At 68.1% G+C, this 100,255-nt stretch carries 79 protein-coding genes, 1 tRNA gene, 1 pseudogene and 1 riboswitch (1 of these 82 only partly in view); of the genes and pseudogenes, 45 read left to right on the plus strand and 36 right to left on the minus strand.

The features are described 5' to 3' along the window. The 5 genes from RVX_RS05465 to bioB all read right to left on the minus strand — a co-directional run. On the minus strand, positions 1 to 205 hold the 5' portion of the coding sequence (locus tag RVX_RS05465; protein ID WP_116305050.1) for an acyl carrier protein. Its footprint begins 218 nt before the window's first position; only the first 205 of its 423 coding nucleotides appear in the window; it begins with the start codon at positions 203 to 205; its stop codon lies off the left edge, out of view. 141 nt (positions 206 to 346) lie between these two features. Continuing rightward, positions 347 to 1,177, minus strand: a complete 831-nt coding sequence (locus tag RVX_RS05470; RefSeq protein ID WP_230404414.1) for an SDR family oxidoreductase — start codon at positions 1,175 to 1,177, stop codon at positions 347 to 349. After that, entirely contained in the window at positions 1,171 to 1,674 is a 504-nt protein-coding gene (locus RVX_RS05475; RefSeq protein WP_230404415.1) for a hypothetical protein, read from the minus strand. The genes RVX_RS05470 and RVX_RS05475 overlap by 7 nt, the downstream gene beginning before the upstream one ends. Then, a complete protein-coding gene (gene bioA, locus RVX_RS05480) occupies positions 1,671 to 3,137 on the minus strand; it encodes an adenosylmethionine--8-amino-7-oxononanoate transaminase (RefSeq protein WP_116306387.1) in 1,467 nt (488 codons plus the stop codon). Before bioA ends, RVX_RS05475 begins: the two co-directional genes overlap by 4 nt. Continuing rightward, positions 3,134 to 4,243, minus strand: coding sequence for a biotin synthase BioB (gene bioB, locus RVX_RS05485; RefSeq protein WP_116305051.1), 1,110 nt, complete (start codon positions 4,241 to 4,243; stop codon positions 3,134 to 3,136). Before bioB ends, bioA begins: the two co-directional genes overlap by 4 nt. Positions 4,244 to 4,381: 138 nt before the next feature. Here bioB and RVX_RS05490 point away from each other — a divergent pair, with 138 nt between their 5' ends. The 6 genes from RVX_RS05490 (at position 4,382) to RVX_RS05515 (ending at position 11,844) form a co-directional block, all read left to right on the plus strand. Beyond that, positions 4,382 to 5,338 (plus strand): biotin--[acetyl-CoA-carboxylase] ligase, encoded by a 957-nt coding sequence (locus RVX_RS05490; protein WP_230404417.1) that lies wholly within the window; start codon positions 4,382 to 4,384, stop codon positions 5,336 to 5,338. 236 nt (positions 5,339 to 5,574) lie between these two features. After that, the gene (locus RVX_RS05495; protein ID WP_116305053.1) at positions 5,575 to 6,996 is read left to right on the plus strand and encodes an MATE family efflux transporter; all 1,422 of its coding nucleotides are present in this window, start codon (positions 5,575 to 5,577) and stop codon (positions 6,994 to 6,996) included. Further along, complete coding sequence (locus tag RVX_RS05500) at positions 6,983 to 7,882, plus strand: DUF2156 domain-containing protein (RefSeq protein WP_116305054.1); 900 nt, start codon at positions 6,983 to 6,985, stop codon at positions 7,880 to 7,882. The genes RVX_RS05495 and RVX_RS05500 overlap by 14 nt, the downstream gene beginning before the upstream one ends. A gap of 282 nt (positions 7,883 to 8,164) precedes the next feature. Continuing rightward, entirely contained in the window at positions 8,165 to 8,398 is a 234-nt protein-coding gene (locus tag RVX_RS05505; protein ID WP_116305055.1) for a NifU family protein, read from the plus strand. A gap of 206 nt (positions 8,399 to 8,604) precedes the next feature. Further along, complete coding sequence (gltX, locus tag RVX_RS05510; RefSeq protein WP_116305056.1) at positions 8,605 to 9,999, plus strand: glutamate--tRNA ligase; 1,395 nt, start codon at positions 8,605 to 8,607, stop codon at positions 9,997 to 9,999. A 564-nt stretch (positions 10,000 to 10,563) separates the two neighbouring features. Then, positions 10,564 to 11,844: an HD domain-containing phosphohydrolase gene (locus RVX_RS05515; RefSeq protein WP_116305057.1), complete on the plus strand. Its 1,281-nt coding sequence runs from the start codon at positions 10,564 to 10,566 to the stop codon at positions 11,842 to 11,844. Between the two features lie 137 nt (positions 11,845 to 11,981). On the opposite strand, the gene RVX_RS05520 is transcribed toward RVX_RS05515, so the two are convergent. After that, positions 11,982 to 12,476: a hypothetical protein gene (locus tag RVX_RS05520; RefSeq protein WP_116305058.1), complete on the minus strand. Its 495-nt coding sequence runs from the start codon at positions 12,474 to 12,476 to the stop codon at positions 11,982 to 11,984. A gap of 217 nt (positions 12,477 to 12,693) precedes the next feature. Here RVX_RS05520 and RVX_RS05525 point away from each other — a divergent pair, with 217 nt between their 5' ends. Both RVX_RS05525 and RVX_RS05530 read left to right on the plus strand, forming a co-directional pair. Then, positions 12,694 to 13,383 (plus strand): Crp/Fnr family transcriptional regulator, encoded by a 690-nt coding sequence (locus RVX_RS05525; RefSeq protein ID WP_116305059.1) that lies wholly within the window; start codon positions 12,694 to 12,696, stop codon positions 13,381 to 13,383. A gap of 132 nt (positions 13,384 to 13,515) precedes the next feature. Continuing rightward, positions 13,516 to 14,199: a hypothetical protein gene (locus tag RVX_RS05530; protein ID WP_116305060.1), complete on the plus strand. Its 684-nt coding sequence runs from the start codon at positions 13,516 to 13,518 to the stop codon at positions 14,197 to 14,199. A 52-nt stretch (positions 14,200 to 14,251) separates the two neighbouring features. Here the strand turns inward: RVX_RS05530 and RVX_RS05535 are convergent, their stop codons facing one another. From RVX_RS05535 to hcp, 4 genes are all read right to left on the minus strand, one after another. Beyond that, positions 14,252 to 16,045, minus strand: coding sequence for a PAS domain-containing sensor histidine kinase (locus RVX_RS05535; protein WP_116305061.1), 1,794 nt, complete (start codon positions 16,043 to 16,045; stop codon positions 14,252 to 14,254). Continuing rightward, positions 16,029 to 17,189 carry an alcohol dehydrogenase-like regulatory protein ErcA gene (gene ercA, locus RVX_RS05540; RefSeq protein ID WP_116305062.1) on the minus strand — a complete coding sequence of 387 codons (1,161 nt, stop codon included), beginning with the start codon at positions 17,187 to 17,189 and terminating at the stop codon, positions 16,029 to 16,031. The genes RVX_RS05535 and ercA overlap by 17 nt, the downstream gene beginning before the upstream one ends. Before the next feature lie 425 nt (positions 17,190 to 17,614). Further along, positions 17,615 to 18,475 carry an ATP-binding protein gene (locus tag RVX_RS05545; protein ID WP_116305063.1) on the minus strand — a complete coding sequence of 287 codons (861 nt, stop codon included), beginning with the start codon at positions 18,473 to 18,475 and terminating at the stop codon, positions 17,615 to 17,617. A gap of 259 nt (positions 18,476 to 18,734) precedes the next feature. Beyond that, the gene (gene hcp, locus RVX_RS05550; RefSeq protein ID WP_172596583.1) at positions 18,735 to 20,348 is read right to left on the minus strand and encodes a hydroxylamine reductase; all 1,614 of its coding nucleotides are present in this window, start codon (positions 20,346 to 20,348) and stop codon (positions 18,735 to 18,737) included. A 575-nt stretch (positions 20,349 to 20,923) separates the two neighbouring features. On the opposite strand from hcp, the gene RVX_RS05555 reads away from it, so the two are divergent. Together RVX_RS05555 and RVX_RS05560 are read left to right on the plus strand one after the other, a co-directional pair. Further along, entirely contained in the window at positions 20,924 to 21,742 is an 819-nt protein-coding gene (locus tag RVX_RS05555) for an acyl-CoA dehydratase activase (protein WP_116305066.1), read from the plus strand. A gap of 294 nt (positions 21,743 to 22,036) precedes the next feature. After that, positions 22,037 to 23,176: a double-cubane-cluster-containing anaerobic reductase gene (locus RVX_RS05560; RefSeq protein WP_116305067.1), complete on the plus strand. Its 1,140-nt coding sequence runs from the start codon at positions 22,037 to 22,039 to the stop codon at positions 23,174 to 23,176. 314 nt (positions 23,177 to 23,490) lie between these two features. On the opposite strand, the gene kup is transcribed toward RVX_RS05560, so the two are convergent. Then, entirely contained in the window at positions 23,491 to 25,575 is a 2,085-nt protein-coding gene (gene kup / locus RVX_RS05565) for a potassium uptake protein (protein ID WP_172596584.1), read from the minus strand. A 317-nt stretch (positions 25,576 to 25,892) separates the two neighbouring features. Beyond that, positions 25,893 to 26,041: riboswitch (cyclic di-AMP (ydaO/yuaA leader) on the minus strand. Between the two features lie 440 nt (positions 26,042 to 26,481). On the opposite strand from kup, the gene RVX_RS05570 reads away from it, so the two are divergent. From RVX_RS05570 to RVX_RS05625, 12 genes and pseudogenes are all read left to right on the plus strand, one after another. Beyond that, a tRNA-Val gene (locus tag RVX_RS05570) sits at positions 26,482 to 26,556 on the plus strand. An 89-nt stretch (positions 26,557 to 26,645) separates the two neighbouring features. Next, complete coding sequence (gene thrS, locus RVX_RS05575) at positions 26,646 to 28,580, plus strand: threonine--tRNA ligase (RefSeq protein ID WP_116305068.1); 1,935 nt, start codon at positions 26,646 to 26,648, stop codon at positions 28,578 to 28,580. Positions 28,581 to 28,587: 7 nt separating this feature from the next. After that, positions 28,588 to 29,118, plus strand: a complete 531-nt coding sequence (gene infC, locus RVX_RS05580) for a translation initiation factor IF-3 (RefSeq protein WP_043608516.1) — start codon at positions 28,588 to 28,590, stop codon at positions 29,116 to 29,118. A gap of 215 nt (positions 29,119 to 29,333) precedes the next feature. Further along, on the plus strand, positions 29,334 to 29,531 hold the full coding sequence (gene rpmI, locus RVX_RS05585; protein ID WP_007522955.1) for a 50S ribosomal protein L35: 198 nt from the start codon (positions 29,334 to 29,336) through the stop codon (positions 29,529 to 29,531). Between the two features lie 270 nt (positions 29,532 to 29,801). Continuing rightward, entirely contained in the window at positions 29,802 to 30,155 is a 354-nt protein-coding gene (gene rplT, locus RVX_RS05590; protein ID WP_007522954.1) for a 50S ribosomal protein L20, read from the plus strand. A gap of 21 nt (positions 30,156 to 30,176) precedes the next feature. Continuing rightward, a complete protein-coding gene (gene pheS, locus RVX_RS05595; protein ID WP_116305069.1) occupies positions 30,177 to 31,214 on the plus strand; it encodes a phenylalanine--tRNA ligase subunit alpha in 1,038 nt (345 codons plus the stop codon). Between the two features lie 96 nt (positions 31,215 to 31,310). Further along, positions 31,311 to 33,719 carry a phenylalanine--tRNA ligase subunit beta gene (gene pheT / locus RVX_RS05600; RefSeq protein ID WP_116305070.1) on the plus strand — a complete coding sequence of 803 codons (2,409 nt, stop codon included), beginning with the start codon at positions 31,311 to 31,313 and terminating at the stop codon, positions 33,717 to 33,719. A gap of 69 nt (positions 33,720 to 33,788) precedes the next feature. Beyond that, positions 33,789 to 34,007, plus strand: a pseudogene (locus tag RVX_RS05605) (MerR family transcriptional regulator); the annotation flags it as partial. Positions 34,008 to 34,545: 538 nt separating this feature from the next. After that, a complete protein-coding gene (gene rpe, locus RVX_RS05610; protein ID WP_116305072.1) occupies positions 34,546 to 35,208 on the plus strand; it encodes a ribulose-phosphate 3-epimerase in 663 nt (220 codons plus the stop codon). A gap of 301 nt (positions 35,209 to 35,509) precedes the next feature. Next, positions 35,510 to 37,504, plus strand: a complete 1,995-nt coding sequence (gene tkt, locus RVX_RS05615) for a transketolase (protein ID WP_116305073.1) — start codon at positions 35,510 to 35,512, stop codon at positions 37,502 to 37,504. Between the two features lie 138 nt (positions 37,505 to 37,642). Then, positions 37,643 to 38,821: a phosphoglycerate kinase gene (locus RVX_RS05620; protein ID WP_116305074.1), complete on the plus strand. Its 1,179-nt coding sequence runs from the start codon at positions 37,643 to 37,645 to the stop codon at positions 38,819 to 38,821. A 561-nt stretch (positions 38,822 to 39,382) separates the two neighbouring features. After that, positions 39,383 to 39,781: a MucR family transcriptional regulator gene (locus tag RVX_RS05625; RefSeq protein ID WP_116305075.1), complete on the plus strand. Its 399-nt coding sequence runs from the start codon at positions 39,383 to 39,385 to the stop codon at positions 39,779 to 39,781. 354 nt (positions 39,782 to 40,135) lie between these two features. Here RVX_RS05625 and RVX_RS05630 read toward each other — a convergent pair whose 3' ends face one another. The 5 genes from RVX_RS05630 to rplM all read right to left on the minus strand — a co-directional run bounded on the left by RVX_RS05630 (position 40,136) and on the right by rplM (position 43,213). Then, positions 40,136 to 40,711, minus strand: a complete 576-nt coding sequence (locus tag RVX_RS05630) for a hypothetical protein (protein ID WP_116305076.1) — start codon at positions 40,709 to 40,711, stop codon at positions 40,136 to 40,138. Positions 40,712 to 40,789: 78 nt separating this feature from the next. Next, positions 40,790 to 41,500 carry a hypothetical protein gene (locus RVX_RS05635; protein ID WP_116305077.1) on the minus strand — a complete coding sequence of 237 codons (711 nt, stop codon included), beginning with the start codon at positions 41,498 to 41,500 and terminating at the stop codon, positions 40,790 to 40,792. Next, entirely contained in the window at positions 41,500 to 42,057 is a 558-nt protein-coding gene (thrB, locus tag RVX_RS05640; protein ID WP_116305078.1) for a homoserine kinase, read from the minus strand. Before thrB ends, RVX_RS05635 begins: the two co-directional genes overlap by 1 nt. Before the next feature lie 306 nt (positions 42,058 to 42,363). Beyond that, the gene (rpsI, locus tag RVX_RS05645) at positions 42,364 to 42,756 is read right to left on the minus strand and encodes a 30S ribosomal protein S9 (protein WP_007522928.1); all 393 of its coding nucleotides are present in this window, start codon (positions 42,754 to 42,756) and stop codon (positions 42,364 to 42,366) included. A gap of 22 nt (positions 42,757 to 42,778) precedes the next feature. Then, positions 42,779 to 43,213, minus strand: coding sequence for a 50S ribosomal protein L13 (gene rplM / locus RVX_RS05650; RefSeq protein WP_116305079.1), 435 nt, complete (start codon positions 43,211 to 43,213; stop codon positions 42,779 to 42,781). A 487-nt stretch (positions 43,214 to 43,700) separates the two neighbouring features. Here rplM and RVX_RS05655 point away from each other — a divergent pair, with 487 nt between their 5' ends. Beyond that, positions 43,701 to 44,960, plus strand: a complete 1,260-nt coding sequence (locus tag RVX_RS05655; protein ID WP_116305080.1) for an HD domain-containing protein — start codon at positions 43,701 to 43,703, stop codon at positions 44,958 to 44,960. Positions 44,961 to 45,360: 400 nt separating this feature from the next. Beyond that, entirely contained in the window at positions 45,361 to 45,858 is a 498-nt protein-coding gene (locus RVX_RS05660) for a CBS domain-containing protein (protein WP_007522922.1), read from the plus strand. Positions 45,859 to 46,050: 192 nt separating this feature from the next. Here the strand turns inward: RVX_RS05660 and RVX_RS05665 are convergent, their stop codons facing one another. Together RVX_RS05665 and pyk are read right to left on the minus strand one after the other, a co-directional pair. Then, positions 46,051 to 47,085 carry an HD-GYP domain-containing protein gene (locus RVX_RS05665; protein WP_172596527.1) on the minus strand — a complete coding sequence of 345 codons (1,035 nt, stop codon included), beginning with the start codon at positions 47,083 to 47,085 and terminating at the stop codon, positions 46,051 to 46,053. A gap of 94 nt (positions 47,086 to 47,179) precedes the next feature. Then, positions 47,180 to 48,592 (minus strand): pyruvate kinase, encoded by a 1,413-nt coding sequence (gene pyk, locus RVX_RS05670; protein ID WP_116305082.1) that lies wholly within the window; start codon positions 48,590 to 48,592, stop codon positions 47,180 to 47,182. A 547-nt stretch (positions 48,593 to 49,139) separates the two neighbouring features. Here pyk and mraZ point away from each other — a divergent pair. The 16 genes from mraZ to RVX_RS05750 all read left to right on the plus strand — a co-directional run bounded on the left by mraZ (position 49,140) and on the right by RVX_RS05750 (position 67,799). Next, positions 49,140 to 49,589, plus strand: coding sequence for a division/cell wall cluster transcriptional repressor MraZ (mraZ, locus tag RVX_RS05675; protein ID WP_116305083.1), 450 nt, complete (start codon positions 49,140 to 49,142; stop codon positions 49,587 to 49,589). Between the two features lie 42 nt (positions 49,590 to 49,631). Next, positions 49,632 to 50,717: a 16S rRNA (cytosine(1402)-N(4))-methyltransferase RsmH gene (rsmH, locus tag RVX_RS05680; RefSeq protein ID WP_116305084.1), complete on the plus strand. Its 1,086-nt coding sequence runs from the start codon at positions 49,632 to 49,634 to the stop codon at positions 50,715 to 50,717. Further along, positions 50,714 to 51,001 (plus strand): hypothetical protein, encoded by a 288-nt coding sequence (locus RVX_RS05685; RefSeq protein ID WP_116305085.1) that lies wholly within the window; start codon positions 50,714 to 50,716, stop codon positions 50,999 to 51,001. Before rsmH ends, RVX_RS05685 begins: the two co-directional genes overlap by 4 nt. A 14-nt stretch (positions 51,002 to 51,015) precedes the next feature. Next, positions 51,016 to 53,163, plus strand: coding sequence for a penicillin-binding transpeptidase domain-containing protein (locus tag RVX_RS05690; protein ID WP_116306391.1), 2,148 nt, complete (start codon positions 51,016 to 51,018; stop codon positions 53,161 to 53,163). Positions 53,164 to 53,175: 12 nt separating this feature from the next. Further along, on the plus strand, positions 53,176 to 54,660 hold the full coding sequence (locus RVX_RS05695) for a UDP-N-acetylmuramoyl-L-alanyl-D-glutamate--2,6-diaminopimelate ligase (protein WP_116305086.1): 1,485 nt from the start codon (positions 53,176 to 53,178) through the stop codon (positions 54,658 to 54,660). Between the two features lie 108 nt (positions 54,661 to 54,768). Next, positions 54,769 to 55,845 carry a phospho-N-acetylmuramoyl-pentapeptide-transferase gene (gene mraY / locus RVX_RS05700; RefSeq protein WP_007522907.1) on the plus strand — a complete coding sequence of 359 codons (1,077 nt, stop codon included), beginning with the start codon at positions 54,769 to 54,771 and terminating at the stop codon, positions 55,843 to 55,845. 162 nt (positions 55,846 to 56,007) lie between these two features. Then, positions 56,008 to 57,333: a UDP-N-acetylmuramoyl-L-alanine--D-glutamate ligase gene (gene murD / locus RVX_RS05705; protein ID WP_116305087.1), complete on the plus strand. Its 1,326-nt coding sequence runs from the start codon at positions 56,008 to 56,010 to the stop codon at positions 57,331 to 57,333. Continuing rightward, on the plus strand, positions 57,330 to 58,517 hold the full coding sequence (gene ftsW / locus RVX_RS05710) for a putative lipid II flippase FtsW (protein WP_172596528.1): 1,188 nt from the start codon (positions 57,330 to 57,332) through the stop codon (positions 58,515 to 58,517). Before murD ends, ftsW begins: the two co-directional genes overlap by 4 nt. 52 nt (positions 58,518 to 58,569) lie before the next feature. Continuing rightward, positions 58,570 to 59,688 (plus strand): undecaprenyldiphospho-muramoylpentapeptide beta-N-acetylglucosaminyltransferase, encoded by a 1,119-nt coding sequence (murG, locus tag RVX_RS05715; RefSeq protein WP_116305088.1) that lies wholly within the window; start codon positions 58,570 to 58,572, stop codon positions 59,686 to 59,688. 309 nt (positions 59,689 to 59,997) lie between these two features. Continuing rightward, positions 59,998 to 61,365, plus strand: coding sequence for a UDP-N-acetylmuramate--L-alanine ligase (gene murC, locus RVX_RS05720; RefSeq protein ID WP_116305089.1), 1,368 nt, complete (start codon positions 59,998 to 60,000; stop codon positions 61,363 to 61,365). Position 61,366: 1 nt separating this feature from the next. Continuing rightward, positions 61,367 to 62,287 (plus strand): UDP-N-acetylmuramate dehydrogenase, encoded by a 921-nt coding sequence (murB, locus tag RVX_RS05725; RefSeq protein WP_116305090.1) that lies wholly within the window; start codon positions 61,367 to 61,369, stop codon positions 62,285 to 62,287. Further along, positions 62,278 to 63,117 (plus strand): cell division protein FtsQ/DivIB, encoded by an 840-nt coding sequence (locus RVX_RS05730; protein ID WP_116305091.1) that lies wholly within the window; start codon positions 62,278 to 62,280, stop codon positions 63,115 to 63,117. Before murB ends, RVX_RS05730 begins: the two co-directional genes overlap by 10 nt. Positions 63,118 to 63,187: 70 nt before the next feature. Then, positions 63,188 to 64,414 carry a cell division protein FtsA gene (ftsA, locus tag RVX_RS05735; RefSeq protein ID WP_007522896.1) on the plus strand — a complete coding sequence of 409 codons (1,227 nt, stop codon included), beginning with the start codon at positions 63,188 to 63,190 and terminating at the stop codon, positions 64,412 to 64,414. Positions 64,415 to 64,457: 43 nt separating this feature from the next. Next, a complete protein-coding gene (gene ftsZ / locus RVX_RS05740) occupies positions 64,458 to 65,738 on the plus strand; it encodes a cell division protein FtsZ (protein WP_116305092.1) in 1,281 nt (426 codons plus the stop codon). 393 nt (positions 65,739 to 66,131) lie between these two features. Then, positions 66,132 to 66,944 (plus strand): DUF4851 domain-containing protein, encoded by an 813-nt coding sequence (locus RVX_RS05745; protein WP_116305093.1) that lies wholly within the window; start codon positions 66,132 to 66,134, stop codon positions 66,942 to 66,944. 75 nt (positions 66,945 to 67,019) lie between these two features. Beyond that, on the plus strand, positions 67,020 to 67,799 hold the full coding sequence (locus RVX_RS05750; RefSeq protein ID WP_116305094.1) for a DUF4851 domain-containing protein: 780 nt from the start codon (positions 67,020 to 67,022) through the stop codon (positions 67,797 to 67,799). A 117-nt stretch (positions 67,800 to 67,916) separates the two neighbouring features. Here the strand turns inward: RVX_RS05750 and RVX_RS05755 are convergent, their stop codons facing one another. The 9 genes from RVX_RS05755 to RVX_RS05795 all read right to left on the minus strand — a co-directional run bounded on the left by RVX_RS05755 (position 67,917) and on the right by RVX_RS05795 (position 78,239). Next, positions 67,917 to 68,342 (minus strand): PaaI family thioesterase, encoded by a 426-nt coding sequence (locus RVX_RS05755; RefSeq protein ID WP_230404418.1) that lies wholly within the window; start codon positions 68,340 to 68,342, stop codon positions 67,917 to 67,919. A 129-nt stretch (positions 68,343 to 68,471) separates the two neighbouring features. After that, positions 68,472 to 69,329 carry a zinc metalloprotease HtpX gene (locus RVX_RS05760; protein WP_007522888.1) on the minus strand — a complete coding sequence of 286 codons (858 nt, stop codon included), beginning with the start codon at positions 69,327 to 69,329 and terminating at the stop codon, positions 68,472 to 68,474. Between the two features lie 442 nt (positions 69,330 to 69,771). Next, positions 69,772 to 70,779, minus strand: a complete 1,008-nt coding sequence (locus RVX_RS05765) for a 4Fe-4S binding protein (RefSeq protein ID WP_116305095.1) — start codon at positions 70,777 to 70,779, stop codon at positions 69,772 to 69,774. 865 nt (positions 70,780 to 71,644) lie between these two features. Then, positions 71,645 to 72,415, minus strand: a complete 771-nt coding sequence (locus RVX_RS05770; protein ID WP_116305096.1) for a phosphoribosylanthranilate isomerase — start codon at positions 72,413 to 72,415, stop codon at positions 71,645 to 71,647. Beyond that, positions 72,412 to 74,049 (minus strand): ATP-binding cassette domain-containing protein, encoded by a 1,638-nt coding sequence (locus RVX_RS05775; protein WP_116305097.1) that lies wholly within the window; start codon positions 74,047 to 74,049, stop codon positions 72,412 to 72,414. The genes RVX_RS05770 and RVX_RS05775 overlap by 4 nt, the downstream gene beginning before the upstream one ends. A gap of 424 nt (positions 74,050 to 74,473) precedes the next feature. After that, positions 74,474 to 75,298, minus strand: a complete 825-nt coding sequence (locus RVX_RS05780; RefSeq protein ID WP_116305098.1) for a histidinol-phosphatase — start codon at positions 75,296 to 75,298, stop codon at positions 74,474 to 74,476. A gap of 58 nt (positions 75,299 to 75,356) precedes the next feature. Further along, the gene (locus tag RVX_RS05785; RefSeq protein WP_116305099.1) at positions 75,357 to 75,647 is read right to left on the minus strand and encodes a late competence development ComFB family protein; all 291 of its coding nucleotides are present in this window, start codon (positions 75,645 to 75,647) and stop codon (positions 75,357 to 75,359) included. 293 nt (positions 75,648 to 75,940) lie between these two features. Continuing rightward, entirely contained in the window at positions 75,941 to 77,386 is a 1,446-nt protein-coding gene (gltA, locus tag RVX_RS05790) for an NADPH-dependent glutamate synthase (protein WP_116305100.1), read from the minus strand. Positions 77,387 to 77,390: 4 nt separating this feature from the next. Then, a complete protein-coding gene (locus RVX_RS05795; RefSeq protein ID WP_116305101.1) occupies positions 77,391 to 78,239 on the minus strand; it encodes a sulfide/dihydroorotate dehydrogenase-like FAD/NAD-binding protein in 849 nt (282 codons plus the stop codon). Between the two features lie 370 nt (positions 78,240 to 78,609). Between RVX_RS05795 and RVX_RS05800 the strand changes: the two genes are divergently transcribed. After that, positions 78,610 to 79,068 (plus strand): hypothetical protein, encoded by a 459-nt coding sequence (locus RVX_RS05800; RefSeq protein ID WP_116305102.1) that lies wholly within the window; start codon positions 78,610 to 78,612, stop codon positions 79,066 to 79,068. 128 nt (positions 79,069 to 79,196) lie between these two features. On the opposite strand, the gene RVX_RS05805 is transcribed toward RVX_RS05800, so the two are convergent. Beyond that, positions 79,197 to 81,608, minus strand: a complete 2,412-nt coding sequence (locus tag RVX_RS05805; protein WP_116305103.1) for a DUF3536 domain-containing protein — start codon at positions 81,606 to 81,608, stop codon at positions 79,197 to 79,199. A gap of 240 nt (positions 81,609 to 81,848) precedes the next feature. On the opposite strand from RVX_RS05805, the gene RVX_RS05810 reads away from it, so the two are divergent. Beyond that, positions 81,849 to 82,628, plus strand: coding sequence for a tetratricopeptide repeat protein (locus RVX_RS05810; protein ID WP_420192419.1), 780 nt, complete (start codon positions 81,849 to 81,851; stop codon positions 82,626 to 82,628). Positions 82,629 to 83,146: 518 nt separating this feature from the next. Here RVX_RS05810 and RVX_RS05815 read toward each other — a convergent pair. Beyond that, positions 83,147 to 85,906, minus strand: a complete 2,760-nt coding sequence (locus tag RVX_RS05815) for a PAS domain-containing sensor histidine kinase (RefSeq protein WP_116305105.1) — start codon at positions 85,904 to 85,906, stop codon at positions 83,147 to 83,149. Positions 85,907 to 86,082: 176 nt separating this feature from the next. On the opposite strand from RVX_RS05815, the gene RVX_RS05820 reads away from it, so the two are divergent. The 3 genes from RVX_RS05820 (at position 86,083) to rnr (ending at position 91,586) form a co-directional block, all read left to right on the plus strand. After that, complete coding sequence (locus RVX_RS05820; protein WP_116305106.1) at positions 86,083 to 86,790, plus strand: Bax inhibitor-1/YccA family protein; 708 nt, start codon at positions 86,083 to 86,085, stop codon at positions 86,788 to 86,790. A 327-nt stretch (positions 86,791 to 87,117) separates the two neighbouring features. Beyond that, positions 87,118 to 88,245, plus strand: coding sequence for a tetraacyldisaccharide 4'-kinase (gene lpxK, locus RVX_RS05825; RefSeq protein WP_116305107.1), 1,128 nt, complete (start codon positions 87,118 to 87,120; stop codon positions 88,243 to 88,245). Positions 88,246 to 88,346: 101 nt separating this feature from the next. Further along, positions 88,347 to 91,586 carry a ribonuclease R gene (gene rnr / locus RVX_RS05830; protein WP_116305108.1) on the plus strand — a complete coding sequence of 1,080 codons (3,240 nt, stop codon included), beginning with the start codon at positions 88,347 to 88,349 and terminating at the stop codon, positions 91,584 to 91,586. A 159-nt stretch (positions 91,587 to 91,745) separates the two neighbouring features. Here rnr and RVX_RS05835 read toward each other — a convergent pair whose 3' ends face one another. The 7 genes from RVX_RS05835 to rdgC all read right to left on the minus strand — a co-directional run bounded on the left by RVX_RS05835 (position 91,746) and on the right by rdgC (position 100,137). Further along, positions 91,746 to 93,275 carry a hypothetical protein gene (locus tag RVX_RS05835; protein WP_116305109.1) on the minus strand — a complete coding sequence of 510 codons (1,530 nt, stop codon included), beginning with the start codon at positions 93,273 to 93,275 and terminating at the stop codon, positions 91,746 to 91,748. A gap of 111 nt (positions 93,276 to 93,386) precedes the next feature. Next, the gene (locus tag RVX_RS05840) at positions 93,387 to 95,045 is read right to left on the minus strand and encodes a DNA repair protein RecN (RefSeq protein WP_116305110.1); all 1,659 of its coding nucleotides are present in this window, start codon (positions 95,043 to 95,045) and stop codon (positions 93,387 to 93,389) included. A 13-nt stretch (positions 95,046 to 95,058) separates the two neighbouring features. Continuing rightward, positions 95,059 to 96,825, minus strand: a complete 1,767-nt coding sequence (locus RVX_RS05845) for a glycosyltransferase (RefSeq protein ID WP_116305111.1) — start codon at positions 96,823 to 96,825, stop codon at positions 95,059 to 95,061. A gap of 4 nt (positions 96,826 to 96,829) precedes the next feature. Then, on the minus strand, positions 96,830 to 97,684 hold the full coding sequence (locus tag RVX_RS05850) for an ABC transporter permease (protein WP_116305112.1): 855 nt from the start codon (positions 97,682 to 97,684) through the stop codon (positions 96,830 to 96,832). Further along, on the minus strand, positions 97,681 to 98,730 hold the full coding sequence (locus RVX_RS05855; RefSeq protein ID WP_116305113.1) for an ABC transporter permease: 1,050 nt from the start codon (positions 98,728 to 98,730) through the stop codon (positions 97,681 to 97,683). Before RVX_RS05855 ends, RVX_RS05850 begins: the two co-directional genes overlap by 4 nt. A gap of 237 nt (positions 98,731 to 98,967) precedes the next feature. After that, entirely contained in the window at positions 98,968 to 99,498 is a 531-nt protein-coding gene (locus RVX_RS05860) for a hypothetical protein (RefSeq protein ID WP_116305114.1), read from the minus strand. A gap of 21 nt (positions 99,499 to 99,519) precedes the next feature. After that, a complete protein-coding gene (gene rdgC, locus RVX_RS05865; protein ID WP_116305115.1) occupies positions 99,520 to 100,137 on the minus strand; it encodes a recombination-associated protein RdgC in 618 nt (205 codons plus the stop codon). Between the last annotated feature and the right edge of the window lie 118 nt (positions 100,138 to 100,255).

Raw genomic sequence — 100,255 nt, forward strand, 5'->3', positions numbered from 1 at the left:
AGGCGGCGGCGTCGCGCACCGGAATGGCGAAGCGGCGGTTCAGCCCCGCGCCGACTTCCAGCAGGTCGATGGATTCGCAGGGCAGGTCGGCCATCAGCCGGGTGGCGGGCGACAGGGTGGAGGCGTCCATGTCGAAGATGGGGGCCACCAGCGCGGCTATGGCCGCCGCGATGTCGTGCGGTTCGTGTCGGATGTGTTCGGGCATGGTGCTTCTGCCTGTGGGTAATGATGGAAGGGGTGGCGGCTGGTCCCGCGCCGGAACGCGCGCCAGCCGGTGGAGCCGGGCCGGTTGTTCCAGCCGGGACAGTCCGCGCAGGCGGTCCAGCCGGGTGCGCGGAAGGGCGGGTCAGCCCGCAGGTTTCAGCGCGCCGAAGCCGCCGTCGCAGGTCAGGGTTGTGGCGTTGATGGCCGTGGCTGGGGCGGACAGCAGAAAGCGCAGGGTCTGCACGGCCTCGGCCACGGTCACGGTGCGCCCGGTGGGCGGCAGGGGGGCGTCGGCGGCGTGGGATTGCAGGAACGGCGCGCCCCGGCCCGCATCCATCCAGCCCAGCCGCAGCGAGCAGGCGGTGACCCCGCGCGGAGCCAGTTCCACGCCCACGGCGCGGTACAGGGCCTCTCCGGCCAGCTTGGCGGCGGCGTAGTAGCCCTGTCCGGGCGCGGCCCGCTCTGCGGCGGTGGATGAGACAAGCACGCACCGTCCGTCGCGCGCGGCCAGCATGGACCGGCTTACGGCCCGCAGCAGCCGGGCGCGGAAGGCGATGTCGCGCGCGGCCCACAGGTCGATGGCGGCGGGGTCGGCTCCTGCCAGCAGGCATTCGAAGCGCGAGTGCAGCAGGTCCACGAACAGCCGGGGCGCGGCCCCCAACGCCGCGCGGGCGCGTTCGGGCAGGGTTTCCGGGGTGTCGTTTTCGGCGTCGTCCCCTTCTGTCGCCGCTGGGGTGAAATCTTCATGCGTGTCCGCATGCTCCGGCCCCCCCGCGCGCAGGCGCAGCACCGTCGTCTCCGGCAGGGCCGCGCGGATGCGCGCCGCGCCCGCCGCATCGCGCGCGGTGAGGGCCACGGCCATGTCGTCGGCGGCCAGCGCCGCCCCCAGGGCCAGCCCCAGTTCGCACGAGCCCCCGGCGATGAGCACGGGGCCGCGCAGGGGGAAATCCTGCGGGGAAGGGCCAGCTACCACGCCAGCACCCCCGTCACCAGCGGGCGGGCTTGCTCGTCCTGGCCCACGTTTGCTTGGCCCACCTCGCCGCCGTTCACCTCGCCGCCGTCCGGCGCATCCGCGCGTCCCGTCGTGTCGAGGGCGTGCAGCGAGCAGCGTATGCCGCCATCCGTGCATTCCATGCGGAAGGCGTAGTCGCCCGGCGTCACGAAGCGCCGGAAGCGGAAACCGCGCACGTCACGTATCGGGCGCATCCGTTGCACCAGGTGTCCCGTCCCGGCGAGGGGCAAGAGCGCCTCGTCGCCGCCCGTGTCCGTCTTGTCTGGCGCGTCTGGCGCGTTTGGCCCAGCCGTTATCTCGTGAATCCAGCGCGCCGCCTCGTCCGCAAAGGCCTGCACGATGCACGACCCCGGCGCCACGGAGGCGCCAGGGAAATGGTCCGCGAACAGCGGGTGGGCCGGGTCGAACCGGAACACCCCGCTCCGCACGGTGCCGCTGCCGTCCTTCGCGGCGGTCATGCCGCCCCCGTCGCGTCCGGCAACCCGTCCAGCCCGCCGGTGGCCCCATGCTCGGTCACGGCGCGGATGGCCTCGCCCGTGGCGTCCACCAGCAGGTCGATCTCCTCGTCGGTGATGGACAGCGGCGGCATGAGCACCATCACGTCGCCCAGCGGGCGGATGATCACCCCGCGCCGCCGGGCCTCCAGCGTGACGCGGTGGCCGATGCGTTGAGCCAGGTCGTACCCTTCCTTCGTGTCGCGGTTCCGCACCATCTCGATGCCGGTCATCACACCGCGCTGGCGGATGTCCCCCACGTGGGGCAGGCCCCGCAGCGTTTCCAGCCGCGCGGCCAGTCGGGCGATCTTTGGTTGCAGCCGTTCCATCACCCGTTCCTCGTCGAACACGTCCAGCGAGGCGATGGCCGCCGCGCAGGCCAGCGGGTTGCCGGTGTAGGTGTGGCCGTGGAAGAAGGTGCGCAACGCCTCGTGGCGGGCCAGAAAGCCGTCGTGCACCCGTTCCGTGGTCAGGGTGGCGGCCAGCGGCAGGTAGCCGCCGGTGATGCCCTTGGCCAGGCACAAGAAGTCGGGGGTCACCCCTTCCTGCTCGCAGGCGAACAGGGTGCCGGTCTTGCCGAAGCCCACGGCCACCTCGTCCGCAACCAGGAACACCCCGTGCGCGTCGCACAACTCGCGCACCCGGCGCAGCCAGCCCGGCGGCTGCAACAGCATGCCCGCCGCGCCCTGCACCAGCGGCTCCACCACGGCGGCGCACAGTTCGTGGCCGTGGCGGGCGAACAGCGTTTCCATGTGGGTGATGCATTCCTGCTCGCACGCCCCGGCCTGCCGCCCGAACGGGCAGCGGTAGCAGTGGGGGCTTTCGGCCTTCACCGTGTCGAACAGCAGCGGCGCGTAGATGGAGTGGAACAGCTCCATGCCGCCCAGGGCCACGGCCCCCACGGTGTCGCCGTGATAGGCGTTGCGCAGGCTGAGAAAACGGGTGCGCCGAGCGTCGCCGCCGATATCTGCCGGGGCCTGTCGGTGGAACTGGAAGGCGATTTTCAGCGCCACCTCCACCGACGTGGACCCGCTGTCGGAATAGAACACCCGCGTCAGCCCTTGCGGGGCGATGGCGGCAAGGCGCGCGGCCAGTTCTATGGATGGTTCGCTGCCAAGGCCCAGCAGGGTGGTGTGGGCCACCTTGTCCAGTTGCGCGCGCACGGCCGCGTCCAGCCGGGGGTGGCGATGCCCGTGCACGTTGGTCCACAGCGAGGACACCCCATCAAGGTAGGATGCGCCGTCGGTGTCGATGAGCTGGTTGCCCTCGGCGGCGGCGATGACCAGCGGGTCTGAGGCCAGCCAGTCGCGCATCTGGGTGAAGGGGTGCCACACATGGGCCTTGTCCAGCCCGCGCAGCCGTTGCGTTGCGGCGGTGGGTGTAATGGCTTTTGCGGGCGTGCCGTTTGTCGTCGTCCGTCCGGTCATGCCCGTGCCTCCCCGGCGCATTTCCACCCATCCACGGCTCCGTCCACGGCTCCGTCCACGCCCAGCGCGGCCAGCATCTCCATGTCGTCGGCAAGGGCGCGGCCCGCCGTGGTCAGGTAGTTGCCCACCATCAGGCCGTTGGCCCCGGCGGCGAACACCCACGCCTGCCACGGGCCCAGCGTGGCCTCGCGCCCGCCGCAGACCAGGACGTCCCGCGTCGGGTGCAGCAGCCGGAACACGGCGATGGCCCGCAGCGCCTCCATGGGCTGCAGCGGACTGCGATGCCCCAGCCGTGTGCCCGGAATGGGATGCAGGAAGTTCAGCGGGATGGAGTCAACGTCCAGTTCGCGCAGGGTAAGGGCCAGTTCCACGCGCTGTTCCCACGTTTCGCCAAGGCCCAGAATGCCGCCGCAACAGGTGCGCAGCCCCGCCCGCGCGGCCTCGCGCACGGTGGCGAGGTCGTCGTCGTAGGGGTGCGTGGTACATACCTGCGGGAAAAAACTTCTGGCCGTTTCCAGATTGTGGTGGTAGCTGGAAATGCCTGCGTCCTTAAGGCGGAGCGCTCGTTCCCGGCGGTTTCCGGCCCCCGGCGCGAGTTGCCCCAGCGAGGCGCACAGGCCGATGTCCACCCGTTCGCGCAGCAGGCGCGCCGCATGGCAGACCGCGTCGAATTCCCGTTCCGAAAGGGCGTTGCCGCTGGTCACGATGCCGAAACGGCGCACCCCCGCGCGGGCCAGTTCTTCCGCATGGCGCAGCAGCGTGTCCGGGCCGAGCAGTGCATGCACCGGAGCGCCCGTGTCGTGGCGCGACGACTGGGCGCAGAAGGCGCAGTCCTCGCCGCAGCGGCCCGACTTGGCGTTGATTATGCCGCAGGTGGTCGCCAGCGGCCCCTTGTGGGCCGAACGAACGGCCTGCGCCACGGCCAGGATGTCCAGAATGTCGGACGCGGGCAGCGCCGCCACGGCGAGCGCCTCTTCCCTGGTGATGCCGGGGGCGTGGGGGCCTTTCGCCGCGTGGGCGCGGCCGGGCGATGCGCACGGAGTCTCCGTTCCGGGGGGAATGGTGTCCGAAAGGCGCGCGCGCAGACGTTCCAGCAGGGGGTTCATGTACTGGTATCGCTCCTGTTGAATGGCAGTTCAGGGCGAGTAGCGGGCGTGTTCCTTTTTGTCAACCAAACAATTGCCTAGTGGTTTACAATCGCCGTGGACACTGACAGGACGACCACGAAGGGGCGGGTGTTCGCCATGTTGCTTGAAGCGGGCGGCAACTGGCGATCCGGAGAGGAACTTTCGCGGCTGCTCGGCGTGAGCCGGGCCGCCGTGGCCAAGCACGTGCGCACGCTGCGCGGCGAAGGGTACGAGATCGAGGCCATGACCCGTCGGGGTTACCGGCTGCTGGCCGAGGCCGACGTGCTCACCGTTGACGGCGTCCGCCGGGGGTTGCGCACAGCCTGCTTCGGGCAGGGCGACTTCGTCCTGCTCGACCGTACCGACTCCACCAACCGCGAGGCCGCGTTGCTGGCCCTGGGTGACGCCCCCGAGGGCGCCGTGGTGGTCGCGTCGGAGCAGACGGCAGGGCGCGGCCGCACCGGGCGGCCCTGGGCTTCGCCCGCCGGGGTGGGGGTGTACGTCTCGCTGGTGCTGCGACCCCGCCTGGCCCCGCAGGCCGCGCCGCTGGTCACCCTGCTGACCGCCGTTGCCGTTGCCGAGGCCGTGGCCGAGGTCACCGGCCTTGCCCCGCGCGCCAAATGGCCCAACGACGTGCTGCTGCACGGCCGCAAGGTGTCGGGGAACCTGACCGAGGTGTTCACGGTGGCCGATGCGGTCTCCCATGTGGTCACCGGCGCGGGTATCAACGTGAACACCCGCGTGGCGGACCTGCCCGAAGACCTGCGCGACAAGGCCACCTCGCTGGCCGCCGAACTGGGCCGTCCGGTTTCGCGGCTGGACGTGCTGCGCGCCTTTCTGGAACGGGCCGAGCACTGGTACGGTGCCCTGCGCGAGGGCGACCCCGGCCCGGTCATCGCGCGCTGGAAGGAACTTTCCTCCATCGTGGGCACCCCCCTGCGGGTGGGCACGCCGCACGGCGTGGTGGAGGGCCTTGTGGCCGACGTGGACCCCGACGGCCTGCTGCGCCTGGTGGATGCCGGGGGCCGCGAACATCGCCTGCATGCGGGCGACGTCATTGACAGCAGGCCGTAAGCGCCTATCTCTTCGGGGCCGCGACCGGCCGGTGTGACGCACCGGCGCGGGGCGCGGCGGCGCGCCTTGCCGTCGGCCCGCCGGTTTTTCCGGCGCGGCCGTGCGGTTTTGAGCGCCCGGCCACGGGCGGGGCCAGCCGTGCATGCGCGCGGCGGCGTCCCGTGGCCCGCGCCGGATCATGCCTGCGGGCGGGTGCGACGCCCACCACCGATACCGAATCGAACGGACGGCAAGAGATGTCGCAACACGCGCGCCCGCTGGGCGACGATGCTTCCTATCGCGGCATCTGGCGGCTGACATGGCCCCAGATGCTGATGATGGTCTTCCACTTCCTCATCGGGTTTACCGATGTGTGGGTGGCGGGCCGCATTCAGCCAGAGGTGCAGGCCGCCATCGGCCTCGTTTCGCAGTGTCTGTTCTTTCTGCTGGTGGTTGCCGTGGCCGGGGCCAATGCCGGGGTCGCGGCCATCAGCCAGGCGCTGGGGGCGGGACTGCTGCCGCGTGCACGCCGCTACGTGGGCATGGTGCTGGCCGGAGGCTGCACGGTGGGCGTGGGCATCATGCTGCTGGGCCTGGGCACCATCGATCCCTTCCTGCGCCTGTTGCAGGTGCCCGAAACCATTCTGCCGGTGGCCTCGTACTTCTGGAAGGTGTACCTGCTGGGGCTGCCCGCCAACTACCTGTTCACCATCACCGGGGCGGTGTTTCGCGCCCGCAAGCGCATGATCGCGCCACTGCTGTCCATGGTGGTTGTCTGCGCCGTCAACGCCGGGGCCACCCTGGGCTTCGGCCTCGGGCTGTGGGGTCTGCCTGCGTACGGGTATGCCGGGGTGGCCTGGGCCACCTTTGCGTCCATCATCATCGGGGCCGCGCTGAACATGCTCATGCTGGCCCGCGACAGGGAGCTGCTGCAACGCGCCTCGTTTCCCCCGCTGCGGTGGATGCGCCGCGGCGCGCCCTACCTGATCCGCGTGGCCGCCCCTGCGGCCGGGCTGCAGATCATGTGGAACCTCGGCTACCTGGTGCTGTTCGCCATCACCGCCTCGCTGCCCGTGGACAGCGTGGCGGCCCTGGCGGGCATGACGGCGGGCATGCGGGTGGAGTCGTTCATCTTTTTGCCCGCGCTGGCCTTCAACATGACTGCCTCCGTGCTGGTCGGGCACCTGCTGGGCGCGGGGCGCAAGCCCGAGGCCATTCGGGTAAGCCTGCGCCTGCTGGTCACCGGCTGCGCCTCCATGAGCGTGTTCGCCGCGCTGCTCTGGCCATGGACCGCCGACATCGCCGCCTGGCTGTCGCCGCAGCCCGCCGTGGCCGCCCAGGTGGTCAGCTATCTGCGGTACAACCTCGTCTCCATCCCCTTCACCGTGGCCAGCATGACCCTTGGCGGCGTCATGACCGGCGCGGGCGCCACCCTGTACTCCTTCCTGGTGTACGGCTCGGCCACGTGGTTCGTGCGGCTGCCGCTGGCATGGATCATGGGGCACATGGTGTGGAAGGATGCGGCCGGGATCTTTCTTGCCATGTTCATTTCCCAGGTGTTCCAGTCTTCGGTCATGCTGTGGCTGTTCCATACGCGTGACTGGAGCCGGTTCAGCATGATCCGGCGCAACGGCCGCACGGCCGCGCCACAAGGAGCTGCCTCGCATGACCGACAGTGAGTTGACCCCCGGAGAGTTCCGGCCCGTCTCGCTCGACCGCATGGCCGAGTATCTCGACCTTTTCGCCCGCACGCCGCAGCACGCGTCGGACTACAGTTTCACCAACGTCTGGGGCTGGGCCGAGTATTACGGCCTGGAATGGACCTTTGCGCACGGCCTGTGCTGGCTGCGTCAGACCCGGCCCGAGCCAGTGTGGTGGGCCCCCGTGGGGCCGTGGCTGGACGCCGACTGGAGCAGATGCGCGCTGCTGGGCGCGGGAGCGCGGTTCATCCGCGTGCCCGAGTCGCTGGCCGTGCACTGGCAGCAGACCCTGGGCGGCCGGGTGACCCTGACCGAGGCGCGCGGCCAGTGGGACTACCTGTACGGGGCACAGGACCTTGCGGAGCTGAAGGGCAACAGGTTTCACAAGAAGAAGAACCACGTGAACGGCTTTCTGAAAGCCTACCCGCACGAATACCACCCCATGACCCCGGACTGCATCGAGGCGGTGCTGGACATGCAGGAGGAATGGTGCAAGTGGCGCGAGTGCGACGAGTCGCACGCGCTGGTGGCCGAGAACACCGCCGTGCGCAGGGTGCTGGAGCACTGGGACAGGATTCCCGGTCTTTCCGGCGGCGCGCTGTACGTGGACGGCGCCATGATCGCCTACACCGTGGGCGAGCGGCTGGACGACGAGACCCTGGTGGTGCACTTCGAGAAGGCCAAGTCCGAGTATCGCGGCGTGTATCAGGCCATCAACAACCTGTACGCGCGCGAGCACGCCATGAGCTTTCGGTACATCAACCGCGAGCAGGATCTGGACGACCTGGGCCTGCGCCAGGCCAAGGAGAGCTACAATCCCTTGGGCTTCCTGAAGAAGTTCGCGGTGGACGTGGCCCCGGCGTAGGGGTGGTTTTTTGTATGCCTCTGGCGGCAGGGGGCAGCAGCGCGCTGCGATCGCCATCCGCGCTTTGCGGTCCCTAGCCGTAAGGTTCGCTTCGCTCACCTAACGGCTAGGGCAATGCTCTATGATTCGCATAACGGCTGCCGTCCCCTGCACTCCCGCATCCTTGCCAACCCCGCCCGTGGTTTGACACCCCGCCGCCGAAGGCAGTAGAAGGGCGCGGCGTTCGCCGCCCCTGCGGGGCGCGCCATCCGCCCCCATGCGGGGGAATTCCTGGAGGTTTCCATGTCCGATGCCATTCGCGAAAAGGTGCAGGCCGCCCTTGACAAGGTTCGTCCCTATCTTCAGGGCGACGGCGGCGACGTCGAACTGGTGGAGATCACCGCCGACGGCGTGGTCCGCGTGCGCCTGACCGGCGCGTGCAAGGGCTGCCCCATGTCGCAGCAGACCCTGAAGGGCGGCGTGGAACGCATGGTGCTGAAGGACGTGGCCGAGGTGAAGCGCGTCGAGGCCGTGTAGCCTCCGCGCCGCGCGCCGTTTTCCGCGATTTTTCCGCATCGTTTCCGCGCCGGGCGCGTCCGCGTTCCGGATTCGCGCAGCTTTCCTTCGTCACGCCGTCCGCGTTGTGCCGTCCTTGTGCGGCTGCCTGCCGGGCCTGACCCGGTCCGACCGGTGCGTGCACGCTTTTTACGCCATATCGTTACCCGAAGAACGGGGAGAACATCATGACCAAGGTCGTCACGCGCTTCGCGCCGAGCCCCACCGGGCACCTGCACATCGGCGGGGCGCGCACCGCCATCTTCAACTGGCTGCTGGCCCGCCACTTCGGCGGCACCTTTCTGCTGCGTATCGAGGACACCGACCAGGAGCGCTCGCTGCAGGAGTACACCGACTCCATCCTGGCCTCCATGCGCTGGCTGGGGCTGGACTGGGATGGCGACCTCATCTACCAGAGCCGCCGCTTCGACATCTACAACGGCTATATCGACCGCATGCTGGAAACCGGCCACGCCTACTGGTGCGAATGCACGCCCGAAGAGGTGGAGCAGATGCGCGAAACGGCGCGCGCGCGCGGCCTGAAGCCCAAGTACGACGGCCGCTGCCGCGAGCGCGGCCTTGGCCCCGGCCCCGGCAGGGTGGTGCGCCTGAAGGCCCCGCTGACCGGGCGCGTGGTGTTCGAGGACCTGGTCAAGGGCACCCTGGCCTTTGACGCGGCGGAACTGGACGACATGGTGCTGCGCCGCTCCGACGGCACGCCCACCTACAACATGGCCGTGGTGGTGGATGACGCCACCATGGGCGTCACCCATGTGCTGCGCGGCGACGACCATGTGTCCAACACCCCCAAGCAGGTGCTGATCTACCAGGCGCTGGGCCTGCCCCTGCCGGTGTTCGGCCATGTGCCCATGATCCTTGGCCCGGACAAGAAGAAGCTGTCCAAGCGCCACGGCGCGCGCGCGGTCATCGAGTACGAGCAGGACGGCCTTTTGCCCCAGGCCCTGGTGAACTATCTGGTGCGCCTGGGCTGGTCGTTCGGCGACCAGGAAATCTTCGCGCTGCAAGAACTGGTGGAAAAGTTCACCACCGACAACCTGAACAGCGCGCCCGCCGCCTTCGACCCGGACAAGTTGCAGTGGCTGAACGCCCACTACCTGCGCGAGACCCCGGTGGACGAACTGGCCCGGCTTGCCGCCCCCTTCGTGAAGGCGGAAGGGTTCGACGTGGCCCCGGAACGCCTGGCCGCGCTGGTGCCCCTGTTCCGCGAACGTGCCTCGAACCTGGCCGATCTGGCCAGGGTGATGCGCTTCATGCTGGTGGACGCCGCCGCGCTGGAATACGACCCCGCCGCCGTGGTCAAGGCCCTGACCGCAGAGGGCAAGGCCCACGTTGCCGCCCTGCGCGGCCTGCTGGAGAAGGCCGAGCCCTTCGACAAGGCCGCGCTGGAAAAGGTAGTGCACGACTACGTGGAGCAGGGCGGCCTGAAGTTCAAGCAGGTGGGGCCGCCGTTGCGCGCGGCCCTGGTGGGGGCGATGGGCGGCCCCGCCCTGCCCGAGATCATGGAGTTTCTGGGCCGCGCGGAAACGCTGGCCCGTCTTGACCGGGCCGTGGCGCTGCCCTGACCTTGCCCTGACCTTGCCCTGACCGGGGCTGGCAGGACGGGACGATGGTCGACGACGTTCCATCGGCGGCGGAAGACTGCAGCGCCATCGCAGCGCGGCCGCTCCGCCGCCGCGTGGGTCTCGCAATGCCATGCATTGCAGCCCGTGCGCCGGGCACATCGCTCCTGTGTTGCGTCAATGGCGGCATGCCGGGGGCGCGATAAAACGCCGCAAAGCCCGGCATTACGCCACGCGCCGATATGATGCGGAATGATGCATGCCTTGCAAAGGGGCTGGAAGTGAATGCTTCCGGCCCCTTGTCGTTATGTCGCGCGCATGGCGTGGGGCGTGGATCTGCCGGTTCGCGTGCGCATGGACCTTCATGTTCTGTCTCCGGTTTCCTCCGTCCGGGGGCAGGAGAATCCGGTAAATCGTCATTTGCTTGTTGACATTGACATTTGCTGGTCGATAAAGTCTGCAATCATCCAATTGACCGGCCGACGTCAGGCATTCCAACGCGGCGGCCGGGCGGCGGGGAGCGGCCGCGAGGCCGTTCGCAGCGCGCGGGTTCATGCCGGGGGGGCCATGTATTCGGGGATTTCGGTCGACCTGTCGGACATGCTGTTGTCCATTTCGGAAGCGCTCGACCTTGCGAGCCCTTCGCTGTCGCAGCATCAGTTGCGGGTCGCCTTCGTGGCGTGGGAACTGGCCGAGGCGCTGGACCTGCCGCAGAAGGACAAGGAGACGCTGTTCATCGCGGCGCTGCTGCACGACGTGGGCGCGCTGTCGCCGGAAGACAAGCTGGACGTGCGCGCCTCGCGCGTGGAAAGCATGGACGAGCACTGCGTCGTGGGCGCGGGGCTGCTGGCGCAGGGGCCTGGCCTGGCCGAGGCGGCCGAGGTGGTGCGGCTGCACCACGCCACCCTGCCGGAACTGGAGGTGCGCGGGCCGGACCAGCGGGTGGCCCTGCTGGCCCAGATCGTGCTGCTGGCGGACACGCTGGAACGCTCCATGGACCGGCGCATCTACGTGTTGCACCAGCACGACGACCTCACCGCCGAAATCCGCCGCATGTCGGGCTGCGCCATCGACCGCCGGGTGGTGGAGGCGTTCCTGCTGGTTTCCGGCCGCGACGAATTCTGGCTGAACCTCGTCTCGCCGCGCCTGTTCGCCTTTCTCAGCGAGCGCAACCCCTGCCGTCGCCTGCAACTGGACCTGGACGGCGTGCGCACCTGGTCGCTGCTGGTGCGCGAGATCATCGACTTCCGCTCTCCGTTCACGGCCACCCATTCGGCCGGGGTTTCCGCCTCGGCCGGGGCGCTGGCGCGGGCCTTCGGCCTGCCGGAGCCGGAGGCGCGGCTGCTGGAAATCGCGGGCAACCTGCACGACCTTGGCAAGATGGTGGTGCCCAACGCCATCCTGGAAAAGGCGGGGCCCCTCTCCGACGAGGAATTCGCCGTCATGCGCCAGCACACCTACCACACCTATCTGGTGCTCAATTCCATGAAGGGGCTTGGCGGCATTTCCGAATGGGCGGCCTTCCACCACGAGAAGCTCGACGGTTCCGGCTATCCCTTCCGCATCGGCGCGGGGGGGCTCAGCATCGGCTCGCGCATCATGGCCGTGGCCGACATGTGCACCGCCCTGGCCGAAGACCGGCCCTACCGTCAGGGCATGCGCCGCGACGAGATCATCGACGTGCTGCGCGACGGCGTGCGCCGGGGCCTGCTGGACAAGGCCGTGGTGGCCACGCTGGAATCGCGGCGCGACGACATCATCGACATTTCCGACGCGGCCCAGCGCGAGGCGCGCAACAAGTTCTCGCGCCACCTGGGGGCAGAGGCCGCCAGGTCCGTTTCCCGGTAGCGCCGCTGCCGCCGGTTTCGCGGGTTTCGCCTATTCCGGGCACGAAAAAGGGGACGCCGTGGCGTCCCCTTTCACGTCATTGCAGGCGCCGGGCAGGCACCAGGCAGGCACCGGGCAAGCGCCGGGCGGCCCGCGCGCTACTGCACCGGGTAGCCGCCGTTGCGGCGACTGGCGGCATCGTCCCCGTCGTCCTCATCGTCCTCATCGCCGAAGTCGTCGTTGCCGGAATCCTCGTCGTCCAGCAGGCTGGCAAGGATGTCCTCGTCCAGATCGTCGTCGTCCTCATCGTCGCTCTCGTCCGGATCACCGCCGCCGTAGGCGCGGTCCATGTCCAGCAGGGGGCCGTCGCCGCGGGTCATCCGGTCCGCCGGGTCGGATGCGAACCCGTCGCCTTCGTCGTCGCGGGTGAACATGCGCCAGGTCACGCTGCCGTCCTCGTGCTGTTCCGAGGATACGCGCAGGATGGGGGTTTCCTTCCAGATGTAGACCATGGTGTCGTCCGGCCATATCTCGCAGCGCATGTGCGCCGCGATGGCGTGGGCGTCGATCTCGCCGGGGTTCTCGCCAAGGTCTTCCAACTGCTCGCGCAGCAGTTCCTCGACGCGGGCCGCCACCTTGCTGCCGTATTTCATGGGATTGTCTCCTGTGGATGGGGCGCGCGCGCCCGTGGTCACTCACCGCTTACCGCACCCCGCGCACGGCCGCAACAGGCAGGCGCACGCCCGTCCCGGCCCTTGCCCTGCCTTCCGCCATGTGCTCCGCCCTGTTCGGGGCGTGTCGCGTTCTTGCCCCGTGGGCCGACGTGTCCTATGCTGCAAGCACCCCACGACCACAACCAGAGGAACGCCAGTGACCCAGCAGAACCGCCGCATCATCGAACGCCTGCCTTTGTTCGACGGCCTGTCCGACGCCCAGTTGGAGGGCCTTGCGGGCATCGTGGTCGACCGCCGCGTGGACAAGGGGCAGATGATCTTTTTCGAGTCGTCCCCGGCGGAGGGATTCTACGTGGTGGCCGAGGGCCGAGTGAAGATATTCAAGACCGCGCCCGACGGGCGCGAGGCCGTGATGCACGTGATGGGCCCCGGCGAAACCTTCGGCGAGGTGGCCGTGTTCCAGGGCGGCACCTTTCCCGCCCACGCCATGGCCGTGGAAAACGCCCGCGTGCTGTTCTTGCCGCGCAAGGGGCTGGTGGACCGCATCACCCGCGACCCCACCCTGGCCATGAACATGCTGGCCGCGCTGTCGCGCAAGCTGCGCGTGTTCACCAGCAAGGTGGAATCCCTGACCCTGCACGAGACGCCGCAACGCCTTGCCGCCTACCTGCTGCACGCCAGCGAACTGAAGGGCGACGCCGACACCTTCCGGCTGGACATGGCCAAGGGAGTGCTGGCGGGCATGCTGGGCACCGCGCGCGAGACGCTTTCGCGCTGCCTCGGCAAACTGGTGGAGCGGGGGGCCGTTACCGTGGACGGGCGCGAGGTGACCATCGTCGACCGGGACTATCTGCAGGCCCTGGCTGACGGAGACGAGACGCTGTGATGCCGGGGGGCGCGCGTGGGTGCGCGGCCCGGCGGCGGCCGTCACGCGGCCTTCGCGGGCGTCGTTCTGACGGCAGGGAGTGGACGTCCGGCTTTTCTTCGCCGCGCGCGGCGAATCCGTAGCGGAGGAACGATGCAACACCCTCAGGCGTATGCCTGGGCGCTGGTGCTCATGGTGGCCCTGGCGCTGTGCGCCCTTGCCGTTTTCGTGTTTGCGCTGGGCATGCGCAGGTACCCCGGCATGCTCGCCTGGGCAGGCGGGGGCTTCATGATGGCCACGGGCATCTTCCTGATGCTGCAACAGGGGGCCTGGCCGTTGCTGGCCAGCGTCATAGTGGCCAACCTGTGCCTGGTGGGCGGCGGCATGCTGGCGGCGGCGGGACTGCGCCGGTTCCTGGGCAGGCGGGTGCCGTGGCGCGTCTTTGCCGTGGTGCTGGCCTCCCTGGCCTGCTGGGCCTCGTGGTACACTTGGGTGCGGTTCAGCTTGCCCGCGCGGGTGCTGGTGTTCAGCCTGCACATGCTGGTGGTCTATGCCGATCTTGCGCTTGTGGCCTGGCGGGCCTGGCGCACGGGCAGTCCGTGGCCGGCGCTGCTGATCGCGGGCAGCAACGTGGTGTCCGGGGTGTTCGCCGTGGGGCGCGGGGCGGCGGCCCTGTCCGGCGCGCTGGACGCCGTGCCGTCGGTGTTCATCTGGAAGTTCGCGGCCTATGGCGCGTTCGTGGTGGGGCCGCCCGCCGTGGTGGTGCATACGGCGGGGTTTCTGCTGCTGGCGGGCTACCGCAGCACGCTGGAGTTGCGGCCCGGCAGATCCGCCTGAACACGGCGGGGAGAGGCGGAGCCCATCCGGCGGCATTCCCGCAGGCGGGGCCTTACGCCGCGCGGCGCGCCGCGGGCAGCAGCACCGTGAAACGGCACCACTGGCCCGGCTGCGATTCCACGAGAATGTGCCCGCCGTGGTTGCGGCTGATGATGAAGTACGAGACCGAAAGGCCAAGCCCCGTGCCTTCTCCCGGCGGCTTGGTGGTGAAGAACGGCTCGAACACCCGCACCCGCGTCCGCTCGTCGATGCCGGGGCCGTTGTCCTCCACCTCTATGCGCACGTAGTCGGCGTCGGCCCGCCCGGCATCGATGCCGCCAATGCCGTCGGCCCCTGCTGGCATGCCCGGCGCGCCGCGTTGCACGCCCACGCGCAGGATGATGCGCGGCGCTTCGCCCTCGGGGTAGACCTTCTGCGATATGGCCTGCGAGGCGTTTTTCAGCAGGTTGAACAGCACCTGTTCTATCTCGGTGGCGGCGCATTCTGCCGGGGGGGTGCCGGGGGCGTATTCCCGAACTATGCGGATGTTGCGGAAATCGTGTCGCTTTTTGAGGTCGTAATCGTTTTCCGCCAGTTCCACGGCCCGGTCCAGCAACGCCGCAAGGTCGCATTCGGCGCGCTCCGCGTCGCTGCGCCGGGCGAAATCCAGCATGTGCCGCACTATTTCTGCGGCGCGCCCGCACGCCTCGCGGATGTTGGTCACCAGCTTGGCCAGCCCGCGCAACTCGAAGTAGTGCTGTACGCGCTCAAGGTCCACGCCGGACATCAGGGCGGCGGCTTCGTTGTCCCGCACGCCGGGGGCAAGGCGGCGTTGCAGGTTCTGGGCGGACTGCGCGATGGCCGAAAGCGGGTTGTTGATTTCGTGGGCCATGCCCGCGGCAACGCCGCCCACGGACATCATCTTTTCCGTCTGCACCATGATCTCGCGCAGCTTCTTCTGCTCGGTCACGTCGCGGATGATGGCGATGAGCCACGGTTCGCCGCGCAGGGTGAACCGGCTGAGGGAAATCTCGCAGTCGAAGGGCGTGCCGTCCGCGCGCAGATGGGTCCACTCGAAGAACTGCGGCGCCCCGGCCAGGGCCCTGGCGATGCGCATGCCCTCCTGCTGGGGCGAGGGGCCGCCCAGCGGTTGCACGGGCGGCGAAAGGTCGCGCGGGGCCATGGTGGTCAACTGGTCCATGGGCCTGCCGAACAGTTCGCAGGCCCTGCGGTTGGCGTCGCGCACCAGGCCGTCGCGGATCAGGAATATGGCGTCGTTGGCCGCCTCGAACAAAGCCCGGTACTTGCGCTCGCTTTCGCGCAGTTCTTCTTCGGCGCGCAGCCGTTCCGACACGTCGCGCGCGATGCACGAAACGTAGGGCGTTCCGCCGATGTCGTGGCGCTTCAGCGCCAGTTCCAGCCACAGGTCTGCCCCAGGCGCGGGCTGGCGGATCAGGCGGCGTTCTTCGGCGCCCACCGGGGGCGGGCAGGATGGGGGGGGCGTGGCGTGGAGGATGTCGGCCAGGGGCCACGCGCGGTCGCGCGGGCCGTCTTGCGACGGGCGCTCCGTGCCGCCCGTAAGGTGCGGCTTCCATCCCGCCAGTTCGGGAAACGCCGCCGCCAGCGGGCGTCCGGTCAGGGTCTCCCACGGCAGCCCTGCGAAGCGGCAGGCCGCGCCGTTGGCGTCGAGCACCATCAGGGTGTCGGCGGCCAGCAGCAGCACGCCGTCTCCCGCGCTTTCCAGCAGGGCGCGAAACAGTTCCAGCTGCTGGATGCGTTCCCGCAGTTCCGGGTAGTAGCTCTTGCGGGTCGAGCCCTGCCCCAGCCCGATGAGTTTTTCCCGCAGCTCGTCAGAACGCTTCGGCATACAGCTCTTCCAGTTCGCGCGCGCCGAGCGGGGCCGGATTGGTGGAAAGGCAGGGATCTTCCAGAGCCATGCGCGCCAGTTCCGCCAGTTGCTCGCGGGTGACGCCGTACTGGGCGAGCCCCTTGTCGAACCCGGCCCGGCGGCGCATGTCGGAAAGGCGGGCGAACAGCGCGTCGCGCACCTCGTCGTCGGGCGCGGCCAGGGCATCGGCAACGCCCAGGGCCTCGGCCACCTTGCGGTAGCGTTGCGGGGCCGCCGTGAAGTTGCGGCGCGCCACAAAGGGCAGCAGCAGGGCGTTGCATTCTCCGTGGGGCAGGTCCAGCATGCCGCCCAGGCTGTGCGAAAGGGCGTGCACCGCCCCCAGGATGGCGTTGGAAAAGGCCAGGCCCGCGTTCATGCTGCCAAGTGCCATGCGCGCGCGGGCGTCCCTGTCGTGCAGGTTGTCCAGCACGTCGAACAGGGCCGTGCCGATGCCCCGGATGGCCTCCAGGGCGAACATGTCGGTGACGGGCGAGTGGGCGTTGGAGGCGTAGGCCTCCACGGCGTGGGTCAGGGCGTCGAGACCGGTGGCGGCGGTGAGGTCGCGCGGCTTGGTGAGGGTGGTCAGCGGGTCCACCAGGGCCACGTCGGGCACGTTGGCCTTGCTGACGATGGCGATTTTCACCCTGCGCGGCGTGTCGCGGATGATGGCGAACTGCGAGACGTCGGCCGAGCTGCCCGCCGTGGTGGGCACGCAGACCAGCGGGGGCATGGGCTTGGGGATGGCGTCCACCCCCTCGTAGTCCAGGATGTGGCCGCCATTGGCCACCACGATGCCGATGCCCTTGGCGCAGTCCATGGGACTGCCGCCGCCCACGGCCACGATGGCGTCGCAGCCTTCGGCCCGGAACAGTTCGCCGCCCTGCATCACCTCGGTATCGCGGGGGTTTTCCGACACCCCCAGAAAGGTCGCGCAGGCGATGCCTTCTTCGCGCAGGGTAGCCAGCACCGTTTCGGTGTGCCCAGCCGCGGCCACGCCGTGGTCGGACACCACGAGGCAGCGCGATGCGCCCAGATTTCGTGCGTGCCGACCCGCCAGGCCAGCCGCGCCGTAGCCGAAGACGAATTCCGGCGCGACGAATTTCCGCAGTTCGTAGTCGTTCATGGAACGCCCCCGATGCCGCCATGCGACGCCTTTCCCCAAAAAAAGCGCCGCCAGTGATTCCCCGTATCACCACTCTATGCAAGCCGGGGCCTGTTCGTCACCCTTTTTGTGCATTTGCCTTGACATAATGTCACAATGGCGAACGGCCCGCGAGTGCGGGCCGTTCGTTGTCTGCGGAAGGTGGTGGCGCGCGGAGCGCCGTGCGGCTTACGCCGCGGGCGCTGGCGCGTCAGGTGAGAGGTATTGACGCTGGCGCATCAGGCCAGATGTATTGACGCTGGCGCGTCTGGCCAGAAGTCTTGACGCTGGCGTGTCTGGCCAGAAGTCTTGACGCTGGCGCGTCTGGCCAGAAGTCTTGACGCTGGCGCGTCAGGCCAGAAGTCTTGACGCTGGCGCGTCAGGCCAGAAGTCTTGACGCTGGCGCGTCAGGCCAACGGGGTGGGCGCGGGCGCGCCCTGACAGGTCATGATCATCTCGTTCAGCGGCACGTTGGTGCCGGAAAGCGCGCGCGCCTTGGCCAGCGCGGCGGTAAGGCCGCGACAGCAGGGCACTTCCATGCGCAGCACGGTCATGGACCGGATGCCGCTGGTGGCCAGGATGTCGGCCAGCCGCTGGGCGTAGGCTTCGGTGTCGTCGAACTTGGGACAGCCGATGAGCACCACCTTGCCCTTGGCGAAATGGCTGTGGAACAGGGGCGAGGCCGCGGCCGCGCAGTCCGCCGCCACCAGCACGTCGGCGTCCTTCAGGTAGGGGGCCGTGGGCGGCACCAGGCGGATCTTCAGCGGCCAGTGGCCAGGGCCGGATACCGGGCCTTCGGCCACGGCGAAGGTGGGGGCGTCGGCCTTGGCGAAGCTGCGGATCATGGAGCCGGGGCAGCCGCCGTGGCCGCCGCCATGCCCATGCTGGCCATGCCCGGGCTGACGCGCGCCAAGGCCGTACTGGCCGTGCACGCCGTGTCCGTCGTGCCTGTTGTGGTGGGCATGGTGGGCGTGGTGGCCGCCGGAAGGCGTCCGGGGAGCTTCGGCCCCTTCGGCCCCGTCGCGCTTGCGCACGTGTTCCATGGCGGCGTCTTCGTCAAAGGGCACGGCCTCGCGCTGGATGATGCGCAGCGCGCCCTGCGGGCAGCTGCCGATGCACGCGCCAAGGCCGTCGCAAAAGCTGTCGGAGACGATCTTGGCCTTGCCGTCCACGATGGCGATGGCGCCCTCCGCGCAGTCCAGCACGCACGCGCCGCAGCCGTCGCAGCGTTCCTCGTCGATTTCCAGGATGTTCCGGGTGGTCTTCATGTCTGTGATCCTTGCCCGCGGGTTGGAGCGCGGGCGGCCCTGGCTGCCCGTGGAGGCGGGATGGGGCCGGTGGGTGATGTCGGGCGTGGCGGGGGTCGTTGCGGTCGCGGTGTCTGGCGGTGCTGTCGGGTGCGTCGCTGATGCCGTGCCCCGGCGCGATGCGCCGGATTGGTGATGCCGTGCCCTGGCGGGGCGCGCCGGGGCGGAATGGGGGGGCGGCCCGTGCCGCCCCCCGTCGCTTGCTTCCGTCGTCCGGATATTAGCCCAGAATGGCCTTCAGGTCTTCGTCCGGGGTGGTGATGGGCTTGATGTTGTAGTTCTGCACCAGGAAGTTCAGCACGTTGGGGGTGATGAACGCGGGCAGTGACGGTCCGAGGCGGATGTCCTTGATACCCAGGGCCAGCAGGGTGAGCAGGATGACCACGGCCTTCTGCTCGTACCACGAGAGCACCAGCGACAGGGGCAGGTCGTTCACGCCGCACTCGAAGGCGCCGGCAAGGGCCACGGCGATCTGGATGGCCGAGTAGGCGTCGTTGCACTGGCCCACGTCCAGCAGGCGCGGAATGCCGCCGATGTCGCCCAGTTCCTTGTCGAAGAAGCGGAACTTGCCGCAGGCCAGCGTGAGCACCACGGTGTCCTTGGGGGTCTTTTCCACGAACTCGGTGTAGTAGTTGCGGCCCGGCTTTGCGCCGTCGCAGCCGCCCACCAGGAAGAAGTGGCGGATGGCGCCGGACTTCACCGCGTCGATGACCTGGCCGGCCACGCTCATGACGGTGTTGCGGCCAAAGCCCACCAGCACGTTCTTGCCGGGCGCGTCTTCGGTGAAGCCGGGCATTTCCAGCGCCTTTTTGATCACGGCCGAGAAGTCGTAGTTCTCGCAGTGCACAAGGCCGGGCCAGCCCACGAGGCCGGTGGTGAACACGCGGTCCTTGTACGAGTCCTGCGGCTTCTGGATGCAGTTGGTGGTGAACAGGATGGCGCCGGGGAAGGCCGGGAATTCCTTGTGCTGGTTCTGCCAGGCGGTGCCGAAGTGGCCGTAGAAGTGGGCGTACTTCTTCAGTTCCGGGTAGCCGTGCGTGGGCAGCATTTCACCGTGGGTGTAGATGTCGATGCCCTTGCCTTCGGTCTGCTTCAGCAGTTCGTGCAGGTCGCGCAGGTCGTGGCCGGAAACGAGGATGCACTTGTTCTTGCGGTGGCCCAGCGGCACCTGGGTGGGCACGGGGTGGCCGTAGGTGCCGGTGTTGCCCGCGTCCAGCAGTTCCATGGCGCGCAGGTTGGTCTTGCCGCATTCGAGCGCAAGCTCCACCCACTGGCCAAGGTCGCGCTGCACGCCGTCGTACCCGGCGGCCAGGCCCTTGAACAGGAAGGCGAACACTTCGGGGTCGGCCTGGCCCAGCACGGCGGCGTGGTCGGCGTAGGCGGCCAGGCCCTTCATGCCGTAGAGCAGGGTCTGCTTCAGCGAGACGATGTCCGGGTCGCTCTTGTCGGCGGTCAGCGCGGCCACGTCGGCCTGCGCGCCCAGGGCTTCCAGGGTGGCGGCGGGCTGGAACGAGGCGGGGCCGGCGCTAGGCGACACGCCCGCGCGGGCGGCCAGAGCGGTGCGGTGTTTCACGATCTCGTTGATGTACGCCTGGAAGCGGGCCGGGTCGAAGTTGACGTTGGTCAGGGTGGTGAACAGGGCCTTGGCCCCGTAGTGGTCGATGGCGGGATCGACGATGCCCTTCTTGCGGGCTTCCAGGGCCACCAGGGCCAGGCCGCGCAGGGCGTAGACCGTCAGATCCTGAAGGGCGGAAACTTCGGGCTGCTTGCCGCACACGCCGATGGTGGTGCAGCCGGTACCCTTGGCGGTCTGTTCACACTGGTTGCAGAACATGGACATGGGGCTCTCCTTTTTCTGGGGTTCATTCTTGTGGCCGAACAGGCCTAAAATTTTCGAAAGGACCATGGCTCGCTCCGTCGTGGTTGTGGTTCGGCGGGGCGGCGTCGTCGGATCGGCGCATCCGCCGCATCCGTCGTGGCCTTTCGCCCCGTCGTTGAGTGCACAATAGTCCGGGGGGCGAAGGCGCGATGTGACGGGCATCAAAACCACGGGGAATTTCGCGCGGAATGCGATTTTTTTTGCCAATGGCGAATGCCCGGCAAACCGTGGCCCGACGGAGGAGCGATGCGGGCATCTCCTTCATGCTAGCACCGGGCGCGTGAAACGGCAGTATTTTTCCGCCGGGACGGAGCGTGAAAGGACGCCCCCCGGAAAAGCCCCTCCAGAATCCGGCGTGGTCCGGCCTTGCCAGTAGGGAGGGCGCCTGCATGCCGCCCGCAAGATATGCGGGCATCCGTCTATGTATCCATGGCGACAGGATAGAGAATATCAATTTTACCGAAACTTGGCAGGTGGGCTATCCAGTGGCAAGCCACCGCGCGTGGCGCAGCTTTTCCGCAGGAGGCCCCATGCCCGTTGCCAGACCCGCCGCTGCCCTGGTTGCCGGAGTGGACGTGGGGTCCACCGCCGCCAAGGCCGTGGTGCTCCACGGCGCGTCGCGCGCCGTGCTGGGCGTGGCCGTCACCCCCACAGGCTGGAACCCCCGTGAAACCGGCCAGGCCGTGCTGCACGCCGCCCTGCGCGAGGCCGGAACCGGCCTTGATGCCGTCGCCCGGGTGGTGGGCACCGGCTACGGGCGCATCTCCCTGCCCTTCCTGCACCGCACCGTCACCGAAATCACCTGCCATGCGCGCGGCGCGCACCACCTTGCGCCCGATACCCGCACCGTGCTCGACGTGGGCGGCCAGGACAGCAAGGTGGTGGCCGTGGATGAGCGCGGCAACGTGCGCGACTTCGTCATGAACGACAAGTGCGCCGCCGGTACCGGCCGCTTTCTCCAGGTCATGACCGGCGTGCTCGACATGACCCTGGACGAGCTTGGCGACGCGGCCCTGCGCGGCACCCCCATGCCGCTCAACAGCATGTGCGCGGTGTTTGCCGAAACCGAAGTCATCGGGCTCATCGCCCAAGGGGTTTCCAAGGACGACCTGGCCGCTTCCATCGTGGCCTCGGTGGCCCGCCGCCTGAAAGCCCTGACCGGCCGCGTGCCCCTGGTGCCCGGCTGCGCCTTTACCGGCGGCCTTGCCACCAACCCCGCCTTTGCCCGCATCTTTTCCGAAACCCTCGGCCTTGCCGTTACCGTTTCCCGCATGCCCCAGGCCACCGGGGCCCTCGGCGCCGCCCTCATCGCGGCGCAGGACATCACGCATGGCGTGGCGGCGGGGTAGTGGTGGCGGGAATTCCTGCCGGGGGGAAGGGGAAACCCCCTTTTGAAAAAGGGGGTTTCCCCTTCCCCCCGGACCCCCCATCCCCTTCCCCCCCAAACTTTTCAATTGTGGGGTGTTGCGCGGGGAAGTGGTTAACAGTTGGGTGCTTACAGTATGGCGATCTGTGTCACGAGATGGATGCGCCCCAATTAGAAAGTTTGGGAAGGATGGGGGTCCGGGGGAAGGAACCTTTTCCAAAAGGTTCCTTCCCCCGGATTCAGATAGAGAACGCTCAAACCGGAAAGGAGCAGGCACATGACGTGGGAGAGCATCGAACGGCTGAAGACGGCGGCGGAGCGCAATGCCCTGGCCATCAGCGAGGCCAAGGCGGCGGGCCGCAAGGTGGTGGGGTTGTACTGTCTGTACTCGCCGGCGGAAATCGCGCTGGCGGCGGGTGCGGTGCCGGTGGTGCTGTGCGGCACGCGCAACGACCCCATTGCCACGGCCGAGCAGGTGCTGCCGCGCAACCTGTGCCCGCTCATCAAGAGCAGCTTCGGGTTCGCCATGGAAGGTTCGTGCCCGTACCTGTCGGCGGCGGATCTGGTGGTGGCGGACACCACGTGCGACGGCAAGAAGAAGATGTTCGAACTGCTGGGCGAGATGAAGCCGGTGCACCTGCTGCATCTGCCGTCCACGCCGGGCGAGGAGGCCCTGCCTTTCTGGCGCGGACAGTTGGAAGGGCTGGTGCAGCGGATGGAGAGCGACTTCGGGGTGACCATCACCGAGCAGAACCTGACCGACGCCATCACGCTGGCCAACCGCGAACGCCGCGCGCTGAAGGCGTTGATGGACCTGCCGCAGATGGACCCGGCCCCGGTGACCGGCATGCAGATGCTGGAAATGCTGTTCAAGCTGGGCTTTTTCTCCGACCGCGAAACCATCATCGAACTGGCCGAAGGCGTGGTGGCCGAGGTGCAGGCCGCGGCCAAGGCCGGAACCCTGCCCGAACGCAAGGGCGGCCCGCGCATCCTGCTGACCGGCGTGCCGGTGGGCATGGGCTCGCACAAGGTGGTGCGGCTCATCGAGGAATGCGGCGGCCAGGTGGTGTGCATGGAAAACTGCACCGGTTACAAGAAGGCCGACTTGGTGGACGAGACGGGCGACCCGCTCACCGCGCTGGCCCGCCGCTACCTGTCCACGCCGTGCTCGGTCATGGCCCCCAACCAGGGCCGCTTCGACCTGCTGGAACAACTGGTGGCCGACTTCCGCCCGCACGGCGTGGTGGACCTGACCTGGCAGGCCTGCCACACCTACAACGTGGAGGCGTACAAGGTGCGCAACTTCCTGCGCGACCGGTTCGACCTGCCCAGCCTGCACATCGAGACGGATTACTCCGAGGCCGACGCCGAACAGCTCAAGGTGCGCATCGAGGCGTTTCTGGAAATGATAGCCTAGATTCGTGGCGGTGCGGTGCGGGTTGCGCCCGTGCCCGCCGCGTCCGGGCTGTACAGTGTGTATAAGGGGCCGTCCGCAAGGGCGGCCCCTTTGCCATGCGGGGCGACCATCGGCCGCAGCGACATCGCCCCCCGGCGTTCGCATGCGGTGCGAACTCCAGGGGGGCGATGAGGGGGTGCCGGGACGGACACCCGACGGAAGCGAGGAGCGGCATGCCTCCGGCGGAAGGGCGTCGTGCACGCGTGCATGCCCGTCCCGGCGGGGTGTGGCGTTGCGGACCGCCGCACCCCTTGATTCCAGTGCGCCTTGGGGCGCTACAATTCCACCTGCGCGCCGATTTCGATGACCCGCCCCGGCGGGATGCCGAAGAAGGTGGTGGCGTTCCACGCGTTGCGCGACATGAAGGCGAACAGCGCCTTGCGCCAGCCCGCGATGTTCGAGGCGCCGCTGGTGAGCAGGGTTTCGCGGCCCACGAAGAAGGTTGTGGTTTCCATGCGCATGGGCAGGCCGCGTGCGGCGGCCAGTTGCACCAGTTCGGGCACGCGCGGGGTCTGCATGAAGCCGTAGCGGGCCACCATGCGGTGAAAGCCTTCGCCCAGCTTGTGCACCACCAGCCTGTCGGGCCGGGGCACGAAGGGCGTGGGCTCGGCCACGATGGTCAGCAGCATCACGGTTTCATGCAGGGTATGGTTGTGCTTGTAATGGTGCAGCAGGGGCAGCGGGGTGCCCGTGGGGTTCACGGACATGAACACCGCCGTGCCGGGCACGCGCAGCGGCTTGGTGCGGCGCACGCCTTCGAGAAAGGTGCCGAAGGGCACCGAGGCAGCGGCAAAGCGGGCGGAAAGGGCGGCCCGGCCGTCGCGCCAGGTCAGCATCAGGGTCATGACGCCCAGGGCCAGCAGCAGGGTGAACCAGCCGCCGTCCATGATCTTGAGCAGGTTGGCAGACAGGAACGCCCCGTCGAAGACCAGGAACAGAGCCACCAGCGGCACCGCCTGCCAGGCCCGCCAGTTCCAGCGCTGGCGCGCCACGGCGTAGTACAGCAGCGAGGTCATGCCCATGGTGGCGGTGACGGCGATGCCGTAGGCCCCGGCCAGTCGGCTGGATTCCTGGAAGGCCAGCACCAGCCCCACGCAGGCGATCATCAGCATCCAGTTCACGGTGGGCAGGTAGATCTGCCCGCGCGTTTCCTCCGAGGTGTGGACGATGCGCATGCGCGGCACGAAGCCCAGCTGGATGCCCTGCTGCGTCAGCGAATACACGCCGGATATCATGGCCTGCGAGGCGATGACCGTGGCCACGGTGGACAGCGCCACCATGGGGTACAGCAGGGGGCGCGGCACCAGGGCGTAGAAGGGGTTGAACGCCAGTTCCGGGTCTGCCAGCAGCATGGCGCCCTGGCCCAGATAGTTGCACATCAGCGCCGGAAAGACCACGGCCATCCACGAAAGGCGGATGGGCCGCGCGCCAAAGTGCCCCATGTCGGCGTACAACGCCTCGCCCCCGGTGATGCACAGCACCACGGACCCCAGCACCACCATGCCGTGCAGGTGGTTTTCCATGAAGAACCGCACGGCATAGGTCGGGCTGATGGCCGCGAACACCTGCGGGTTGCGCAGCGCGGCCATGATGCCCAGCGTGGCGATGGCCGCGAACCACACCACCATCACCGGGCCGAACACCTTGCCGATGCGTTCCGTGCCGTGCCGCTGGGCCATGAACAGGCCCACCAGCACGCCGATGGTGATGGGCAGCACGAAGGGCGCGGCGGCCTCGGTGGCCACCTCCAGCCCTTCCACGGCGGACAGCACCGAAATGGCCGGGGTGATCACCCCGTCGCCGTACAGCAGCGCCGCGCCGAAAATGCCCACCACGGGCAGTATGCGCCGAAAGCGCGAGATGGCCGGGGCCGGGGCGGGCTTCGCCGCGCCCCCCGGCGTCGTGTCGTCGCTGCCTGCGGCCTGGCGTGCCGCGTTTTCGCGTGGGCCGTCGCGCGACCCGTCGCGCAGGAGGGCCAGCAGGGCGAAGATGCCGCCTTCGCCGTCGTTGTCGGCGCGCATGATGAACAGCACGTACTTGAGGGTGACCACCACGGTCAGCGCCCAGAACACCAGCGAAAGCACCCCCAGGATGTTGGTGGGCGTCACCGGCAGGGCATGCAGACCGTGGAAGCATTCCTTGATGGCGTACAGCGGGCTGGTGCCGATGTCGCCGTACACCACGCCCAGCGCGGCCAGGGCCATGGGCAGCAGGCGGTTGGCGGCGTGGGTGGGCACCGTGGCGCCGGGTTCGATGAACGGGCCGGACGGCGCGGATTGAGCGGACGGCGTGAGTTGGGCGGATGGCACGGTCGGGCCGGAAGACACGGCAGAGGCGGAAATGGATGCGTGCGTGGACATGGGCTCATGACCGGCAACAGGCGCGGACCCGTCGGAATGCACGGGCGATGCGCCCCCGGTGGCGGAGGCTTGCGGGGCGGACTGCCCTGTGATGATGGAAGTGGCGGACGAGGACGCAACGGCATCGGTGCGCGGCGAGGCGCACGCGGTGCCGTCCGGCATGCTGCCGGACGCGGCTTCGCCCAACGGATCGGAACCGGTGGACATGAGGCCTCCGAAAAGGGTGGGGAAAGCTTCCCCCACCCCGAGGCCTGTCCATCCGGCGGTGGCCGCCCGCTGCATGGCAACGGACGGATGCACGGAAAGTGCTCGGAGGGGTGCTCTCCCTTCGACGCCTGCGAGGTTAGCTGACGGGCTCGGGCCGAAGAGATTGCCCTACGCCTTGCGGCGATGCGCCCCGTACCGGCGGACCGGTTGTTGGGTCCCCCGCTTCCGCCCCCAGGGCGGAACTCGGCGATTTCGACGAGGGGCTACGCCTGTCGGCGCATGCTGTCAATGGGGCGCGAATGCCATGCGGCGCAAGGCGTCACGGTCGTCGGCAACAAGGCTGGGAACGCTGGGCGTGGCTATGCGGGGACTGCGCGCGGGATGAAAGGGTGGAGGCGGCGGTGCGTCGGGCACGGCCGGGCCGCGAACGCGGACCCCGGGCGGGGAAGGGCCGCGAACGGAGGGCCATGCAGGGCATGCGAGCGAGCGCCGGGGCGCATGGCATTGCCGGGGGCGCTTCGGCCGTATATATTGTAACGCGCACGCGCACGCGCGAGTGCGGCGACGGGGGCAGGGGGCCGCCTGGGCTGTGCTGCCGCTCCCGGAACCGGTTTTTTCCCATTTTTCCGGGCCTCGCGAAAGAAACCGCTTGACGGTGACGGCGTGCCCATGTAGATACCCCTCCTGCCTCGCAGGTGTAGGCGCGTAGCTCAGGGGGAGAGCACTTCCTTGACACGGAAGGGGTCAGCAGTTCAAATCTGCTCGTGCCTACCACACCGAAAGCCCAGAGAGGGAGGTTCCGGCCTCCCTTTCTTGTTATGGTGCGCGCGGCGGCAACAACCAACTCACCGAGGAGATTCGGCGTGAACGTGACCATCGAAGGACAGGTGTTCGACGTGCAGTCCGGCGTCTCCTGCCGTGACGCCCTCAAGGGCGCCTTGAGCGGGAAGAAATTCAAGAATGTCGTGGCCTGCCGCTGCAACGGCGACATGCTCGACCTTACCGCCGCCGTGCCCGCCGACACCACCACCATCGAACCGGTCTTCGCCGATTCGCCGGAAGGCGTCGAGCTCATCCGCCATTCCGCCGCGCACATCATGGCGGAAGCGGTGCAGAAGCTCTTTCCCGGCGTGAAGGTGACCATCGGTCCCGCCATCGACAGCGGGTTCTACTACGATTTCGACTACGAGCGCCCCTTCTCCGTCGACGACCTCGAGGCCATCGAGGCCGAGATGCAGAAGATCGTGGCCGCCGCCCATCCCTTCACGCGCACCGAGATGACCAAGGACGAGGCCGTGGCCCTGTTCGAGGGCATGGGCGAGACCTACAAGGTCGAGATCGTGCGCGACATTCCGGCGGACACGGTGTCCGTGTACCGCAGCGGCGACTTCGTGGACCTGTGCCGCGGACCGCACATTCCCGACACCAGCTTCGTGAAGGCGTTCAAGCTGCTTTCCGTGGCCGGGGCCTACTGGCGCGGCGACGAGAAGAACCGCATGCTTTCGCGGGTGTACGGCACCGCCTTCGCCGACCCCAAGGCCCTGAAGGATCATCTGCACCAGATCGAAGAGGCCAAGCGCCGCGACCACCGCAAGCTGGGTCAGCAGCTGGACCTGTTCGCCTTCCATGAAGACGTGGCCCCCGGCATGGTCTACTGGCATCCCAAGGGCATGCTGCTGCGCACCATCCTCGAGGACTTCCTGCGCAAGGAACACCTGAAGCGCGGGTACGAACTGGTGCAGGGGCCGCAGCTGCTGCGCCGCGAGGTGTGGGAAAAGTCTGGCCACTACGACAACTACCGCGAGAACATGTACTTCACCGTCATCGACGACAACGCCTATGGCGTGAAGCCCATGAACTGCGTCTCGCACATGCTCATCTACAAGAGCCACCTGCGCAGCTATCGCGACCTGCCGCGCCGCATGTTCGAGCTGGGCGTGGTGCACCGCCACGAGAAGTCGGGCGTGCTGCACGGCCTGTTGCGCGTGCGCCAGTTCACCCAGGACGACGCCCACATCCTGTGCCGGCCGGATCAGCTTGAAGCCGAGATCATCGGCGTCATCGCGCTGGTGCGCGACCTGATGGGCCTGTTCGGGTTCGACTACCGCATCGTCATCTCCACCCGGCCGGAAAAGTCCATCGGCTCGGACGAGGACTGGGACCGCGCCACCAACGCGCTCGTCGGCGCGGTGGCCACGGCGGGCCTGTCGTACACCATCAACGAGGGCGACGGCGCGTTCTACGGTCCCAAGATCGACATCAAGGTCACCGACGCCATCGGCCGCGAGTGGCAGCTGTCCACCATCCAGGTCGATTTCACCTTGCCTGACCGATTCGACTTGGTGTACATCGGGCAGGATGGCGAGCGCCATCGCCCGGTTATGGTCCACAGGGCCATTCTGGGTTCGCTGGAACGTTTCGTCGGCGTGCTCACCGAACATTACGCCGGGGCCTTCCCCACGTGGATAGCCCCCGTTCAGGCGCGCCTTCTGACCGTCACCGACGCCCAGAACGAATTCGCCATGGGCGCGCGTGAACGGCTTGTCGCCGCCGGTCTTCGCGTGGAGGCCGATACGCGCAACGAAAAGCTGGGCTACAAGGTCCGCGAAGCCCAGTTGGAAAAGATCCCCTACATCCTCGTGGTGGGGGACAAGGAAGTGGAGGCGGGGAGCGTCAACGTGCGTCTGCGCACCGGCGAAAACCTTGGCCTCAAGACTCTTGCCGAGGTGGCGGAAATGATCACGGCGGACTGCCAGGAACCGTTCAAACGTGGAGGAATGAGCTATAGCTTCTCCTAACAACAGGATGCGCCGCGATATCCCGCAGGACACCGTGCGGCGTAATGAACAGGTCCGTGCCCGCGAAGTGCGGGTCATCGGAGCGGACGGCGAACAGCTCGGCATCCTGTCGCGCAACGACGCCATCGCGCACGCCAAGGAGCTGGGCCTCGACCTCGTCGAGGTGGCCGCCACGGCCGATCCGCCGGTGTGCCGCGTGATGGACTACGGGCGCTTCAAGTACGAGCAGCAGAAGAAGAAGGCCGAAGCGAAGAAGAACCAGACCGTGATCCAGATAAAGGAGATCAAGGTCCGGCCCAAGACGGATGACCACGACTACGACACCAAGGTCAGGCACATCCGCCGCTTCCTCGACGAAGGCGACCGCTGCAAGGTCACCGTCTTCTTCCGCGGGCGCGAAATCGTCCACAAGGATCGCGGCCAGTCCATTCTCGACCGCATCGTCGAGGATACCAAGGACATCGCCAAGGTGGACCAGGAAGCCCGCGCCGAAGGCCGCACCCTGTTCATGATGCTCGCTCCGCTGCCGAAGAAATAGGCCACATCGGCCCTTGCTTCCGGCGCGTTTTTATCGCATTATGCCCCCTCTCGCCGGGGGTGCGGTCGCTTGCGCCGCTGCAACCGACCGGGAAATTTCGACGATCCAGTCCTTGAGAAGGCAAACCGGGTCCTCCGCCTTGCGGGGGGCTTCGTCATGCGTCCGTCGCCGCCCCGGCGGCCTCGGCGCGAGCAGAGAACGGCAAGGAGTATCCAATGCCCAAGATGAAGACCCGGCGTTCCGCCGCCAAGCGCTTCTCCGTGACCGGCAGCGGCAAGTTCAAGCGCCGCAAGCAGAACCTGCGCCACATCCTCACGAAGAAGAACGCCAAGCGCCGCATGCGCCTCGGCCAGTCCGCCACCGTGGACAGCACCAATGAGAAGGCTGTGCGCCGGATGATGCCCTACGCCTAACGAAGGCGTTCAAAAAAGTACTTTTGCCCTCCGGCTGCGTCGGACTCGCCTTTTGCTCCGGTCGAGTACCTAAGAGTACACTCCCTTCGCAAAAGACTCGTCCTCCTTGCCGGAGAACAAAGTTCCTTTTTTTGAATCGCCTTCGTCGGGGCCTGTGCCCCGGCAAGGCGTGCTCTCTGAACAACGAGAGCGCATCCCGCACTTTACATTATCCGCTCCGCTGGCCCGGTCTCTCGCCTCGCGGAGTCAAGATCACGATGGAGGTATTCCATGCGCGTGAAGAGAGGTCTCGCCTCACACAGGCGTCACAAGAAGTATCTGGACGCGGCCAAGGGTTTCCGTGGCGGCCGCAGCAAGCTGTACCGCACCGCCCGCGAGGCTGTGGAACGTTCGTGGATGTACGCGTTCCGCGACCGCAAGGTGAAGAAGCGCGAATTCCGCAAGCTGTGGATCCTGCGCATCAACGCCGGCGCCCGCATGCACGGCCTGTCGTACAGCAAGTTCATGCACGGCCTCACCCTTGCCGGCATCTCCCTGAACCGCAAGGTGCTTGCCGACCTTGCCGTGCGCGAGAAGGAAGATTTCGCGAAGCTGGCGCAACTCGCCGCCTCGAAACTCAACTAACCCCATACGGGGTCTCTACGCATGGACCTTCTCAAGGAACTGGAAAGCCTGGTCCCGGAACTCGAAAGAGGCCTGGACCAGGCTTCGTCGTTGACGGAGCTTGAGGAACTGCGTGTCGCCTTCCTTGGCCGCAAGGGGCGTCTTGCGCAGATCATGGGCCGCCTGCCCGAACTTTCGCCCGAGGACCGGCCCCGTCTGGGGCAGGTCGCCAACGGCGTGAAGCTGGCCCTCACAGAGCGTTTCGAAGGCCGCAAGGCCGCCATCGAGGCCGCAAGCGAGGCCGAGGCGCTGTCGCGTTTCGACCCGACCCTGCCCGGCCGCGCGCCGTGGCGCGGCTCGCTCCACCCGGACACCCTGGTCATGGAGGAAATCTGCTCCGTGTTCCGGGGCCTTGGTTACGACATCGTGACCGGGCCGGAAGTGGAAATGGACCACTACAACTTCGAAGCGCTGAACATGCCCGCCGAACACCCGGCGCGCGACATGCAGGACACCCTGTACGTCACCGAATCGATCCTGATGCGCACCCACACCTCGCCGTTGCAGGTGCGCACCATGCTCTCGCGCAAGCCCCCGGTGGCCATCATCGCCCCCGGCAAGGTGTACCGCCGCGATTCGGACATCACGCACACCCCCATGTTCCACCAGATCGAAGGCCTGATGGTGGACAAGGGCGTGAGCATGGCCGACCTGCGCGGCACGCTCACCTCGTTCCTGCGCACCGTGTTCGGCGGCGATACCAGGGTCCGCTTCCGCCCCAGCTTCTTCCCCTTCACCGAACCCAGCGCCGAGGTGGACATCTCGTGCTGCATCTGCGGCGGCAAGGGGCACGTGGGCAACGAACCCTGCCGGGTGTGCAAGACCACCGGCTGGGTCGAGATCCTGGGCTGCGGCATGGTGGACCCCGCCGTGTTCACCGCCGTGGGCTATGATCCCGAGGAATACACCGGCTTCGCCTTCGGCCTCGGCGTCGAACGCGTGGCCATGCTCAAGTACGGCATTGGTGACCTGCGCATGTTCTTCGAGAATGATGTGCGGTTTCTTTCCCAGTTTCGCTGAGCTTTTGAATACAAGCGGGGGGCGGGGAAGGGGACCCTTTTCAAAGGGTCCCCTCCCCGGTTCCTCCCCCGATTCTCTTAATCATGGAGTAGCCCCATGCTGCTGTCCCTTGCCTGGCTGCGCGAATTCGTTCCCTTCGAAGGCACCGCCGAACAGCTCGGCGACCGTCTGACCATGCTCGGCCTTGAACTGGAGGAAATCCGCCGCCCGTTCGACGCCATCCGCACCATCGTGGTGGGCCACGTGGTGGAGCGCGCCAAGCACCCCGAGGCCGACAAGCTGTCGGTGTGCAAGGTGGACGCGGGCCAGGGCGAGCTGCTGGACATCGTGTGCGGCGCGCCCAACGTGGCGGCCGGGCAGAAGGTGCCGGTGGCCCTGGTGGGCGCCACCATGCCAGACGGCATGGTCATCAAGAAGGCCAAGCTGCGCGGCCAGCCCTCGCACGGCATGATCTGCTCCGAGCGCGAACTGGGCCTCAGCGACGACCATGAAGGCATCATGGTCCTGCCCGAGCACTTCACGGTGGGCAGGCTGCTGGTGGACGAGCTGCAACTGGACATGGAGGTGTGCGACATCTCCATCACGCCCAACCGCGCCGACTGCCTCTCGGTGCTGGGCCTTGCGCGCGAAGTGGCCCTTGGCTTCGGCCTGCCGCTGACGCTGCCCCGGCTGAACCTGGTGGAGGACGGCCCGGACTGCTCCGGCGAGGTGGCCATCGAAATTCCCGACCCGGCGCTGTGTCCGGTGTACCAGGGCCGCATCCTGGAGAACGTGCGCGTGGGCAAGAGCCCGGCGCGCATCCGTCACCGCCTCACCGCCATCGGCGTGCGTCCCATCTCCAACATCGTGGACGCCTCCAACTACGTGATGATGGAACTGGGCCAGCCTCTGCACGCCTTCGACCTGGACCTGCTGGAAGGCAGGCGCATCGTGGTCTCCCCGGCCGTGGCGGGCGAGCGCATCGTGACCCTGGACGGCCAGGACCGCGCGCTGACTCCCGGCGACCTGCTGATCCGCGACGGGGTGAAGCCCGTGGCGCTGGCGGGCGTCATGGGCGGGGCCAACACCGAAGTTTCCGACGCCACCACACGCGTGCTGCTGGAAAGCGCCGTGTTCCGCCCCGGCACCATCCGCCGCACCTCGCGCAGGCTGGGCCTGTCCAGCGAGGCCGCGTACCGCATGGAACGCGGGCTGGACCAGCCGGGTTCGCTCTTCGCCCTGCACCGCGCCGTGCAGATGATGGCCGAACTTTCCGGCGCGCGGCTGCGCCCCGGCGTGTGCAGCGCCGAACCGCGTCCGTGGACGTCGCCCGCGCTGCGTTTTCGCCCGGCGCGCGCGCGCATGTTGCTGGGCATGGGCGAAGACACCATCGGCGACGGGTTCTGCGCCGACACCCTGACCAGCCTCGGCTGCGTGCTGGACAAGTCCGACGCCGCCGACTGGAAGGTTTCAGCGCCCAGCCACCGCCTGGATTTCGAACGCGAGGCCGACCTGATCGAGGAAGTGGGCCGCGTGTACGGGCTGGACGCCATCCCGCCGGTGCTGCCCAAGGTCATGCGCCCCCTGGACCAGGCGGGCGCGCCCGAGTCTGAATACGATTTCTGGCGGCGCATCAAGGGGTGGGGCCGCGGCCTTGGCCTCAACGAGGCCATCAACTACAGCTTCGTGGGCCAGAAGGATCTGGATCACCTGGGGCTGCCCGCCGAAGGCCGCATTCCGATCATGAACCCGCTCTCGGAGGACCAGAACGTGCTGCGCACGGCGCTGGCCCCCGGCCTGCTGAACAACCTGCGCCACAACATCGCGCAGGGCAACGCGGGCCTGCGGCTGTTCGAGCTTGCGCGCATCTTTACGGCGGATGAAACGTCTGAAACCACCGCCTGCGAACGGGGGCGCATGGGCGTCCTGATGTACGGCGCGCGCCACGACGACGCGTGGCCCAACCCCGAAGCCGACGCCGACTATCTGGACCTGAAGGGCGTGGTGGAACACTTCGCCGCCTTCCTGCACCTGCCCGCGCCGCGCTGCGAGATGGCCGAGGGCGCGCACCCCTTCCTGGCCCCGTGCGTGGCCGTGACGGTGGCGGGCAGGCGGCTTGGCGTCATGGGCCGGGTGAAGCCCGACCTCGCCGACGCCTACCACGCCCGCAAGGACGTGTGGCTGGCGGACATCGACCTGGATGCCGCGCGCCAACTGCACGACGCGGTGGCGGTGCGCTTTGCCGCGCTGCCCGTGTACCCCCCGGTGCGCCGCGACATCACCGTCATCGCCCCGGCCTCGCTGCAGGCGGGGGCGGTGCTGGACCACGTGCGCGCCATGAAGCTGCCGCTGCTGGAGGGCGTGGAACTCATTGATGTCTTCGCCCCCGAAGACCGCGAAGAGCGCAACCTGACCTTCCGCATGACCTTCCGCCACGCCGGGCGCACCCTGAAGGACGCCGAAGTGGACAAGGAACGCGAGAAAGTGGCAAGTTCCGTGGTGCAGGCGCTGTCCGTGCGGATCTAGGTCCGGAGCGGATGCGCCGCGTGCCCGCGCGGCCCGTGCGGGCGCACGGACAGTGAAACGGGAGACGGCATGGCGGAGCGGACATACCGGATAGGCGAGGCGGCGTCGCTGCTGAACCTGAAGACCTATGTCCTCAGGTTCTGGGAAACGGAGTTTCCCCAGTTGGACCCGTTGCGCACCGAGAAGGGGCAGCGCCTCTACACGGAGGCGGACCTGGCCCTGTTGCGCCGCATCCGGTTTCTGCTGCACGAGCGCGGCCTGACCATCGAGGGCGCGCGCCGCATGCTGGCCGAACGCGGGGTCGCCGCCGGGCCGGGCCTGGCGGATGCCGCGCCCGGACTCGCGGAACTGCGGGATTTCGGCCCCGATGCCCCCGACATGCCCGAGTTGCCCGAGGCTGATGATGTTGGCGGTGACCAGCAGGCAGACGCCGGATTCGACGACGAAACGCGCCATGCGGGCCCCGCGTCGGTGCGCCCCGCTGCCCGCATGCAGGCGTGGGACCAGTACCTGCACGGCCTGCTGCTGCCCGACGAGGGCGCGGCGGTGAACAGCGGCCCGGCCCACGGTGGGGACGCCGCGCCGCGCAAGGCCCGTTCCGATGATGCCGCCTCGCCTGGCACGGTGCGCGAGATCATCGCGGAACTGGAGGCCCTGCGCCGCCTGCTGACTGGCGCGGCCTGATCCAGCCTGACCCGGCCTGACTGCACCTGGCTGGCCCCCGTCGCGCCGCCACACCGGATTTTTCGCCGTTCCCCCCGCGCCCCGCGCGGGAACAAGGACCGGCCCGATTCCCGCAACCGCGCATCCGCGCCACGAGCATTGCATGATCCTTTCCCCCTCGCTGCTGTCTTCCGACTTCGGCCGCCTGGCCGATGAACTGGCCGCGCTCGAAGCCGCCGGGTTGTCCTGGGTGCACTGGGACGTCATGGACGGCACCTTCGTGCCCAACATCACCTACGGCCAGCCGGTCATCGGCCACCTGCGCAAGCAGAGCCGCCTGTTCTTCGACGTGCACCTCATGGTGGAGCGCCCGGAACGCTACCTGCACGAATTCGTGGACGCCGGGGCGGACATGCTGGTGGTCCATGCGGAGGCCACCCCCCACGTGCAGCGCGCCCTGGCGGAAATCCGCCGCCTGGGCGTCAAGTCGGGCGTGGCGCTGAACCCGCACTCCCCGCTTTCCGTGCTGGACTACGTGCTGGAAGACGCGGACATGGTGTTGATCATGACCGTCAACCCCGGTTTCGGCGGCCAGTCCTTCCTGCCCGCCAGCTATCGCAAGATCAGCGACCTGCGCGCCATGATCGACGCGCGCGGCCTGTCCACGCTCATTCAGGTGGACGGCGGGGTGGACCCGTCCAATACGGCGCAACTGGTGCGCAGCGGGGCGGATGTGCTGGTTTCCGGCTCGGCGTTCTTCAAGTTTCCGCCCTACGCCGAACGCCTGAAGGCGTTCGAGGCCGCTGCCGCAGAGGCCGGGCGCTAGCCCCGCCGCCACGATCCTGCTGCCCGTGGGCGGCGGATGCGCAAGGCCCCGGGCCGGACCGCAGCGCGCGCTCCATTTTCCCGTTGCCAGAAGGCGCGGAACGGACTAGTCGGGTGTGGGCGCCGCCGCAGGGCAGTGCCCACGCCTCGCGTGTGCGGTGCAGGTCGCTCACGCATGCCGCTGCCAACCGGCGCATCGCGCGTCCGGTGCTGATTTCCGGCGCGCCACGCGCCTTACCGCTGCATCGCCAACGGCACCGGGCGTCCGCCCGCCGCCGCATCGAACCCCGCTGGAGGTTGCAATGCCGTCTCGCAAGGAACTCGCCAACGCCATCCGCGTGCTCAGCATGGACGCCGTGGAAAAGGCCAAGTCCGGGCACCCGGGCGCGCCCATGGGCATGGCGGACATCGCCGAAGTGCTCTGGAACGATTGCCTGAAGCACAACCCCGCCAACCCCAAATGGGCCGACCGCGACCGCTTCGTGCTTTCCAACGGGCACGGCTCCATGCTCATCTACGCGCTGCTGCATCTTTCCGGCTACGACGTGAGCATGGACGACATCCGCAACTTCCGGCAGCTGCACTCCAAGACCCCCGGCCACCCCGAATACGGCATCACCCCCGGCGTGGAGACCACCACCGGTCCGCTGGGGCAGGGCATCGCCACCGGCGTGGGCATGGCCATGGCCGAAAAGCTCATGGCCCAGCAGTTCAACCGCCCCGGCTTCGAGGTGGTGGACCATGCCACGTACGTGTTCCTGGGCGACGGCTGCATGATGGAAGGCATCTCGCACGAGGCATGCTCTCTGGCGGGTACTCTGGGCCTCGGCAAGCTGACGGCCTTCTATGACGACAACGGCATTTCCATCGACGGCGACATTTCCGGCTGGTTCGCGGACGACACCCCGGCCCGCTTCGAGGCCTACGGCTGGCATGTGGTGCGCGACGTGGACGGCCACGATGGCGAGGCCATCGCCGCCGCCGTCAAGCTGGCCCACGGCGTGCCCGGCAAGCCCAGCCTGATCTGCTGCAAGACCCGCATCGGCCAGGGCGCGCCCACCAAGGCGGGCAGCCACAACTGCCACGGCTCGCCCCTTGGCGCGGCCGAAATCGCCGCCGCGCGCGAGGCCATGAACTGGCCGCACCCGCCCTTCGAGGTGCCCGCCGACATCTACGCCGGGTGGGACGCCCGCCCGCGGGGCGCGGCCGCCGAAGCCGCGTGGAACGACCTGTTCGCCCGCTACCGCGCCGCCCATCCCGAACTGGCCGCCGAGTTCGTACGTCGCATGGCGGGGGAGTTGCCCGCCGACTGGCAGGCGGGCGTGGCCGCCGCGCTGGCCGCCACCGATGCCGCCAAAGAGACGCTGGCCACCCGCATCGCCTCGCGCAACGCCCTGAATGCCGTGGCCCCGCTGCTGCCCGAAATGATCGGCGGCTCGGCCGACCTCACCGGATCGGTGGGCACCTGGCACAAGAATTCCAAGCTGGTCACCCCCGGTGACTGGTCCGGCGACTATATCTCCTACGGCGTGCGCGAATTCGCCATGGGCGCCATCATGAACGGCATGGCCCTGCATGGCGGGTTCCTGCCCTATGCGGGCACCTTCCTCATCTTCTCCGACTACGCCAAGAACGCCATCCGCCTTTCCGCGCTCATGGGCGCGCGGGTGGTCTGGGTGCTCACCCACGACTCCATCGGCGTGGGCGAGGACGGCCCCACCCACCAGCCGGTGGAACAGCTGGCCGGTCTGCGCCTGACCCCCAACGTGCAGGTATGGCGGCCCTGCGACACCGTGGAAACCCTGGCCGCGTGGAAGGCCGCCGCCGAATGCGCCACCGGCCCCACCTGCATCTCGCTGACCCGGCAGGACGTGCCCTTCGTGGAACGCACCGCCGAGCAGCGCGCCGACATCGCGCGCGGCGGCTACGTGCTGCGCGACTGCGCGGGCACGCCGGAAGCCATCGTCATGGCCACCGGTTCCGAGGTGCAGCTGGCCCTGGCCGCCGCCGATGCGCTGGCCGCCAAGGGGCGCAAGGTGCGCGTGGTGTCCATGCCGTGTTCCACTACCTTCGACAAGCAGGACGCCGCCTACCGCGAATCGGTGCTGCCTTCCGCCGTGCGCGCGCGCGTGGCCGTGGAAGCCGCCGCCGTGGACGGCTGGTGGAAGTATCTTGGCCTGGACGGCAAGGCCGTGGGCATGACCGGCTTTGGCGAATCGGCCCCCGGCAAGGTGCTGTTCGAGTACTTCGGCATCACCACCGGGAAGGTCATTGAAGCCCTCGAGTCGCTGATTTAGGGCCAACACTGCCGGAAGGCGGCCCCCGCCCCCCCCAGTCTGGACACCGGGCGCGAACGTGGTAGGATGCACAAGCCACGTTCGCGCCTTTTCTTTTGCCAACCAAATCAAGCCAATCGAGCAATAGAGGGTATATCCATGGCCGTACTCAAGATGACCGACCTTGATCTGAAGGGTAAGCGCGTCCTGTTGCGCGAAGACCTCAATGTGCCCCTGAAGGACGGCAAGGTGACCAGCGACAAGCGCATCCGCGCCGCGCTGCCCTCCATCGAAATGGCCCTGAAGGCGGGCGCCCGCGTGCTGTTGGTGTCGCACCTGGGCCGCCCCACGGAAGGCGAGTTCGACCCGGCCTTCTCGCTGGCCCCGGTGGCCGAGCATCTTTCCAGGGCCTTGGGCGTTCAGGTGCCCCTGGTGCGCGACTACATCGACGGTATCGAGGTGGCCGAGGGCCAGTGCGTGCTGTGCGAGAACGTGCGCTTCCTGAAGGGCGAGAAGAAGGATGACGAGGCCCTGGGCCGCAAGCTGGCCGCCCTGTGCGACATCTTCGTCATGGACGCCTTCGGTGCGGCGCACCGCGCCCAGGCCTCCACACACGCCGCCGTGCGCTTCGCCAAGGTGGCCTGCGCCGGTCCCCTGCTGGCGGCGGAACTGGACGCCCTGTCCCGCGCCCTGGACGCACCGGCCAAGCCCATGGTGGGCATCATCGGCGGCTCCAAGGTGTCCACCAAGCTCACCCTGCTGGACACGCTGTCCAAGAAGGTGGACCGGCTTATCGTGGGGGGGGGCATCGCCAACAACTTCATCAAGGCCGCCGGGCATGAGGTTGGCCGTTCGCTGTACGAGCCGGAACTGGTGGACGAAGCCGCCCGCCTGATGGCCGCCGCCAAGGCCGCCGGGGGCGAGATTCCCGTGCCGGTGGACGTGGTGGTGGGGCCGGAGTTCGCGGATTCCGCCCCGGCCACGGTGCGCAAGGTGTCCGAGGTGAAGCCCGACGAGATGATCCTGGACATCGGCCCCGAGACCGCGAAACTGTACCGCGACATCCTGATGCAGGCGGGCACCATCGTCTGGAACGGCCCGGTGGGCGCGTTCGAGGTGGAGCAGTTCGGCCAGGGCACCAAGGCCCTGTGCATGGCCGTGGCCGACAGCCCGGCCTTCTCGCTTGCGGGCGGCGGCGACACCGTGGCCGCCATCGAGAAGTACGGCGTGGTGGACCGCATCTCGTACATGTCCACCGGGGGCGGGGCCTTCCTGGAGTTCCTGGAGGGCAAGACCCTGCCCGCAGTGGCCGTGCTGGAGGAACGTTCCCGAAGCTAGCGGCGCGGCAGGGGGGGGCCGTATACTGCGGGGCCGCCCGTAGATGCGCTGGTCGCCGTTCATGTTTCACGCGGCGCGTTTCCGTTGTCCTGATGGCCAGAGCCGTAGGGAACGGGGGCGCGCCGTTTGTGTTTCACGCCGGGCGACTGCATGGGCAGGGGCGATGGATGTTCCGCCAACGCTCCGCACATGTCGGATGCGGGCATGCATGCACGCGTGACGGGACGGGGCTGCTGGGGAAGGGGGGCTTGCCGTTGCGTTGCATCGGCGTCGCGGGTGACGGCGGTGCGTTGCCGCGCCGTGCCCCGCAACGTGCGTGCGGAGCGCGTCCCGCCGGGGACAGGACCGGAGGGAAGCGGCCACTGACGAAGGTTTTCACCTTTGCGTGCAGCGTGGCTGCGTGGCGATACGTTGTTTTTGCGTTCCCGTTGCCGTTTTTTTGCTACGGTGCTGTTGACTTGCTGTAGTGGCGGATGTAAGAGCGGCGATGTGCCGTGACTGGTGCCGGTGTTCCGGCGTTGTCGCTTCGGCCCCGTCGTTCAATTCCCGCGGAGGTCCAACATGGATGACTTTTTGAAGGAAGCATTGGAAATCGTGAAGGCGCAGGCCAGCGTGCGGACCATGACGGAGGACGAAATCACCTCCATGGTGCAGAAGCTGGCCAATGGCATCCGTGTCATCAGCCTTGGCGAGGCCGAGCCGGAAGAGGCGTGCGAAACCTGCGGCGACCCCCGCAAGGCCGTGAAGGAAAAGTCCATCACCTGCCTTGAATGCGGCAAGTCGTTCAAGATCCTTACCCGCAAGCACCTTGCCTCGCATGGTCTCGACGCCGTCGCCTACCGCGAGAAGTGGGGCCTCAAGAAGAATACCCCGCTGGTCTGCAAGGCGCTGCAGCGCGAACGCCGCAAGAAGATGAAGGACATGAAGCTTTGGGAGAAGCGGCGCAAGACCGCTTCCTAGGCGGGGGGGCTCCGGCTTGCGGGCCGGATTGCCTCGGGAGGGCCGCGTGTTGCGGCGGCGCCGCCGAGAATTCGCGACGGAAAAGGCCGTCCTGCGTAAGCAGGACGGCCTTTCGCGTCGCGCGGAGTGCCCCGTTGCGTGATGGCCGGGTGTGGAACGGGTGGTTACGCTGGCGCGGCCAGCATGCCCGGTGCGCCTTGGCGGAGCGGGCGCAGCCAGTAGCGTCAGTCTCACTAGTCTCGCCCGTCTCGCCAGTCGGGCCGGGCGCGGAAACGGCGAACCGCCCAAGGAGGGCGGTTCGAGTTGTTCTGGCGGTTTGGCCGGGCCGATGCGGCGCAGGGTAGGGGGCGGCGTTCAGTTGTCCAGCGCGCCCTCGCCCACGATGAGCGAACGGCCGCCGTCGTCGGCCCCGTCCAGTTTGGGCTCGCGTTCGGTGGCCACCATGCGGTAGCCGAAGCTGACGTACAACGGCCCTGTGTCGTCCGGATCGAGGTAGAAGCGCGTCTCGAAGGGGATGGCCCCTTCGTCGCCAACGGCGCGGGGCAGGTAATCGTATTCCTGGGCGTCGATGACCCGGCCCGTGGCGTCGCTGAGGTAGACCATCACCGTGAGTTGCTCGTACCACTTGGCCCAGCCGGGCAGGGCGCCGGGCATGGGGGCGGCCATGCCGCGCACGCCCACCGATTCGCGCAGCGGCACCACGCGGTAGGTGAAGCGCAGGTACTGCATGGAAACGGCCTGGGGGGTGTCGGCCTGCAACTGGGCGCGGGCAAGGTGCCCCACGGTCTGCCGGGCGCACCCCGTCAGCAGGCCCCCGGCCAGCAGGGCCACCGCCAGGGCGAGGGCCGCGAGGGCAGTGGCGCGCAGGCGCGGGGGGACGGAGCGGGAAAGGGGAGACGGCGCGGGCGAGTGCGGCAGGAGCAGGGACATGACATCTCCGGCGGTTGCGGGACATGCGGGAGGCAAAACGTGCGGAACGCCCGCAGCGCGCGTTGACGGTGCTATCCCCTAGCGGCGCTGCGGCTTGGGCGGACCATAGACCAGCATTTCCGCCAGCGTCAAGGAAACGCGGGATGCCCCGGCGCCCTTCGCGCCGCCGTGCTCCATCTCCAGTTCCGCCAGCCTGCGATAGAAGTGGGTGCGGTCCAGGGTGGGCACCGCCTCGTCGGGCTGCCCGTCGGTCAGGCCGCAGAAGCGGTGGCAGCCGCGAAACACCTGGCGTTGCCCGTCGGGGCGCAGCAGCACGTTGCGCGTGCCGTGCATGCGGCAGATCATCAGGCGGTGGGCGTACAGGCCGCACAATCCGTCATCGTTGACCGGGCACATCACGCGCGGCACCACCCCGGCGGCCTGTGCGGCCGCGCACTGGTCCACCACCTCGCGGGCGCGGCGCAGGTAGTCGGCGCGGCGCGCCTCGGGCAGGGCCAGCATGCCTTTCCACAGGTAGGCCCATTCCACGTGGGTGTGGTGCTTGAAATGGGTGCGGCAGCAGTTGTCGTCGCAGTTGGCACAGGTCAGCCCGGCGGCGTGGGCCGTTTCCGCGTAGGCGTTTTCCATGTCGGCGTACAACTCCGCCAGGCGGGCGAAGACACCGGGACCCTTGCGGCCGCCCTTGGAGGCCGGTTTGCCCGGTTGGGTCTGCCCGGCCGCCTTCAGCGCGGCGGCAATGCGTACGGACGCCAGCGGATCGGACTTGCGGCCTGGGTTGCGAGAGGACATCACGCCTCCCCGCCGGACAGCCAGGCCACGATGCGCTGCGCGCACTGGACGGGCGACAGCGTGTCCGCCGCCACGGTGAACGTGGCGTAGCGGCGGTACAGGGCAATGCGCTCGTTGTACAGGTCCTCGATGGTCTGCCCCGGCGCGATGGCCAGCCCCCGTTCGGGGTTCATGGCGATACGCTCGAGGATCAGCGGCAGCGACACCTCAAGGTAGACCAGCGGTCCCAGAGCGGCCAGGTGTTCCATGGCCTCGTGGCGGTAGACCACGCTGCCGCCGGTGGACAGCACGGTGCGCCGCGCGCCGATGCGGCGGATGACGCCCGCCTCCACGTCGAGGAAGCTCTCCTTGTCCATGGAGTCGGCAACGGCCTGCAACCGGGTGCCGTAGGTGGCCTCAATGAGGTTGTCGGTGTCCACGTGGGCCCAGCCAAGCTGGAGGGCCAGTTCGCGGCCCACGGTGGTCTTGCCCGCGCCCGCCATGCCGATGATGCTGACGCACCCTTCGGGCGCGATGCGCGCGGGGTCAAGCGGGAGGGGGGCTGGGGATGTGGTCATGCGGTGTCCTGTACGAAAGCAGACTGTCCGCGCCCGGCGCAGGCGGCGCGCACGGCGGGCGTGCGCAGGGCCAATCCCTTGCGGCGCAGGCCCGGCGCGTGTGCCTGTGTAGTCGGCGGCGGCGTGCGGTGTCAACCTCGGCGGCGGTCGGGACGGTAGCGGCCGTCGCGGCTGTCGCGGCCGTCGCAGTTGGCGCGGGCTGGACTTGGCCGAACGCCCGTGCCGACCGCACCGCACGGCCCTGCAAATGCAAACAGGCAGGTCCGCATGCGCGAACCTGCCTGAAAGGCGTCGTAGAGGAAGCGATTAACGCTTGGAGTACTGGTACCGGGCGCGGGCAGCGCGCTGGCCGTACTTCTTGCGTTCCTTCTTGCGGGCGTCGCGGGTCAGGAACCCGGCGCGCTTCAGGGCGCCGCGCAGTTCCGGCTCGACTTCGAGCAGGGCGCGCGAAATGCCGTGGCGCACCGCTTCGGCCTGGCCGGTCACGCCGCCGCCGCACACGTTGACCTTGATGTCGAAGCGTTCGACGTTCTTGGTCAGCACCAGGGGCTGGCGGATGATCATCTGCAGCGACTTGCGCGGGAAGTAGTCTTCGAAGGGGCGACCGTTCACCACGATCTGACCGGAACCGGCGTACAGGCGGGTACGGGCCGTGGCGGTCTTGCGGCGACCGGTGCCGTAGTTGAATTCGTTGGCCATGATTCTCTCCGGCTCGAGCGGGTTAGTACTTGATGGCGAGCGGCTGCGGGTTCTGGGCGGCATGCGGATGCTCGGGGCCAGCGTAGACCTTGAGCTTCTTCAGCATGGCGCGGCCAAGCCGGTTCTTGGGCAGCATGCCCCGCACGGCGTTCATCAGCACGCGTTCCGGATGGGAGGCAAGCAGCTTCTCGAGGGTGATCTCGGTAAGGCCGCCAACGTACCCGGAGTGACGGTAGTATTTCTTGTCGGCAAGCTTGTTGCCGGTGACCTTGATCTTTTCGCAGTTGACCACGACGATGAAGTCGCCGTTGTCCATGTGCGGGGCGAACTCGGGCTTGTGCTTGCCACGCAGGCGATGCGTGAGCTGGGTGGCAAGGCGGCCGAGAACCAGGTCGGAGGCATCGACCACGAACCATTCGCGGTTGATGTTCTCGGGCGTGGGGCTGAACGTTTTCATCAGAGCGTACTCCTGTGCGAGCTCGAAAGAACGGTCTATGTATTGGGTTCCCCGCCCCTTGTCAACAGAAAAAGGGCGTGGAAACGCGCGACGGACGGCGCCGGGGCCCGAAGGCGCTGGCGCCATGCGTGCGATGCTTGCCGGGCTGGGCCGGTCAGCCGTCCATTATTCATGGATGTCGGCGGTTCCGGCGCATGGTGCGCTGGCGCGCGGGTTCGCCTGGCGGCCGTCCACACTTCGGTCCCACTGGCGCGCCTAACGGGGCGGCTGGCCTGGGGAGCGGACGGCTTGCCCCGCCGATGCGCCGAAGACGGCGGACGGGGCTGACGCCGGGCAAGCGCCGGGATGGCACGGTCGGAAGGTTGGCTTGGACGTTCCGGCCGGTTCCCGTGGCGTGAACCCGAAGCGTATCGCTTCAAACTCTTGAGCTTTACACCACGACCGCATACATTGCCAAGAGCTTTTCTTGAACCCCCCGGGAGGCCTCATGCCCAGCATTCGCAAGAGCCTGCTCCAGTTCGTCTTTTCCGGCGCGTACATGAAGCGCTGGAACGACAAGCTGCGGCCCGTCGAACTGATGGAAGTGGACAAGCAGGCCCACAAGATGATCGTCGCCTGGCTGCTGCTGCAACTGAACACCCGCCACCTGCCCGCCGACGAACGCCTGCGCCTTGGGGCGGAAGTGGTGGAAGGCGGACTGTTCGACTACTTCTACCGGCTGGTCATCACCGACGTGAAGCCCCCGGTGTTCTACCGCATAAAAGAGAACGAGGCCCACTACCGCGAACTTACCGAATGGGTGGCGGACGAGTTGGAACACATCGTGCGGCCGCTGGACGAGGACTTCTGGCAGCGCCTGCTGACGTACATCCGCCGCCGTGAAAAGAACAACCTGGCCGACCGCATCCTTACCGCCGCGCACCTCTACGCCAGCGGCTGGGAATTCAACCTCATCAAGCCGCTGAACGGGCACGACGACGAGATTCCTGACATCGACGGCTCTTTCCAGAGGCGCCTGACAGCCATGGCCGATCTGGCCGGGGTGCCCGAGCTCATCGGCGGCTCCAGCAACGCGCTGGGGCGCTTCGCCAACCTGTGCGGGCAGCTGCGCTTTCAGAAGCGCTGGTCGCAGACCCCGCGCATTCCGGAAACCTCGGTCATGGGCCACATGTTCATCGTGGCCTGCTACGCCTACTTCTTCAGCATCGCCGTGGGCGCGTGCCCGGCCCGCCGCCTGAACAACTTCTTCTGCGGCCTGTTCCACGACCTGCCCGAAGTGCTGACCCGCGACATCATCTCGCCGGTGAAGCGCTCGGTGAAGCAACTGCCGGAACTCATCCGGCAGTACGAAGAGCAGGAGATGCAGGAGCGGGTGTTTTCGCTGCTGGACAAGGCGGGGTACGGCGACATCGCCAGCCGCCTGGGTTACTTTCTGGGGCTGTCCACCGGCTCGGAGTTCGACGAGACGGTGCGCGAGCCGGGACCCGACGGCGCGCCGGACACGGTGCGTAAAGTCACCTTTGACGAGTTGCAGAACTCCTGCAACCTCGATGCGCTGGACCCCAAGGACGGCAGGCTGGTGAAGGCCTGCGACACCCTGGCCGCGTTCATCGAGGCGCACACCTCGGTGCGCAACGGGGTGACGTCGAGCCATCTGCAAGAGGCCATCGCGCGGCTGCGGGCCGAGAACCGCCGGGTGACGCTGGGGCCGTTGCATGTGGGGGCGCTTTTCGCCGACTTCGACTAAACGATGCCGGAGCATGGGGGCTTTTGCCCTCTGCCCGCGTCAGAACGCCGTTTCATTCCGGTCGAGTACCACAAAAGTACACTCCCTCCATGAAACGGCGTTCTTCCTTGGCAGAGAACAAAATCCCCACCTGCACCGGCATCGCCAAGCGCACGGCCTTGCCCGAAGACTGTTTTTTCATGTGGCAAAGAGCCACACCGGAAGTGCGGAGTCCGGCATCGTCCCCGCTTCGTATCCACCCGTGGGGCTTGTGAAAGGCGAGACAAGCGCGGCGTTTTTTGCTAACGCTACACCATGCCCGATACCGGCGCGCGGCCGGGGGGCTTCATGTGGCCAGATGCCGAAGCCCATTGGACGAGATGGCCCGGATGTCCACGAACACACCGTGAGGAGAGTACAGATGCTGTTGCGTAAGCGTGCCTGGGACATCGTGCGGGAAGAATTCCCCAAGCTGCGCGAGGACGATTCGTTGGCCGAGGCCATGCGCAAGCTCAGTTCCTGCGTCGGCCCGGACGGCGGGGGCGGGGCGGGCTGCCTGTGCGCCCTGGTGTATGACGAGCGCGACATGCTGCGCGGCGCGCTTTCGGTGTGGGACACCGTGCGCTTCATGGAAGATTCGCTGCTGCGCAGCGGCTCGTTGCGCGGCATAGAGGAAGACGGCTTCGACCGCATCTACCGCAATGCCTGCAAGGTGGCCGGGTCCACCAAGGTGCGCGACGTCATGGACCGCGACATGACCCAGGTGGCCCCCGACGACCCGCTGCTGGTGGTGCTGGAAAGCTTCGTGAAGAAGGGCCGCAGCTACGCCGTGGTCACCGAGGCGGGCAAGGTGCTGGGCGTCATCATGATCAACGACGTGTTCCGCGAGATCAGCGGCGAGATCATCAGCCGCGCCTGATGGCGCGTGCGTCATCACAGCCGGACGAAGGAATGAAGGCGGGCCGCCCCTGGTGATGGGGCGGCCCGTTTCGCGTCGATAGGGGGCGTGCCGTGGTCCGGCCAAGCTCGGCCCGACTCGGCCTGACTCGATCTGTTCCGGCGTGGCGTGACCAGGGCGGATTTGGCCCGGCATGCCCAGTGGGGCGAATGCTCAGGCTGCCCCTTCGGGTTTCGTCTCGGCCTTGGGCTTGGCCGCGCCGAAGGCGTTGGTCACCAGGGCGTTGAGCAGCAGGGTGGCATAGCGCGTGTCGTAGCGGGCCTTGTCCGCCGCCAGTTCCTGCGCGGCGGGCACCAGATCCTTGCCGGGGGCGTACGGGCGCGTCGCGATCATGGCCGAAAAGGAATCGGCCACGGCGCAGATGCGCCCCAGGCGGCTGATCTGCTCGCCCTTGAGTTTCTGGGGGTAGCCGGAACCGTCGAGCCGTTCGTGGTGTTCCAGCGTGCACTGGCGCAATTCATCGAAGGCCAGCCCCATCTTGTGCATGATCTTGGCCCCCACCAGCGGGTGCAGGGGAATCTTGTCCTTCTCGTCGGGCTTCAGCGGAGTGGTCTTGGACAGGATGAACGCGGGCACCTTGGCCATGCCCAGGTCGTGCAGCAGAAGAGCCAGGGCAGACCGGTCCAGGTCGCGGCGCTTCAGGTTGTCGCCCATGGAGGCGACCAGCAGCCACAGCCCCACCGAAAGGGTGTTCAACGAATGCTTGGCCAGCGAATGTTCGCGGTGCAGACGGCGCATGAACTGTTTTACCCGGTGCTTGTCCTGCCACAGGTATTCGGTAAGCACCATGACGTCGCGGTACAGCGCCTCGAATACCGGCTTCACCGGCTGGTCGATGAATTCGTTCACCCGCATGGCCAGGGCCTGCTGGAAGATGTCGGCGATCTCGCCTTCCTTCAGGTTCTTGTCCACCAGCAACAGGTCGAGCTGGTGGACGATGTGCTGCGAGTAGATGGGGTGGTCCGAACGGGAAACGAACAGGTCGCCCGCCTCGCACAGTCGCTGCACCTCTTCCACCTGCTCGTTGGTAAGCCGCGCCCCTTTGCGGGTGTACGGCTGCAACTGCGCGATATCCTCGCGGAAGCGGAACAGGTCCACCGGCGGCCGGTATTTGGGAAAGCTCGACAATATCTCCGTGCTGATCTGGTAGTATTCCTCGGAGATATTGTCGGGGATGGTTGCCTTCACCGTGGGTAGCTCCCTTGTCGTGCTCGCATTCGTGCATGCATGCCGCGCGGGCATGCCGTGGTCGCGTGGAACCGGGCCTTTCCGCCTGCCGCCGTCATTTCCTGTAGATCTTCACCATGTTTGTGCCGCGCGGCTTGCGGCCCGCCTTGGGCTGACCGGCGGTGATGACCACGTTGTCGCCCTTCTCGAAGTCGGGCGCGGTGTCCACGAAGCGCTCCGCCCGGGCCACGTGGCCGGGAATGTCCTGCGGAATGTCCTGCGGCACGATGCCCCACGAGAAGTTCAGGGCGCGCAGGGCGGCCGGGTCGGGCGTCAGGGCCCACACCATCTGGCGGGGGCGGCGCGACGAGATGAGCCGGGCGGATGCGCCGCTCATGCTGTGCGAGACGATGCCCTTGGCCCCGGTCTTCTCGGCCAGCAGGCAGGCCGCGTAGGCCAGGAAGTCCGCCGTGCCCTTTTCTTCGGCGGGCTCGGCAAGGCGCTGTGTCTCGAAGTGCAGTTCTTCCGCCTTTGCGGCGATTTCCTTCATGAACTCAACGGTTTCCACGGGAAAGTTGCCCATGGCCGTTTCTTCCGAAAGCATCACGCAGTCGGCCCCGTCCAGCACGGCATTGGCCACGTCGGTGGTTTCCGCGCGGGTGGGCGAGGGGCTGTTGACCATGGAAAGCAGCATCTGGGTGGCCACGATGACCGGCTTTGCCGCGCGGTTGCAAGCGCGGATGATGCGCTTCTGCATGGCGGGCAGGGCGGGCAGGGGGCATTCCACGCCCAGGTCGCCGCGCGCCACCATGATCACGTCGGCCTCGCCCAGGATGTCGTCCAGCCGGTCCACGGCGTTCTGCCGCTCCAGCTTGGCGATGACCGGGATGTGCTTGCGGCCGCTGGCCGCGATGATTTCCTTGGCGTCGCGGATGTCTTCCGGCGTCTGCACGAAGGACAGGGCCACGGCGTCCACGCCCAGTTCCAGGCCGTCGGCCAGGTCCTTGCGGTCCTTTTCGGTGAGGGCGGGCAGCCGCACCGACTTGCCGGGCAGGGCCAGCCCCTTGCGCGAGGTGATGATGCCGCTGCTGTCGGCCTCCAGCTCAAAGCAGCCCTCGGGCGCGGTGCCCAGCACCCGGAACTGCAGCCCGCCGTCGGAAAGCACCATCCGGTCGCCGGGCTCCAGCCCGTTCAGCACGGCCTGGTTGGTGAAGGGGATGAGCGGCAGCACCGCGCCGGCCGGGGCCTTGGGGCCCAGCAGCACGCGGTCGCCCTTGCCTACGGAGATGGCCCCGTCGGGGATCTCGCCGATGCGGATCTTGGGGCCGGAAAGGTCTTGCAGAATGGTCACCGGGCAGCCGCATTCGGTTTCCAGTTCGCGCAGCGTGCGCACCAGGTCCACGAACATGGACGCGCCGCCGTGGGAAAAGTTGAGCCGAAAGATGCGCACTCCGGCGGCGATGAGGCGCGAAAGCACCTCCCGCGAGCGCGAGGCCGGTCCAATGGTGGCGATTATCTTCGTTCTCATGATCCACCCCTGTGCAATAAGTTGTATCTTGTCAAGCCGTTTGTGCGTCGCTGGCCGCTCTGGAGGCCCCGTGGCCGCGCCGTGGCGGATACACCCGTATATCGTGCCGACACCCTTCGTGTCCCCATGCTTTCCGTGAAAATATCAGGGAGTGGTGCAGCGCCGCGTTGGCGCGTTGCCCGGCGGGCGCGTTCTGCGTGCGGCAGCGCACGCGCGGCGGGTGCGCGCTCGTCGTCGTCGGGGCGGTGGGGGTATTGTCGTCTGCCTTTTTACACCCTGTAAATACAGGGTATTTTTTCTTTTTGGGGTGTGGGCCAGGGGGCGTTAGAAAATTTCTAGACTTCGGGAAAGGCCACGGCTTGACAGTGCCCAACATATCATAGAGAAAGTGGGAAATTGTGGTAAAAGGTGGTAGAGTCTTCTCGAAAAGCCCTCTTTCTTCCGGCCAAGGTCCCCGCCCCCAGGTTGGCGTGGGAAACGGCGAAAGCGGGTGACCGAATGCTCTGCCGCACGCAACAGTCCGCCATAACAGGCAAGTGGTGCCGTCATGTTGTTCAGGGGCCGTTCCATCCGCAGTCTTGACCCGAAAGGTCGGCTGATGCTGCCGCCGGATTTCCGCGACATCCTCGTGTCGCGCGCCGAGGGCGGCAAGCTGGTGCTGACCAGCTTCGACGACTGCGTCATGGGCTACCCCCTGCCCGACTGGGAGGACTTCGAGCGCAAGTTCTCCAGCCTCAAGAACCCTTCGCGCAAGATGCGCGACTTCCGCCGCCTGGTCATCGGCAGCGCCGAACTCATGGACCTGGACGGGCAGGGGCGGGTGCGCATCTCGCGTTCGCACATGGACTACGCGGGCATCACCAAGGATGTGGTGCTGCTGGGCCAGGGCAGCCGCTTCGAAATCTGGGATCAGGCCCGCTTCGACGGCATCGTGGCGCAGGACTTCGACGACGTGGCCGCCGAATTGGCCGACAGCGGCATCGAACTTTCCCTTTAAGTCCGGCAGGGCACAGCCCCTCAAGGATAACAGGATACCAGCATGACCGGCGCATCCGATACCCCCGCACCGCAGGCGACCCCCGTTCCCACGGAAGGGGCGCGCGCCGCCACGCTGCACGTGCCCGTGCTGCTGGACGAGGTGCTGGAAGCGCTGGCCCCCCGCGCCGGGGGGCGCTACCTGGACGGCACCGTGGGCCTTGGCGGCCATTCCGCCGCCATCATGGAACGCATCAGCCCGGACGGCGAACTGTGCTGCCTCGACCGCGACACCGCCGCCCTGGCGCATGCCCGGCAACGGTTGGCCCCCTGGGGCGGCCGGGTGCACTTCTTTCACACCCGCTATGCCGATTTCGAGGCCGCGCTGGACCAGCTTGGCTGGGACAAGGTGGATGGCGCGCTCATCGACATCGGGGTGTCGTCCATGCAGATCGACTCCGCCGAGCGGGGGTTCAGCTTTCACGCGGACGGTCCGCTGGACATGCGCATGGACCAGGACGGCGACGAGGCCCCGGCCGCGAAGCTGGTGAACCGCGCCACCGTGGACGTGCTGAAGGACATCATCCGCCGCTACGGCGAAGACCCCATGGCCGGGCGCATCGCCCGCGCCATCGTGGACGCCCGCGCGGCAGGCCCCATCGAAACCACGGCCCAGCTTGCCGCCATCGTGGACCGGGCCTACCCGGCCAAGTGGCGCGCCACCTCGCGCAACCACCCGGCCACCCGCACCTTCCAGGCCCTGCGCATGGCCGTCAACGATGAACTGGGCCAGTTGGAACGCTTTCTCGACCGCATCCTGGACCGGCTGAACCCGGGCGGGCGGCTGGCGGTGATCACCTTCCACTCGCTGGAAGACCGCATCGTCAAACATCGTCTGCGCGACGAATCGCAGGGCTGCGTGTGCCCGCGCACCGTGCCCCGCTGTGAATGCGGCCACAAGGCCCGCGTGGACGTGCTGACCAGAAAGCCGGTCACCGCAAGCGAGGCGGAACTGGCCCGCAACTCCCGCGCCGCCAGCGCCAAGCTGCGCGCGGCCGTGCGCCTGGCCGAAGGGCAAGCCCCGCGCCCAAGGCGGCGCAATAAGTACGCCCCGGAAGGCCGCGATGCAGCGGAAGGGGACGCGTCATGAGCCAGGGCGTGGGAAGCTGGGTGCTGGCCATGATCCTGTCGGTGCTGACCAGTCTGGTGCTGGGGCTGTCGCTGGTGTGGCTGAACATCGAACGCATGGACATGGCCTACAACCTGCGCAAGTTGCAGGGAGAACTGGACGGACGGGCGGCCCTGACCGCCAAGCTTGAAGTGGAGCGGGACCGGCTGATGTCGCCGTATGAACTGGGAAGGAAGGCGGAGGCCATGGGCATGCGGGGGGCACGCCCCGGCCAGATCCGCCGCATCGAGGAGGCGGGGCGCTAGCGCCCCGGATGGTCATGCTGCGAGCAGACAGGAAGTCACGCATACTCGGCAGGCCCGCGCCGCGCACCGCGCGCGACGCGCGTCCCTCTCTTGAATTGCGCGCCCCCCGCGCCGCTCGCGTTGCCCGCGACAATGGCGACAGGCGCGACGCCCGCAACCGGCGCGCGTCGGGTTCCGTTTTTGGCGGCACCTCGCGCTTCAACCCGTTCGCCCGGTTCGGCGACGCGGACTGGAGCCGGGTGCGCCTGTACGGCGTGGGCTGCGTGTTCGCCGTGCTGTGGATGCTGCTGTGGTCGCGCGCCTGGTACGTGCAGGTCTACGACGGCGACCGGCTTGCCGGCCTTGCCCGCCGCCAGCACATGGCGGCGGAGACCGTTTCCGGCAGGCGCGGGGCCATCCTCGACCGCAATGGGCAGATCCTGGCCCGCAGCGTTGAGGTGCGGTCCATCTACGTCCGCCCCGGCGAGGTGCGCGACGTGGACGCCACCGTCAATGGTCTGGCCACCGCGCTGGAAGCCCCTGCCAAACATGTGCGCGACGCCGTTACCGCCAAGCGCGGCTTTTCGTGGGTGGCCCGCAAGGTGGATGACCTTGCCGCGGAAAACGTGCGCAAGGCGGGCTTGCCCGGCGTGTACCTGACCAGCGAGTACGAACGCATCTATCCCTTCAAACAGATGGCCGGGCAGTTGCTGGGCTTCGTGGGCATGGAGAGCAAGGGCCTTGAAGGCCTGGAACTTACCTTCGACGAGGTGTTGAGCGGCGACTCCGCGCGCAACGTGGTGCAGCGCGACGCGGCCGGGCGGCGGCTGGACATGGACGGCGGCGCTGCCCGCGCGTCCCTGCGCGGCCGCGACGTGCGCCTGACCATCGACACCCAGGTGCAGTTCTTTGCCGAAGAAGCCCTGGCCCGCTCCGTGGACCAGTTCGACGCCTCGTGGGGCGGGTGCCTGGTGGTGGACGTGGACTCGGGCGACATTCTGGCCTGGGCGCAGTACCCGTTCTTCAACCCCAATTCCTACCGCGACTACAAGGCCGACCGCTGGCGCAACCGCCTGGCCGCCGACGCGCTGGAACCCGGCTCCACCCTCAAGCCGTTCCTGGTGGCCGCCGCGCTGCAGGAAGGCGTGGTCAAGGGCGACACCAACTTCAACTGCGAAAAGGGCCGCTGGAAGACCCGCTACATCACCATCCGCGACACGCACAGCTACGACGTGCTGCCGGTGAACAAGGTGCTGCGCTACTCCAGCAACATCGGCATGGCCAAGATCGGCCTGGAGCTTGGGGCCAAACGCTACTGGGAATACCTGAACCAGCTGGGCTTCGGCGACCGCACCGGGCTGCCCATCACCGAGAGCAAGGGCATCCTGCGCGACCCGCGCCATTGGTCCGAGCCGGACCTGATCACCACATCGTTCGGCCAGGCCATCGCCGCCACCGGCGTGCAGATGGCCCAAGCCTACCTTACCCTGGCCAACGGCGGCGAACGCAAGCCGCTGCGCCTGGTGGTGGACAGCGGCGACGACGCCCCGGCCAATTCGGCCAGCCAGAAGGTCTACAACGACAAGACGGTGAAACAGGTCATCTCCATGCTGCGTGAAGTGGTGGAGGAAGACGGCACCGGCACCCGCGCGCGCATCCCCGGCATCATGGTGGGCGGCAAGACCGGCACCGCGCAAAAGGCTGACGAAACAGGGCGTTACGGACACGAGCGGCTGGCTTCGTTCGTGGGTTTCGCGCCCATCGACCGGCCCAAGTACCTGATTTTGGTCATGGTGGACGAACCCCAGAAAAATTCGTACGGCGGCGTGGTCGCCGCGCCCGTGTTCAAGCACGTGGCCATGCGTACCATGGCCTATCACGGCCTGCTGCCCGACGCGCCCGACCCCGAGGCCCCCGCCTACGCCACTCCCCTGGGCAAGACCGGCCCGGTGGAAGTGCGCCGCGAGGTGGCCGAGGCCGTGCGCGAGGCCCCCGACGGCGTGCCCAACGTGGTGGGCAAGTCGGTGCGCCGCGCCGTCGAGGTGTTCGCCCGGCAAGGCATGGTTCCCATCCTGAAGGGGGCGGGCCAGACCGTGATCCGCCAGACGCCGGAACCGGGCGCAGAATGGCCCAAGGGCCAGCCCACGGGGCAGTGCGTCCTGTGGCTTTCCGAGAATTCCTAGGAGCATCGGCAGATGACCCGTATCTCTTTTGATGGCCTTCTGGCCCGTGTGCGTGAAAACACGCCGGAAATCCGCACCGACTCGCGCAAGGTGGGCCGGGGCGACGTGTTCGTGGCCGTGCCCGGCGTTGCCGCCAACGGCGGCGCTGGCGTGGACGGCGCGGACTTCATTTCCAAGGCGTGGGCCGCCGGGGCGGGAGCCGTGGTGTGCCTGTCCGAGCGGGTGGATGCGGCCCTTGCCGCCGCGCCGGAAGGAGCCGTGGTCGCCGCCCACGACGACCCGCGCGCGGCCATCGGCCTGCTGGGCCAGGCCCGGTACGGCACCGATGCGCTGTCCTTCCCGGTGGTGGCAGTTACCGGCACCAACGGCAAGACCACCATCACCTATCTTCTTGAGCATGTGTTTTCCGCGCAGGGCCGCCGCGCCGGGGTGCTGGGCACGGTCAGTTACCGCTGGCCGGGCTTTGCCATGGACGCGCCCCTGACCACGCCCGACTGCATAGAAACCCACGCCATGCTGGCCCGCATGGAGAACGCCGGGGTGGACGTGGCGCTGATGGAGGTTTCGTCGCACGCGCTGGATCAGCGCCGGGTGGCGGGCATCCGCTTTGCCGGGGCCATCCTGACCAACCTGACGCAGGACCATCTGGATTACCACGGCGACATGGAACAGTACTATGCCGCCAAGGCCCGCCTGTTCACCGAACTGCCCGACGCGGACAAGGCCTGCGCCATCAACGCCGACGATGCCTGGGGCCGTCGCCTGCTGGGCGAGGTTACGCACGCCATCGGCTTCGGGCTGAATGCGGCCAACACCGTACCGGGCCGCCGCCATCTGCACGGCGAGATGATCCGCAACGCCACCTCGGGCCTTACGCTGCGCATGACCTTCGAGGGGCGGCAGTGGGAGCTTTCCTCGCACCTCGTGGGCGCGCACAACGCCTCCAACCTGCTGGCCGTGCAGGCGGTGTGCCTGGGCATGGGGCTTGCGCCGGAAGACTTCGCGAGCCTTGCCGCCTTCACCGGCGTGCCGGGGCGGCTGGAGCGCATCGTGAACCCGCGAGGGCTGGACATTTTCGTGGATTACGCCCATACCCCCGACGCGCTGGAAAACGTGCTGCGCGCGCTGCGCGCGGTGGGCTTTTCGCGCATCGTCACCGTGTTCGGCTGCGGCGGCAACCGCGACCGCACCAAGCGCCCCCTGATGGGGCAGGCGGTGGCCCGCCATGCCGACGTGGCCGTGCTCACGTCCGACAACCCCCGCCACGAAGACCCGCAGGCCATCATGGCCGACGTGCTGCCCGGCCTTGCCGGCGCGCGCGAGGTGGTCAGCGAACCCGACCGGGGCCGGGCCATCGGCAAGGCGCTGGCCCTGCTGCAGCCGGGCGACGTGTTGCTGGTGGCGGGCAAGGGGCATGAAAGTTACCAGCAGATCGGCGACCGCAAGGTGCCGTACAGCGACCAGCAGGTCATCCGGGAGATATTGGGGTGCAACTGATCTCAGACGCCACGCCGGTCCGGGGCTTTTCGCCATCCGGGGGCGTAGTCCCAGCCGGGCGCGCGGCGCGCGCCATCCGAACCACGCAGTACACCGGCGGGGGGCGTCATGCTGTATAACCTGCTGTATCCGTTAAGCACCGAATTCACGGTCCTCAACGTCTTCCGCTACATCACCTTCCGGTCGGTGTGGGCGCTGCTGACGGCGTTGCTGCTGTCCATCCTCATGGGGCCCCGGTTCATCGAATGGCTGCAGCGCATCAAGTGCGGCCAGCAGATCCACGAGGACGTCACCTGCCACGTGCAGAAGGCGGGCACCCCCACCATGGGCGGCCTGCTCATCGCCTTTTCGCTGTCCATCAGCGTGCTGCTGTGGGCCGACCTGACCAACAAGTACGTCTGGCTGACCATGCTCATCTTTCTGGGATTTGGCCTGGTGGGCTTTCTGGACGACTACATCAAAGTGCGCCGCCGCAACAACAAGGGCCTTTCCGCGCGCGCCAAGTTCCTGGGTCAGGTGGTTGTGGCCGCCGTGGCCATGTATCTGGTGGTCGCCGAGCCGGTGTATTCCACGCGCCTCGCCTTCCCGTTCTTCAAGGGCCTCGCGCCCGACCTCGGCTGGCTGTACATCCCCTTCGCCGTGACGGTCATGGTGGGCTCGTCCAACGGGGTGAACCTTACCGACGGGCTGGACGGCCTGGCCATCGGCCCCACCATCATCGCGGGCATGGTCTTCGCCGTGTTCATCTACGTGGCGGGCAACGTGCAGATGTCCAACTACCTGCAGGTGCCCTACGTGCCCGGCGTGGGCGAGGTGACGGTGTTCTGCGGGGCGCTGGTGGGTGCGAGCCTGGGCTTTCTGTGGTTCAACGCCTACCCCGCGCAGGTGTTCATGGGCGACGTGGGCTCGCTGGCCCTTGGCGGCGCGCTGGGCTTCCTGGCCGTGCTGTGCAAGCAGGAACTGCTGCTGCTCATCGTGGGCGGGCTGTTCGTGGTGGAAACCCTGTCGGTGATCCTGCAGGTGGGCTACTTCAAGTTCACGGGGGGCAAGCGCATCTTCCGCATGGCCCCGCTGCACCACCATTTTGAACTGCAGGGCATCCCCGAGTCGAAGATCATCATCAGGTTCTGGATCATGTCGGCGCTGCTGGGGTTGATGGCGCTGTCGGTCCTGAAGCTCCGCTAGGGGTTGTTTCTAAATTGTTCTTTCGCCCGTTGGCGGCGTCAATCTTCGCCTGCCATTTTGGTCAAATACGATAAGAGTATACTCCCTCATGGCAGGCTCGTTTTCCTTGCCAACGAACGAAAACCCTAATTTGGAAACAACCCCTGGGACAAGGAAACGGCAATGACTTGCGACAAGCACATGGCGCGGACCATCGGCAAGGGCGACCTTGTGGTGGTCGTGGGCGCGGGCCGCTCGGGCATGGCTGCCGCGCGGCTGCTGCACCGCATGGGGGCGCGCGTGCGCCTGCTGGAACGCAAGGCCGACGGCGTGCCTGCCGACTTTCTGCAATGGGCGGCCGCATCGGGCGTGGAAATCGCCACCGGCCCCCATTCCCCGGCGCAGTTCGAGGGGGCGCGGGCCGTGGTGCCCAGCCCTGGCATGGCCGTGGCCACGCTGCGCCCGCTGCTGCCCGAGGGGCCGGACGCGCCCGAGGTGCTGGCCGAAATGGAGCTTGCCTGGCGGCAGCTCAACGGCGAACCCGTGTTGGCCGTCACCGGCACCAGCGGCAAGACCACCACGGTCTCGCTGTGCGCGGCCATGCTCAAGGCGCAGGGTCTTGGCGTGTTCCTGGGCGGCAACATCGGCACCCCCCTCAGCGAGTACGTGCTGTCCGTGGCGGATGGCGGGCCGCGCGCGGATGCGCTGGTCATCGAGATTTCCAGCTTCCAGTTGCAGGCCTGCACCACCTTTCGGCCGCGCGTGGCCATGCTGCTCAACGTCAGCGAGAATCACCTCGACTACCACGCGGACATGGCGGAATACATCGACGCCAAGTTCCGGCTGTTCCGCTGCATGGAAGAAGGCGACCTAGCCATCTTCGGCGAGGGCGTGCGCGATCTGGTCGCCGCGCGCGAGCTGAAGCCCCGTACGCTGTTCTTCGACGCCGGGGCGAAGCGCTTTCCGCAAACCCGCCTGCTGGGCGGTCACAACCTGGCCAACATCGAGGCCGCGTGGCAGGCCTGCCGCGAATTCGGCGTGACGCCGGAGGCGGCGGGAAGGGCCGTGGCGGACTTCGCCCCATTGGAACACCGGCTGGAGGCCGTGGCCGAGCGAAACGGCGTGCTGTGGGTGAACGATTCCAAGTGCACCACGGTGGAGGCCCTGCGCGTGGCGCTGCAAGCCTTCGACAGGCCGGTGGTGCTGATGGTGGGCGGCAAGTTCAAGGGGGGCGACCTTGCGTCCCTGCTGCCGCTGCTGCACGGACGGGTGCGGGCCGTGGTGGGCTTTGGCGCCAGCCGTGAACATTTCGAGGGGGCATGGTTGGGGCAGGGGGATTTCTCCATGTCCTGGCATCCCGCGCTGGAACCCGCCGTGGCCGAGGCCGCCGCGCTGGCCCAGCCTGGCGACGCGGTGGTGATGGCCCCGGCCACCTCCAGCTTCGACCTCTTCGCCAACTACAAGGAGCGCGGCCACGCCTTCCGCCGCGTGGTGGAGGCCCTGCCATGAGGTTCGGCGCGCAGGCGGACGCCCACCCCTCGGCCGCGCTGGCCGAACTGCGGCACGGCGGCGGCAGCTTTGGCGGCATCGCCCACGGCGACCACGGTCCGCAGAACGGCGTGGACTGGTGGCTGTTCGCCATTGCGCTTACCCTGCTGGGCATCGGCCTGCTGATGGTGCTTTCCGCCAGCGGCATCGTGGCCGAGCGCTTCAATGGCGACAAGTACTACTTCTTCAAGCGCCAGATGATCTTCGCCTGCGTGGGCGGCGTGGCCATGTTCATCGCCGCGCTGATGCCCCGCAACCTGCTGTACAAGCTGCAATACCCGGCCCTGTTCGGGGTGCTGGCGCTGCTCATCCTGGTGCTGACCCCGGTGGGCACCAAGGTCAACGGCGCGCGCCGCTGGATCCTTCTGGGGCCGGTGGCCGTGCAGCCCATGGAATTCACCAAGATCGCCCTGGCCCTGTATCTGGCCTACTTCATGAGCACCAAGCAGGCGCTCATCAAGACCTTCAGCCGGGGGGTCATCCCGCCTTTCGCGGTCACGGGGCTGTTCTGCGGGTTGCTGCTGCTTCAGCCCGACTTCGGCGGGGCGGCGGTGCTGGCCATGATTCTGTTCTTCATGTGCCTGGTGGGCGGCACGCGGTTCATCTATCTCGCCCTTTCCGGCGCGGCCGCCGTGGCCGGGGGCTGGCTGCTCATCGTGCAGTCGCCGTACCGCTTCCGCCGCCTGACCGCCTTTCTCGACCCCTTCGCCGACGCGCAGGACTCCGGCTACCAGTTGGTGCAGTCGCTGTTCGCGCTGGGGTCGGGCGGCATCACCGGCGTGGGCATCGGGGCCAGTCGCCAGAAGCTGTTCTACCTGCCGGAAGCGCACAACGACTTCATCATCGCCGTGCTGGGCGAGGAACTGGGCTTCATCGGCATGTCGCTGGTCTTCGTGCTGATGGGACTGATGTTCTGGCGGTGCTTCCGCATTGCCGCCCGGCAGGAGGACCTGCGAGACCGGTTCACCGCCTTCGGCATCACTCTGGTGCTGCTGCTGGGGGCCGTGCTGAACATGGCGGTGGTCATGGGCGTGGCGCCACCCAAGGGCGTGCCCATGCCCTTCCTGAGTTATGGCGGCAGCAGCCTGTTGACCACGCTGACCTGTGTGGGCCTGTTGCTGAATTATTCGCGGACGGCGCGCTGACGGCGCGCCTTCGCACGTTTCTGCCACCGAACGAAATACCGGAGGACACACCATGCGCCGCGTCATCCTCACCACTGGCGGAACCGGGGGGCACATCTTCCCGGCGCTGGCCGTGGCCGAGGAGATCACCCGCCGCCATCCCAAAGCCCGCGTCCTGTTCCTGGGCGGGCAATACGGGCCGGAGGCCGACCTTGCGGCCCGAGCGGGGCTCGAGTATGTGGGCCTGCCGGTGCGCGGGGTGATGGGGCGCGGCCTGCGCGCGGTGACAGCCGCCGGGGCCATGGCCCTTGGTGTATGGCGCGCGGTTTCCGTGGTGCGCCGGTTCGACCCGGACATGGTGGTGGGCTTCGGCGGCTACGCCGCCTTTGCCGGCGTGCTGGCCGCGCGGCTGTGCGGCAGGCCCGCCGCCATCCACGAGCAGAATTCCATCCCCGGGTTGACCAATCGCCTGCTGGGCCGCGTGGTGCGGCGGGTTTTCCTGTCTCTGCCGGACACGGCGGGCGTGTTTTCCGCAGGACGCTGCGTGCTCACCGGCAACCCGGTGCGTGCGGCCATCGTGGCGGCGGGTGAGGCGACCGGGGTGCAGCGTTCCACCCGTTCGCGCCGCCTGCTGGTTATGGGCGGCAGCCTGGGGGCCCGCGCCATCAACGAGGCCGTGGTGGCCGCGCTGCCCGCCCTGCGCGACGCCGGTGTTGAGCTGTGGCACCAGACCGGCACCTCCGATTGGGAACGGGTGCGCGCGGGCTACAAGCAGGCCGGAATTTCCGAAGCCCGCGTCGAGGCGTTCATCGACGACGTGGCCAGCGCCTACACCTGGGCCGACCTCGTGCTGTGCCGCGCCGGGGCCACTTCGGTGGCCGAGTTGGCCGTGGCGGGCAAGCCCTCGGTGCTGGTGCCGTTTCCGTTCGCCACCCACAACCACCAGTTGCACAACGCCCGGCACATCGCCGACGCCGGGGCCGCGCTGGTGGTGGAGCAGAAGGATCTTGTCCCCCAGGTAGGCGGCCCCGACGGCAAGGCCGCCGTGGCCCTGGACCGCGTGCTCACCGGACTTCTGGCCGATCGCCAGCGCCTGGACCGCATGGGCGGCGCAGCGCGCGCCATGGGCAGGCCGCAGGCCGCTGCCGCCGTGGTGGACGGCATGGAAGCCATCCTCGCGGGGCGCAAGTAGGTGAGGACACAATTCGTTAGGGTGTGAATTTTTTGTGTGCCTCCGGCGGGCAAGGTGCTTCGCGCTCTGCGATCGCCATCCGTAAGGTTCGCGCTTCGCGCTCACCTAACGGCTGCCGTCCCTGCACCCCTGAATAGGGGAAAATTTCATCGGTGCAGCGCGTCCCCTCTACAGGGGGGCTGACAGCAAATTGAAAGTTTTTCGAAATGGGGTTGCAAGGGGCAGCGCCCCTTGCCCGCCGGAGGCGTAAAAAACGGAACCTTGCCTCCGTCAGTGATTGCAATCAAGCGCAAGGCAATATGAAAAGCTATGAATAACAACAAGATCAAGAAAATACACATGGTCGGCATCGGCGGCTCGGGCATGAGCGGCATCGCAGAGGTGCTGCTGAACCTGGGCTACGAGGTCTGCGGTTCGGACATGGCCGACGGCACGGTGGTGCGCCGCCTGCGCAAGCTGGGGGCGGAGATTTTCATCGGGCATGGCGCGGGCAACGTCACGGACGCGCAGGTGCTGGTGAAGTCCACGGCCATCGGCGACGACAACCCGGAAGTGGCGGCCGCGCGCACGCGGGGCATCCCCATCATTCCGCGCGCAGAAATGCTGGCCGAGCTGATGCGCCTGCGCACGGGCATCGCCATCGCGGGCACGCACGGCAAGACCACCACCACCTCGCTGGCCGCCGCCATCTTCGACGAGGCGGGCACCGACCCCACGGTGATCATCGGCGGGCGGCTGAACGCCTATGGGGCCAACGCACGCCTGGGCGACGGCCAATACCTTATCGCCGAGGCGGACGAATCGGACGGGTCGTTCCTGTGCCTGTTCCCCATCGTCACCGTGGTCACCAACGTGGACATGGATCACATGGACCATTACCCCTCGTTGCAGGCCATCGACGACGCCTTCGTGGACTTCATGAACAAGGTGCCGTTCTACGGCATGAACGTGGTTTGCGGGGACGACCCAGGTGTGCGCAGGCTGCTGCCCCGCGTGAAGCGCCCGGTGATCACCTACGGCTTCGACGAGCACAACGCCATTCGGGCCGAGGTGCTGGCCTGCGCGGACACCAGCCTTTTCAACGTCATCGTCAACGGCGAGGACATCGGCCAGGTGCGCCTGGCCCAGCCGGGCCGCCACAACATCCTGAACGCCCTGGCCGCCATAGGCGTGGCGCTGGAATGCGACATCGCGCCCGAGAAGATCGTGGCGGGCCTTGCCAAGTTCGGCGGGGTGGGGCGTCGCTTCGAGCGCAAGGGCGAGCGCGACGGCGTGCTGGTGGTGGACGATTACGGCCACCACCCGGCGGAAATCGCGGCCACCCTGGACACGGCGCGCCAGTGCTTTCCGCACCGGCGGCTGGTGGTGGTGTTCCAGCCGCACCGGTTCACCCGCACCCAGGCCCTGTTCGGCGAGTTCTGCAAGGTGTTCGACGGGGTGGACAAGCTGCTGCTGACGGAAATCTACCCCGCGTCGGAAAAGCCCATCCCTGGCGTGAGCGGGCAAAGCCTTGCCCAGGGCATCCGCCAGGTGTCCAAGACCGACGTGACCTACCATCAGGACTTCGATTCCGTGCTGGCGGCGCTGCCCGGCGTGCTGCAACCCGGCGACCTTCTGCTGACGCTGGGCGCGGGCAACGTGACCACCATCGGCCCCCGCTACCTGGAAAGGGAATAGCATGCTCAAGGTTCTTGACGGCCCCGTGCTTGCGCACCGCACCACGCTCCGCCTTGGCGGCAGGGCGCTGGCCGAGGTGCGCGCGGCCGGGCCGGAGGACCTGGACGGCCTGCCCGAAACACTGGCCCGCCTGGGCGGCGAACCGCGCATGCTGGGCTGCGGCAGCAACATTCTTGCCGACGACGGCGAACTGCCCGTGGTGGTGGTGACGCTGGCGGGCGACGGCCCCTTCGGCGCGGAGCCGCAAATCACCGGAGAAACCGAGGATGGCCGCGTGCTGGTGCGCGTGGGCGCCGCGCAGCGACTGCCGCGCCTGCTGGCGCGCCTGGCCTCGTGGGGCCTTGGCGGCATGGAGGGCCTTGCGGGCATACCTGGCGGGGTGGGCGGCGCGGTGGCCATGAACGCCGGTTCTTACGGTTGCGAGTGCGGTTCCGCACTGCATGCCGTCACCGTGTTTTCTCCCGCCCTTGGGCACGCGACCCTGGGGCCGGAGCGGTTCCGTTACGGCTACCGCCATTTTTCCGTGCTGGACGCCACTGGCGCGCCGCTGGACGGCTGGTTTCTGGTCACCTCGGCCACCTTCGCCCTGACACGGGGCGACGGGGCAGCCATCCATGCCGCCATGCGCGGAAATTACCTGAAGAAGAAGGCGACGCAACCTGTACTGGCCCACAGTGCGGGCTGCGTCTTTCGCAATCCTTCGCCGCAGAACCCTGCAGGAAAGTTGCTTGATACGGCAGGACTTAAGGGATACCGCATTGGTGGTATGGCTTTTTCAAAAATGCACGCGAACTTCATGATCAATGAAGGAACAGGCACTGCGAAAGACGCCTTCAGTTTATTGCAGTTTGCAAGAGTTGCCGTGAGTGAACGTTTTGGAATGAATCTTGAGCTTGAAGTGAAGGTCTGGTCATGGCGATAGCATTGTCGCGTGGAAAGAAAGGCGCGAAGAATGCGTACAGCAGAAAAAGCGTGAAGCCACAAAAGGCCACGCTGCATCCCGGTAGCGGGGTGATGCCATTGGTCAGATGGATCTTCACCATGTCGGTTCTGGTGTCTATTCTTGTCGGAATAAGTGTAGGTTTGCTGTACGTCTACAGATATGCGACGAGTTCTGAATATTTTGCAGTCAAAACTATTGAAGTCTCCGGCAATTTGAGGTTAAGACAAGAGGAAATCCTGGCGTTGGCGGGCATTGCCCCCGGCTCGAACAGTCTGGCGGTCAACATCGCGGAGATGGAGTCGGGGCTGCTGCGCAACCCATGGGTTACGGAAGTGTCCGTAAAAAGGTTGCTTCCTGACGGATTTGCGATAAAAGTCGCTGAACGGGAGCCGAAGTTCTGGGTACAGCGCGGAGGCGAACTTCTCTACGCCGACGAACACGGCAACATCATCGCCCCGGTTGGGGCGGGCCGGTTCACCTCGCTGCCCACGCTGGAAGTGGAGGCGGGGGCCGAGGAGGCGCTGGAACGCCTGCCCGAGATAACCGGCGATCTGAAGCGGGCCAGGCTGCCCGTGGATATCGCCCTGGTATCGTGGGTGCGCCTGAGCCCCGGCAAGGGCGTGGAACTGTATCTGGAAAACAGCGACCTGCGCCTCAGCATCGCGCTGGAAGACTGGCGCGACAATCTCGACAGGCTGGGTAAGGTGCTCGACGACCTTGCCCGTCGGGGTGAACTGAAGCAGGTGCGCGAGGTGAAGACGGGGGGCGTCAACGTCTGGGTACAGAAGGACGCCGCCCTCGGCGGCTGACCCGGCAGTGCGAAACCGCACGGGCAGCCCCAACGGCACCCGTTCGGCATCGCGTAAACAGGAGTAGCAGATGCCCAAGTCGGATCTGATTGTCGGCCTTGATATCGGAACCACCAAGATTTGCGCGGTCGTGGGCGAAGCCACGCCCGACGGGGTCGATATCGTCGGCATCGGCACCAGTCCCTCCACCGGCCTGCGCAAGGGCGTGGTGGTCAACATCGAGCAGACCGTCCAGTCCATCAAGAAAGCTCTCGAAGAAGCCGAGTTGATGGCTGGCTGCGAAATCCGTTCGGTCTATGCGGGTATCGCGGGCAGCCACATCAAGGGCTTCAACAGTCATGGCGTCATCGCCGTAAAAGGCGGCGAGGTGGGCCCCAAGGACGTCGAACGCGCGCTGGACGCGGCGAAAGCCGTGGCCATTCCGCTGGACCGCGAAGTCATCCACATCCTTCCGCAGGAATACATCGTGGACGACCAGCGCGGCATTGCCGACCCGCTCGGCATGGCGGGCGTGCGGCTAGAGGTCAAGGTGCACATCGTGACGGGCGCCGTGACGTCCGCCCAGAACATCGTGCGCTCCTGCCACAGGAGCGGGCTCGACGTGTCGGACATCGTGCTTGAGGCGCTGGCCTCCAGCAAGGCCGTGCTGACCGAGGAAGAGAGGGAGATTGGCGTCGCCCTCGTCGACCTTGGCGGCGGCACCACCGACATCGCCGTGTTCTCCAACGATTCCATCAAGCACACGGGCGTGCTTGCGCTGGGCGGGCAGAACCTGACCAACGACATCGCGTTCGGGTTGCGCACCCCCATGGTTTCGGCCGAAAAGATCAAGGTCAAGTACGGCTGCGCCATGGCCGACCTTGTGCGCAACGACGACCTCATCGAGGTGCCGAGCGTGGGCGGGCGCGAACCGCGCCGCCTGTCGCGCCAGGTGCTTGCCGAAATCTGCGAACCCCGCATGGAGGAAATCCTGTCGCTGGTGGATCAGGAACTCGTGCGCTCCGGCTTCAAGAGCATGATCGGGGCGGGCGTGGTGCTGACTGGCGGCACGGCCCTCATCGATGGGTGTCAGGAGCTTGGCGAGCAGATTTTCAACATGCCCACCCGCATCGGCTACCCCCGCAATGTGGGCGGGCTGCGCGACGTGGTGAACAGCCCGAAGTTCGCCACCGCCGTAGGGCTTTTGCGCTACGGCGCGGAAAAGGAGGGCCTTGAGCTCAAGTTCCGCATCCGCGACGGCAACGTGTTCAACCGCGTGCTGTCGCGCATGCGCAAGTGGTTCTCCGACATCTCGTAAACCGTGGGTCCTGCGGACCAGTCATTCGGACAAGGAGAGGCGTATGGAATTTCACGAGATCGATGCCGAAAGCACTGCAAAGATAAAGGTCATCGGCGTCGGCGGCGGCGGCGGCAACGCGGTCCAGAACATGATATCCTCCGCGCTGAAGGGGGTCACCTTCATCGCGGCGAACACCGATATCCAGGCCCTCAGCCGGTCTTCCGCCGAACTCAAGATCCAGCTCGGCGACAAGCTGACCAAGGGCCTCGGCGCGGGCGCCAACCCCGGCATCGGCCGCGACGCCGCCCTTGAGAGCATGAGCGCCATCAAGGACGCCATCGGCGAGGCCGACATGGTCTTCGTCACCGCGGGCATGGGCGGCGGCACCGGTACCGGCGCGGCCCCCGTCATCGCGCAGGCCGCCAAGGAACTGGGCGCGCTGACCGTTGGCGTGGTCACCAAGCCGTTCTTCTTCGAAGGCAAGAAGCGCCTTGAAGCCGCGGAAGTGGGCATCTCCGAATTCCGCGAGCACGTGGACAGCCTGATCACCATCCCCAACGACCGCCTGCTTTCCCTGGCCCCCAAGAAGGCCACCTTCGTGGAAATGCTGAAGAAGGCCGACGAGGTGCTGTACTTCGCGGTGAAGGGCATTTCCGACCTGATCATGGTGCCCGGCCTCATCAACCTCGACTTCGCGGACGTGAAGGCGGTGATGGGCGAATCGGGCCTGGCCATGATGGGCGCGGGCATCGCGCGCGGCGAATCGCGCGCCCGTGAAGCCGCCATGAAGGCCATCACCAGCCCGCTGCTGGAAGACGTTTCCATCGACGGCGCGCGCGGCGTGCTCATGAACATCACCTGCGGGCCGGACCTGACCATCGACGAAGTCAGCGAAGCCGCCGGGATCATCCAGGAAGCCGCGCACGAAGACGCGCGCATCTTCTTCGGCACCGTGTTCGACGACACGGCGGGCGAGGAAATGCGTATCACCGTCATCGCCACCGGCATCGACGCGGACATGGTCAGCGTGGATGGCGCGGGCAAGTCGGGCACCGTCACCCCGTTCCGCAAGGGCGGCGCGGCCCCGCAGGCCCAGCCCGCGCCCCGCTCGGCCGCGCAGCCGCGCGCCGAACAGGTGCAGCAGGCCAAGCCCGCGCTGCAGCCGCGCGGCATGGGCGGCTTTTCGGAAGACGACCGCAACATCCCCGCCTACCTGCGCAAGCAGGGGCAGGTGCAGGCCACGGTGAACCGCATCAACACTCACGCCCCCGGCGAAGAAGACTTCATCTTCGACGAGGACGAGTTCGAGATTCCGTCCTTCATCCGCAAGCAGGCGGACTAGCGGACGGAAGCCCGACGGGCCGTACCCTTTCCCCGCCCCGCGCGGGAAGGAGGCATGCGGCCAACCCGACCCTGCGGATCCGGCGTTACAACCGGGGGGGTACGCCGCAGGCAACGGTGCATACGCGCCACGCGCGCACGATAGACCCCGCGCACGGGACGAAGAAGACGCCTCTCCATCCCGGGCACGGTTTACGGGAGGGCCGCCCCAACGGGGCGGCCTTTTCTCGTTGCGGGGGCTGGATTTTTGCGTGGCAGTGGTTACGCTGTATGCCGTGCGTGACCGCGCCCGCCGAAAGGAGGATGGGGGTGCAACCCGCGTGCGCGTGCACGCGGGGGTTGTCCCTCTGGCCGCATGTGCGGCCCGGGAGCGTGGCCCGCCAAGGAGAGACCCATGCGTACGCAATTCATTCCGGAAGTTCGCTTTGCCCGGTGGGCTTCCCTGTTCCTTCTGTTGGCCCTGGCGGCGCTGGCCGCCGCTTGCGCCCCGCTGACGCGCGGCTTGAGCGGCGACGCGGTGGCCTCTTCGGCTCGTCCGGCGGCGCTGGTGCGCCCGGCGGCCGGGTTCGCGCTGCTGGGCTCTGGCGCGGCATCGCCCCTGCTGGACACCGAACTGGGCATGCGCCACGCCGAAGCGGGGTGGGCCTTCTACGCCGATGCCACCCGCGAACGGCAACTGGCCGTGCTGCTGGCCGAGGCGCCCACCGGCTGGCAATGGGAACTGGACGTTTCCAGCCCCTGGCGTGAAGTGCGGCGCGACGTGTACGCCACCGGCCCGGCGCGCTTCAGCGGCGCAACCTTCCTCATGCCCGCCTCGGCCGACCCGTTCACGGCCCTGCTGCCCGCCACGCCTAAGCTCGCGCCTGAAGACGGCGAATGGCGCTGGCTGGTGCGGCGCTACACGCAGTTGCACGATTTTCGCGCGGTGAAGCTGGTGGTGGAATACCGCGAACCCGTGCCCGTGGGCGCGGGCGAGCAGCTTGCCGATGCGCTGGACGCCGGGCAGCAGCCCTCCGGCCGTGCGGCGGCCCTGCTGGGAGAGTTCGAGGCCCGCGCCCGCGCGGCGTTCTCGGTAACGGAGTATCCGGCGGGCGGCGTTGCCGTGGAGGGGTTTGCGCATGACGCGCGCACGGTGCACCTGCGCAACCTGGCCGGGATGGCCGGGCGCATGGAGCCCATCCGCAACCTGCCCAGTGACGACAGATAGACGCAGGCGCGGAAGGCCAGCGAAACCGCCAGCCTTCCGCGCCTGCCAGCCCCGCTGAAACGCCAAGGAGGCCCCGTGCCCAAGCTGATCGTTCTCGCCCTTGCCGTGCTGTTGGCCGGGCTGTTCTATGCGCTCATGCACCGCAACCCCATCCGGCGCGGCCTTGCGGGCGACATGCTGGCCTCGTCGGCACGGCCCGCGTTGTTGGTGCGCGCTGCGCACGGGCTTGCGCCCGCCGGGGCGGGCGTGGCGGACATTGCGCCAGAAACGGCCAGCGCCAGCGGCTCGGCACGGGTGTACTACGCCCTGCACGCCCGGCCGGGGCGGGGTGGCACGGGCGACCCGGCCCGCCTCGTGGCCCTGCTGGCCGAAACCTCCAGCGAGTACCGCTGGCCGCTGGACGTATCCTCCGGCCTGACGGAGATGCGCGCGGCCAGCGGCGAACTGGCGGGCATGACCCTGCACGCGGCCACCTTCGCCTTGCCGCCGGACAAGGATGCGCTGGCCCCGGCCTTTGGGGACGACCCCTCGCCGTGGGGCGCTGGCGCGCTGGTGCGCAGGTTCACCGGGCTTGCGGAAATGCGCCACGTGAAGGTGGTGGTGGAATATCGCGAGCCGTTGGAGGAAACCAGGGACTCGCCCCGCTTCGGCCATCCGGCCGTGCTGGACGACCCCGCCGCCCTGGCCGCCTTCGAGGCGCGGGCGGAACGGGCCTTCCAACTGGAGCGACCCGGCGGCGACTGGGCCAAGGGCCGGGACATCAGCCGGTTGGATGCCGCCCCGGAACGGTTGGAGCGGCGCGCGCTTGCGCGGATGCTGGGCATTCTCGAGCGGGACAGGGGGGACGACCGCTGACACGGTTGGGGGGACAACCGCTGATGCGGGCAGGATGACACCCCTTGCCGTCATGGGAAAAATGCGCAGGCCCCGCCGGACAACCGGCGGGGCCTGCGTGCGTTCGGGCGGTGCGCGCTACTCGGCGCGCTTCACGTAGCAGACGATGCGGCCTTCGGCCACGGCCACGCCGGGCGCGGTTTCGGACGCGATGCGCACGAAGATGTTGCCGATGCGGTAGCCCTGCAAGCGCACGTCGGCCTCGGCGATAAGGTCGGCGAAGGGGGCGGGCCGCAGGAAGTCCACGCGCATGTCCACGGTGGAGACCAGGTCGTTGGGGCCGAAATGGGTCCACAGGGCCACGTTGCCGCAGATGTCGGCCAGGGTGGATATGACCCCGCCGTGCAGCGCCCCGCGCGACTTGTTGCCCGCGAATTCCTCGCGAAAGGGCAGGCGCAGCCTGGCGTAGCCGGTGCGCACCTCCTCCACCTTGATGCCAAGGTGACGGTGCCAGTCCACGTGCTGTTCGACAAAGGGCACGAGGTCTTCATGGACGGTGTTCACGGGGCCTCCGGGTTGCGGCGTGGGGAACGGAAAGGGCGGGGGCTCTCGCCCCCGCCCGATGATATACCCCAAGTCGGGCATGCGCGCCACCGGCGGAAGCGGATCCGCCCGGCGCGCCACGTTTTGGCGTCAGCGCGCCCCGGCCATGGAGCGCAGTCGTGCGATGCGTTCCTCGATGGGCGGATGGGTGCTGAACAGGCTGGCCATGCTGGCCCCGCTGAACGGGTTCACGATGAACATGTGCGCGGTGGCCTGGTTGCCGTGCTGCATGGGCACTCGCTGCGAGAACGCCTGCAGCTTGCCCAGCGCCCCGGCAAGATACAGCGGGTTGCCCGCCAGGGCCGCGCCCGTTTCGTCGGCCAGGTATTCGCGCGAGCGGGAAATGGCGAACTGGATCAGCGAGGCGGCGATGGGCGCGACGATGGCCATCATGATGGCCACCAGCGGGCTGGCGCCGCCTTCTTCGTCGTCGCTGCGGCCAAGGCCGAAGATGGCCGCCCACTGCATCATGCTGGCCACGGACACGATGACCGAGGCCAGCACCCCGGCCACGGTCTGCACCAGGATATCGCGGTTGGCGATGTGCCCTATCTCGTGGGCCAGCACGCCCTTCAACTCTTCCGGCGAGAGGATGCGCATGATGCCGTGGGTGACGGCCACCACGCCGTGGGCCGGGTCTCGCCCGGTGGCGAAGGCGTTGGGGGCTTCTTCGGGTATGACGCACACGCGCGGCTTGGGAATGCCCGCGCGCGCGGCCAGTTCCTCGACCATGGCGTGCAGCATGGGGGCGTCGTTGGGCCCCACTTCCTGCGCGCCGTACATGGAAAGGACGATCTTGTCGGAATACCAGTAGCTGCCGACGTTCATCACCAGGGCCAGGATCAGTGCGATCATGATGCCCGTCTTGCCGCCCATGGCCCCGCCAAGGACGATGATGATGCCCGAAAGAAGGGCAAGCAGCATGGCGGTCTTGATCTGACTGGTCACGGTCTGTGCTCCTTGCGTGGGGTGGGCGCGGGATGGCCCGCGCGGTTGGTGTCGGGCGGATGGCGCGCGTGCGGCCGTAGGCCGTATCGCATGGACGTGCCGGGCCGCATGGCCGCGCGGCGCGTCCTTCCGCCTGCGCAACTATGTAATATCGCAGCGGGAGATGGCAAGGGGGGTGATGCCGCAATACTGCGGCAGGGGGCTGCGAAAGAAGGGTGTGGCGCTTTCGTCGTGCGGCAAGGGCTGGGCGGGGGCGCACTGGCTTGCTGCGTGCCTGCACCATACCGGTAAGGCGGGAAGACGTGTCGCCGCTGGCCGGGTAATGGATGCCGAACCCGCGCATCACGGACCTGGCGGCGAGGTTCCGGGATGCGGCGCTGATGGAGCGTTACCTGTGTGCGTCCGCAAAAGTGATGGAAGGGACGAGGACGGAGCGGACTGGCTAGTGGGTGATCAAGCCCACCTGCAGCATCATGTGGAAGCGCCGGACCATGGCTTGCGGCAGGGGCGATTCCCACATGCCCAGCGCCTGCGCCGCGCCCCAGGTGACCAGCAGCACTGCCACGCATCCGGCGGCAATGGACCACGCGGGCAGGCGGCGCTTGCCGGGGGCCGTCACGGAGAGGCAGCCGTCCACCGGACAGGCGGCGATGCATTCGGTGCAGCCCACGCATTCACCGGAAGAAACCCGCTCCAGTCGCTGCACGGGCAGGGCGGCGGGGCAGGCGCGCGAACAGCGCCCGCAATCCACGCAGACTGCCGGGTCGCGCCGCACCGCCACCGGGGAAAGGCGCGCCAGCAGCGAGAGCAGCGCGCCGTAGGGACACAGCACCCGGCACCAGAAATAGGGCAGCACCAGCGAGGCCACGCCCAGCACGGCGAACACGGTGAGCGCTGTGGGGCTTGGCGCGAGGAAGAACTGGAGCATCCGGGTGTCCGCCACGAAGTTGTAGGGCGAGAGCAGGAAGCCCTCTATGGATTCCACATCCATGGACACCACGGAAATCCATGCGAACTGCGCCAGCAGCAGGTACTTGGGCAGCGAGAGCAGGCGGGATACGCGCGGACCGGTGCGCCGGGCGATGCGCAGCCGCGCGCCCAGCCGGGCCAGCAGCGACGAGATGAACCCCACCGGGCAGATGTACCCGCAAAAGCCCTTGCGCAGCAGCACGGCCATGCCCAGCACGGCAATGAAGATGAACAGCCCGGCCGGATGCACCGGGTCCCACTGGCCGGTGAACAGCAGCCGCTTGAAGGCGATGAGCGCGCTGATGGGCAGGAACCCTTCCACCGAGGGGGGCTTGGGCACGAAGTCCTCGGTTTCTCCCATGGCCCAGCGCACGTACAGGACGAAGCGCCACCCGGCGTACAGCAGAAAGATGGCATAGGCGGCCTGCACGCCAAGGCGGACGCGCGAAGGGGACAACAGGCGGGATGCGGAACGCGGCACGGAATGCTCCTGTGGTAGAGGCTGGCGGAACGGGGCCGGTGGGGCCTCGGAGGGGACGGGCGGAATCGGGCACGCATGGTTCTGGCGCAGGGCAGCCGAACGGGTCGGGCGGACGCCATGACGGTGTCCCGCGTCTATCCGGAACGGCATTCGGTTCCACGGGCAATCTTGCCCCCTGGGTGCGGCGGTGTCCGTCGGCCAGGCGACAGTTATCCGCGCGGGGCGGCAGCCCTCGCCAACCATGCGTGCTGAGAACGCGGCTGAATCTGGCCTGACGGAGGCCCGCCGCGACCGTGGCACATGGCGGCGGACACGTCCGTGATGTGGGTCACGGTGCCGTGCGCGGGGCGGGGCGTCCATGCCCTTCAGGCGGCGGAAACCGCCATGGGCCGGAGTGGGCAGGCTTGTGCGGGGATGGCCGTGACGCCTGGGGATGCGCTCAACAAGGGAGGGGAGCGGCACCTGGGGGCGTTGCCGGTGGCCGATGCGGCGTACACGTGCGCCAGACGTGAAAACGGACGGCGAATGCCGTCCGTTCTGCCTGCCGTGGCCACCCGCAGGACGGGGGGCACGGGAAGGGTGGTCGCGGGGAAACGCCAAGCGCGGGCATGCCCGGCGTCAGGCGCTGCGCCCGCCGCAACCCTTTAGTGGTGATGCGTATCGTTGGGGGTCGAACACTTGATGTAGCGCAGACCGATGGCCACGCCCAGAATACCCGCGAAGAACCATGCGAAATCCATGACAGCCTCCTTCTGGTGCCCCGGCGCGGAATGGCGCGCGGGTTGTGCGCAATTTCCCAATCCTCGCTTCGAGGTGTACCGGAAAGAATCAGGAAGTTCAAGGGCCTTGCCGCCGGGGAAGGGCGTCAGACCCCGGTGCGGCCAGACCCGGCGTGGGCAGCATCCTGCCCTGCCTCCGCAAAGCCCCGTCCGGCCTCGGCCACGAAGCGGCGCAGCCTGTCCGGGCACTTGCGCCCATCCGGGCCTTCCACGCCGGTGTGGGCGTCCACTCCTGCCGGGCGCACCCGCAGGATGGCCTCGCGCACGTTGTCCGGGTTCAGCCCGCCCGCCAGGATCACCGGACGGGGTGAGCGGCGCGCCAGCTCCGCGCTCACGGTCCAGTCGTGGGTGCGTCCGGTGGCCCCGTCCGCCCCGGTGGCCGGGTCGTGGGTGTCGGTGATGAAGGCGTCGGCCAGGGGGGCCAGTTCACGTACGGTGTCCAGCAGTTCCGGCAGGTTGTCCTCGGTGCGCACCACCAGGCTCTTGATCAGGAACAGGTTGGGCATTTCCCGGCGCAGCCGGGCCAGTTCGGCGGCGGTCACCGGGCCGTGCAGTTGCAGGCGGCGCAGGCCCAGCGCGCGGCAGAAGGCCGCCGCCTCGGCTCCGTCGGCGATGTAGGTGATGCCCACGGGCAGCAGGGGCGGGGCGGGCAGGCGCTCCACCTCGGCCACCAGCCGGGCGGCCTCGGTCTCGGTCAGGTCTTCCGCGTTCACCGGCAGGCGCAGGGGCAGGCCCATGGCGTGCACCCCCGCCGCGCGCAGGGCCAGGGCCTCGGCCAGGTCGTGCACGCCCGCCACCTGGATCAGGCTGGCGATGGGCGCTCCCCGTTCCAGCCGGGGGAACGTCGCCCCGGTCATGCGGGCGCGCCCTGCGGCGTGCCGCCGCCGTCACCGCGCGGGCCAGATTCGGTGACACGTCCGCCGGACAGGCGCAGCACGTGGGTGATTTCCGGAATCAGGTCGCCGTCGTGGTGGGTGACCAGCACCATCTGCACGCCAGCGCGGGCCAGTTGGCCCAGCAGGCCCAGGAACGCGGCGCGGCTGGCCGGGTCCAGCCCGGAGCAGGGTTCGTCCAGCAACAGCAGGTCGGGCGCGCCCGCCAGCGCGCGGGCCAGCAGCACCCGGCGCAGCTGCCCGGTGGACAGGGTGCGGATGCGTTGCCCGGCCAGCCCGGCCGCGCCCAGCATGCGCAGCCAGTGGGCGGCCTCTGCCCGCTGGTCGTCGTCGGGTTCCTCGTACAGGCCGATGGTGCCGGAAAAGCCGGTGAGCACCAGCTCTTCGGCGGTCAGGTCGTAGCCGTAGGTAGCTTGCAACTGGTCGGAAACAAGGGCCACGCGGCGGTGCAGCAAGGGCAGGTCGCGCAGCGAGGCCTGCGCCGCCGGTTCGCGCCGGGCCACGCCGCAGGAATTCTCGTTGGCGAACCACACGATGTCGCCGCCCACGGCCACGTTCTCCTCGCCGTGCAGCAGGCGCAGCAGGGTGGACTTGCCCGAGCCGTTGGGGCCGATGACGCACCAGTTCTCGCCGCGCCGGATGGTCCAGTCGATGGCGTGCAGCACGTGCACCCGATCGACGTACACGTCGCCGTGTTCGATGCGGGCCAGCACCGGGGCCAGGGGCGATCCCGAATCGCCATTCCCGCCGGGCAGGCGGGCCGGGGCGGCTGGGGCGATGTCCGGTGCGTCCCACTCATCACCCGCGCACACGCCGGAATCGGCGGGCAGGTTGGCCATGACCTGCGCCAGCGGACCCTGCGCCGTGATGCGCCCGCCCTGCACCAGCAGGGCGCGGCTGAGGCAAGCGGGCAACTGGTCGGTGCGGTGGGTGGCGAACAGCACGGTCACCCCCTGCGCGGCGGCCTGGTCCACGGCGCGCAGCACGGCGTCGCGGGCCGTGGCGTCCAGCCCTTCGCACACCTCGTCCAGCAGCAGCACGGCGGGTTGGCGCACCAGGGCGCGGGCCACCAGCATCAGGCGCAACTGGCCTTGCGACATGCTGGGCACCTTGGCGTCCAGCAGATGCGCCGCGCCCAGGCGGCGGGCCAGTTCGCGCGCAGCGGCGATACGTTCCGCGCCGGGGTCCTCGTAGAGCAGGGGGGTGTCGAAATAGCCGGTGAGCAGCAGTTCCTGGCCGGTGAGCAGCCAGCCCTGGCGCAGGTAGCGTTCCTGCTGGGCAGAGGACACGCTGGCGCACAAGGCCCGGCCGACAAGGGGCGATGTTTCGCCGGGCGGCGTGGGCGCCCCTTCAGGCGCGGGCGGAAACCAGGTCACCTTGCCGCCGTCGATCTGGTCCGGCCGGGTGGTGCCGCGCACCACCCGCAGCAGGGTGGATTTGCCCGCGCCGTTGCGGCCGAACACGGCCCAGCATTCCCCGGCGCGCAGGGTCCAGCTTGCGCCGTCCAGGGCGCGGCGTCCGCCGAAGCTGACGCGGACGTTGTCCAGCACCGCCAGCGGGGCGGCGTGATGGGTATGGTGGGTGTGCGAGTTGGTCATGATGATGGGGGATAATGGGAGAAAAGGAACGTGGTGCAAGAAAAGCCGGGAACGACGGGACGCCGTTCAGTCATAGGGGCGCGCCGAATGAGGTTTTTCGTTCGTTGGCAAGGACAACGAGCGTGCCACGGAGGGAGTATGCTTTTGTGGTATTCGACCGGAGTGGCAGGCGAAGTTGGACCGCTTTGCGCTCGATGCCCGTAAGGCTCGCAAGCTCGCCCAACGGGCACGCTTCGCGCCCTCCGGGTCGGTCTTTGCGCTCGATGCCCGTAAGGCTCGCAAGCTCGCCCAACGTGCACGCTTCGCGCCCTCCGGGTCGGTCTTTGCGCTCGATGCCCGTAAGGCTCGCAAGCTCGCCCAACGGGCACGCTTCGCTCCCTCCGGGTCGGTTGGGCAACGGGCGAAAGGACCATTCGGCGCGTCCCTAGAAGGGCCGCTGCTGCATCACGCCATTCCGGAACCACACGCTGTGCGCGTAGCCGAACCCGCGCGCGTATTCCGCAAGCTGGTCGAAGCCCCAGGCCACGGTGGAGGTGCAGTGCGCGTCCGAGCCGAAGGTGACGGGCAGCTCCAGTTCGCGGGCCATCTCCATGATGGTGGGGCAGGGGTAGATTTCCTTGCACAGCTTGCGCAGCCCGGCCGAGGATATTTCCATGGCCATGCCCGCGGCGCGCAGGGTGGCCAGGGCGTCGTGCACCCGGCGGCGCGATTCGGGGCGGTCCAGCCATTCGTGAAAGGCGTCCACCGCGAATATCTTGATGATGTCCGGGTGCGCGGCCACGTGGAACATGCCGGAGGCCGCCATGCGGCGCAGGCTGTCGAAGTAGCGCTCGAAGGCGTCGTGGGTCTGTTCGGGTGAAAGGACCTTCCAGTCGTCCACGGTGCAGTCGAAGCCCCAGGTGCCCAGAAAGTGGATGCCCCCGATGATGTAGTCGAAGGGATAGCGGGCGATGGTTTCCGCCGTGAACGGTTCCTGTCCCGGCAGCCAGTCCATCTCCAGGCCCAGCAGCACGGTGCGGCCGTCCTGCCGCGCGGCGGCCAGGGCGCGCACCTCGTCCACGTAGCGCGGAAAGCCCGCCGTCAGCTTTTCCTTGTAGTCCTTGGGATAGGAGTAGCCGAGGGGGCGGGGCGAGTGTTCGGAAAAGCCGAAGATTTCCAGGCCGCGATCGATGGCGGTGGCGAACATCTCCTCCACGGTGGCCTGCCCGTGGGAGTGGCTGGTGTGGGTGTGCAGGTCGACGGTGATCACGGCGGTGTGTCCATGGCCGCCCCGTGGTGGCGGGACGGGTTGCGGTGGCGGGCCGGGGCTATTCCTTGGGACGCTCCATGACCCGCACGAAGGCGTTGCGCACGGCCTCGACGATCTGGTCGTCGCGCACCGGGTCGCGCAGCACGATGGTGCCGGTCTGGGCGTAGCGCGGGGCCAGGTTGTTCAGCGCCAGCGCGTAGATGTCCTGAATGTCCTTGGGGTCGGGGGTGTACACGGGGGGTTCGCGCAGCACCTGCTCGATGGCCTTGATGACCCGCAGTTCGTTGCGGTTGCGGACGTCGGTCAGGTCGATGTCGCCGATGCGGTACTTCTCGCGTCTGGACGGCATGTGCGGGCCTCCTGCGGTTGCCGGGCGCTCCGGTTGGTGTGGATGTCGTCGGCTGCGGAGGAGCGGCCCCCCGCCATGCTGCGGCAAGTGCCGCTTCAAAAAGCATAGCAACGGCGCGGGCCGGTCGCAAGCCCGCGCCGCGCGAAGGCGGCACGTGAAACCGCCGCCCCTCCGGCCCGTGCGGGCGGATGGGCGGCGGCATGACGTCGACAAAGGAACGGCGGACAGATGGCAGGCAGCCCGCACAGTCCAGGCTGCCCGGCGCGATCGGCCGTCCGTTCGGGTTTGCGGGCTTACGCGCCGCCTTGCAGACGGCGGCGGATTTCCTTGGCCGCCCTGCGGCCCGCGCCCATGGCCAGGATGACCGTGGCCGCGCCGGTGACGATGTCGCCCCCGGCGAACACGTTGGGCATGGAGGTTTCGCCGGTTTCCTCGTCCACCTCGATGTAGCCGCGCCTGTTCAGCTTCAGTTGCGGCGTGGCTTCCAGCAGGATGGGATTGGGCCGGGTGCCCACGGCGATGACGGCGAGGTCGGTGGGCAACTCGTAGGTGTCGCCCTCCACCGGCACGGGGCTGCGGCGGCCAGAGGCGTCCGGCTCGCCAAGCTGCATGCGCTGCAGGGTGACGCCGGTCAGGCGGCCCATCTCGTCGCCGTGGAAGGCCACGGGGTTGGCCAGCAGTTCCAGGATCACGCCTTCTTCCTCGGCGTGTTCCAGTTCCTCGTGCCGGGCGGGCAGTTCGTCGCGGGTGCGGCGGTAGACGATGCGCACCGATTCCGCGCCCAGGCGCAGCGCGGTGCGCGCCGCGTCCATGGCCACGTTGCCGCCGCCGTACACCGTCACGTTGCGGCCCTGGTAGACCGGGGTGTCGTAGTCCGGAAAGGCGTAGGCCCGGCCAAGGTTGACGCGGGTAAGGTATTCGTTGGCGGAAAACACCCCGGTCAGGTTCTCGCCGGGAATGCCGAGAAAGCGTGGCAGCCCCGCGCCCACGCCGACGAACACGGCGCGGTAGCCTTCCGCGAACAGGTCGTCCACCGAGAAGGTGCGGCCGCCCACCCAGTTGGTGACGAAATCCACCTCCTGGGTGCGCAGGGCCTGCACTTCCTTTTCCACGATGGCCGACTTGGGCAGGCGGAATTCGGGAATGCCGTACACCAGCACCCCGCCCACCTCGTGCAGGGCCTCGAACACGGTCACCTTGATCCCTCGCGAGGAAAGGTACCCCGCCACGGTAAGGCTGGCCGGGCCGCTGCCGATGCAGGCCACGCGCAGTTCCGGGTCCACCGCCGGGCAGGTGAGCTTGGCGGAAAGATGGTCGCAGGCGTCGAGGGCCATGTAGGTGTCGGCCACGTAGCGTTCCAGGCGGCCGATGGCCACGGGCTGGCCCTTGGCGTTCAGCACGCAGGCGCCCTCGCACTGGTTTTCCTGCGGGCACACCCGCCCGCACACGCCGGGCAGGCTGTTGGTGGACTTGATGGTGCGGTACGCGCCTTCCAGGTCGCCCTTGGCAAGCTGGCCGATGAAGTCCCTGATGGGCACTTCCACCGGGCAGCCCTTGACGCATTTGGGGTTCTTGCACTGCAGGCAGCGCAGGGCCTCTTCCGTGGCCATCTGCTGCGTGTAGCCCAGGGCCACCTCTTCGAAGTTGCGGATGCGCTCCTTGGCGGGCTGGCAGGGCATGTCCACACGCGGGGCGATCTTCCGGCCCCCGGCGGGCTTGCGTTCGGCGGTGGCGGTCATGGTCTTACTTCTCCCCCGCGCAGGTACACTTGCAATGGTGGTCGTACGATGCCTTCTCTTGCGGCTTGAAGGCGGCAAGGCGCTGGCGCAGCTCGTTGAAGTCCACCTTGTGGCCGTCGAACTCGGGGCCGTCCACGCAGGCGAAGCGGGTTTCGCCGCCCACGCTCACGCGGCACGCTCCGCACATGCCGATGCCGTCCACCATGATGGAGTTCAGGCTGACCGTGGTCTTCACGCCGAAGGGCTCGGTGGTCTTGGCCACCGCCGCCATCATGGGCACGGGGCCCACGGCCACCACCTCGGACACGGTCTTGTCGGCTTCCAGCCGCTGGCGCAGCAGGTCCGTCACCAGGCCCTTGTGGCCGAAGCTGCCGTCGTCGGTGGACACCAGCACCTCGGGGCAGAAGGAGGAAAGTTCGTCGTAGAAGAGCAGCAGATCCTTGCTGCGCGCCCCGATGACGGCCACCACGTGGTTGCCCGCCTTGTGGTGCCCCTTGGCGATGTGGTGCATGGCCGCGATGCCCGTGCCGCCGCCCACGCAGATGACCGTGCCCGCCTTTTCGATGTGGGTGGGCTTGCCCAGCGGGCCGCACAGGTCGAGGATGGAATCGCCCGCGTCCAGGGTTTCCAGCAGGGCCGTGGACTTGCCCATCACCAGATAGACGATGGTGATGGTGCCGCGTTCGGGATCGGCGTCGGCGATGGTGAGGGGAATGCGTTCACCCTTTTCGCAGACGCGCAGGATGACGAAGTTGCCCGGCTGCGCCTTTTTGGCGATGTGCGGCGCATCAATGACCAACTTGCTGGTCTGGCCGGGGATGAGGCGCTCTTTTTCCAGTATCTTGCAGGGCATGCGCGTGCTTCCTTCCTTGCGGGGATTGCTGTCTGCCGTGCCCGGACCGCTGCGATGAACTGGCGCGCAGGTGCGGCACTCGGGGTGTCAGCGGCGAACCGTGGCGAAAAACCGTGGTCGGCGCACCGGTATAAACCGGGCCAACCGGTTGAACGGCCAGCGACCTTCGTAAGTTCTGCGTCCACGCAATGCAAGAAAAATGCGGGTTGCGCGGGCGTGGAGAGATATGTAAATTAATGTATCACGCCAGAGGCCGAAGGCGGCCCCCGCGAGCGGGGCGACCGTCCGACCGTCCGACCGTCCGACCGTCCGACCGTCCGACCGTCCGACCGTCCGGCAGGCCCACGGCATGGCGGAGAGGGACCATTGCATGGATATCGGCGACGCAACCTCTTCACGCGGCCTTGCCGCGTACAGCCGCGCACTGACCCGCGATGCGGGCGATGCGCTGGGGCTGCTTGCCGCGCGCCGCACGAAGACGGCCTTTTCCCTTGGGCCGCTGACGGTCAGCTACGAGACCGAAACCTCTCCCACCGCCGAGGACGCGGCCGTACAGGCCGCCGAATCGTTGCAGCGCATGCGGGCCTTCAATTTCGCCGACAGCCTGCAAACGCAGCAGTTGCTGGCGGAACTGGCCCCCGTCGACAGCACGCTGGAAGCCGCTGGCGTGACTGGCGCTCTCGGCGCGGACGGCAGCGCCGCCCAGGCCGCCCAGGCCTCTCTGACCGGAGAGGCCGCCCCCACGCGCACCCCGGCCGCCGGGGCGCGGGCCTACGCCCGCTCCGCCGCGCGCATCGACCGCGACCCCATGCTTCAGGCCGCCGTGTAGGCGCAGCACCCGCAAGGGGCTTTTGTCGCACGGCCCCTCTTGAGCGATTGACATTCATTATCACTTGAGTGACAACACCCCCGTAACGTCATGGCGTTTCGGGGGTGTCGCCTTTCAGGCGGCTTGCTTCATATCCGGAAGCCCAACAGGGCGGCGCAGCGCCGGGCGTCTTCCGACGATGCGGGTCCGCCCGACGGGCCGCCCGTTTGCAGCAGTTCCCACATCCGGTTCTGTACGGTCCACCAGTCGAAATCGGGCGCGACCTCGCGGGCGCGCTGGATGGCGGCGCACAGTGCGGGCCAGTCGGTGGTTGATGCCCCCAGCAGGTCGAGCAGGTGGCGCTGCACCAGCAGATGCAGACCGCGCCGCTGCCGGGGAGATGCTTGCAGGCCGCGCAACAGGTCCAGCCCCTGCCGCCAGCGTGCTTCGCCGCCGGTGCGTTCGCCGGATGGATGCGAGGTCGGGGCGTCGGCCACCAGCGCCAGTCCCAGTTGCGGGGCAAGGTCGGCCCACAGGTGGCTGTCGGGCATGTCGTGCTGGGCTTCCTCCCACGGGTCCACCAGCCCGAGGGCGTGGCGGGCCAGCGCGGCGCGGCGGGGACCTTCACGGTGTTCCTCGCCGTGCAGCAGGGCCAGCAGCAGGGCCTGGCGGGCGTTCGTCGGCAGATCGGCCACGGACAGGGATGTTTCGGCGGCGTCCGCGTTCGAGGCGGGGCGCACCGCCACGCGAGAGGCGCGGGCGGGCGTGCCTGGTCCCGGCGGGATCCAGGCGAAGCGCACGGTGCGGCCTTCCGCCTCCAACGGCAGACGCAGGGCGGCCACGCCGGTGACGGTGTCGCCCGGATTTCCGGTGGTACCCGTGGCGGCGGCATTGGAATCCGGGGTCACGTCCACCTCGGCTCCCGGCCAGGCGTGGGTGGCCGTCGCGCCCGGCGCGGGCAGACCGCTTTCGGCGCGCAGCCTCCACAGCGCCTGGAGCACCAGGCTGGTGTCCGTGCCCCGGCGGGGCAGCACGGTGCGGGCAAGGATGTCCGCCCCGGTGCCTTCCTCCGGCTTGTTGGAGGCGGCGCGGGCCAGGTGTTCCGCCATGAGCGGCAGCAGGTCCGGCCCGCCGGTGGCGGTGCACAGGTCCACGGCGCGCAGGGCGAAGGTCATGGCGTTCACCGGCTCGATGCGCGAGATTTCGTCGAAGAACCAGGCGCAACTGGCAAAGGACGCCAGGCCCGCCTCCTGCATGGCCAGCAGCTTCCAGGCCGCGTCGGCCTGTCGCCCGGCGATGCCGGGAGCTAGATGGGCGGCGGCGAAGGCCTCGCGCGCGGCCGTGTCGCCCTGGCGGGCCAGCACCTGGCCGTAGTCCAGCAGCGCGGCCTTGGGGCTGCGGAACAATGCGGCCCCCGCGGCGGCGAAGTGGGCGTCCAGCCCCTGCTTCACCGCGTCCAGCCCCTGGCGCAAGGGGCCGCGCCAGCGCTGGTTCCAGCCGGGGTGGCCGCCGTCGGTGCAGCCGCAGTCGGAGCGCCAGCGCTCCACGCCGTGGGCGCAGCTCCACGACGAGGGCTCGTGGAGCCTCACGCGCATGCGCGGCGGGTTGCGACGCAGGAAGGCGGCGAAGTTGGTCAGGGCCACCCCGTCGCGCCCGGCGTAGCCCTGGGCCAGCACGTGGGCCAGGGCCATCTCGCCGAAGGTGAAGTGGTGGCCGTAGGTTTCGCCGTCGGTGCATACGGCCAGCAGCCGGTCGGCGGGGGCGCTTTCGCCTTCCCTGCCGCTGGGTGTCGCGGGCAGGTCGCGGGCCGCGTCGGCCAGCCTGCGCCAGAAGATTTCGCCGTCGCGCAAAAGTTGCTCGAACGCCACGGCCCGCGAGATGGGCCCGTTGTAGAAAAAGATGTCGATGTGGCGACCCGAGGGCAGTTCCGCCCGATAGGGCAGCCCGATGTCCAGCGTGCCCTCGTGCACCGGCTGCCAGGCCGCGTTTTCGGGGGCGATGCCGTCCAGCACGGCCACGGCCCGCGCCTGCCGGGGAGCCAGCACGGTGAAGGCGATGCCCGCCGCGGCCAGTGTTTCCAGGGTGGGCGTGTCCACGGCGGCTTCGGGCAACCACATGCCCTCGGGCGCGCGGCCGAACCGCGCGGCGAAGTCGGCCACGGCCCAGGCCGTTTCCACCTCGCGGTCCAGCGGGGTGGCCAGGGGCATGATGACGTGGTGGTAAACCTGGGCCATGGCGTTGCCGTTGCCCCAGCGCGCCGCGCTTACCCGGTCGCCTTCCACCATGCGGCGCAGGGTTTCGGGGGCGTGGCGGTCCATCCAGCGCAGCAGGGTTGGCCCGGCGTTGAAGCTGGTCCATTCGTAGCAGTTCAGGATGTCGCCGATGCGCCCCTCGCGGTCCAGCCTGCGCGCCCAGCCCAGCGGGGCGTAGCTTTCCCGCAGGATGCGGGTGTTCCAGTCGGGGGCGGGGGCGGCGCTGGGCTCTGGCAAAATATCATCCAGCCACGGATCCTCGCGTGGCGGCTGGTAGAAATGGCCGTGGATGCACAGGCTGCGGGGCATGGCGACCTCCTCTTTTCCAGCAGGATATACCGGTTGGACGAACGGGGAAAGGGCACCCCACCCGACGATGGGGGCACAAGCAGGGTTTACGGGGGGCAAATGCGAGGCTATCATCACAACGTACTTGGTCGAGGGTCCGTCCCACGGGGGTCCGTCGTGCATGGCGATGCCGAAATAGCAAAGAATTTCCCTGTGATGGGTGAAAAGCCCATGCGCGGGGTCTTTTCCACGACTGCCGACATGAAGATCGGCTTCGGCGGGACGCGGCGCACCGTGCAGCAGAACGTGATGATCTACGTCGTCCGGCGCGACGACGGCAGTTACGACTCGCAGGTGCTGAACGACAACTTCGTGCCCACCGGCGATCCGGACATCATCACCTACGAGGACCTGCTCCTCGACTACATTCCCGAACCCGCCATCTACCACGAAAAGGTCTATCCGGCCATGCGCGAGCTGGCCGGGCACATCGCGCGCGGCGAACGCCATCGCGAACGCGGCGAGACCTGGAGCGCCGAGTTCGAGTTCCAGAACGCCCTGGCCATCGACGAGCAGAACGTGCGCGCCACCTTCGGCCTGGGGCTGACCTACCTTGCCCGCGAAGACCTGGACAAGGCGCGCGAGGTGTTCCAGCGGCTCATTGCCCTGCCCGGCGCGTTCGACCCGCGCCACAAGCACATGTTCAACGATTTCGGCATCAAGCTGCGCAAGAGCGGCATGTTTGGCGAGGCGTTGCGCTTCTACGCCCGGGCCGCCCAACTGGCGCCCAAGGACGACCACCTGCTGTACAACATCGCCCGCACCCTGTTCGAGTCTGGCGACTACGAGAAGGCCAACGGCTTTCTGTGCCGGGCCCTGACCCTGAACCCCCGGCTGGAGGAAGGGCAGCAGTTGCGCGCCGTCATCGCCGTGCGCAAGGGCCGCGAGGTGGGGCACCCCATGGACATGCCGCAGGAACTCTTGCTGAACGACCCGTGCGATTTGCCGGAGGCGTTGGCCGACACGGTGGAAAGCTACTAGCCGCAAGGGCCTTTTTGCCCTCTGTCTTCCGACCCGAAGGACGAGAAGCGTGCCCGTCAGGCGAGCTTGCGAGCCCTGCGGGCATCGTGCCCAGAGCGGTCAGAACGCGTTTTCATTCCGGTCACGCACGAAAGAAAGTGCGCTCCCTCCATAAAAAAGCATTCTTCCTCGGCAGAGAGCAAAAATTCTCCTTGCAGCCAGCGCGTGGATACGCGTTCGCAGTGTGCGGACACCTCCTCATATCACGGGGCGGCGTTTGAAGGAACGCCGCCCCTTTTCATTCAGGCGAAGGCGACAGAGAATCCGGTGCCAAGCCTGACACGGCGCGCCCGAATTCACGGCGGCATGCACGGTGGCCAGAAGGGTACCGTCCGGCCCGCCAGTTCGCCAGCAGCACCAGCGGCCCATCCATCCTGAATGCGCGGGCTGGGCGTCAGCGCCCCCAGCATCGCAAAGATGCCCGGCGCCAGCCGCGCGTGCCTCTTCCGACTCCCTCCGGTTCCATCTGGCCCATATGATTACGTGGGCAGGGTGATGGTGAAGGTGGTGCCCTGGCCCGGCGCGCTTGTGAAGTCGATGGCGCCGTCATGCTTCTTCACCACGATGTCGTGCGCGATGGCCAGCCCCTGCCCGGTGCCCTTGCCCACCGCCTTGGTGGTGAAGAACGGGTCGAACACCCGGTCGCGGATGGCCTCTGGTATGCCGCTGCCCGTGTCTGCGATGCGGATTTCCACGTGGCCGCGCGCGGCGGGGGCGCTGCCCGGCGTCAGTTGCGTGGTGATGGTGATGCGACCGGGCGGTGGCGGTGCGCCGCCCCCCGATCCGATGGTTCCGCCCTGGCCGCCGGGCTGCCCCTCGGCCGTCTGCCGCGCCTCGGCGATGGCGTGCGCCGCGTTGACCACCACGTTCAGCAGCACCTGCGCCAGGTCGCCGGGCAGGCAGGGAATGGGCGGCAGGTCTGGCGCAAGGCGCGTCTCCACCTCGGCCACGTATTTCCATTCGTTGCGCGAGACGGTTACTGTATCCAGCACCAGTTGGTTGATGTCGGCCGGGCGTTTTTCCGTCGTTTCCGGGTGCGAGAATTTCTTCATGGCCAGCACGATGGTGGCAACCCGTTCCACGCCTTCCAGCGCCTGCCCGATGGCGCGGGGCACCTCGTCCATCAGGAAACCGGCGTCGGTGTCGGCCAGGGTTTCGCGCAGGCGGGCCAGCCGCTGGGCCGGGTCAACCGCGTCCCCGCCCGCCTCTCCCCCGGCAGTTCCCGAGCCGCCCAACTCCGTGCCAGCCAGTTCGCCGCAGGCGGCCAGGGGGCGCAACAGGTCGTCGAACGCGCCGCGTAAAAAGCGCAGGTTGTCGCCAATATATTGGATGGGGGTGTTGATCTCGTGCGCCACCCCCGCCGCCAGTTGGCCGATGGATTCCAGTTTCTGGGCCTGGGTCAGGCGGCGTTCCATGCTCTTCTGCTCGGTGGCGTCGAAGAACACCAGCGCCATGTGCTGCTCGCCCTGCCAGAGCACGGGCAGCAGGCTCCAGCGCAGGGGAATGTTGCGCCCGTCGCTGCGGCGCAGCACGTGCTCCTGATCCAACTGGGGGGTGAACCCGGCATGGCCCGGCAACAGGCACGCATTGTGCGTCACCTGCCGGAACAGGTCGGCACAGGCGTCGAACGCGTCCCCGCAGCCTAGCAGGCTGCGCGCCACCTCGTTGACTTCGGCCACGGCGCAGTCGCCCGGCCGGATGATGACGATGGCCGCGCGCAGGCCGGAGAAGATGCGCGACAGCAGTTCCTCGCGCTCGACCAGGTCGCGGGTGCGGGCGCGGATGCGTTCCTCCAGTTCCTCGTTGGCGGCGAGCAGGGCTTTTTGCAGTTCGTATTCCGTGGTCACGTCGCGCCCCACGCCCTGGAACCCCGCCAGCCGCCCTTCGCCGTCGTGCAGGGCGCGCCGCGTCCATTGCAGGCGGCGCTCCACGCCCGGCGGCACCACCACCCAGTGGTCGAACGTGATGATGGGGGGCAGGTCCGGGTTGATGGCGTCGGCGAAGGTGTCGCTTTCCGCGCCGGGGGGATGCTGCGCGCGGAATACGCTGCCGATCAGTTGTTCCCGTTCCAGGCCGAAGAACGCGCAGAAGGCGTCGTTGGCGAAGGTGCAGGTGCCGTCGGGCAGGTAGCGGCAGATCAGTTCCGTCTGGTCGCTGATGATGGATGAGAGCAGCGCCTCGCTTTCCTCCAGCAGGCGCGACTTGGTTTCCAGCAGCGAATCCACCTGCTGCTGTTCCTGAATCACCCGTTCCAGCCTGCGGTTGCGGTCTTCCAGTTCGCCGCGCAGGGCCAGCAACGCCTCTTGCGGGGCCACGAACAGGCGGTGCCCCAGCCGGTGGAAGATGGCCACCAGCGCGGCGGTGCCCGCCAGCAGCAGCGGCAGGATGCGCAGCAGCAGATCCGTGGAACGCGCCTGTATGCCCGAATCATCCGTTTCCAGCGCAATGCGCATGCCCGGCACGGAAAGGGCGTGCTCCGTGCGCAGGGCTACCTGCATGTCCGGCCCCATGACGGCCACCGGTTCGCCGTGGCGCAGCAGCACCTTGCGCAGATTGCGGTCCGTGGGGTCGTGCGGCAGGAAGGTGATGTCCACGGGCAGCAGGGCGCTCAGCACCCCCACGGGACGTCCGTCCCGCAGCACCGCCCGGGCCATGCGCCAGTAAGCGGCCTGCGGGGCTGTCTCGCCGGGTTTGGTTGCCGTTTCCGCGACGTCGCGCAGTTCGATTTCAAGAAGCACGGCCTGGGGCGCGGCCAGGGCCTGTTCCAGCCAGGGCGGCGACGGTCCGTCCGTGTCGCACGGAGCGCCGTTGGCGATGAGCGGGACGCCGTTGCGGTTGTACAATGCGGTGCACGACCCGCGCCCCACGGTTGCGAAAAGGACCATGGTTTCGGCAAGTTCCGGTGGGGCATGCCCCTGCTGCGCCGCGTGGTCCAGGGCTCGGCGCAGTTGTGGCAAGGCCGCGTAGGCGTCAAGCATCTGCCTGCGGTTGTTCAGGTAACGGTCCACCAGTGCGGCGTACACGGTGGCTTCGTTGGTCAGCGTTTCGGCGCGCTGGTCAGACATGGCGTCGCGCGCCTGCACGCGGGTGAGCCAGTAGGCCCAGACCGCCTGAAAGGCGATGAACGCCAGCAGGAACCAGGCGAACAGCACCCGCACCGGGCGGTGCGGCGCGGCCGTGCCGGAAGGCGAGGAAGGGATGTGGCGCGACGGGTCCGTGCCGGGAAGGGCAGGGGGCATGGCGGGCCTCCGGAATGCGGCGTGCAGGGTGTTTCACGCGGAGATGCGGTGCCGCCCTTGTCAGAGTGCCAGAGGATTGTTACCTATCATGGCTGGAGCGGCGTATTATAATCTGGATGTTTCCCCCGGCCCCGCCGGAACGGCCGCTTCGCACAAACGTTACAGGAGGATTCGACATGCTCGGACGCACGGTCTCCGCACCCACGAGGGCGCGGGCTGAAACCGTCAACGCCTTCATGCGCGGTGTATACAACTGGATGTTCGTGGGGCTTGCCGTGACGGCCGCCGCCGCGTGGTTCACGGCGTCCAGCCCGGCCATGCTGCAACTGGTGTTCGGCAACAGCTTCGTGCTGATCGGCCTGATCCTCGCGGAGCTTGGCCTGGTCATGGGCATCAGCGCGGGCATCGCGCGGCTTTCCGGCGGCGCGGCCACCGGGCTTTTCGTGCTGTACAGCGCCCTGAACGGCATCACACTGTCCGCCGTGCTGCTGGCCTACACCATGAGTTCGGTGTTTCAGGCGTTCGCCACGGCGGCGGGCATGTTCGGCGCCATGTCGCTCTACGGCCTGACCACCAAGAAGGACCTCACCTCCTGGGGCAGCTTTCTGTTCATGGGGCTCATCGGCATTCTCATCGCCAGCGTGGTGAACATGTTCGTGGGCAGCTCCGCCGCGTCGATGGCCATCAGCGCCATCGGGGTCATCGTGTTCACGGGCCTGACCGCCTATGACAGCCAGAAGCTGCGCATGATGGGCGAAACAGCCCCCATGGACGACGCCACGGCCATCCGGCGCGGCACCATCCTGGGCGCGCTGACGCTTTACCTGGACTTCATCAACCTGTTCCTGATGCTGCTGCGGCTGTTCGGCTCCTCGCGCGACTAGCCGCCGCGCACCACATGTGCGGATACGGGGGGCGCAAGCCCCCCTTTGCGTGACGGCGGGAAAGGCTCCGCCCATGCGCCGCTGCCAAGGCCACTCTTCAACTCCGGCAGGTTCACCGTTTCCTTCCTTTCGCCTTCCTTCGTCCTTTTCCGCACTGTCTGGCCGGTTCGTCCCCCTTGTCCGGTTTCCTTCCGCGCCGTGCACGCCCCTTGGCCGGTCTGGCCATACCCCCGTCCGCATTCCCCCGGCGACAAGCGCGCCCGCGCATGGTAGAATGATTTCCATGCGCATATCGTTGCAGTTCCCGGAACGTATCCGGGTGGCGTCATGAACGTCGCCGCCGTGCAGAAATCCTGCGCCCCCTTGTTGCGCCCCCTTGGCGCGGCCTATGCCGCGTGCATGGCCGCGCGCCGCTCCGTGTACGAGGCGGGCGTGCTGCCGCGCTTTTCCCCGCCGCGCCCGGTGGTGTCGGTGGGCAACATCTGCTGGGGCGGCACGGGCAAGACCCCCCTGGTGCACTGGCTGTTGCGCTGGTGCGGCGCGCACGGGCTGTCCGCCGCCGTGCTCACGCGCGGCTACGGGGCGAAACCGCCGCAGTTGCCCCTGCTGGTGCGGCCCGGCCACACGGCGGCGCAGGCGGGTGACGAACCGCTGATGCTGGCCCGCCAGAACCCCGACGCGGCCGTGCTGGTGGACCCGGTGCGGCGGCGGGCCGGGCACTGGGCGGAGGCGCACCTTTCCCCCCATCTGTACCTGCTGGATGACGGCTTTCAGCACCTGGCCGTGCGGCGCGACCTGGACATCGTGGTGCTGCGCCCCGCGGACCTCGTCGGCGAGTGGGGCAAGACCATTCCGGCGGGCTCGTGGCGCGAGGGCGCGGGCGCGCTGAGCCGGGCGCACGCCTTTTGCGTGAAGGCGGAGCCGGACATGTTCGATGCCCTGGGCCCCCAACTGGAACGCCGCCTGATCCGCCACGGCATGCCGGTGTTCAGCTTTCGTCTTGTCCCGCGCGGCCTGGTGCGCGTGGGCCGGGGGCTGGACCCCCGCCCGGCGGAGCACGGCGCGGCCACGCGGCCGCACCTGGACGGCGATCCCTACGTGCTGGTCTCCGGCGTGGGCGACCCCGCGCAGGTGCACGCCACGGCCACGCGGTTCTTCGGGTATGCGCCGGTGCGGCATCGCATCTATCCGGATCATCATCCCTACGGCCCGGACGACGTGCGTTCGCTGGCGGCCGAGGGGCACGCGCTGGTGTGCACCCCCAAGGACGCCGTGAAGCTGGCCCCCCTGTGTGGCGAAGGGGCTGGGCACGACGGCGCGCGCGCCCCTGGCGGGGCGGACCTGTGGGCCTTCGACCTGGCCACGGAATTCGGACCGGCATTGTGGTCCGCAACGAATTTTCCTGAATGGTGGGCCGCCCGCTGGGCGGGGCTTGCCGCCGCGCATCGGGCTTGAAGCACGCTTCTGCCGATGCGGCCCGGTTCGGCCGCGCAATGGCCCATTCAACATTTCATCTCCGACATTTTCACTCCGGCACGGCCGGAAAGGACATCCATATGGCAAAGAAGAAGCGTGACGACAGCTACGTGCTGCCCGACGCGAACGAACTGGCGAACCTGTTCCGCGAGGCGCACCGCCCGCTGAAGATCGACGCGCTGATGCGCATGCTGGGCCTGCACCGCCGCATGAAGGCGGACCTGGAGGAACGGCTGGACGCCCTGGTGCATCAGGGGCGCATCATCCGCCTGCGCGGCGGGGCCTGGGGCCTTGTGGAGCAGTTGCGGCTGGTCACGGGCACCCTGTCCATCCAGCGTTCCGGCATGGGCTTCGTGCTGCCCGAGGAAAAGGGGCGCGACGACATCTACGTGCACTCCTACCAGATGGGCGACGCCTGGCACGGCGACAAGGTGGTGGTGGCGCTGTTGCCCGGCCGCCACGGCAAGAACCCGGAAGGGCGCATCGTGCGCGTGGTGGAACGCCGCCGCAAGGAAATACCCGCCCGCGTGGTGCGCCGCATGGGCCGCAACAGCCTGCTGTGCCGCCCGGCCGACCCGCGCATGGCTGTCAGCTTCGTGGTGGACATGAGCGCGGTGGAGGCCAAGGCCGAAAAGGGCGACCTTGTGGTGGCCGCCCCCGGCGAAAAGGTGGAGGACGGCCTGTGGGCCGCCACCGGCCTTGCCGTGCTGGGGGCCGACGATGACGTGGCCGTGCAGGAACGGCTGGTGAAGATCAACCACGACGTGCCCACCGACTTTCCGCCCGAGGTGCTGGAAGAAGCCCGCGACCTGCCCTCCGTGCCCAGCCGCGACGACATGGAAGGCCGCATCGACCTGCGGCACCTGGAATTCGTGACCATCGACGGGGCCAAGGCGCGCGACTTCGACGACGCCGTGTACGTCGAGGAACAGGGCAACGGCTACCGGCTGTGGGTGGCCATCGCCGACGTGGCCCACTACGTGCGGCCCGGCTCGGCCATGGACCGCGAGGCGCAGGCCCGCTCCAACTCGTACTATTTCCCGCAGTCGGTGGAGCCCATGCTGCCCGAGGCCCTTTCCAACGGGCTGTGCAGCCTGAATCCGCGCGTGCCCCGGCTGGCCATGGTGGCGGAAACCTATTTCCACGCAGACGGTTCGTACGGGCGCAGCAAGTTCTACGCGGCCATCATCGAATCCAAGGCCCGCCTGACCTACGGGCAGGTCAACCGGGCGCTGATCGTCAAGGACGAGAACGAGCGCCGCCTGCTCACCCCGGTGCTGCCCCTGCTGGAGCGCGCCGAGCAGCTTGCCCGCCTGCTGAACGCCAAGCGCTCCGAGCGCGGCAGCCTGGACTTCGACCTGCCCGAGCCGGAGGTGATCTTCAACATCTACGGCGAGACGGTGGACATCGGCCGCAAGGTGCGCCACTTCGGCCATCAGATCATCGAGGAGTTCATGATCGCCGCCAACGAGGCGGTGGCCCGCTTTCTGACCGAAAAGAACGCCCGCTTCCTGTACCGGGTGCACCCCGAGCCGGATACGGAAAAGCTGGAAGGGCTGTTCAAGGTGCTGGCGCGCACCTCGCTGGCGCAGCATCTGCCGCACAAGGCATCGGCCAAGGCGTTGCAGGGCGTGCTGCAGGCGGCCAAGGGCACGGACCAGGAGTTCGTGGTCAACCGCATGGCCTTGCGCACCATGATGCAGGCCCGCTACGCGCCCGACCACGAAGGCCATTTCGGCCTGGCCTCGGATTGCTACTGCCACTTCACTTCGCCCATCCGCCGCTACGCCGACCTGATAGTGCACCGCGCGCTGCGCCGCACCCTGGGCCTGCCGGTGAACGGGCCGCTGCCGGGCGAGCGGGCGCTGCTGACCATCGCCGACACCCTGAACGTGAACGAGCGCGTGGCCATGGAGGCCGAGCGCGAGATACTGAAGCGCATCACCGTGCTGTTCCTTTCCCAGCGGGTGGGCGAGGAATTCACCGGGGTCATTTCCGGCATCATCGACTTCGGGTTCTTCGTGGAGTTCAACGAGGTGATGGCCGAGGGCATGGTGCGCCTCTCGTCGCTGGACGACGACTATTACGGCTACCTGCCGGAGCGGCAGGAACTGGTGGGCGAGCGCACGGGCCGCAGCTTCCGGCTGGGGCAGAGCGTGACGGTGCGCCTTGCGGACGTCAACGTGGCCCGGCTGGAAGTGAACCTGGCGCTGGCCGGTGCGGACGCCGTGGCATCCACCGGTGCGCGCAAGGTGCGCCGCGATGGTGGGGATGGGCGTGCCAGCCGTGATGCGGGTGATCGGCGTGGCGGGCGCGAGTATGGCGGCCGGAACGACCGGAATGACCGAGGTGACCGGGGCGGGCGCGGCGCCCGGCCTGGAACCCGGCCCGACAGGCCCGCCCGACAGGACAAGCCCGAGGGACAGGACAGGCTCGCGACGCGCGCTGATCGTGGCGGGGCCGATGGCGTGGCCACCGTGCCCGTGAAGTCGGGCTCCGTTGACGAGCGCGCCGCCCGCAAGGTCCGCGCCCGCGCGGCCACCGACGCCGGGCTGGATGACCCGATGCCCACCGCCCTGCCGGAGCCGCTGGAAAACGCGCCGCGCCGTGGGCGAAAGCCCGCACGCCCCAATGGCGGGCGCGGCGGCGCGGAGAAGGCCGGAACCCGCAAGGGGGAAGGCGGCACGAAGACGACGGGCAGCGTCTTCGGGCAATCCACGGCAACGCCGAAATCCGGTGATCATGGCAAGGGCGGCGTCGCCAAGGCCCAGCCTCAAGCGGACAAGGCGTCCGCGCCAGTGAAGGCGACGGCCCAGGCGAAGGCCACCGGCGGCGCTGCAGCCGTCGGCAGGGAAAAGGCGTCGGCCAAGGGAGGCGCTTCGGCCAGGCCCGCCGGAAAGGACGCCGCTGGCGGAAAGGGCAAGTCGGGCGCCGCCAAGGCAGCCCCGGCTTCCGACATGTCCGCGTCCGGCACGAAGGCAAAGGGGGCCGCCGACAAGGCCGGGAGCGCCCCGAATCCGTCTGGAGCATCGGGCCAGTCAGGTCAGTCAGGCCAGTCGGGCCAGTCAAAGAAGACGGGCCAGTCAAAGAGGGCGGACAAGTCGGGTACGCCCGCCAAGCCAGCCAAAACGGACAAGGCGGAGACGGGCAAGCCTGCCGGAAGCGCTTCTTCCAAGGACAACACCCCCAAGGGCGCGGCTGCTCCCCCCAAGGACGCGCGGTCCGCCAAGGACGCCTCCGCCCCCGCCAAGCCCGGGGCCGCCAGGCAAGCGTCCCGCAAGCCCAAGCCACCCAAGGGTGGAGAAGGCGGCCAGAACTAGCCGCACCCCACGGCCGCTCATCGACACGCAATGCAACGCCGCCCCGGAGACTCCTCTCCGGGGCGGCGCTTCATTCACGGTGGCGGTGGCTTGCGAACCTGCCGGACTGACGGTGCGCGTTTCGGGAATCGTGCGCTTCCGGCGGACGCCTTTCCCGGCCTATAGCCGGGTGATGCCGAAGCGGGCCAGCAGTTCGGCAAGGCGCTGGTTCAGGTTGGTGGTGGATCGGGCCAGCAGGTCCAGGCTGATGTACAGCGCGAACTCCACCCGGAACGAGGCGTCGGTCCACAGCGCCCCGATCTCGCGGGCCAGTTGCGGCTCGATCTGCAACAGATGCAGCAGCGATTCCAGTTCGGTGGCCGTCTGGGGGCGGAACAGCAGCATGTTGGCGCGGCCGGGATCCTGCTGCCACAATTTGTTCCTCCGGATGCGCGTGAGGCCTGAGTCGAACAGCGTCTCCACGGCGGCGACGGAGGTGCGCCGCTCCTTGCGGGTGCGGATGTGAATCTTGCCCATGTCCTCGCCCGCCCGGCGGCGCAGCAGGGTGACGAACTGGAACTCCAGCAGCGATTGCAGCGCCTTGCCCAGGCACGGCAGCGAAAAATCGCCCAGAGTACGGCGCACGATGGCCGTCTCCTTGGGGGAAAAGCCGTCCAGCGCGCGCAGGAAATCCTCGCGCAGCAGGTTCAGGGTGATGGCCACGCTGCACGCCATGCCCAGCACCTGGTCGCGCAGAAACTGCACCTGCTCGGCGTTGACCTCTGCGGGGGGCGCTTCGGCGGCCTCTCCGTCAGCGCCCGGCATGCCGCCGGACAGCAGCAGGGTCTGCATCCGCTCCATTTCCTTGGCTGCAGGGTCGATGCACACGATCTGGCTGATGAAGTCTATGTCGCCCTGGGCAAAGGGGTAGCCCGGCCGGACGGCCATGCCCAGCAGGATGTCGTGCACCAGCTTGCGCGCCTTGCGGCTGGCGAAGTCGCGGGTCTCGAACTCGAAGAGGGTTTGCACCCGCGTCTTGTCCAGGGGTTTCGGCGTGCGGCACAGCCGTTCCAGCAGCGCGTCGAAGGGGTAGCGAATGACCAGCAGCGAGCGTTCCTTGGTCAGGGAGAACGCCTCCTGCCCCATGATGGCGTCGTAGGCCTCGTCCACAAGCCCCACCACGAAGTGCGCGAAATGCTTGCGCCAGAACTGCTCGTCCAGTTCGGTGGATTCTGTGATGGCGTCGGAGGGGCCAAGGGCTTCTTCGCCGTAAGCGCGCACCAGCGTCTCGATGAAATTGTCGGTGCACAGGGCCGTGGTGTACACCACGCCCTGTACGCATTTCAGCAGCAATGTCTCGGTGTTGACGAGGCCGATGCGCAACTGGCCGGAATCTGCCCCGCCCGGCTTGGCGTACAGGCCAAGCTGGGCCACGAACTCGGCCACCAGCTTGCGGATGTGTTCGTGCAGCGGGTCCACCGCGCCGCGCGCGGCCAGGATTTCGATGATGGAGCGCTGCTGCGTTTCCAGCAGGGGGTATTCATTGATGCGGTCGCTGTTGGTACGGATGAGGCACAGCAGCACCTCGCGTTCCACCACCTCGCGCACGGCGCGGCGGTCCTTGGTGGCGGCAAGGCAGGCCACGTAGGCGGCCAGACGTTCTTCCGGCGGCGGGCCTTGCGATGGGTCGTGGTTTCGCGCGTCCGTCATGACAGTTCCTGCGTGCGTCTTGCTGGGGGTGCGACACTGGGTGAAATCCCCCATTCGCACATGGGGCGCTCCACGTCTCTGGCCGCTGCCGGGCAGATTGTCAACCTGCTATCATGAAATCAGTTCGCGAGCCATGGCCTCGCCCTGTCCGCCGCCACCCGCCATGCGGGCCAGCTCCTTGCGGATGTCCTCGCCGTCGAGCCTGCGGCACAGGGTGAAGGTGGCGTTGTCCGCCACTTCCTTGCTGACCTGGAAGTGACGGCCCGCGCGGGCGGCCAGCTGCGGCCAGTGGGTGATCAGGATCACCTGCCTGCGTCCGGCCAGCGCGGCCAGCCGGTCGGAAACGCGGTTCAGCGTAAGTCCGCCCACGCCGGAATCCACCTCGTCGAAGATCAGCGTGGCGGCTTCGTCGCGGGCCATCAGCCCCACCACCGCCAGCAGGAAGCGCGAAAGCTCGCCCCCGGAGGCGATGCGATCCAGCGGTTGCGGGGGCTGGCCGGGGTTGGGCACCCACAGCAGGCGCGCCCTGTCCTCTACGCAGCCGGGCCACGGTTCCTGCGGCGTGAACTCGAAGGCCACGCGCACGTGTTCGGAAAAACCCAGCCCCGCCAGTTCGCCTTCCAGCGCCTGCGCCAACTGCACGGCGGCCCCGCGGCGGGCGGGGTTCAGCTCCGCCAGCACGCCAGACAGGCGTTCCTTCAGGGCCTCTTCCTCGCGCTCAAGGGTGCGCAGATCCAGGCGGCAGGCGTCGAGGAATGATAGGTTTTCCTCTATCTCGCGGCGCAGGTCCACGATCTCGTCCAGGGTGCGGCGCAACTTGCGCTTGAGCTGGGCCAGTTCGTACAGCCGCTTTTCGATGGACTCCACGTCCATGTCGTCGTCGCCGGAATTGAACACTGGTGGAGCGGGGCGGCGGCGCAGGCGGCGTTCCAGGTCGGCCAGCCCCTGGCGGAAGGCGGACACGGCGGCCACGTCGTCCGTCCAGTTGGGCTGGGCGTTGGGGGATGCGTCCGCGCTGTCGCCCGCCGTCGCGCCATGCAGGCGGGCCAGCCCGTCCAGGGCCCGTTCCAGCAGGCCCAGGGCCTCGGCCACGCCGGGGCCGTCCTCGCCGCGCAGCACGGCCAGGGCGCGTTCCTGCACCTCCTGGGCGGAGGCCACGTCGCGCAGGGCGCGGCGGCGTTCTTCCAGCCGTTCCTCTTCGCCCGCCTCCGGGGCCACCTTGTCGATCTCGCGCTGCTGGAATTCCAGCACGTCGCGCCGGTCTTCCAGCGAGCGGGCGCGCGCGGCCAGTTCCTCGCGCCTGGCGGCCACCTCGCGCAGTTCCTTCAGGGCTTCGTCGCGCGCGGCGACAAGGTCTGGCCGGTTCAGGAACTCGTCCAGCAGCCGGGCCTGAAAGGCGGGCTGGAGCAGCTTCTGCTGGCCGTGCTGGCTGGTGTGCACCACCAGCGATGCGCGCATGTCGCGCACCGCGTCTTGCGAACTGAGCCGGTCGTTGATGAACAGGCGGCTGCGGCCCGTGTCGGCCGCCAGTTCGCGGCGCAGCACCATGTCGCCGTCCGGCAGGGCGAACAGGGCCTCCACGTGGGCCTTGTCCTTGCCGGGGCGCACCATGTCCGCCGACAGACGGTCGCCGATGAGGAAGTTGAGCGCCTTGAGGATGAAGCTCTTGCCCGCGCCCGTTTCACCCGTAAGGGCGTTCAGACCGGGGGCGAAGTCCAGTTCCATGTCCTCGATGAGCGCGAGGTCCCGAATGCGCAGGTATTCCAGCATGAGGTGTCCTTGCTCAGGTCCGGCCGCCGTCGTCCGCCGAAGGGGCGATGGTGGCGTCCGGTGCAATGTCGGCTTCGATGTTCGGGGCCGCGACGGAAGATGCGGCGGGCGGGGGAGTGGAGGGCGCTTCCAGCCCGCGTCGCAGATGCCCGCCGGGGCCGTGCCCGTCCAGCAGCCGCAGAAAGGCCTTGGAGCGGCCTTCGGCGGCGGCCCTTCGCCCCGCCTCGGCCAGTTCGTGCAGCCCTTCGTCCACGCGGTAGGCGCGCAGGCTGGTCAGGCCGTATTCGGCCTGGGTGCGCCACGGCGCGCCCGGCTCCAGCGCAAGGCGCGCCAGCATGCCCAGCCTGATGAAGGTGAGCGCCTTGCGGCGTGAAGTCAAGCGTTCAACCCCCCGCATCCATTCAAGGTCGTCGCCGCAAAAACGGTGGGCCAGCACCAGCATTTCAAAGGCGGCTTCCGGGCAGTGGCGCTGCGGGTCGTAGGTGAAGCCCGGCTGGGCGTCGCGGCCTTCGCGGCGCAGCAGGTCCGCCCACAGCAGGCAGGCGTGGTAGACCGACTGCGGTTTTTCGGGTTCGCGCAGGCCCCGCGCCTGATGCAGGCGGTACCAGAAGGGTTTGGCGGCCTTCAGGTCGCCCCGCGTCAGCGCCGCCCCGGCGGCGGCCACGTTGAGGTCCACGTCATGGGCATGGTCCCCCGTGGCCAGCAGGCGGTCGAGCAGGTCGGCCAGCCCTGGTGTTTCGCGCACCGGGCGCGCCGGTTCCTGTTCCGCCATGGCGCGCAGCCGCGCGGCCACGACGGCCGGTGATTCGGGCAGGGCGTTCAAGGCGGCGCGCAGCGTATCCGCAGGCATGTTCAGCCCGCCGCTGCGTACCCGGTGCGACAATGTCAGCCACAAGGCTTCCGCGCCCGCCGGGCCGGTGGCCGCGGTGTCCGGCGCAGTGCCGGGCGCGTCGCCCATGGTGGCCAGCACGGTCGCCGCCCGGTGTGCGGACAGGTGCTGCGCCTGCACCCGCGCCCACGCGGCACGGCCGATGCGCTCGGCCACATCCGGCTTGCGCAGCAGGAAGCGCAGCTTCTCGGCAAGGTCCAGCCCGTCGGCGTAGACCACCATCTCCCGGCCGTCGTCGAACAACGCGTCCTGGTCCGGCCCCACGTCGGGCGTGAGCACGCAGGCCCCGCACGAGGCTCCTTCCGTGAGCCGAAAGTTTACTTCGAAACCAATGGATTCATTGGGGATGATCCGGGTGTCGCCATACAGGTGCAGCATTTCGGCAAAGGGCACTCCCTGACGGGGCAGCACCCCGAACCGTTCACGCAGCAGGTCGGCCATCCAGCCGCGCAGGGGGCGATGCCTGTCCAGCACGCCCACCAGGGAGATGTCGTGGCCGCGCTGTGCGTGGGGATGCCACGGGCGGGCGTGGCCGGACATGGCCAGGCCCGCCGGGTGCGGGTGGCGCCATTCCGGCGGCAGCGCCTGAAACAGGGAAAGATGGGGGGTGAACACCACGTCGAACAGCCGCGCGTAATGGCGGTGCCAGTGCATGTTCAGGTGGCTGTCGATGGCCCAGAACGCCTTGCGGCAGGGCAGGTTTTCCAGCCCGGCCAGGATGGCGCGCACCCCCAGCGTCTCCTGCTGCACCAGCAGGTCCGGGGCAAAGCCGCGCGCATCCAGCAGGGCGGCGATGTCCACGATGCCGCCGGGCGGGTGCAGGTCCAGCACCTCGTGCCCCATGCGCCGGAATTCGACGGCCAGGTGCGTGCCGACACAGGCGATGCGCATGGGGTTACCGCTTCAGGCGCGGGTCCAGCAGGTCGCGCAGGCTTTCACCCAGCAGATTGTAGCCGAGCACGGTGAGCAGGATGGCGCACCCCGGAAAGATGGACAGCCACGGGGCTATTTCCAGCACGTCCTTGCCTTCCAGCAGCATGTTGCCCCAACTGGGCATGGGGGGCTGCACGCCAAGGCCCAGAAAGCTCAGGGCCGATTCCGTCAGGATGGCCCCGGCCACGCCCAGGGTGGCGGAAACCAGCACCGGGGCCACCGCGTTGGGCAGCACGTGCAGGGCCAGGATGCGCACCGGCCCCGCCCCGGCCAGCCGGGCGGCGGCGATGAAGTCGCGCTCGCGCAGGGACAGGGTTTCCGCGCGCACCAGCCGTGCCACGCCCATCCACGAGGTGAGCCCGATCACGGCCATGATGTTCAGCAGGCTGGGTTCCAGAAAGGCGATGACCGCAAGGATCAGGAAGAACGACGGAAAGCACAGCATGATGTCCACGCAGCGCATGATCAGTTCGTCCGTGAGCCCGCCGAAGTAGCCCGCCGCCAAGCCGAGGGCGAGGCCGATGGCCACGGATATGCCCACCGAGACAAAGCCCACCCACAGCGAGACGCGCGCGCCGTGCAGCATGCGCGAGAGCACGTCGCGGCCCAGCGCGTCGGTGCCCAGCGGGTGCGCGCCGGACGGCGGATGCAGGATGGCCGTAAGGTCCAGCGCCGTGGGATCGTGCGGGGAAATCCACGGGGCCAGCAGGGCCGCCACGGACATCAGGCACACCAGCGAAAGGCCGGCGGCCAGCATGGGGTGTCGCGCCCAGAAAAGCAGCCACTGGCGGGGGGAGAACAGGGCGGCCGCGTTCATGCGCCGCCCCCTGCACCGCCGCTTCCCCCGCTTCCCCCGCCGCCGCCGTCTCCCCCCGTGCCCCCGGTGAGCCGGATGCGCGGGTCGGCAAGGCCGTAGCACAGGTCTGCCAGCAGGTTACCCACCAGCGTCAGCACTGCGCCCAGCACCAGGTTGCCCATGATCAACGGATAGTCGCGGGCCATGACGGCCTGGTAGAACAATTGCCCGAGGCCGGGCAGGGCGTAGATGGATTCGATGATCACGCTGCCGCCGATGAGCCCCGGCAGCGACAGTCCCAGGATGGTGATGACCGGCAAGAGCGCGTTGCGCAGCGCATGGCGGAAGATGACGGTGCGCACCGGCAGCCCCTTGGCCCGCGCGGTGAGGATGTAGTCCTGCCGCAGCACTTCCAGCATGGAGGCGCGCATGAACCGCGAAAGCCCGGCCAGGCTGCCGAAGGTGTAGATGAAGATGGGCATGGCCAGGTGCGCCAGGATGTCCCACGCCTTGCCCAAAGGCGACATGGCTGCGTGGTCCAGCGAGGTCAGTCCGGAAATGGGCAGCCATTGCAAGTGGATGCCGAACAGCAGCATTAGCAGCAAGGCCAGCCAGAAACCCGGCATGGCGAAGCCGATGAACACCAGCACCGTCATGGCCCTGTCGAACAGCCTGCCCTGCCAGTGGGCGGAGGCCACCCCGATGGGGATGGCGCACAGCAGGGTGAGCACCAGCGAGGCCACGTTCATGCCCACGGTGAGCGGCAGGCGTTCCTTGATCTTGTCCCACACCGGGCGCGGGTCGCTGGACATGGAATTGCCGAAGTCCAGCCGGGCCAGCCGGCCCAGCCACTGCACGTACTGCACGTGCAGCGGCTTATCCAGCCCGTACAGGGCCTCCAGGCGCTTGCGCGTCTCGGCCCCGGCCAGCGGGTTCATGGTGGTCTGCATGTCGGTGGGCGAGCCGGGGGCAAGATGGATGACCCAGAAGCTGATGATGGTGATGCCCCAGAACACGAAGAGCATCCACGCCAGCTTGCGGGCCATGCGGCGCAGCATGGCGGCCATGCGGCCGCCGCCGTGCGCCGTGGCCCTTGATGGGGAGGCTGCGGTGGAATGTCCAGGCCCGGCGGGCTGTTCCGCGCCAACAGGCTGCCCGGCGGAGGGGAGCCCCCCCCGCGAAGGCCCCGCATCGCCCGCCCGGTTTTCTCCGGCGGCGGGCGACGGTGGCGGGGTATCGCGAAGATCGCTGGTCACGTCGTCGATGTCCTTGAAGCCTTGTGGTGGCAGGGCCTGGGGGTGTTTCTACGCCTCGTGCTCCATCCAGCCGCGCAGGTCGCGCACTTCATCGGCCCAGCGGGGCGAAAGGCGCACCTCCATGAACTGGCGGTACACCTCGTCCAGAAAGCCGAGGCAGGTTTCGATGAGGTAGATCTTCTCCAGCAGGCGGGCGTCGGGGTCGTCGTCCTCGCCGTCCTTTTCCACGGTGGGCGTCTTCAGGCTGTTGAGGGAAAAGTCCTCGGCCCGCAGGCTGACCTGCCAGGAATCGGCCTCGCGCTCGAAGCGCAGCAGGGCGCGGGTCACCTTCTTGCCGGTGGTCAGGCCCAGGCGCGCCTCGCGCAGGGGGGACATGGAACCGGAAACGGTGGCGGTCTCAAGGCTTTCGCCTTCGCCGCCCTGCACCGAGATGCGCTGCTCCATGTGCACGCCGAAGGGGCTGCCGTCGGGCATGCGGAAGGAGCCGGGCGCCGTTTCGCTACGGTACCACAGCCAAGTCAGGAATTCCTGGCCCAGGATCACGTCGGTGGTCTGGCCGAGATAGGGAGTGTCGCTCATTGTCTGTCCTTGTCCGGTGGCCTAGCTGGCGAAACGGGTGGGTTCCAGGGCGTCAAGCCTGGTCATGGCGGCCTCGTCCAGCATGGAGGCGGCCAGCGCGTACGGCGTCATCGGCTCCAGGTGCAGGTCGAAGGTCAGCGTGAAATAGTCGGAGAACAGGTCGATCATTTTCGACTGGGTGGAGGCGAAGTAGATGACGCCCGTGTCGATGGCCCACAGCACGTTGAACTCGGCCGGAATGGGCAGGAAGCGCGCCATGAGCTTGATGCGCACCTGTTCGCGCAGTTCCTTCTTGCGCTCGCGCGAGACGAACTTCTTGCCCTGCTCCTTGTTGCGGGCCTCTTCCTCGCGCAGGGCGAGGGCCAGGTGCTTCTTCAGCACGGCAGCCGGAATGCGCCGGGTGTCCTGGCGCAGCGAAAAGGCGATGTACCCGCCCTTTTCGGGCGGCGCGGTGCGCCATGCCGTGTCGAGCATGTCGTCGAAGCACACCCAGCCCCACGAGCGCTCGTCGGATGTGTTGTCGATATCACGGAAGCAGAACTGCTTCAGCTTGTCGGGCAGGGTGGGCCAGAGGGTGGCGGGCACCGGGTCCGCGATGCGGAACCGGGTGAAGCTGCTGCTGGCGTTGAGAAAACCCATTGGTGTCTCCCTTGGTTGCGGATTGGGCACATACCTAGCCTATCTTGCCGTGGCGCGCCACCCCGTGGGCCACGGTGCGCTGGACGGGACGGCGGGTGAAGCGCGGGGAAAGGCGCGG

Source organism: Nitratidesulfovibrio sp. HK-II, from assembly GCF_003402415.2.
In the GTDB taxonomy this organism is placed as follows: Bacteria; Desulfobacterota; Desulfovibrionia; order Desulfovibrionales; family Desulfovibrionaceae; genus Cupidesulfovibrio.

What these genes read in the sequence shown, in the direction of transcription:
- RVX_RS05475 (WP_230404415.1), bottom strand. Translation starts at nt 1,674, where the DNA reads ATGACCGCCGCGAAGGACGGCAGCGGCACCGTGCGGAGCGGGGTGTTC.
- bioA (WP_116306387.1), bottom strand. Translation starts at nt 3,137, where the DNA reads ATGACCGGACGGACGACGACAAACGGCACGCCCGCAAAAGCCATTACA.
- bioB (WP_116305051.1), bottom strand. Translation starts at nt 4,243, where the DNA reads ATGAACCCCCTGCTGGAACGTCTGCGCGCGCGCCTTTCGGACACCATT.
- RVX_RS05490 (WP_230404417.1), top strand. Translation starts at nt 4,382, where the DNA reads ATGTTGCTTGAAGCGGGCGGCAACTGGCGATCCGGAGAGGAACTTTCG.
- RVX_RS05495 (WP_116305053.1), top strand. Translation starts at nt 5,575, where the DNA reads ATGTCGCAACACGCGCGCCCGCTGGGCGACGATGCTTCCTATCGCGGC.
- RVX_RS05500 (WP_116305054.1), top strand. Translation starts at nt 6,983, where the DNA reads ATGACCGACAGTGAGTTGACCCCCGGAGAGTTCCGGCCCGTCTCGCTC.
- RVX_RS05505 (WP_116305055.1), top strand. Translation starts at nt 8,165, where the DNA reads ATGTCCGATGCCATTCGCGAAAAGGTGCAGGCCGCCCTTGACAAGGTT.
- gltX (WP_116305056.1), top strand. Translation starts at nt 8,605, where the DNA reads ATGACCAAGGTCGTCACGCGCTTCGCGCCGAGCCCCACCGGGCACCTG.
- RVX_RS05515 (WP_116305057.1), top strand. Translation starts at nt 10,564, where the DNA reads ATGTATTCGGGGATTTCGGTCGACCTGTCGGACATGCTGTTGTCCATT.
- RVX_RS05520 (WP_116305058.1), bottom strand. Translation starts at nt 12,476, where the DNA reads ATGAAATACGGCAGCAAGGTGGCGGCCCGCGTCGAGGAACTGCTGCGC.
- RVX_RS05530 (WP_116305060.1), top strand. Translation starts at nt 13,516, where the DNA reads ATGCAACACCCTCAGGCGTATGCCTGGGCGCTGGTGCTCATGGTGGCC.
- RVX_RS05535 (WP_116305061.1), bottom strand. Translation starts at nt 16,045, where the DNA reads ATGCCGAAGCGTTCTGACGAGCTGCGGGAAAAACTCATCGGGCTGGGG.
- ercA (WP_116305062.1), bottom strand. Translation starts at nt 17,189, where the DNA reads ATGAACGACTACGAACTGCGGAAATTCGTCGCGCCGGAATTCGTCTTC.
- RVX_RS05545 (WP_116305063.1), bottom strand. Translation starts at nt 18,475, where the DNA reads ATGAAGACCACCCGGAACATCCTGGAAATCGACGAGGAACGCTGCGAC.
- hcp (WP_172596583.1), bottom strand. Translation starts at nt 20,348, where the DNA reads ATGTTCTGCAACCAGTGTGAACAGACCGCCAAGGGTACCGGCTGCACC.
- RVX_RS05555 (WP_116305066.1), top strand. Translation starts at nt 20,924, where the DNA reads ATGCCCGTTGCCAGACCCGCCGCTGCCCTGGTTGCCGGAGTGGACGTG.
- RVX_RS05560 (WP_116305067.1), top strand. Translation starts at nt 22,037, where the DNA reads ATGACGTGGGAGAGCATCGAACGGCTGAAGACGGCGGCGGAGCGCAAT.
- kup (WP_172596584.1), bottom strand. Translation starts at nt 25,575, where the DNA reads ATGTCCACGCACGCATCCATTTCCGCCTCTGCCGTGTCTTCCGGCCCG.
- infC (WP_043608516.1), top strand. Translation starts at nt 28,588, where the DNA reads ATGCGCCGCGATATCCCGCAGGACACCGTGCGGCGTAATGAACAGGTC.
- rpmI (WP_007522955.1), top strand. Translation starts at nt 29,334, where the DNA reads ATGCCCAAGATGAAGACCCGGCGTTCCGCCGCCAAGCGCTTCTCCGTG.
- rplT (WP_007522954.1), top strand. Translation starts at nt 29,802, where the DNA reads ATGCGCGTGAAGAGAGGTCTCGCCTCACACAGGCGTCACAAGAAGTAT.
- pheS (WP_116305069.1), top strand. Translation starts at nt 30,177, where the DNA reads ATGGACCTTCTCAAGGAACTGGAAAGCCTGGTCCCGGAACTCGAAAGA.
- pheT (WP_116305070.1), top strand. Translation starts at nt 31,311, where the DNA reads ATGCTGCTGTCCCTTGCCTGGCTGCGCGAATTCGTTCCCTTCGAAGGC.
- rpe (WP_116305072.1), top strand. Translation starts at nt 34,546, where the DNA reads ATGATCCTTTCCCCCTCGCTGCTGTCTTCCGACTTCGGCCGCCTGGCC.
- tkt (WP_116305073.1), top strand. Translation starts at nt 35,510, where the DNA reads ATGCCGTCTCGCAAGGAACTCGCCAACGCCATCCGCGTGCTCAGCATG.
- RVX_RS05620 (WP_116305074.1), top strand. Translation starts at nt 37,643, where the DNA reads ATGGCCGTACTCAAGATGACCGACCTTGATCTGAAGGGTAAGCGCGTC.
- RVX_RS05625 (WP_116305075.1), top strand. Translation starts at nt 39,383, where the DNA reads ATGGATGACTTTTTGAAGGAAGCATTGGAAATCGTGAAGGCGCAGGCC.
- RVX_RS05630 (WP_116305076.1), bottom strand. Translation starts at nt 40,711, where the DNA reads ATGTCCCTGCTCCTGCCGCACTCGCCCGCGCCGTCTCCCCTTTCCCGC.
- RVX_RS05635 (WP_116305077.1), bottom strand. Translation starts at nt 41,500, where the DNA reads ATGTCCTCTCGCAACCCAGGCCGCAAGTCCGATCCGCTGGCGTCCGTA.
- thrB (WP_116305078.1), bottom strand. Translation starts at nt 42,057, where the DNA reads ATGACCACATCCCCAGCCCCCCTCCCGCTTGACCCCGCGCGCATCGCG.
- rpsI (WP_007522928.1), bottom strand. Translation starts at nt 42,756, where the DNA reads ATGGCCAACGAATTCAACTACGGCACCGGTCGCCGCAAGACCGCCACG.
- rplM (WP_116305079.1), bottom strand. Translation starts at nt 43,213, where the DNA reads ATGAAAACGTTCAGCCCCACGCCCGAGAACATCAACCGCGAATGGTTC.
- RVX_RS05655 (WP_116305080.1), top strand. Translation starts at nt 43,701, where the DNA reads ATGCCCAGCATTCGCAAGAGCCTGCTCCAGTTCGTCTTTTCCGGCGCG.
- RVX_RS05660 (WP_007522922.1), top strand. Translation starts at nt 45,361, where the DNA reads ATGCTGTTGCGTAAGCGTGCCTGGGACATCGTGCGGGAAGAATTCCCC.
- pyk (WP_116305082.1), bottom strand. Translation starts at nt 48,592, where the DNA reads ATGAGAACGAAGATAATCGCCACCATTGGACCGGCCTCGCGCTCGCGG.
- mraZ (WP_116305083.1), top strand. Translation starts at nt 49,140, where the DNA reads ATGTTGTTCAGGGGCCGTTCCATCCGCAGTCTTGACCCGAAAGGTCGG.
- rsmH (WP_116305084.1), top strand. Translation starts at nt 49,632, where the DNA reads ATGACCGGCGCATCCGATACCCCCGCACCGCAGGCGACCCCCGTTCCC.
- RVX_RS05685 (WP_116305085.1), top strand. Translation starts at nt 50,714, where the DNA reads ATGAGCCAGGGCGTGGGAAGCTGGGTGCTGGCCATGATCCTGTCGGTG.
- RVX_RS05690 (WP_116306391.1), top strand. Translation starts at nt 51,016, where the DNA reads ATGCTGCGAGCAGACAGGAAGTCACGCATACTCGGCAGGCCCGCGCCG.
- RVX_RS05695 (WP_116305086.1), top strand. Translation starts at nt 53,176, where the DNA reads ATGACCCGTATCTCTTTTGATGGCCTTCTGGCCCGTGTGCGTGAAAAC.
- mraY (WP_007522907.1), top strand. Translation starts at nt 54,769, where the DNA reads ATGCTGTATAACCTGCTGTATCCGTTAAGCACCGAATTCACGGTCCTC.
- murD (WP_116305087.1), top strand. Translation starts at nt 56,008, where the DNA reads ATGACTTGCGACAAGCACATGGCGCGGACCATCGGCAAGGGCGACCTT.
- ftsW (WP_172596528.1), top strand. Translation starts at nt 57,330, where the DNA reads ATGAGGTTCGGCGCGCAGGCGGACGCCCACCCCTCGGCCGCGCTGGCC.
- murG (WP_116305088.1), top strand. Translation starts at nt 58,570, where the DNA reads ATGCGCCGCGTCATCCTCACCACTGGCGGAACCGGGGGGCACATCTTC.
- murC (WP_116305089.1), top strand. Translation starts at nt 59,998, where the DNA reads ATGAATAACAACAAGATCAAGAAAATACACATGGTCGGCATCGGCGGC.
- murB (WP_116305090.1), top strand. Translation starts at nt 61,367, where the DNA reads ATGCTCAAGGTTCTTGACGGCCCCGTGCTTGCGCACCGCACCACGCTC.
- RVX_RS05730 (WP_116305091.1), top strand. Translation starts at nt 62,278, where the DNA reads ATGGCGATAGCATTGTCGCGTGGAAAGAAAGGCGCGAAGAATGCGTAC.
- ftsA (WP_007522896.1), top strand. Translation starts at nt 63,188, where the DNA reads ATGCCCAAGTCGGATCTGATTGTCGGCCTTGATATCGGAACCACCAAG.
- ftsZ (WP_116305092.1), top strand. Translation starts at nt 64,458, where the DNA reads ATGGAATTTCACGAGATCGATGCCGAAAGCACTGCAAAGATAAAGGTC.
- RVX_RS05745 (WP_116305093.1), top strand. Translation starts at nt 66,132, where the DNA reads ATGCGTACGCAATTCATTCCGGAAGTTCGCTTTGCCCGGTGGGCTTCC.
- RVX_RS05770 (WP_116305096.1), bottom strand. Translation starts at nt 72,415, where the DNA reads ATGACCGGGGCGACGTTCCCCCGGCTGGAACGGGGAGCGCCCATCGCC.
- RVX_RS05775 (WP_116305097.1), bottom strand. Translation starts at nt 74,049, where the DNA reads ATGACCAACTCGCACACCCACCATACCCATCACGCCGCCCCGCTGGCG.
- RVX_RS05785 (WP_116305099.1), bottom strand. Translation starts at nt 75,647, where the DNA reads ATGCCGTCCAGACGCGAGAAGTACCGCATCGGCGACATCGACCTGACC.
- gltA (WP_116305100.1), bottom strand. Translation starts at nt 77,386, where the DNA reads ATGACCGCCACCGCCGAACGCAAGCCCGCCGGGGGCCGGAAGATCGCC.
- RVX_RS05795 (WP_116305101.1), bottom strand. Translation starts at nt 78,239, where the DNA reads ATGCCCTGCAAGATACTGGAAAAAGAGCGCCTCATCCCCGGCCAGACC.
- RVX_RS05800 (WP_116305102.1), top strand. Translation starts at nt 78,610, where the DNA reads ATGGATATCGGCGACGCAACCTCTTCACGCGGCCTTGCCGCGTACAGC.
- RVX_RS05805 (WP_116305103.1), bottom strand. Translation starts at nt 81,608, where the DNA reads ATGCCCCGCAGCCTGTGCATCCACGGCCATTTCTACCAGCCGCCACGC.
- RVX_RS05810 (WP_420192419.1), top strand. Translation starts at nt 81,849, where the DNA reads ATGAAGATCGGCTTCGGCGGGACGCGGCGCACCGTGCAGCAGAACGTG.
- RVX_RS05815 (WP_116305105.1), bottom strand. Translation starts at nt 85,906, where the DNA reads ATGCCCCCTGCCCTTCCCGGCACGGACCCGTCGCGCCACATCCCTTCC.
- RVX_RS05820 (WP_116305106.1), top strand. Translation starts at nt 86,083, where the DNA reads ATGCTCGGACGCACGGTCTCCGCACCCACGAGGGCGCGGGCTGAAACC.
- lpxK (WP_116305107.1), top strand. Translation starts at nt 87,118, where the DNA reads ATGAACGTCGCCGCCGTGCAGAAATCCTGCGCCCCCTTGTTGCGCCCC.
- rnr (WP_116305108.1), top strand. Translation starts at nt 88,347, where the DNA reads ATGGCAAAGAAGAAGCGTGACGACAGCTACGTGCTGCCCGACGCGAAC.
- RVX_RS05835 (WP_116305109.1), bottom strand. Translation starts at nt 93,275, where the DNA reads ATGACGGACGCGCGAAACCACGACCCATCGCAAGGCCCGCCGCCGGAA.
- RVX_RS05840 (WP_116305110.1), bottom strand. Translation starts at nt 95,045, where the DNA reads ATGCTGGAATACCTGCGCATTCGGGACCTCGCGCTCATCGAGGACATG.
- RVX_RS05845 (WP_116305111.1), bottom strand. Translation starts at nt 96,825, where the DNA reads ATGCGCATCGCCTGTGTCGGCACGCACCTGGCCGTCGAATTCCGGCGC.
- RVX_RS05850 (WP_116305112.1), bottom strand. Translation starts at nt 97,684, where the DNA reads ATGAACGCGGCCGCCCTGTTCTCCCCCCGCCAGTGGCTGCTTTTCTGG.
- RVX_RS05855 (WP_116305113.1), bottom strand. Translation starts at nt 98,730, where the DNA reads ATGGCCGCCATGCTGCGCCGCATGGCCCGCAAGCTGGCGTGGATGCTC.
- RVX_RS05860 (WP_116305114.1), bottom strand. Translation starts at nt 99,498, where the DNA reads ATGAGCGACACTCCCTATCTCGGCCAGACCACCGACGTGATCCTGGGC.
- rdgC (WP_116305115.1), bottom strand. Translation starts at nt 100,137, where the DNA reads ATGGGTTTTCTCAACGCCAGCAGCAGCTTCACCCGGTTCCGCATCGCG.